The organism is Vogesella urethralis (genome assembly GCF_007644045.2).
GTDB classification, from domain to species: Bacteria; Pseudomonadota; Gammaproteobacteria; order Burkholderiales; family Chromobacteriaceae; genus Vogesella; species Vogesella urethralis.
In genome coordinates this window covers 1-110,720 of the sequence record NZ_VMDW02000136.1, presented here as the reverse complement: position 1 = coordinate 110,720, position 110,720 = coordinate 1, and the positions used below count along the sequence as shown (strand labels likewise).

Sequence of the window (110,720 nt, the reverse complement as noted above, 5' to 3'; positions counted from 1 at the left end):
CCTCAGCCGCAGCATCCGCCAGCTGGAAACCCACCTGTCCGCCCGCCTGATCAACCGCAGCCCGCGCCACTTTGCCCTCACCGACGCCGGCCATGCGTTCTACGGCCATTGCCAGCAGGTAATACAGGCCAGCGAAGCTGCACAGGCCGCCATCGCCCGGCAGCACATCGAACCGCAAGGCACGATACGGATAAGCTGCCCCACCGCCCTGCTCAATTTTGTGGTGGCCGGCATGATCTCGCGCTACATGGCGCGCTACCCGCTGGTAAAAGTACAGATCGACAGCACCAACCGCGAGGTAGACGTGACGCGGGAAGGGCTGGATATCGCCCTGCTGGTAAAAACTCCACCCTTTGAAGACAGCAGCCTGGTGATGAAGCGGCTGTCGCGCAGCCCGCAGGTGCTGGTAGCCAGCCCAGGCTTGCTGGCCAGCCATGGCCGCCCCGGCGGCATCGATGATCTGGCCGGTTTGCCGAGCCTGCACTGGGGGGCACAGGCCAGCAGCTACCAGTGGCAGCTTCAAGGGCCGGCAGGACAAGGTGCCACCCTCCGCCATCAACCGCGATTGGTTACCGACGACGTCATCACCATCCGCCGCTGCGCGCTGGAGCACGGCGGCATTGCCCAGCTGCCGTTACTGGTGTGCTTCAAGGACTTGCAGCAAGGCTTGCTGGTGCCGGTACTGGATGACTGGCAGCCGCAAGAAGCCGTGGTGTTTGCGCTTTTTCCCTCGCGCCAGGGCATGCTGCCATCGGTACGCAGCCTGCTGGATTTCCTCACCGACAGCTTTGGTGACATGGATTTTTCCAATCTGCAGGCAGGCTACGCGGCCAGGGGCGACGAAGACGCCTGCTTCATGCGCTAAGGTTGGCCGCCGTGTCTTTGGCCGGCCGCGTCAGGCCTGCCCCAGCAGCGCAGCCTGCGCCGGCGCGGCAAACCATTGCTGCAGGAAAGCCACCAGTGCCCGTATCCGCGCCGGTTGCGGCAGGCGCTGCGGGTAAACCAGGTACAGGCTCTGGCCACGGCCGTGCCACTGCGGCAGCAGCCGCTGCAGCCGCCCGGCGGCCACGTCCGGCGCCACCAGGTAACTGGGCAAGCGCGCAATGCCGGCGCCTTGCAGGGCAAAATTGCGCAGCAGGTTGTAGTCGTTGGCCACGAGCGGTGCGCTCACCGCCACGCTGGCCAGCTCGCCGTCGCGATGAAACGCCCATTGCCGGCCGTGGCTGAAATGGCTGTTGCACAGGCAGACGTGGGCAGCCAGGTCGGCCGGCACTTGCGGCAACGCCTTACCGGCAAGATAAGCCGGCGCCGCCACCAGCCAGTCCGCCACCTCGGCCAGCGGCCGCGCCACCAGCCGCTCCGGCGGGCTGATATTGCTACGGATGGCCAGATCGAAACCTTCCGCTTCCAGGTCGTGCGGCCGCGCCGACAGGTCCAGCTCCACCTCCAGCGCCGGGTACTGCTGGCGCAAGGCCAGCATCGCCTGTGCCATGAACACGCCGCCAAAGCTGGTGGGTACCGTCAGCCGCAGCCGGCCGGCCACCTGCTCGCGCAGCTCGGCCAGCGCCTGGCGCGCCGACTGCACGCGCAGCAGCCAGTCGCGGCAATGGCCGAGGTACAGCTCGCCGGCGTCGGTCAGCAGCAAACGGCGCGTGGTGCGGTACAGCAGCTGCGCGTCCAGCGCCTGCTCCAGCTGCCGCACCTGGCGGCTCAGCAGCGCCTTGCTCACCCCCATGCGCTGCGCGGCGGCGGTAAAGCTGCCCTCTTCCACCACGGCGGTAAACGCCATTGCCCACTGTAGCTGCTGCGCTTCGCTGATCAGGTCGATTGTTTTCTTCAGGTTGACAGTCATTCCACTTTTACCCGGATTATCGCGCCAAGCTGGCAAGATAACATGGCGATAGGTAAACAAGCACAAGGAAACACGCCATGCGTATCTTGCTGATCGGTGCCCACGGCACCCTGGGCCAAGCCGTCGCCGCCGAGCTGGGCCAACGCCATGAAATCATCACCGCCGGCCGCAACAGCGGCACGCTGCGCGTGAACCTGGCCGACATGGCCAGCGTGGAAGCGCTATACGACGCCGCCGGCCCGCTGGACGCAGTGGTCAGCGCCGCCGGCAACGTGCACTTTGCCCCGCTGGCCGACTTCCGCCCCGAGCACTACCGCGTGGGCCTGGACGACAAGCTGATGGGCCAGGTGAACCTGGTGCTGGCCGGCCAGCGCCGCCTGAACGACGGTGGCAGCTTTACCCTCACCGGCGGCGTGCTGGCCGATGAGCCGATCGTGGCCGGTAGCGGTGCCAGCATGGTGAACGCGGCACTGGAAGGCTTTGCTCGCGCCGCCGCCATCGAGCTACCACGTGGCCTGCGCATCAATGTGGTCAGCCCCGGCGTGCTGGTGGAATCCATGCCGGTGTACGCGCCGTTCTTCCGCGGCTTCGAGCCGGTACCGGCCGCCCGTGCCGCGCTGGCGTTCAGCAAGAGCGTGGAAGGCGCGCACAGCGGCCAGGTGTACCGCGTGAAATAAGGGGCGCTGCGGCCAACCTTGCCAGCGCAGGGTTGGCCGCAAGCGGCGGGTGACTCAGCCGTCGTCGCGCAGCCACAGGCTGGCAAAATCCATCCAGCCGTTCAGCCCCAGCGCCAGCCCGCCCACCCGGGGGCTGGCTGCCACGCCTTGCCGCTCGTGCGATAGCGGCAACAGCCAGCCTTCGGCCACCAGCCAGTCGGCAATGCGCTGGTAGGCCAGCATGCGCGCCTCGCGCGCCGGCGTGGCCTGCACCGCCTGCAGCGCCGCCGCCATCCGCGCCGCTCCACCCTCGCCCAGCGCCGCCCGCAGCAGCGGGTTGCCGCCCAGCCACTCGTAACAGCTGTAGTCGCGGTCGTCGTGCAGCACCTCGCTGCTCAGCACCAGGTCGGTGTCGTGCCACCAGTCTTCAAAACGCTCGTAGCGCGGGTAGTCCAGCGTGCGGATGCGCAAGCCTACGCCGGCGGCGGCCAACCTGTCGGCAATGGCCTGCGCCAGCGGCTGGAAGCTGGCCAGCTCGTAGGTCACCAGCGTCAACACCTGGCCTGCCGGCAGCGGCGCCGCGGCCGGCTGTACGCCGGGCTGCTGCCAGTCCGGCAGCAAGCCGCTGGCCGGCTCACGCAAGGGGTCGTCTGCCGTCACCAGCGGCGGCTGCGACAGCCAGTGCAGCAAGGCGCGGCGGCGGGCGTCGTCGCGGCACCACGGCCGCCGCGTGTTGGCCAGCAGATAGGTACACGCCGACTGCAGCGGCTGGCTGCGGCCGCTAACCGGCTGGTCCAGCCGCAGGTGAAAGTCGGCACCGGCCGGCGCCGCCAGCACCCAGAGGTCGATGCCGTCCAGCAAGGGGCGCTCGCGGTAGTAACGCAGGTTGGCCTCCAGGCTCAGCCGCTGCGCGCTGTGGCGGGCAACGCGAAACGGGCCGCTGCCTACCGGCAGCTGTGCAAAATCGTCGCCACGGCGCACCGGCACGATGGACGCGTTGGCGGTAATCAGCCGCTGCGGCCACAGCCAGTCGGTGTCGGCCAGCTCGAAACTCAGCGACAGCGGGTCGTGCACGCGAATGGCGCGCAGGCCGCGGTACTGCTGCATCCACGGCCCGGCCTGCTCGTGCAGGCGCTGCACGCTGGCCGCCACCGCCCAGGCGTCCAGCGGGCTGCCGTCGTGAAACTGCACGCCGGGCCGCAGCCAGAAGCGCCATTGCCTGGCGCTGGCGTCGGCCTGCCAGCTGTGCGCCAGCGCCGGCTGCAGCGTTTGGGTGGCGATATCGAAGCTGCACAGGCGGTCGAACACCTGGCGGACCAGGTGCGCTTCCAGCCGGCTGGTAACGTGCAACGGGTCCAGCGTAGCCAACGGGCGGTGAATGGGAATGCGCAGCTGGCGGCGGTTGGCGCTGGCGCCCAGGTAGGCCGGCAGCTGCGCCATCAGTTGGCTACGCCCGTCGGCGGGCAGGCTGGCAAAGGCCTGCTCCAGCTCGCCGCGCTGCAGCAGGCGGTGGGTGCGCTGCCATTGCAGGTCTTGTGGCGGTTGCAGGCACTGCAATACCGAGCGGTGCCCGCGGCCGCGCCCCGGCTGCCACGCCAGCCAGCCCTGCTGCTGCATCTTGGCCAGCTGCAGCCGCACATTGCGCGGGCTACACGCCAGCAGCGCCGCCAGCTCGGCCACGCCGGGGCTGACCGGCTGTTCTCCGTAGTGCTGTTGCAGCAGCCGGTATTGCTCGTGCAGGCGCATGGCGGAGGTACTCGCAAAAAGGGGAAGCAAATTATGCGGCAAGCTTCCGTTTTTGACTTCACCTTTTGCTTGCACACTGACGCCATCATCCACAAGGAGCTGCATCATGGCTTTTCCCGCAACCGTGCGCCGCCTGCTGGCGTGCAGCTTTGGCCTGTCGGTGGCGCGTGCGCTGGTGTCGCCGCTGCTGGTTCTCACCCTGGGCCGCCAACTGGCGCTGGGCCCGCGCGACATCGGCCTGCTGCTGGGCGGCGTGCTGTTGCTGGCCACGCTGGGCAGCCTGTACGCCGGCTATCTGGTCGACCGGCTGGCGCCGCGCCGACTGCTGCTATCGGCACTGTTGCTAATGGCGGCAGGCTTTGCGCTGCTGCCGTTCTGCCGCCAGCCACTCGCCGCCGCCGGCGCGCTGCTGCTCACCGAAAGCGCGCTGGTGCTGTTCGGCATTACGCTGAAGGCATTGCTGGCGGCGCTGCTGCCGCCGGCCGAGCGCAGCCGCGCTTTTTCGCTGCGCTACACGCTGGCCAATGTGGGCTACGCCACCGGGCCGCTGCTGGCCAGCCTGGTGGCCGCCACCCGCCCGGCACTGGCGTTCTGGCTGGCGGCAGCGCTGGTGCTGGCCTGCCTGCCGCTACTGCGCGGCTTGCCCACCGGCAGGTTGGCCGCCGCCTCCACCGCACCGGCGCCGGACTTTGCCGCCACGCTGCAGCTGCTGCGCCGCGACCGTACGCTGATCCTGTTCACCATCGGCAGCCTGCTGGCCTGCGTGGTGCAGGCGCGCTTTTCCGACTACCTGGCACTGTACCTGCTGCAAACGCATAGCGACGCCGAGGTGCTGCGCTGGATGTCGGTGCTGATTACCACCAACTCTCTGACCGTGGTGCTGCTGCAGTACCCGCTGGGCAAGCTGCTGCGGCCGCACACGCTGCTGCGCTGGATCATGGCGTCGTCGCTGCTGCTGGCAGCCGGGCTGGCCGGCTGTGCGCTCAGCGACAGCCTGTGGGTGTGGGCGGGCTGGATGGTGGTGTTCACGCTGGGCGAGATCCTGCTGGTGCCGGCCGAGTACCTGTACATCGACGCCATCGCGCCGGAACACCTGCGCGGCAGCTACTACGGCGCGCAAAACCTGGCCCAGGCCGGTGGCGCCATCAGCCCGGTGCTGGCCGGCATGGTGCTGCTGCGCTGGCCGCCGGACGCGCTGCTGGTGGTGATGATGGCGCTGTCGCTGCTGGGCGCCGGCTTTGTGTGGCTGGCACACCGCCAGCGCCAGCCGGCCGCCGCGGCTACTGCCTGCCAGCCGGCGGCATGAAACCGCCCGCCCCGCGCCGCCAGCCAAACAGGCAACACGGGGCCGGGGTAGCGAGGTCAAACAGCGTACTGCAACAGCGCGCCGTAGTGCTCGACGCGGCGGTCGCGGAACACGCCCCAGGCACGGCGCTTGGCCGCCAGCGCGTCCAGGTCGAAGGTGGCGGTGAGGATGGTGCCATCCTCGCTGCCGGCCTCGGCGCGCAGCTCGCCGTCTTCGCCGGCGATGAACGAGCCACCGTAGAAGGTGATATGCGTACCGGCTTCGCCATGCTCGGTGCCGACGCGGTTACTGGCCAGTAGCGGCATCACGTTGGCCGCGGCGTGGCCGCGCTGCGTGTTCTGCCAGTGGCGCAGCGACTGGATGGCCGGGTCGTGCGGTTCGCTGCCGATGGCGGTAGGGAACAGCAGCAGCTCGGCACCCATCAGCGCCATGCTGCGCGCGGTTTCGGGGAACCACTGGTCCCAGCAGATGCCGACGCCCAGCCGGCCGTAGCGGGTGTCCCACACCTTGAAGCCCAGGTCGCCGGGCGCAAAGTAGAACTTCTCGCTGTAACCCGGCCCGTCCGGTATGTGCATCTTGCGGTAGTGGCCCAGCACGCAGCCGTCGGCGTCGATCATGGCCAGGCTGTTGAACTGGGTATTGCCCGCCTGCTCGAAAAAGCTCACCGGCAGCACTACCTGCAATTCGCGCGCCAGCGCGGCAAAGCGCCCCAGCCACGGGTGGCCGTCGAACGGCGCCGCCAATGCGTTGTGGTGGTGGCGCTGATCGATGCAGAAGTACGGCGTTTCAAACAGCTCTTGCAGCAGGATCACCTGCGCCCCTTGCGCCGCCGCAGCGCGCACCAGGGCTTCGGCGCGGTCCAGGTTGGCCGCACGGTCCCAGCTGCAGGCCATCTGGGTGGTGGCCACGGTCACGTTACGCATCTTGTTCTCCTTGCAGTGCCCAGTACTGGCGCTGGGCGTCGCGGGCACGCGCCACGGCGGCGGCTTCGCCGCTGGTTAGCGGCCGGTCCGGCACCCAGTGCGGGTCGTCAAAATCCACCTGTTGGCCGCTTAACCCCTCGATCACGCCGAGGGTGGCAATCGGCAGGTACGGCAGGCTGTAGCCGCCTTCCTGCAGCATCACGATGCGGCCTTGGCACAGCTCACCCGCCGCAGCGGTGAGGCTGGCCGCCAGCGCGCGGTAGCCGGGGCGGGTAAGGCGCATGCGGCCCAGCGGGTCGTAGGCGTTGGCGTCCTGCCCGGCCGATACCAGAATCAGCTCGGGGCGGAAGCGCTGCAGCACCGGCAGCAACACCTGCTCGAACGCCAGCGCGTAGGCGGCGTAGCCACTGCCGGCCGGCAGCGGGATGTTCAGCGTGTAGCCGGCAGCGTCGCCCTGCCCTTGGTCCGCCGCGCTGCCGCCTTCCAGCGGGTAGTTGCCTTCCTCGTGCAGCGAGCAGAACAGCACCTGCGGGTCGGCCTCGAACACGTGCTGGGTGCCGTTACCGTGGTGCACGTCCCAGTCGATGATGGCGATGCGCTGCAGGCCGTAACGGGCCTGGGCGTGGCGCGCCGCCACCGCCACGTTGTTGTAGTAGCAATAGCCCATGGCGTAGTCGGGCCCGGCGTGGTGGCCGGACGGGCGGATCAGCGCGTAGGCGCGGCCAACCTGGCCTTGCAGTACCGCGTCCACGGCGGCGCAGGCCGCCCCGGCCGCAGCACGGGCAATGCGCTCGGTAGCCGGGCCGCCACGCGCATCGGGGCCCAGCACTACCCCATCGCCATCCGCAGCGGCACAGTTGGCCGCCAGTTGCGCCAGGTAGGCCGGGGTGTGCACCCGCAGCAGCGTGGCGTCATCGGCCGGCTGGTAGGTCAGCGGCTGCAGCCGCGCCGTCATGCCGGTGGCGTCCAGCAGCGCCTTGGTGTAGGCCAGCCGCTCGGGGCAGTCGAACTCGGGGCCGGCGTCGGCAGCGCCATCGGCACCGTGGTAGGTCTGGCGGCCGGCGTTATGTTGCAAAAACAGCGTGTCGTAGAGAAAACCGGTGGTGGTCATGGTCTGCTCCTAGCGGCCGGTCTTGAACTTCTGCCACAGCCGGGTCTGGATGCGCTGCACGGCAGGCTCCAGCGGGCGCTGCACCCAGAAGGTTTTCATGCGGGCGGCGTCGGGGTAGATCATCGGGTCGCCGGTCAGGTCCTGGCTCATCAGCTTGGCCGCCTGCGCGTTGGGGCTGGGGTACATCACCGCGTTGCTGATGCTGGCGATCACGTCCGGGCGCAGCAGGTAATTGATGAACAGGTGGGCGTTGTCGACGTTCTTGGCGTCCTTGGGGATCACCATGCTGTCGAACCACATCGGCGCGCCCTGTTGCGGAATGGTGTAGGCGATGTTCTGGCCGTTTTTGTTCTGCTTGGCGCGCAGCTTGGCCACCAGCACGGCACCCGAGTAACCGGTGCTGACGCACACCTCGCCGTTGGCCAGGTCATTCATTACCGGGGTGGCGATCAGCCGCTTCACGTACGGGCGGGCCTTGGCCAGCACCGCGTAGGCGGCGTCGTAGTCCTTGGCGCTGGTGCTGTTCGGGTCCAGCCCCAGATAGCGCATGGCCATCGGCAGCATCACGCTGCCAGCGTCGTTGTAGGCCACATTGCAAGCTTGCAGCTTGGCCAGCACCTCGGGCTTGAACAGCAGATCATACGTATTGGCCGGCAGCTGGCCGCCCAGGGCTTTTTTCACTTTGTCCACGTTGTAGCCGATGGCGGTGGTGCCCCACATATACGGCACGCTGTACTGCATGCCGGGGTCCACACTATCCACCTTGGGCACAAAGGCCGGGTCCAGGTTTTTCAGGTTGGGCAGCTTGCGCTTGTCCAGCTTCTGGTACACCCCGCTCTGGATCTGCCGGGTCAGGAAGTCGTTGGACGGAAACACCAGGTCGTAGCCGCTATTGCCGGCCAGCAGTTTGGTCTGCAGCACCTCGTTGCTGTCGTACACGTCCAGCCGTACCTTGATGCCGGTTTCTTTTTCGAATCTGGCAATAGTGTCCGGGGCAAAGTACTCGCCCCAGTTGTAGATGTTCAGCGTGCCGGCGGCCAGCGCCGCCGGCGCCAGACAGCAGGCCATCAGGCTGACAGTGAGGCTGCAAAGCTTTGTTTTCATGACACTCCTCCCGTTGTGGTTCGCAATGTGCGTGGGCTGTGTCAACATCATGGCCACAAGGCCGGCGCCGGATAAAGCGTGCGCCGTGCAGTTCTTTTTTTCCCGAATGGAAAAACTGATGGATACCTTCCAGGCCATACAGGCGTTTATCGCCATAGCGGAAACCGGCAGCCTGTCACGCGCTGCACTGAAACTGGGCAAAAGCCCGTCGGCGATGACCAAGGCGGTGAACGCGCTGGAGGCATCGCTGGGCGTGCGCTTGCTGACGCGCAGCACACGCCAGGTAGCGCTGACCGAAGCCGGCCGCATCTATCTGGAAACCGCCAGCGAGGCCATGCTACAGCTGGGGCGCGTCAGCCAGCGCCTGCACGAGCTGGACGGCGAGCCGCGCGGCGTGCTGCGCATTACCGCGCCGCTGTCGTTTGGCCGCGCCGTGCTGTCGGGCTTTTGCCCGGCCTTCATGCAGCGCTACCCGGAAGTGGTGCTGGAGCTGCAGCTGGCCGACCGCTACATGGACCTGGTAGCAGAAAACCTCGACCTGGCGCTGCGCCTTGGCCACCACGACCTGCCGGGCCAGATTGCCCGCGTGGTGGGCGACAACCGGGTCATGCTGTGTGCGGCGCCGTCCTACCTGGCGCAGGCGCCGGCGCTACACTCGCCGCACGACCTGCCACAGCACCCGTGCCTGGTGTACCGCCACCCGATGCTGAACCCGGCGTGGTTCTTTGCCCGCGACGGCCACAGCGTCCGCATCGAGCCGCAAGGGCGGCTGCGTTCAGACAACTTCGACCTGCTGCTGGACGCGGCCTGTGCCGGCCAGGGCATCCTGCCCTGCCCGCGCTGGAGTGCGCTGCACCATGTGCGTGCAGGCCGGCTGGTGCAGGTGCTGGCCGATTACCAGTTCTCGGGCGAGAGTTTTGGCCGCGACCACGTGTACGCGGTGTACCCGGCGTCGCGGCGCAACGCGCTGAAAGTGCGGCTATTTGTGGACGAGATGCAACAGTGGATGGCGTGTCATTTCAGCGACACGCCCGCAGCGGCCGCTTCCGGCAGCAGCGGCAGCAAGCTGAAGTCGTAGCGGCGCAACGCCTGGTTCAGTGCCTTGCTGTGGCGGGTAAAGTCGATACTGCTGAAGTCGGCGTCGCTGTAGCGCTGCAGGTAGCGTCGCGCCAGCGCGGCATCGAAACGGGTAAACAACGGCCGTTCCTGCTCCAGCCCCTCGCTGGCAAAATCGCGGCCGCGGTCGTAGTCGTACAGCATCACCAGTGCCCAGGCACCGGTAATGAAATGGCCACCGGCCAGCGTGGTCAGTTGCCCGTCGGTCAGCCGCTGCAAGGCCTCGGGCGAGGTGTTGACGCCACTGAAGAACGCGTCCTTGCCAGGTTGGCCGCCACGCTGGCGCCACACGTCCATCGCGCCCATCGCCATCTGGTCGCTACCGGCCCACACCATCCGCGCCTGCGGGTGACGGCGGTACAGCCAGCTGGCCTGTTTGGCGGCACGCTCGCGGCTCCAGGCTGCCATCACCTCCTGCGCCACCACCACGTCACCGGCTTCGCGCACCGCACGGTACAGCCCCTGCAAGCGCAATACCGACGTTGGCGTACTACGATCGCCGCCGATTACCAGCAAGGGCATCTTGCCGGCAATGCGCGGCACGCCAGCAGCACGGGCACGGGCGATCAACGCCTGGCCAGTGAGGTAACCGGCGTCGGCCGCACGCGGCTCGAGCGACCCCAGCCAGGTGCGGTATTTCTGCCGTGGCCGGCCCAGGTCTACCGCTGCCGCACCGACGCCCTTGCCGCTAAAGGCCAGGAAGCTGCGGATGCCCGCCTGCTCCAGCAAGGCCACCATTTCGCCGGCAGCGGCGAACTCGTTGCTGAGGATGACGTAATCGGGGCGCTGCCCCTGCGGCAGGGCCACCAGCGCCTGGATATGGTCCATCGCCTGCCGGTAGTTGCGGTCGCAGTATTCGATACGCAGCTGCACATCCAGGTCTTCCGCGGCCGCCTGCATGGCACGGCTGGCGGTATACCAGTACACCTCGTTGGCGTAGCCGGGGTTGATGAACACCACCGACATCGCCCACAGCGGCGTCAGCACAACACTTAACAACAGCGCCAGCAACAGGCGTGGCATGGTCATTCCTTCATGATTCGGCGCAGGCAGCAGCTAACGCAGGCTAGGGAGATACACAACCGAGGATGGCGATACCAATGATAATCGCTATAGAAAAGATGTGTTGCAATGACGTTTTGTCTATAAAGCACACGAAGAGACATTGGCATGCGAAAATCGGTTCATCGATGCCAACCCTGCCATAGCGTTGCCACCAGACACCATGCCCAGCACCCCTGACCAAGCGCCACCGCGCATGCGCCGCTTTCTGCCCGCCCTGCTGGGGCACGGCGCGAAAGAAATCCTTGGCGACCAGGAGCGCCGGGAAAACGTGCTCACCATTGCCCCCATCGGCTTTGTGGTCGCCATCCTGTTCGCGCTGTTCAATGCCATCCTGGCGCCGTTCCCGGTGCTGGGCGCCATCGAAGGGCTGTGCGCGCTGCTGCTGCTACTACCCGCCATCCGCCTGGCCAAGCGCGGGCAGCACATCCCGCGGGCAGAAAACCTGCTGATGGTGTGCGGCATCATTGTTTTCGGTGCCCTGGTCATTATCGGCGGCGTCGGCGGCACCGGCCTGTTCTGGGCCTATACCTTCCCGTTCATGGCCTTCTTCATCAAGGGCCAGCGTGTGGGATGGCTATGGAACGGCCTGTTCCTGCTACTGGTGGGCACCCTGCTGCTGGCGCTGCGCGGCCAGGCTTTTGCCTACCCGTACGACCCGGTGCAGATTCCGCATTACCTGTCGTCGCTGCTGTTCGTGTCGGTGATCGCCGCCTGCTTCAACCTGCTGCGCAGCCGCTTCCAGGAAAAACTGCACGAAGGCGTGCTGGCCAACACCGCCACCGCGCAGCACTACCTCGACCAACTGCAGTTTCTGGCGCTGCACGACCCGGTGACCAAATTGCCCAACCGCACCCGCATCATCCCGCTACTGGAAGAAGAAATCCGCCAGGCGCGCGCGCGCCGCGGCGGGCTGCTGGTGATTGCCATGCGGCTGTCGCGGCTGCCGGAAATCAGCAACATCATCGGTAACGACGCCACCAACGAGCTGATGCAAGCCATCTCCGCCTCGCTGCAACAACTGGTGGGCCAACACGGCGTGCTGGCGCGCATTGCACGCGAAGAGCTGCTGGTGATCTACCACATGCGCAAGCCCGACTACGACCTGGACAAGACCGCGCAACAGCTGGGCCGCTACAACCTGGATTACGAAATCCGCGGCTTTCCGGTCCACATCGACTACACCGCCGGCATTGCCGTCTACCCGCAGCACGGCGACCAGGCCGACGTGCTGCTGCACAAGGCCGAGCAGTGCATGCTGCAGGCGGTGCAGCGCGGCGACACCGCCACCATGTACGATCCCAGCCAGGACGAAGCCTTTGTGCGCTACCACTACCGCTTTGGCCGCCTGCGCGACGCCATGGCGCAGAACCAGCTGACACAACACTTCCAGCCGCTGATCAACATCCGCAGCGGCAAGCTGGTGGCGGCCGAAGCCCTGGCGCGCTGGTTTGACCCGGAAGAAGGCTTCATCTCGCCGCTGGAGTTCATCCCCATCGCCGAAAGCTCGGGCCTGATCAAGCCGCTGACACGCTGGACCATCCGCGAAGCCATGCGCCAGTGCGCGCTGTGGCAGGCGGATTACCCCGGCGTGGCGGTATCGGTCAACCTGTCGGTACGCAGCCTGTTCGACCCCGAGCTGCTGCCCATGCTGCGCCAGCTGTTGCAGGAAACGGGTCTCAACCCGTCGCTGCTGCGGCTGGAAGTTACCGAAAGCCTGATGCTGGACGCGCCGGAAAAAGGCCTGGCCATCCTGCACGATATCGTGGCGCTGGGCGTACGGCTGGCCATTGACGACTACGGCACCGGCTTTTCGTCGCTGGGTTACCTGAAACTGCTGCCGGTGCAGGAACTGAAAATCGACCAGCGCTTCATCCGCAACGTGGTGGACGACCGCGGCAATATGGCGATTGTGGAATCCACCATCGACCTGGCGCACCACTTGGGCCTGATGGTGGTAGCCGAAGGCATAGAAGACCAGGAAACCATGCAGCAGCTGTGGCTGCTGGGTTGCGACCTGGGCCAGGGCTACTACTTCAGCAAGCCGATGCCGATCGACGACTTCCTGAGCTGGTGCCGCCACTACCAGCAACAACAGCTGCTGGGCCCGTTGGCCGGCGTGGACGGCGACGTAGACGGTTCGGCCATGCTGTAAACCGGCAGCCGCCCTGCGGCGGCACAGGCGCCCCATGTTGGCCGCAGACCACCCTGCTTGGCGGGCTTCGCGGTAGCGTCCGATCACTGCCCGTTGGCGCGAAATCACCCATAGTTTGGGTTGGGCTTCATGTCACTCAGCCCTGCCCCCCACGCGGGAATAAACACGGGTATTCCGCAGCTGGCCCTGAATGTTAAGTCGATCAAGACGCAAGGTACCTTCCAGTTGAAACCCGGCCCGCTCGGCCAGGCGCCAACTTGCCCGGTTCAGTTCGTCGGTGGTAAGGAAAACGCGGCTGGCGCCCAGTTGTTGCAGCGCGTACTCCGTCAGGGCCGCCACCCCTTCCGTGATGAAACCCTTGCCGAGAAAGCTGCTGCACCCCCAATAGCCCACCTCAAACTGGCGCAGCGCCCAGTCGGGGTTGTGCAAGCCACTGCCGCCCACCAGCTCGCCTGATGCTTTGTCAATGAAGAAAACCATCAGGTCTTCGTTTAGCAGAAAGCGGGCGTAAGCCCGGCAGCAGGAAGCCTCCGACTCACGCAACGACGGCGGCGGGTCAACCCAGCCCAGCCATTGTTTCAGCTGTTCACAGGATGCCACGATTGCTGCATTGAACATCTGCCCATCGCCGGGGCGCGCAACACGGACAAGCAACCTGTCGGTTTCAAGTGACTCGGGAAATTGATCAAATAGCGGGAATGGCATGGCGGCCCTCACATGAAAATGGCACCTTGGCAGGGGTATAGCTGGCTTATTCGTGCGTTTAACACAATTCGTAGGCTGGGTTGAGAGCAGCGTGCCCACCCATTCATCTCGATAATGTGGTGGGCACGGCCTGTCAGCCTTAGCCCCCCCTACTTGCTGTCGTACCGATTCAATCGATATTCTGGCCAATCCGCCAAAGAACACCGGATGGGTCGTAAAGACAGAAATCACGCATGCGCCAAGGCTGGTTTTCCAGCTCGGTAACCTTGACCCCGTACTTTTCAAGGACACCACTTTCGTGGACCTGCTGCCACCAGGCTCCCACATCTTCTACCAGGATGTGCATCATGAAGTTTTCAGCGAACGATTCCGCACAGAAATCCTGCAGTAAAAAGCTCACACCACCGAAGTGAAAATAAGCCACACCACCCCCCTCGGACGCTATCGTAAAACCAAGGTCCTGGTAGAACTGTTTGGAAAGCGCAAAGTCCTTCGACGGGACGAATGCCTTGATTTCCGAGATCTTGAGATTTGACATAGTGTGTTAGCCCTATGGCCCCAAACGTTTGACAAGAGTAACCGGGCCCGACTTGCCAAGGCTGGTTTCCTCAATGCAACGATTAGGCCGCACTCGACACGCAGCTTGGGTTGGGCCCGTAGGTTGGGTTGAGCGCAGCGAAGCCCAACGCTTACCGAGCAGCCTCGCAGCAACCCGTGCCATTTCCCTGGAAATGCGGCAAACGTTGGACTTTATTCCACCCAACCCAAACTGCCGCGCCATGCAACTAACGGAAGAACCCAATTACATTCAAAAATACCCACACCCCAAACACAACACCTGCAAAAACTCCAAACAAATAAATATAACAACACAAATATGCAACCGGATCTTGAATCCTACCCCTATGAAATAGGATAAATTTCAAAAACAACCACGACCCTCTACCGTGATTGTTCCAAAAACCCCACCCATCCATATCCTTATAATAATCAGGATGACAGTTGCGAATTTCCGAAATGACAGGAAACGCGGACAATAGTGAGATTACACCAATAAAAGCAACAATAAAAAATTCAGCATCCATGTCAATCTCACCCTTAAAATACCAGAAAAACCATCCTATACTTTGTGAAACAGCCTGTAGGTTGGATTGAGCGCAGCGAAGCCAAACTTTTATGGAGCATCATCGGTGCAAACCATACCAGGCTCCTTGAATGCGTGAAAAACGTTGGGTTTCATTTCATGTCGTGGGCACGGCCTATCGGCCTTGGCCCACTCTACTTGCGGCCAAGCTAGGCAATAGCATCACCAAAATACCTTTGAAGGCGTTGTTCAATAAGCGGCAATTCGTTCGAGCTGTCGTGGCGAAGATCGACTGTAAAGGTACGAATGCCTTCAAGTAGAACCTCTTTGGCTCTGGCGTGCTCGCCTGCGATGAGCAGAAAATCTGCTGCTCGATCAAACATCCATTTTTGAGCCACCAGTTCTTCGGCCGCACCAACCCAAGACGAAATTCTATCCAGGTATGGCAACCCTGCCCTCTCTACACACGCCAAAAACTCGCTCATTTCAGCCGCATCTTCTGGCTTGCCCGAAAGCTGGAAGTGCTTATCTGGCCCGCGCGTCCATTCAGCGATGTTCCAATCAGAAGCACCACCTAAAGCGTTGTTCGTTGGGGGAACACCCCACTGCGCTTCGTACCATTTCGCATAGTCTTTGGATGTACTACCCCACATAGTCCAGAAAGTGCAATCATCTTCCTTATTCCACTTGCTCAAAGCAATTGTTACGGTCTGCTTGATGGACCCTACGGTTCGATTGAACTCAAGCTTTCCTCTCGAAAACCGAAAGCCACGGCTATTGAAAAATGGAATAACCCTAGGCTCTAAATTTTTTAGCAAAAGATCTCGAGGCTTCATATGCGTGCAGTTTGCCTAACGTAAAATATTCACCTTGGCAGGTGTGCATTTGGTTGATTCAAACACAAAACAATAAAAACAGGCTTGAGCGCAGCGTACCCGCCCATTCATCCCGACAAGGCGGTGGGCACAACTTGCCCGCCTTGGCCCACGCTGCTTGCCTGCTACCTCTTATTGTTCAACCTACCGGGGTAGCCGAAGAACGAAGGAGACTTCTTCGGGATGGATGCGGCTGCAACGGACCATGTGATCGCAATAGTCGCCGACAGTCTGGATAACCAGCTTCCCCTGCGCCATCTCTTTGAGAATCCGCTTATCTGCGACATCCCTGATGTCGTCGTCAACGATGTCGTATTGGTTTCGCTTGAAGTCCGAAACCGGATCCGCCGCCAACTCATCGAAGCGGACAGCCAGCGACAGCGATGTCTCGGGTACGCCGAACACCTCGGCCAGATGCCGTAGCGAGTGCTGGCGGACAAGCTCTTCTGACGGGCACGCCTGGGCGCGCAGCGACCGGCTTTGCCACACGGTTTCCAGCCGCGTCTCGGTAAAGTCGTCCGGCGTCACCGTGACCCGGCGCGGCCACAGGCCCAGAAAGCCGTGCAGGCGCGGGCGCATGTCCAGCCACTGCCCTACCGCCCGATAGCAATAAAACACCAGCTCGGCGCAGCTAAAGCTCTGGAACGCCTTGACGTCGTTGCAGGCAAAGTCGTACTCGGCGCCCAGCTTGCCCAGTGCAGCGGCGCAGGCCAGCCGGGTGGCGTCTTCGCGCTGCAGGCACTGGTCGGCCAGCAGGCTGCCGGCCAGCCGGGCCTCTTCGCTATCGGCTTGCAGGAGGAACACCGGCGGCAGCTCGGCGTGCGGTACGCCCTGAAACTGCGCCGGCAGGCGCAGTACCTGCAGGTAGTCGCAACGGCAGAAGCTGAGGATGTCTTCCATCTGCACGCCTTCGGCCATGGCATGGATCACCATCGCGTTATCGGGCCAGTTTCCGGCCTGGTCGGGCTTCAGCACGCTATCGAAAAAGCGTTCCCGCATGGCCTCGCGGTGCGCCGGCAGCTCGGCGGCGGGGATGGCGCGGTCCTGGTCCCAAGCGTAGCCGCTGATGTCGGCGGCGGCGCGGTCGCGGTCTTGCGGGCCCAGGCGGCCAACGTACAGCGCGGCGTGGGTAAACACACCACGGCGGCGGGCGCCCTTGTCCAGCGGGCGGCTGCTGCGGATGAACCAGCTGTCGAGGTAGCCGTCGTAGGCGCGCAGCAGGATGTCACCGGGCTGCAGTACGCCCAGCAGCTCGCGCACGTCGGCGCCTTTTACCTTGTAGCTGCTGGGGTCGTACACGATGATGGGCGGCTTGCTGAAATACTTGAGCTTGCCCAGCAGGGTCATGGCTTGCTTTTGCAGGGGGCGGAACATGGCGGGCATCCGTAGTGTTTCGATACATTACTATGACAATTGCCAGCGCCCGCCGCAATGCCATCAGCAACACCCTGCCCGCCCGGCCAGTGGCTAGGGCTTGCCCCGCAGCGCCAGCAGCGCGCCCACATTGCCGGCCACGCGTGACAGGTTGGCCGCAGCGTTGCCCAGCGCCGCCTCCAGCGTGGTAATGCGGTCCACGCAGGCAAACACGGCGCGGATGTGGTGCTGCTGCAGCGTTTCTACGCCGTCCCCCAGACTGCCACCAATGGCAATGGTAGGTACGCCGTAGCGCGCCGCCAGCGTGGCCACGCCCACTGGTGTCTTGCCAAAAGCACTCTGCCCGTCCAGCCGGCCTTCGCCGGTAATCACCAGGTCGGCGCCCTGCACGGCGGCGGCCAACCCTGCCGCGTCCAGCACCAGTTCGATGCCGGCCTGCATGCGCCCGCCCAGCACCGCCAGCGCGGCCGCGCCCATGCCGCCGGCGGCGCCGCTACCCGGCAAGTTGGCCGCATCGCAGCCAGTAACTGCGTGCAGCATGGCCGCGTAATGCGCCAGCGCGGCGTCCAGCTGCGCCACCATGGCCGGCGTGGCGCCCTTTTGCGGGCCGAATACCGCGCTGGCGCCGTGCTCGCCCAGCAAGGGGTTGCGCACGTCACAGGCAATGTCGATGCGGCATTGCGCCAGCCGCGCGTCCAGCCCGGCCAGGTCCAGCATGGCCAGCTTCGCCAGCGCCGCACCGCCTGGCGGCAGCGGCTGGCCGGCGGCATCGAGCAGCCTCGCCCCCAGCGCGGCCAACATGCCGGCGCCGCCGTCGTTGGTGGCGGAACCGCCGATGGCAAGAATCAGCCGCCGTGCGCCGTGGTCCAGCGCGGCGCGGACAAGCTGGCCGGTGCCGTAGCTGCAGGCGCGTAGTGGGTCGCGCTGTTCACGCGGCACCAGCGCAATGCCGCTGGCGGCGGCCATCTCCACCACTGCCGTTTCGCCGTCGCCCAGCATGCCCCACGCCGCCCGCACCGGCGCGCCCAGCGGGCCGCGTACGTCCAGATAGTGATAGCGGCCGGCGGTAGCGGCCAACAGCGCGTCCAGCGTGCCTTCGCCGCCGTCGGCCACCGGCACGGTGTGCAGCTCGGCATGTGGCAGATGCGGTGCCAGCGCGGCAGCGATGATGTCGGCCACCTGGCGGGCGCTGAGGGTTTCCTTGAACGAATCGGGGGCAATGACGATCTTGCGCATGGGGTCTCCCGCTGGCAGCACACAGCCGCCGCATGGTAAGGGTTGGCCGCGGCAGAGCGGCCAGCCTGAGATTGAAGACAAAGCCTGTTTGCCGCGCGAACCGGGCTGGTCTGCTTAAGCACCTGGCGGCGGGCTCACGCGCTGCTTTGGTACGGCCCGCCCGGCTGCAGCGGCTACAGCGCGGCCAAGCTTTGCTGCAGGCTGGCGGCTTCCTGCTGCAGCATATCGATAAAAGTGGTGCTCAGCGGCGACGCCGGGCGATACAGCGGCTGCACCAGGCTGACGCGGTACGGCACCGACACGGCAAAACGGCGCAGCTGCAAGCCGTGGCCGGCCATCGCCAGCGCGGTAAGCGGGTTGACGATGGCCACGCCCAGCCCTTCGCGCACCAGCGCACACACCGACACCGCGCTGTGCGTTTCCCACAGCAGCTGGCGGCTGACGCCGGCCTGCGCGAACACCGCGTCCAGCAGGCGGCGGTAGCGGTCGTCCGGCGACAGGCTGACAAAGGGCTGGCCGGCAAAATGCTGCGGCGTCAGCACCGCATGCGCCAATAAGGGATGACCCTCGGGCAGCACGCACAGTTCGTCGGCCTCCAGCACCGCTTGCAGGCGGGTACCGGGCGGTGCCTCGCTGTGCTCGGTCAGGCCCAGGTCGAAGCGCTGCGCGCTGAGCCACTCTTCCAGCAACGGCGATTCCTGCGGCGTAATCGCCACCCGCGCTTGCCCTGCCTCCGCGTGCAAACGGCGGCACACCGCCGGCAGCAAGGCGTGGGCAAACGCCGGCAGGCACACCAGCGCCAGCTGCGCCTGGTCCAGCCGCGCCAGGTTGGCCGCAGTGTCGCTTACCCGCTGCAGGCCGACGTAGGCGCGCTGCACCTCGTCGTACAGCGCCAGCGCGCGCGCCGTGGCTTGCAAGCGCCCCTTGTCACGCAGGAACAGCGCGTAGCCCAGCAGCTGCTCCAGCCGCGCCAGCTCGCGGCTGACGGTGGGCTGCGAGGTGCGCAACAGCGTGGCGGCGCCGGTAACGCTGCCGCTGAGCATGATGGCGCGAAACACTTCGATGTGGCGGTGACTGATCTCCACGCCTGCCTCATATCAAAAATGAATGGATTGCAAAAATAATAGCATTTTACCGAATGGATGGCAGCGGGCATGATGCAGGGCAACACGCAGCACGACGGCTCATATAACAGGACAAAGCGATGCAAACACCCGACACTTCCCGCCTGGCCGGCCTGGCCGCCCGCTACGGCACCCCGCTGTGGACGTACGACGCCGCCACCATCCGCCAGCGCATTGCCGAGCTGGCCGCCTTCGATACCATCCGCTTTGCGCAGAAGGCCTGCAGCAACACCCACATCCTGCGCCTGATGCGCGAACAGGGCGTGAAAGTGGACGCGGTGTCGCGTGGCGAAATCCTGCGCGCGCTGGCCGCCGGCTACGACGCCCAGGGCGAGCCATCCGGCATTGTGTTTACTGCCGACCTGATCGACCGCGACACGCTGGCGCTGGTGGTGGAGCACAACATCCCAGTGAACGCCGGCTCCATCGACATGCTGCACCAGCTGGGTGCCGCCCACCCCGGCCACCGCGTGTGGCTGCGCATCAACCCCGGCTTTGGCCACGGCCACAGCAACAAGACCAACACCGGCGGCGAACACAGCAAGCACGGCATCTGGCATAGAGACCTGCCGGCGGCGCTGGCCGTCATCCGCCAACACGGCCTGCAGCTGGTGGGCCTGCACATGCACATCGGCTCCGGCGTCGATTACGGCCACCTGCAAGAAGTGTGCGGCGCCATGGTGAACCTGGTACGGCTGGTGAAAGACGCCGGCCACGACCTGCACGCCGTCTCTGCCGGCGGCGGCCTGTCCATCCCCTATCGCGACGGCGACGCCAGCGTCGATACCGCGCATTACTTTGGCCTGTGGGACACCGCCCGTCACCAGGCCGCCGCGCTGCTGGGCCACCCGCTGGCACTGGAAATCGAGCCAGGTCGCTACCTGGTGGCCGAATCGGGCAACCTGCTGGCCGAAGTACGCGCCACCAAGGACGTTGGCCGCAACCACTTCGTGCTGGTGGACGCCGGCTTCAACGAGCTGATGCGCCCGTCGATGTACGGCAGCTACCACCACATCACCGTGGTACCGCAAGATGGCGTGCTGCGTGACGAGAAACCCAGCGTGGTAGCCGGCCCGCTGTGCGAATCGGGCGACGTATTCACCCAGGGCGACGGCGGCGTGGTGCTGCCGCGCAGCCTGCCGGCGGCCAACGTGGGCGACCTGCTGGTCTTCCACGACACCGGCGCCTACGGCGCATCGATGTCCAGCAACTACAACAGCCGCCCGCTGATCGCCGAAGTGCTGGTAGACGGCGACAGCGACCGTCTGATCCGCCGCCGCCAGACGGTGGAAGAGCTGCTAGCGCTGGAAGCGCTGTAAGCGCGGCCAACCCGTCCCCGCCACGCCCTGCCGGCCGATGCCCGCAGGGCGTTGTCACATCTGGCCGGCGCCGTTACCCGGGTCTAGCGTCAACAGCTGCGGCCGGATGACGCTATCCAGCCATTGCATGAAGCGCTGCACCCGCGGCGGCTGATGGCGGCGCGTGGGGTACAGCAGGTTCACCGCCATCGGCGGCGCCGGCCACTGCGGCAACACCTCGCACAAGCTGCCATCAGCCAGCAGGCCGGTCACTGCCGAACGCGGCACCTGGATGATGCCGATGCCAGCCAGGCACGCCGCCAGGTAGGCATCGGCACTATTCACGTGCAACTGCCCCGCCACTGGCTGCAGGCAACGCTGGCCATCGGCACCGCAGTATTCAAAGCCCGCTGGCCGGCCACCCAGTTGCGGCACGTAATGCACCAGGCGATGGCTGGCCAGATCGGCCAGCTGCTGCGGCCAACCATATTGCTGCAAATAAGCCGGGCTGGCGCAATTGGCCTGCGGCAGGCAACCCAGTGGTCGGCACACCAGACTGTCGTCCCCCACCGTGCCCACCCGCACGACGCAATCAAAACCTTCGCGCACCAGATCCACCCGCCGGTCGGTGCTGGACAGTTCCAGCACAATACCGGGGTGCGCCGCCAGAAACGCCGGCAACTGCGGCAGCACCATGTGGCGGGCAATGCCGCTGGACATATCGACCCGCAGCCGGCCTGTCAGTGCGGCCTCGCTGCCCTGGAACAGGCTGCCCAGTTCGTCGAAATCGGCCAGCAGGTCACGACAGCGTTCGCTGTACAGCACGCCATCCTGGGTGAGCTGCACCCGGCGCGTGGTCCGCTGCAGCAGCCGCGTGCCAAGCCGGGCCTCCAGCCGCTGCACCGCCTCCGACACCGTGGTACGCGGCAGGCCCAGGCTCTCGGCCGCGCGCGCAAAGCTGCCCAGTTCGGCCACCCGTAAAAACACCCGCATACAATCCAGTTGCTCCATGCCCGCCTCACTATCCGTCCAATCCGGACAGTCTAATCGATAATGCATCATTTATCTGAAATTGCCGTACCAATAGACTGCAGCGCATGACAGCAGCGCGCTGTCCCACCCACACATGGAGCTTCACATGCGCAAGATTGCCCTCATCACCGGCGGTAGCCGTGGCCTTGGCAAACACACCGCCCTGGCGCTGGCGGCCCAGGGTTGCGACATCATCCTGACCTATCAGCAAAACCGTAGCGCCGCTGACGAAGTAGTGGCCGCCATCCAGGCCTGCGGCACCCGGGCCGTGGCGCTGCCGCTGGACGTTGGCCGCAGCCAGGATTTTGCCGCCTTTGCCGCCCGTATAGCCGAGGTGCTGCCACAGCAGTTCGGCCGTACGCAGTTTGATTATCTGGTCAACAATGCCGGCATCGGCATCCATGCCGCGTTTGCCGACACCAGCGAAGCGCAGTTCGACCAACTGATGCAGATCCACCTGAAAGGGCCGTTTTTCCTGACCCAGACACTGCTGCCACTACTGGCTGACGGCGGGCGCATCGTCAACCTGTCCAGCGGCCTGGCCCGCTTTGCCCTGCCCGGCTTTGCCGCTTACGCCATGATGAAAGGCGGCATCGAGGTGATGACACGCTATCTGGCCAAAGAGCTGGGCGCACGCGGCATTGCCGTCAATACGGTGGCCCCCGGCGCCATTGCCACCGACTTTGGCAACGGCAGCGTGCGTGACAACCCGGAGCTGAACCGGTTTGTGGCCAGCCAGACCGCGCTGGGGCGTGTCGGCGAGGCCGACGATATCGGTGGTGCCATCGCCGCCTTGCTGTCCGACGGCAGCCGCTGGGTAAACGCGCAGCGCATCGAGGTCTCCGGTGGCATGATGCTGTAAGCGCGGCAACGCGTGTGGCCGGGTTGGCCGCAGGAACAGAATGTTCCGCCCCAGCCCGCCACACGGGCCGACACGATCTGCTACAGTGCCGGTCTGCCTCTGCGTTTTGCCACTGCCATGCTGCCCGACCTGCCGCGCCATCTGCTGACACCGCTGATCATCGCCACCGCGCTGTTCATGGAAAACCTGGACGCCACGGTGATTTCCACCTCGCTGCCCGCCATCGCGCAGGACCTGGGCGTGGACCCGATTGCGCTGAAGCTGGCGCTGACGTCGTATCTGGTGAGTCTGGCGGTATTCATTCCGGTCAGCGGCTGGATGGCCGACCGCTACGGCACCCGCCGCGTGTTCCGTGTGGCCATCGCCGTGTTTGCCCTGGGCTCGCTACTGTGCGCATTCAGCAGCAGCCTGGCGGGGTTTGTGGCGGCGCGCTTCGTGCAAGGCATGGGCGGGGCGATGATGGTGCCGGTCGGCCGGCTGGTGATCCTGCGCAGCACACCCAAGGAAGAGCTGGTGCGGGCGATGGGCTACGTCACCATCCCGGCACTGGTGGGGCCGGTACTGGGGCCACTGCTGGGCGGTTTCATCAGCACCTACTTCCACTGGCGCTGGATCTTCCTGATCAACCTGCCGATTGCCGCGCTGGGGCTGGTACTGGCTGGCCGCCACATTGCCAACCTGCGCGAAGCGGCCAACCCGCCACTGGACAAGACCGGCTTTGTGCTCACCGGCCTGGGGCTGTCGCTGGCCATGCTGGGGCTGGCCACCGAGGGCAAGCACATGCTGTCGGTGGCGTGGTCCAGCAGCTTGGCGCTTAGCGGGCTGCTATTGCTGGCGCTGTACCCGCGCCACCAGCGGCGCCACCCGCACCCGCTGCTGCGCCTGGGCCTGCTACGCATTCCCACCTTGCACGCCAGCCTGCTGGGGGGCTTTCTGTTTCGCGCCGGCATGGGCGCCACGCCGTTCCTGTTGCCGCTGATGCTGCAGCTGGGGCTGGGCATGACGCCGTTCGAGTCCGGCTTGCTGACCTGCAGCACCGCCGTCGGTGCCATCTTCATGAAAACGCTGATGCCACGGGTGCTGCGGCGCTTCAGCTTTCGCAACATCATCATCGTCAACAGCGTGCTGTGCGGGCTGTCGTTTGCCGGCTATGGCCTGTTCGACGCCGACAGCCCGCGCTGGTTGATGCTGGCCACCTTCCTGCTGGGCGGCTGCCTGCGTTCGCTACAGTTCACCAGCCTGAATGCGCTGGCGTTTGCCGACGTGCGCCAGCAAGACATGAGCCAAGCGTCCACGCTGTCCAGCATGGGCCAGCAACTGGCGTCCGGCCTGGGCGTAACGCTGGCCGCCTTTGCGTTGCAGGGCGTATCGGCGCTACAAGGGCACGCCACGCTGCAGTTGAGCGATTTTTCGTGGTCGTTCGCCATCATGGGCGGGCTGGCCATGCTGTCGGCGCTGCAGTTCCGCCGCCTGCCGCCGCAGGCTGGCGCCGCCCTCGCGGCCAACCGCTAATACCGGCCGGTAAGTGACTGCCACATGACTGTCATAGTATTGTCTTATGGTAAAGCGCTTTAGCGGAGCCCATCTGTGAGAGCCATTCTGACTGTTGCCTGCCTGTGCAGCCTGGCCTGCCACGCGGCCACCCCTTTGCTGCTGGGCCTGGGCGACCAGGCAACGCCCCCGTACAAGCTGGGCGAGGCCACCCTGCCCGCCACCCTGCCCGGGGTAGCCGTGGAACTGTTGCAACTGGCGGCGGCCAACTGCGACGTGGCGTTGCGCATCAAGCTGCTGCCGGGTACGCGCATGCTGAAGGAGCTGGAAAACGGCGATCTGGATGGCGCCGGCCTGCTGTCTTACACCGCCGAGCGGGCCGCCTACGCGGCCTACCCGCTGCAAAACGGCAAACCGGCCGAGGCACAGCGGCTGGCCACGCTCAGCTATGTTCTGTACGCCCGCGCCGGACACCGCCTGCAGTGGGACGGCACCACGCTGCAGGGCTTGAACCGCAAGGTGGGCACCAACCTCGGCTGGTCGATCAACCTCGACCTGGCGCGGCTGGGCATACCGGCCGAGCCGGTCAGCAGCGTGGAGCAGAACTTTCTGAAACTGCAGGCTGGCCGCATCGATGCCTACGCCACCCACGAACCGCTGGGCGACAGCTACCTGGCCCGCCACGACAACCTGAACCTGGTGAAATTGCAGCCGCCGGTGGTATCCAAACCCTATTACCTGATTTTTTCGCGCAGCTACGCCGCCCGTAACCCGGCGGTGGCGGCCTGCCTGTGGCGCCAGGTAGGCGCGCAGCGCGAGCGGCTATACCAGCAGCGCATGCACGACTATCTGGATTAGGGCCTGTAAACGCTATAGCCTGCGCCGCAGCAAGAAATAGTGTTAACAGGCCCTAGCCCCTACACTACCGGCTGACTGGCCTTGACCGCAGCACCCCGCACGGCACGCCGTGCTGCCGGTGGCCGCATCAGCGCCGGGTTTTCTGCCAGCAGGCGTTCGATAAGGCGGCCGCGGGCGTCGATATGCTGCTCGCCGTGCCAGTCGGCCAGCAGGTGCTGCGCCAGCTGGAAATGCGCGCCGTCCAGCTGTGCCAGCACGGTCAGGTCGAATGGCAGTTTCAGTTCCAGCGCCAGGGCCAACTCTTTCAACACCGCCAGTTGCTTGCACTGGCCGTTTTCATCCAACATTTTCTTGATACGCTTGGCTGCGTTCATGCCTGTTTCCTTCACCGGCATGTCTGGCCTGCCCGCAACGGACGGCAACATGACACGCCATAAAATCATCAATTTCTATAAGAACACAGGCATGAAGAAAAGTTAAATATCTTTTTGGAAATAAAACGCCAACTTTTGGCATAAACAGACCATAAATCACCCATCCGGCAAAACCATCATGAACAAACTGCTCACGACCGCGCTGCTTTGCCTGCCGCCAATGGCTGCGGCGCAAGGCCCGTCCTTTTCCTGCCAGCACGCCGCCAGCAGCGCCGAACGCCTGGTATGCCGCACGCCGGCGCTGGCCAGCCTTGACCGCCAGCTGGCAGCGGTCTACCGCGCAGCCCTGGCCAAGGCCGGCCAGCCGCAACAGTCCACGCTGAAAGCCGAACAGCGCGGCTGGGTGAAGGGCCGCAACGACTGTTGGAAAGCGGGTGATCTGGCCACCTGTGTACGCGACAGCTACACACTGCGCATGGCCGAGCTGCAGGCACGCTACCAGCTGCTCGCCCCGCTGGCGCAGGTTCGCTACCAGTGCGGCGCCAATGCGGCCAACGACATGCAGGTGCGCTTCTACGCCACCGAACCGGCCACGCTGATTGCCGAGCGCGGCGACCGCAGCGAGCTGATGTACCAACAGCCGGCGGCCAGCGGCGCCCGCTACGCCGGCCGCAACAGCTGGCTGTGGGAGCACCACGGCGAAGCCACCGTGGTGTGGGAATGGCAAGGCCAGGAAGAGGTGTGCCGGGCCCAGCCGTAAACAGGCCCCTAGCCGGCAAAGCTGCGCCGCCAGTCGCCGGGCGCAACGCCGAAGCGACGGCGAAAGTGCAGCCGCAACGACGGTGCACTGCCAAAACCGGCCTGCTGCGCAATGGCCTCTACCGGCAGCACTGTGGTTTCCAGCAACTGCTGCACCCGCGCCAGCCGCTCGGCCAGCAGCCATTGCTGCACCGTACTGCCGGTTAGCTGGCGAAAATGGCGGGTAAAAGTGCGCCGGCTCATCAGCACGCGCGCTGCCAGGCTATCCAGCGTATGCGGCGCAGCCAGGCTGGCGCGCACCTCGTCCAGCAGGCCACTCAGGCGATCGTCGCGGGTGTTGGCTGGCAACGGTTGCGCAATGTACTGCGCCTGGCCGCCCTGGCGATGCGGCGGCGTCACCAGATAGCGCGCCACCTGCCCTGCCGCCGCCGCGCCGCACTGCCGCCGCAACAAGTGCAGGCAGCAGTCGATGGCCGCAGCAGTACCGGCCGAGGTCAGCACCTGGCCGTCATCCAGGTACAGACTGTCCGGCGCCACCGTCAGCGCCGGGAAACGCACCGCAAAATCGTCGGCAAACGCCCAGTGCGTGGTAGCCGTCATGCCATCCAGCAAGCCGGCCTGCGCCAGCACGTAGGCGCCCAGACACAAGCCCATCACCACCGCGCCACGGGCGTGGGCGTCGCGCAGCGCCTGCAGCAGCGCTGGCGCGGCCAACTCGTCCACATTGCGCCAACTGGGCACGATCACCACGTCGGCCCGCGCCAACTCGGCCAGGCCGGCCAGGCCGTGCAACTGGAAGCCGGCGCTGCTGGCCAGCGGCCCGTCTTCCCAGCTGCACACCTGCAAACGGTAACCTAGCGCCGCGCCGTGGCGTTCGCCAAACACCGCGCACGGCACCGCCAGATGAAACGGGCTGATGCCGTCAAATGCCACCACCGCTACCTGTCGCATAACGCCCCCGCCTGAGTCTTGATTGGCCTGATCTTAACGTATATTGGCATTCGGGCCACTCACGGCGGCGACGCCGGCGCGGCACACTGTGTGCCACACCAACCCGACAAGGAAACCGCCATGAGCACCCCGAACCGCGCCCTGATCGTGATCGACGTACAGAACGAATACTTCGACGGCCAGCTGCCCATCAGCTACCCGCCGCGCGAGCAAACGCTGCCGCGCATCCTGCAGGCCATGGATGCGGCCAACCTGGCTGGCGTGCCGGTGGTCGTGGTACGCCACATTGCGCCAGCCGGCAGCCCGATCTTTGCCGCCGGCAGCCACGGCGCGGCCCTGCACCCGGAGGTGGCCGCCCGCCCGCACCAGCTGCTGCTGGATAAACAGTACGCCAGCTGCTTTACCGGCACCGGGCTGGACGCCTGGCTGCGCGAACGCGGCATCGACACACTGACCATCTGCGGCTACATGACCCACAACTGCGACGCCAGCACCATCCTCCACGCCAGCCACGACGGCTACCGGGTAGAACTGCTGCACGACGCCAGCGGGTCGCTGCCGTACAGTAATGCCGCCGGCAGCGCCAGTGCCGAGGAAATCCACCGCGTGTACTGCACCGTCATGCACACCGGCTTTGCCGCCGTGGCCGCCACCGACGACTGGCTGGCCGCCCTGGCCTGCGGCAGCGCGCTGACGGCAGACAATGTCTATGCCTCGCATCTGCGGGCAACCGGCAAGCTGGATTGAGCGTGGCAAGCGGCCGGCGATTGGGGACGGGTACCACTTGGTCACTCACGCGCCAAGCCGCGCTGTCGCCGCTTGTACCATGCCAGCCTTTACCCACTGCCACCGGCCCTTACCCTACCGATACCCGCAACACCGCGTTGTCGCACTCATGGCAACTCACGGCGGGCACTTGCAAGCAAACATCATTAATAAATGACATATCAATGCCACATGTTTTAAAATCGATAGGAATAAACCACAATGATTGCTAGCAAATGCATAAAATCACTCGCTCCCTCTCCATTGCAGCCCTTACCCTCGCCAGCAGCGCGGTACTGGCTGACACCAAAGTAGAACAGATGGCCATCCCGGTGGTGAAATGCCAAACCTCTACTGGCAAAACCGTTGCTATCAACACGCTGGAATGCACTGCCGCCAGTTGCCAAGCCCAGGGCGGCCCCGGTGGTGGCATGGCCGCCCTGGCTGGCTTGATCGCTGGTAACGGCGGCGTTCAGGGCATCGGCAACGGCATGCGCTCCATGCTGACCAACGCCATCCGCGAAACGGGCTGCTTCAAGCTGGTTGATCTGGACCAGTTCAAGAAAATGCGCGAGATGCTGGCCGCTACCGGTCAGACCGTAGCACCGCCAAAAATCGACCTGATGATTGCCGGCCAGATCACCGCACTGGAGCTTTCCAAAGAAGGCGGCGCTTTGGGTGGCGGCTTCATTCCGCTGCTAGGGCTGATTTCCAAGAACACCGAAAAGGCTTCCATGCAGCTGGACCTGACCTCGATGAACCCGCAAACGCTGGAAATTAACGAAGCGCGTTCATTCTCCGCCAATAGTGACAAATCCAGCTGGGGCTTTGCCGCCGTGGGTGGTGGTGTGGGCGGTGGCTGGTCGATTTCCAAGAGCCTTGCACTGGACATGGTTGCGCGTGACATCATCGTCTCGTCGGCTAACTATCTGGCCGAGACCTACGCAGCCGGCAACATCACCAACCGCCCTGCCCCGGCACCGGCCAACTGAACCTGCCCTGTCTGCACGCGCCCCAGCCCGACCGAAGTCGGGCTTTATTTTTACATTGAGCGCAAAATAGCTTGCAAACAAATAGCACGCTATATAATATGCAGCACATGGATACCCGCACCCCGTCACCGCTGCTGCTGGATCAACAGCTCTGTTTTGCGCTGTACTCCACCAGCCTGGCCATGAACAAACTGTACCGCAGCGTACTCACCCCGCTGGGGCTGACCTACCCGCAGTACCTGGTGATGATGGTGCTGTGGGAAGGCGATGCGCTGACGGTGTCCGACATCGGCCAGCGGCTGTTTCTGGATTCCGCCACGCTGACACCGCTGTTGAAGCGGCTGGAAGCCGGCGAGCTGATCAGCCGCCAGCGCAGCGCCAGCGACGAACGCCAGGTGATCATCCGCCTGACCGACGCCGGCCGCAGCCTGCGCCAGCAAGCCGAGGCCATCCCGCCGGCGGTGTTTTGCGCCGCCGGCTGCAGCCTGGACGAGCTGAAGCAGCTGAAAGCCAGCCTGGAAGCGCTGCGCGGCCAACTGTCGCAAGCCACAGGCGATCTTTGAGTTCTGCGTGCCAGCCGCTACCGGCAAGCTGGCACGGCACCACAGGCAGTATTGGCTGCCTTTTTTGCCGGCAAATACATAGCACGCTATTTAATAGTAAGTTAAAGGAAAAATCATGCTGGAAACCATTCTGTACACTGCCCACGCCCACACCACCGGCGGCCGCGACGGCCGCAGCCACAGCGACGACGGCGCGCTCGACGTGGCACTGAGCACGCCCAAAGCGCTGGGTGGCGCTGGCGGCACCGGTACCAACCCGGAACAGCTGTTTGCCGCCGGCTACTCGGCGTGCTTTATCGGCGCGATGAAGTTTGTGGCCGCACGCCAGAAGATCGCGCTGCCGGCCAGTCTGAGCATTGACGCCAGCGTCGGCATCGGCCCGATCCCGGCCGGTTTCGGCATTGAAGCCACGCTGCGCATCAGCGCGCCGGGCATGGACAAAGCGGTACTGACCCAGCTGGTACACGACGCCCACCAGGTCTGCCCCTACTCCAACGCCACCCGCGGCAATATCGACGTGCACCTGGAAATCGTGGACTGACGTGCACGGGCAGCCCGCCAGCTGGCAAGCAGCACGGGCAGCCCATCCCATGCAAACACCCCCTGCGTGCGCGGCATGCAGGGGGTGTTTGTACGAGTCGCCATCACAGACAGCTGCGATGGCGACAGGGCTACTGGCAGCCTTGCGGCGTGCAGAACGCGCCGTCTGCCGCGTCGCTGCCGGCAGCGCCTTGCAGCAGGGCCTGCAGGTGGCCGGCAAAGGCGGAGGGCTGGCCCAGCCACGGCGAGATGTCCAGCTTTTGCAGCTTGCCGTTCAGTTCCAGCAGCAAGGACGGGAAGCCGCGCAAACCGTTGGCCGCCATGTCACGATGGCTGCGGCCAACGTGGGCGTCGAACTCGCCAGCCTGGCGCTGGTATTCGGCAGCAAACGCCACCACGTCCAGCCCCATGTCGGCAGCAAGCAGCTGCAGCACGTCGCTATCGGCAATGCGGCGGCCTTCGGCGTAATGCGCGTGCTGAATGCGGTGCAGCATGGCCAGGCCACGGCCGGCCAGCGCCTCGGCGGCCAGAATCGCCAGCGTCGGCGGCGTGCTGTCGAACACCGCGCTGGTATCCAGCAGCAGGCCGTTGAAGTAGGCGTCCCCGAACGGCTGGCCCGACAGCGCATGGATGCGCTGGTCGTGCGGCAGCACGTAATTGCGCAGCTGCGGGCTGACCGGCTGGCGATTGGCACCGCTCATCATCGCCCCGGCGTGCAGTGCCACGCGCAGACCGGGGATGGCGGCCGCCGCGGCGGTGAGCGGTGCGGCGCCGTAGCACCAGCCGCACAGCGGGTCGTAGTAGTAATGCAGGGTGGCGCTTACCATTTCATTTCACCTTTGTTCACTTTGGCGCCGATATCCAGCGCAATGCCCAGGCCCGCTTCCGGGTAGGCACGTTTCATCGCGTCGATCAGCTCGGCGCCGGTCTTGGCCTTGGCCGCTTCGTTATCGAAGCGCAGCAGGTACTGGCGAGTGTAATCGATAGCCGACGCATCCAGCGCGGTGCCCGGCAGCATGTGGCCCGGTACCACAAGCGCCGGTTTCAGCGCCTTCATTTCGTCCAGCTGGGCAATCCAGGCTTGGCGTTCGCCCGCTTGCTGGGTGTCGGCGGTCCACACGTGCAGCTTGCCGAATACGGCTACGTTGCCGGCAATGGCGCGGATGGACGGAATCCACACGTAAGGGCGATGCGCCAGTACGCCGCTGGTACCGCGGATGTCGATGCTTTCGCCGTCTACGGTCAGCTTGTTAGTGGTCAGCGCTGCCGGCAGGATGGGGTTCACCGGTGCGTTAGCGCCCATTTTCGGGCCCCAGAACGCTACCTTGCCGGCCAGTTTGGCGCTGATCTTTTCGCGCACGGCGGCGGTGGTCACCACCTCGGCCTGCGGGAAGAGCTGCTTCAGCACTTCGGCGCCAAAGTAGTAGTCCGGGTCGGCGTTGCTGATGAAGATGGTTTTCAGCGTTTTGCCGCTATCCAGCACGTTGGCCGCAATGCGGTAGGCGTCGGCGCGGGTAAAGCCGGTGTCGATCACCACCGCCTCGCTCTTGCCGCTCACCACTACAGCGTTGGCGTGGAAGCTGTTGCCGTCAGCGTTGTACACCTTCAGGTTCAGCGGCTCGGCAGCGTGAGCGGCGCCGAAGGCCAGGGCAAAAGAGGCAGCGAGCAGGGTTTGGCGAATCATGGTCAGTCCTTTCAGTGGGGCGGCAAACGCTGCCGCGTGGTGCATCTGGTATGGACGTCACTATAATTTCACCAAGCGCGCAGATAAACGCGTTAATCTGCGCATATTTGTTGCACAAATCGAGCAGATAATGGACAGACTGACCGCCATGCAGGTGTTTGCCGACGTCGCCGCCAGCGGCAGCTTTACCGCCAGCGCCGAGCGGCTGGGCATGTCGCGTGCGATGGTGACGCGCTACGTGGCCGAGATGGAGCAATGGCTGGGCGCCCGCCTGCTGCAGCGTACCACCCGCCGCGTCACGCTGACCGACGCCGGCGAGCAGGCGCTGCGCCGCTGCCTGCAGATGCTGGCACTGGCCGAAGAAACCGAAGACGAGGTGGCACCGCCGGACGGCACGCTGCGCGGCCAACTGCGGCTGACCAGCAGCATGTCGTTCGGCCACGCGCACCTGGCGGCGGCCATCAGCGACTTTCTGGCCCTGCACCCGCAGCTGAAGATCGACCTGAACGTGGGCGACGCGGCGCTGAACCTGGTGGAGGCGCGCATCGACCTGGCCATCCGCATCAGCAGCGAGCCGGACCCGGCGCTGATTGCCCGCCCGCTGGCCAGCTGCCAATCGGTCCTGGTGGCCAGCCCGGCCTACCTGGCGGCGCAAGGTTGGCCGCAACAGCCAGCAGACCTGGCCCGCCACCGCTGCCTGGGCTACGCCAACTTTGGCCGCAGTACCTGGCGCTTTGGCCGCGATGGCGAATGGCAAAGCGTCAGCGTGCCCACCCGCTTTACCGCCAATGAGGCGACCGTGCTGCTGCACGCGGCGCTGGCCGGTGGCGGCATTGCGCTGCAACCCACTTATCTGGCGGCACCGCTGCTGGCCAGCGGCCAACTGCAAGCGGTGCTGCCGGCATGGGCGGTACCGCAAATGACCATCTATGCGCTGTATGCGTCGCGCCGGCACCTGTCGCCGGCGGTACGGGCGCTGCTGGATTTCTTGCTGGCGCGCTTTGCCGGCGCGCCGTGGGATCAGGCGCCGTAACGCTTGCGCAAGGCTGCCAGCCGGCCGTCGGCACGCAGCCGGTCCAGCGCCTGCTGCAGGCTGCGCAACAGGGCGGGGTCGGTGTCTTTATTAAAGGCAAACCAGTACTGGTAGCGCTGGTCCAGCGTCCATACCGGGCGGATGCGGGTGGCGTCCACCTGCTGCAGTTTTTGCTGCCAGCGCATGGCCCAGTCCAGCATCACCACGCCATCTGCGCGCCCGAGCAGCAACTTCTTCAGGTTGACCTCGTCACTCTGCCCGTACTCCAGCTGCGTGGCCGGCACGCCCAGTTGCAGCAGTTGGCTGGCGGCGCCGGACTCGGCCAACACCCCTAGCCGATAGCGCAGCAGGTCTTGCTGCTGACGGATGACTACGTCGGGCCGGCTGGCCTGCGCGTACACCATTATCCGGCGCGGCGCGATCGGCCCTACCCACTTGAACAACGCCTCACGCTCCGGGTTGCGCACGATGCTGTACAGCGCGCTGCCTGGCTGCTGCTTGACGGTGCGGTAGGCGCGTATCCACGGCATCACCTCCAGCTGCACACTGTGGCCAGCCTCGGCGGCCATCTCGCGCAGCAAGTCACTGGCAAAGCCGGTAACGCGGCCATCCTGCGCAAAATTCAGCGGCGGCAGCGCCTCGGTGTACGCGCGGATATTGGCTGCCGTGGCCGGCATCAGCGGCCATAGGCAGGCAGCAACGCAGCCCGCCAGCAAGGTTTTTTTCATTATTGTCAGCCATAGGTATCGATATGTTTGAGCCTATATCAGGCACGACCGCGGCTCAAGAATGGCGCGCTGCAAATGAACAACCCTGCCATCGGGCAGGGTTGTGGTTGGCAAGATGCAGGCACCGCTTAGTGGCAGCCGCCCCCTTTGCAGCTGCCGCAGCTACCGCAACTGCCAGCCTGCTTGGCCTCGCCCGGCGCTGGCTTGCGACGACGCGGCAAGTACTTGCGCAACAGGTACAGCGCAGCGCCCGCCACCATCAGGCCGACAATGGCCCCTTGCATGCCTTCATTCATGTTCGTCTCCTTGCTTCAGGCCCACAGGGCCGCGATATGGCGCACCAGTAGCGCGGCGAAGTACGCCAGCGCAAACAGGTAAGCGGTGAAGATGACGGTAGCGCGCAGCGAGTTGGTTTCGCGGCGTACCACCGCAATGGTGGCCAGGCACTGCGGGGCGTATACAAACCAGGCCAGGTAGGCCAAGGCCACCGGCAATGCCCAGTCGTGTGCCAGCGCGCTACCCAGCGCGTCTTCCCCGCCAACCGCGTACACGGTGGCCAGCGCGCTCACCGCCACCTCGCGCGCGGCCATGGCCGGAATCAGCGCAATGCACATCTGCCAGTTGAAACCCAGCGGCTCGAACAGCGGCTGCATGGTCTTGCCCAACATGCCGGCAAAGCTGTATTCGATGGCCGGCAGCGTGGCGTTAGCCGGGGCATGCGGAAAGGTGGCCAGAAACCACAGCACGATGGACAAGGCCAGGATGATGGTGCCTACGCGGCGCAGGAAAATCCACGCCCGCTCTTTCAGCCCCAGCACAAAATGATAAGCATTGGGCCAGCGGTAGTTGGGCAGCTCCAGCAGCAGCGGAAAGCTCTGGCTGGCCGCCTCGCGACGGCGCATCACCCAGGCCACCAGCGCCGCGCTGGCGATACCGGCGATGTACAAGGCAAACAGCGTCAGGCCCTGCAGGTTGAACACGCCCCACACGCTTTGCTGCGGCACAAAAGCCCCAATCACCACCGCGTACACCGGCAGCCGCGCCGAGCACGTCATCAGCGGTGCAGTGAGGATGGTGACCAGCCGTTCTTTCGGGTCGGCAATGCTGCGCGTGGACATGATGCCGGGTACCGCGCAGGCAAAGCTGGACAGCATGGGGATGAACGAACGGCCGGACAGGCCCACGCCGCGCATCAGACGGTCCAGCAAGAAGGCCGCACGCGGCAGATAGCCGGAGTCTTCCAGCGCCAGGATGAAAGCAAACAGGATGATGATCTGCGGCAGGAACACCAGCACGCCGCCGACGCCGGCGATCAGGCCATCCACCACAAAATCGTGCAGGATGCCGGCCGGCAGCAGCGCGCCGGCGGTTTCGCCCAGCCAGGCCATGGCGGCATCAATGCCGTCCATCACCGGCGCTGCCCAGGCAAATACCGCCTGGAACATCAGCAGCAGGATGGTGGCCAGTAGCAGCAGGCCCAGCACCGGGTGCATCACCAGTGCGTCCAGTTTGTCTTGCCAGGCCGGCGCTTGCGACGGCGCCGACACGCTGGCGGCCAGCAGTTGGTCGATCCGGGCGTACAGGTCTTCCACCGCCTCGGCGCGTTCCGGCAAGGCCAGGCGGCCGCTGCGGCTGCCGGCGTTGGCCGCACACTCGGCCAGCGCGGCTTGCAGGTCGGCGACACCGTTCTTGCGCACGGCGACGGTTTCCACCACCGGCATGCCCAGCTGTTGCGACAGCATGGCGGTGTCGATGGTAATGCCACGGCTGCGCGCCGCATCAGCCAGGTTCAGCGCCAGGATCATCGGCAAGCCCAGCGCCTGCAGCTCCAGCACCAGGCGCAGGCCCAGCTTGATATTGGTGGCGTCCACTACCGCTACCAGCGCGTCGGGGGCGGCTTCACCGGCCATTTCGCCCAGGATGACGCGACGCGCCACCTGCTCGTCGGGCGAGGCCACATACAGGCTGTAGGTACCGGGCAAGTCGATCAGCTCGGCCGGACGGCCCAGGCCGGCCAGTGGGCCCAGCCGTTTTTCGACGGTGACGCCGGCGTAGTTGGCCACTTTGGCGCGGGCGCCGGTCAGGCTATTGAATAGCGCGGTCTTGCCGCAGTTGGGGTTACCCACCAGGGCAAAACGCAAAAGGGATTGGGACATGACGGAATCAGGCAGGATGGACGGAGGTAATGATCTTGGCGGCTTCGCTGCGGCGCAGGCCGAACTTGGTACCGTTGATGCGTACGGCAACCGGGTCGGCGCCAAACAGGCCAAAGCCGATCACCTGCAGCACGGCGCCGGGCAGGAAGCCCAGCTCTTTCAGGCGCAACGTCACCTGCGCGTCCAGCTCGCCAAAGTGGCTGTGGCTGGCAATGTCAACGATGGTGGCACGGGTGCCCTTGGGCAACAGGTGCAGCGGGGTAGCAGAGTGGGACAAAGCGTGCTCCTTGCGATCGATGCGAAGAACGTCAAATGAGATTAATTCTTTTTATCGTAGCAATAAGCCCGAGCCATGTACATCCGCCAAACCTGATCCAGATCAAGCAAATCGTAACCGTCTGTAACCGGCATGCCATAGGCAAATGCAATCACGTGGGTGATTACCCGCCCTGCTCCCACAGCGCATCCAGCGCCAACATCACCCTCGGTACATCGCCGTCTACCGCTGGCGAGCGGTGGATGGCACCGCGTCCGGCATTGCCCTGCCACAAGCTGCCCTTCAACAACAGCACCTCACCGGCCCCGCTGCGGCCAACTTGCTGACTACGCATCAGCCCGCTTGCCACATCCGGCAACCCGCCACTGGCGGCGCCCAGATAGCGGCGGTCGGCGTCGGCTTCGGCCAGCCATTCGGTGCCGGCCCCCTGCCAGGTGCACACCAGGCGGATGCCGGTGCGATCCACATGAAAGCGCGGGCACATCGCCTGCTGCAGCACCTCGATACGCCAGCCCACTTGCGGGCAGCCCAGCAGCGTGCCGAACAGGTCGGCCAGTAGCGCCAGATCGGCGGCGGCAGCGTCCCGCCCCGGCGCGGCGGGCCAGGCACTCAGGTCTGGCTGCTCACCTGGCTGCAGTTGGCCGCGCAGCCCTAGCCGCAGCCGGCCGTCGGCGGCCAGGCCGGCCAGATAGGGCGCGATGGCCGGCGGCAACGGGCGCTGCCAGTGCAGCAGCTGCACCGATGGCTGCAGGATGGCTGGCAAGCCGGCCAGATCATTGCACACCACCACGTCGTTCATCGCCCGCCTCCGCTGCGCTGGTATTGCAAGGCCCTGCCCTGCACGCCCGGCAACACCTGCCCCTGGTACCAGCCCAGTTGGCCGGACACCACAGTGGCGCGCACGTGATGACGCAACGGGCGCTGCTCGAACGGCGACCAGCCGCAGCGCGACATCACCGGCAGTACCGGGCCGGCACCGCGTGCCAGCAAGGCCAGGTCGGCCCAGTAACCTTCGCGCAGGTAACCGCGCTCACGGATGGCGAACAGCTCGGCCACGTTGTGGCTGGTTTTCTGTACCAGCTGCGGGAGCGTCAACACGCCGTCATCCACCAGCGCCATCAATGCTGGCAACGCGTGCTGCACCAGCGGCAAACCACTGGGTGCCTGCCAGTACGGGCGCGCCTTTTCTTCGGTGGTGTGCGGCGCGTGGTCGGTGCCGATGACGTCGAGGCGGCCATCCTGCAAGGCTTGCAACAAGGCGGCGCGGTCGGCGGCGCTTTTCACCGACGGGTTGCACTTCAGGCGGTTGCCCAGCGTGGCGTAATCGGCCTCGTCAAACAGCAGGTGGTGGACGCAGGCTTCGGCGGTAATGCGTTTGCCGGCCAGCGGCCCGGCGTCGAACAGTGCCAGCTCGCGGGCGGTGGTGAGGTGCAATACGTGCAGGCGGGTGCCAAACTGCCGCGCCAGGCCCACGGCCAGGCTGCTGCTGCGCCAGCAGGCCTCGGCGCTACGGGCCTGCGGGTGCAGCGCCGCGGTAGCCGCGTCGCCGTATTGCGCCTGCAGCCGGGCGCTGTCGGCTTCCACCGTGGGGGTGTGTTCGCAGTGCGCCAGCAGCACGGTGGGCACGCTGGCAAACAGGCGCTCCAGCAACACCGGTTCGTCCAGCAACATATTGCCGGTACTGGCGCCCATGAATACCTTGACGCCGGCTACCCGCTCCGGCGGCAGCGCGGCCACCAGGTCCAGGTTGTCGCTGGCGGCGCCGAAGTGGAAGCCGTAGTTGGCCGCGCTGTGCTGTGCGGCCAACCATTCCTTGTGCGCCAGCGCGTCCAGCGTGGTGGTGGTGGGCGTGGTGTTCGGCATGTCCATGAAGCTGGTAATGCCGCCGGCCAGCGCCGCGCGCGATTCGGTGGCAATGCAGCCTTTGTGGGTGAGCCCCGGCTCGCGAAAGTGCACCTGGTCGTCGAGCATGCCCGGCAGCAGCCAGTCGCCAGCGGCGTCGATGTGGCGGGTGGCGTCGGCGTCGATGGCGCCGGCAATGCGCTCGATACGGCCGTGGCGCACCAGCACGTCGCCTTCGCTGACACCGCCCTCGTTCACCAGCTGTGCGTTACGGATCAGGATGTCGCCCGTCATGCCGGCTGTACCTCGACGTGTTCTTCTTCAGCTTCGCCCCAGTGCGGGAACGGGTCCGGCAACGCCGCCCACGCGGCCGGGCCGGCGGCCAGCTCGGCGTCGGTGAGCAGGCAGGCATCAAATGCCGCTGTGAGGGCAGCCTGGTCCATGCCCATGCCGATCAGCACCAGCTCCTGCTGGCGGTCGCCCCACGGCTCGGCCCAGCGGCTGGCGATGATGGCACGGCTTTCGTCGTCCTGCGGCCAGTCTTCGCGGTCTACCGCGTCCCACCACAAACCGCCCAGGCCGTGACGCGACATGGCGCCGGCCTGCGACCAGCTACCCACCAGCATCGGCCGCGTGGCCAGCCAGAAATAACCCTTGGAGCGCACCACACCCGGCCAGCCCTGCTGCACCCACTGGTAAAAGCGCTGCGGGTGAAAGGGCTTGCGCGCGCGGTAGACAAAGCTGGTAATGCCGTACTCTTCGGTTTCCGGCACGTGTTCGCCGCGCAGTTCCTGCAGCCAGCCCGGCGCATCGGCGGCGGCATCGAAATCGAACAGGCCGGTGTCCAGCACCGTGTGCAGCGGCACGCGGCCAAAGTGGCTTTTGACGATGCGCGCGCGCGGGTTGAGGGTGGCCAGGATGGCTTCCAGGCGCAGGATGTCGTCGGCCGACATCAGGTCGGTCTTGTTCAGCACAATCACGTCGCAGAACTCCACCTGCTCGATCAGCAGGTCCACCACCGTGCGCTCGTCTTCGTCGCCGGCCGCCTCGCCGCGCTGGTGCAGGAAGTCTTGCGAGCTGTAGTCGCGCAGGAAGTTAAAGCCGTCCACCACGGTCACCATGGTGTCCAGCCGGGCGATATCGGACAGGCTGTGGCCATCATCGTCACGGAAGGTGAAGGTTTCCGCCACCGGCAGTGGCTCGGCAATGCCGGTGGACTCGATCGGCAGGTAATCGAAACGGCCGGCGGCGGCCAGCTTGCGGATTTCCACCAGCAAGTCTTCACGCAATGTGCAGCAGATGCAGCCATTGCTCATTTCCACCAGCTTTTCTTCGGCGCGGCTCAGCGCCGCCCCGCCCTCGCGCACCAGCCGTGCGTCGATGTTCACCTCGGACATGTCGTTGACGATCACTGCAACACGGCGGCCTTCGCGGTTGTTCAGGATGTGGTTCAGCAGCGTGGTCTTGCCGGCACCCAGAAAGCCGGACAACACGGTAACGGGCAGGCGGGGGTCTTGCTTGGCGGTCATGGCGAACTCCAGCGTTATAACGTAACAGTAAACATGTTATGTTGTAACACACGTGTCAAGCCCCCTGCGTCATGGCAGCGCAACAGCATTGTCATACGGGTGCCATGCACAGCCATCAGTATTCGGTAAAAACCGGTAACAGGAGGCTTCCATGAGCACTGCCACCCTCGTCAAGCAAGCGGTCAACAACAGCACCACCACCGGTCTGAAAGCCATTGGCGACCGGCTGTTTGCCCGCTGGTTCAGCCAGCTGGTCTACGCGCAGATCTGGGAAGACCCGGATGTGGACATCGCCGCACTGCAGCTGCAGCCGGGCAAGCGCGTGCTCACCATTGCTTCTGGCGGTTGCAACGCCTTGGCCTACCTCAGCTGCCAACCGGCCGAAGTGCACGCCGTGGACCTGAACGACGCCCACCTGGCCATGCTGGCACTGAAAAAAGCCGCCTTTGCCGAGCTGCCGGACTACGCCACGCTGCTAGATTTTCTGGGCGACGCCAACCAGCGCCAGAACGCCCACCGCTACCGCCGCTATCTGGCCGCCGCGCTGCCGGTAAGCGCCCGCCAGTACTGGGAGCAACGCAACCTGTGGGGCACGCCGCGCTACGCGCTGTTTACCTGCCACGCCTACCGCCACGGCCTGCTGGGCCGCTTCATCGGCGTCAGCCATACGCTGGCACGCCTGCTGGGCGGCAACCTGGCCCGCCTGGCCGAAGCCGGCACGCTGGACGAGCAAAAACAGCTATTCGAGCGCCACTTGGCGCCGGTATTCCGCCACCCGCTGCTGCGCTTCCTGTGTCACCGCGAAAGCGTGCTGTACAGCATGGGTATCCCGCCGGCGCAGTTTGCCGCGCTGCGTAGCGACGCCGGTGGCAACCTGCCGGCGCTGTTCGAAGCGCGCATGCGCCGCCTGGCCTGCGACTTCCCGCTGGACGAAAACCCCTACGCCCAGCAAGCCTTCGCCCGCCGTTACGACACCAGCAACCAGCGCGCACTGCCACGCTACCTGCAGCAAGCCCACTACACCGCCATCCGCCAGCAGTTGGCCGCACTGCATCTGCATCACCAGTCGCTGACCGACTTCCTGGACGAGCGCGCACCGCAAAGCCTGGACGCCTACGCGCTGCTGGACGCGCAAGACTGGATGGACGACGCCCAGCTGAACGCGCTATGGCGCCACATCACCCGCACCGCCGCGCCGGGCGCGCGCGTGGTGTTCCGCACCGGCGGCAGCCGCTCGCCGCTGGAAGGCCGCCTGGCACCGCAACTGCTGGCCTGCTGGCACACCGACCCCGCCTACAACCGCCAGCTGCACCAGCGCGACCGCGCCGCCATCTACGGTGGCGTGCACGTGTACACCAAACGCACATGAGCCGCCTGGAAAACCCGCTGCAGCTGGATGGCCACGCCCAGTGGCTGGCGCAGGCGCGCCAGTTTGGCGGCCAGCACTGGGTAGCCAACGCCCGCTGCACCGTTTGCTGTAGCGACGCCGGCACCCCGGCCATCCCGGTTACCCGCCTGAGCGCGCTACGCCCGGAAGACAGCTACGTGGCCAGCCCGCGCGCCGCCTGGCTGCACTACCCGCGCCGCGAAGCCGCCCGCCACGGCCACACCAGCCGCTGGCTGGCCAGCGCGGCCGGCGGACCGCTGGGCGGCCTGATCAGCGCGGCACGGCTGGACAGCGCCTGGCACGTCAACAACTGGCTGATCGCCACCAACCTGCACCCGCAGTGGTCGGACAACGAACTGACGCTGCTCACCGACACCCTGCTGGCGCGCCAGCCAGACGCGCCGCTGCTGCTGCGCAATGTGTGCGAAGCGGCCAACCCCGGCCTGCCCGCGCTGCTGCAGGCGCAAGGCTGGCAGCTGCTGCCGGCGCGCCAGGTCTACCTGTGCCAGCCGGGCGACGCGGCGGTATGGCAGCTGCCCAATGTGCGGCAAGACCAGAAACTGCTGGATGGCAGCGGCCTGACCGTGCTGGGCCCGGCCCAGCTGCGCGAGGCCGACCTGCCTGCGCTGCAGCAATGCTACCGGCTGCTGTTCCTGGAAAAACACTCGCCGCTGAACCCCGACTTCACGCTGGCGTTCTTCCGCCTGTGCCTGCAACAGCGCTTCATCGACCTGTACGCGCTGACGCTGGACGGCCGCATCGTCGGCTGCCTGGGCCTGTATCAGCGCTACGGCTGGGCCAGCAGCCCGCTGCTGGGCTACGACACCCGGCTGCCGGCCAGCCTGGGCCTGTACCGCCAGCTGATGGCGCTGCAACTGCGCCTGGCCCGCGACGCAGGCCTGCAGCTGCATTACAGCAGCGGCGCCGGCGACTTCAAACGGCGCCGCGGCGGCCAAGCACAGCTGGAATACAGCGCCGTATTTGCCCACCACCTGCACGGCCGTCACCGGCTGGCACTGTCCACGCTGGCCACCCTGCTGCACCGTGCTGCCACGCCACTGCTGCAACGCTACGGCTAAGACCAGGCGCCAGCTTGGCCCCCTCCGGCAAAAGCTCGCCGCTGCCGGCCGTCGCCCGCGCACCACAGCTTGCATCGATATGGAAAATGCTTATCGCAAATAATGCTTGGCACGGCAGCGCATGCTGGCGGTATGCTGTGGCCCATCATTGCCCGGTGGGCACGCTGCCCCGCCGCTCATTACAAGGACTCGTCATGACCGCACGCCTTACCGCCCTCGCCGCCCTGCTGGCCCTGTCGCTGCCGGCCCTCGCCAAACCGCTGACCGTCTGCACCGAAGCCAGCCCGGAAGGCTTCGACGTGGTGCGCTACAACTCGCTGAGCACCACCAACGCCAGCGCCGACGTGCTGTTCAACCGCCTGGTGGACTACGACGCGCGCCAGGGCAAGGTGGTCCCCAGCCTGGCCAGTGCCTGGAAAGTGGCGCCGGACGGCCTGTCGGTCACCTTCACGCTGCGTGACAAGGTAGCCTTCCACAAAACCGCCTGGTTCAGCCCCAGCCGCGCCCTCAACGCCGACGACGTGGTATTCAGCTTCCAGCGCATGATCGACCCCGCCCACCCGTGGTACAAAAGCGCCCCCAATGGCTACCCGCACGCCAAATCGTTCCAGCTGGACAAGCTGATCAAGGCGGTAGTGAAAGTAGACGCCCGCACCGTGCGCTTCGACCTCAACCAGCCCGACGCCACGCTGGTGCCACTGCTGACTATGGGCTTTGCCAGCATCTACTCGGCCGAATACGCCGACCAGCTGGCCAAGGCCGGCAACTTCGAGCAGCTGAACGCGCAGCCGGTGGGCACCGGCCCGTTCGTATTCCAGAGCTCGGCCAAGGACAGCGCGGTGCGCTACGCGGCCAACCCGGCCTACTTTGGCGGCAAACCGGCCGCCGAGCGCCTGATCTACGCCATCACCCCGGACAGCGCGGTACGCGCCCAGAAAGTGAAAGCCGGCGAATGCCAGATTGCCCTTAGCCCCAAACCGCAGGACATCAGCGACGCTGCGGGCGACGCCCGCATCAAGGTACTGACCGTGCCGATGTTCTCCACCGCCTTCATCGCGCTGAACAGCCAGCACAAGCCGTTTGACGACAAACGCGTGCGCCAGGCCGTCAACCTGGCCTTCGACAAGGCCAACTACCTGAAAGTGGTGTTTGCCGGCAGCGCCACCGCCGCCGTCAACCCGTTCCCGCCGTCCACTTTTGGCTACAACAAAGCCATCAAGGACTACCCGCAAGACCTGGCCCGCGCCAAGAAACTGCTGGCCGACGCCGGCCTGCCCAACGGCTTTGACACCACCATCTGGATTCGCCCCACCGGCAGCACGCTGAACCCCAACCCGAAAGCCGGCGCCGAAGTACTGCAGGCCGACCTGGCCAAGATCGGCGTCAAGGCCGAAATCAAGGTCATCGAATGGGGCGAGCTGATCAAGCGCGCCAAGGCCGGCGAGCACGACGTGCTGTTCATGGGCTGGGCTGGTGACAACGGCGACGCCGACAACTTCCTTACCCCGCAATTCAGTTGCGCCGCGGTTCAGAGCGGCACCAACTTCGCCCGCTTCTGCGACCCCACGCTGGACAAGCTGATTACCGACGCCCGCCGCGACGCCAGCCCGAAACTGCGCGCGGCCAACTACGCCCGCGCCCAGCAGATCATCAAGGAGCAGGCGCTGTGGGTACCGCTGGCCCACCCCACCGCCGCCGCGCTCACCAGCGCCAACATCAGCGGCTACAACGTCAGCCCGTTCGGCCGCGTGGACTTCGGCAAGACCGTGGTGAAATAAGCCTCGCACAGGCGCAGCAAAGCGAAGCGGCCAAGCTGACAACAGCTTGGCCGCTTTTGTTTTAGTGCACGGGCAAACGCTTACTCGCCCATCACCACGCCTTCGCGGCGCGGGTCGGCGCCGCCGAAGAAGCCATCAGCCGTACGGCCGATGGCCTGCAGGCCGCTGGTCATCTCGGTTTCACGCACTTCGTGCTGATGAGCTTTCAGCCAGTCCACGGTACTGGCCGGAAAGCGCTTTTCTTCCAGCATGGTGGGCGCGCCGGTGGCGCCGAAGTTGGGCAGGTTGATCGCCTGCTGCGCGTTCATGCCCCAGTTGAGCATGCCGTACAGGGTTTTGGCGGTGTAGTGGATGATCAGCGCGCCGCCGGGGCTGCCGCCGCTGATCAACACCTGGCCGCTGGCCTTGTCGAACACCAGCGTCGGGCTCATCGAGCTGCGCGGGCGCTTGCCCGGCTCCACGCGGTTGGCGGTGGGCAGGCCACTGCTGTCGTTGGGGGCAAAGTTGAAGTCGGTCAGCTCGTTGTTGAGCAGGAAACCACCCGTCCCCTTGCCGCCGGGGTTCACCATCTGGCGCGCGCCAAACTGCGCTTCGATGGTGGTGGTCATGCTCAGCGCGTGGCCGTCGCGATCGATGATGCTGATGTGGCTGGTGCCGTACTCCGGTTGCGCCGCCGCCACGCCCAATGCAGTGCTCAGCGCGCCGGGCTGGCCGGGTTGCGCGGTTTTCATGCTGTTGTCGGTGATCAGTTTGGCGCGGCTGGCCAGGTAGGCCGGGGCCAGCATGGTGTGCCAGCTGCCGCCCGGTGGCGACACGAAATCGGGGTCGCCCACGTACTTGGCGCGGTCGGCAAAAGCCAGGCGCGAGGCCTCGGTGTACAGGTGCAGCCATTGCGGTGACGGCAACGGCTTGCCGTCTGCGCCCTGCGCCAGCGGCAGGCTGGCGGCCGGGGTGTTGGCCAGGATGCCCAGAATCTGCCCCACCGCGATCATGCCGCTGCTGGGCGGCGGAAAGCCACACAGGCGGTAGTCGCGGCTGGCGGCGCGGTAATCGCTGCACAGCGCGTCGCGCTTTTTGGGCTGATAGGCCGCCAGGTCGGCCAGCGTCAGCTTGCCGGGGTTGGCCGCATGGCCCTGCACCTTGGCCACGATGGCTTGCGCAATACTGCCTTGCTGCAAGGCGCGGTTACCCTGGCGGGCAATGGCTTTCAGCACGTCGGCGTAGGGCTGGTTTTTCAGGATGTGCCCCACCGGCCACGGCTGGCCGTCCGGCTGGTAAAAGTACGCGGCGGCGACCGGGTCCTGCTTCAGGAACGGGTCGGATTTCAACAGCGTGTACAGCCGCGGGCTGACGGCAAAGCCTTGCTCCGCCAGGCGGATGGCCGGCGCGAACAACTCGGCCCACGGCAGCTTGCCCTGCTCGCGGTGCGCCATTTCCAGCATCGCCACCGCACCGGGTACGCCCACCGAGCGGCCACCTACTACGGCGTCGTTGAACGCCATCGGTTTGCCGTCGGCGCCGATGAACAGTTTGTCGTCCACCGCCGCCGGCGCGGTTTCGCGGCCGTCGTAGGCACTGACTGCCTTGCCGTCAAAATACAGCAGGAAGGCACCGCCGCCGATGCCGCTGCTTTGCGGCTCTACCAGCCCCAGTACCATCTGCACCGCCACCGCGGCGTCGATGGCACTGCCGCCGGCGGCCAGCACCTGGCGTCCGGCGTCGGTCGCCAGCGGGTTGGCCGCAGCCACCGCGTACTGGCGCGTGGCCCAGCCGGTTTTTTCCTGGTAGCCGCTGGCGGCTTCCGGCTGCTGCGGCAGCGGGCTGTAGGTGAAGTGACCAGGGGCGCTGGCGCAGGCGGCCAGCAGCAAGGACAGGGTGATGGTACGCAACGGTAGCATGGGTGATCCTCGTCGAGATGGCGCCACGGGGCGGCGGCGCCTGTTGTCATCGTGATGTCATGCTAACCGCCAGCAAGCCGTGTGCCCAAGCCAGCGGCCAACATTTGCCACAGCCGCCCCGTAATGGGCTGCGCGCTGGCATTTTCTGGCGCCAAGGTGTGGCATCGCCAGCGCGAGCATGCACTGTTACACTGCGCGCCTTCCCTTTTGCGGCCAACCTTCATGCTGACCATCCTGTACCGCGACGCGCACCTGATTGCCATCGACAAACCCAGCGGCCTGCTGGTGCACCGCAGCGAAATCGACCGCCGCGAGACGCGCTTTGCGGTACAGCTGCTGCGCGACCAGATCGGCCAGCAGGTGTTTCCGGTACACCGGCTGGACCGTGGCACCAGCGGCGTGCTGCTGTTTGCGCTGGATAGCGCCACCGCACGCCTGCTGAACGACGCCTTTGCCAGCCGCGCCCCGGCCAAGACCTACCTGGCGGTGGTACGCGGCCACCCGGCCGACAGCGGCGACATCGACCACCCGATTACCCGCCAGCCGGACGAGCGCGAATACGTGCACGACAACGCCCAACTCAACGCGCAACCGGCGTTCACCCGCTACCGCACGCTGGCGCGCTGCACGCTGCCGTTTGCCGTGGACCGCTACCCGCAAAGCCGCTACGCACTGGTACAGCTGCAACCGGAAACCGGCCGCCGCCACCAGCTGCGCCGCCACCTGAAGCACATTGCCCACCCCATCATCGGCGACGCTACCCACGGCAAAGGCGTGCACAACCGCTTCTTCCAGACCCAATACCAGGTTGGCCGCATGCTGCTGCACGCCGCCGAACTGCAGATCACCCACCCGCACAGCGGCCAACCGCTGACGCTGACCGCACCGCTCAGCGGCGACTTTGCCCGCCTGCTGGGCGAACTTGGCTGGGCCGGCGCGCTGCCGGCGCACTGGCTGGGCGAGGCCTGAGCGGCCGCTCTCGGCGTGCCACCAGCACATAAAAAGCCCCTGCCTGCGTGTGCAGACAGGGGCTTTGCGCTGCCGCCAGCTCAGAAGCGGTAGTGGATGCCCAGCGTACCGGTAACGGTGACGTTACGCTCAACCAACGGGCTACCGCTACGGGCGGTAGCGTCCCACTTCAGCGACGCCGGCAAGTGGCTGACCGACACGCGGGTCAGTACCGCCAGATGGCGGTTGAAGGCGTGGCGCCAGCTAGCGCCCAGCTGGTAGCGGGTGGCCGAGTCGGCCTGGTAAGCCGGCAGGCCGCTACGTGCCGCTTCGCTGGCGCTCACGCCGGTGTAGTACTGCTGGTAGGCCTTGGGCAGATAGGTGGCTGCGGCCGACACCACGAAGGCGTCTTGCTGCGTGCTGAACGGCAGCACGTTCTCTACCGCCACGGTGGTCAGTGTAGCCTTATGACGGTTACCGGCGTCGTGCATGGCGTCCAGCGACAGCGTGGTGCGCGGGTCCAGCGCCCAGCTCAGCTCGCCGCCCACCAGCGCCCCTTGCTTGCGCTTGTCCAGCTGGCGCAGCGCGGCGATGTCGTTATCCTTGGGGTCGAACTCGTCAAATTCCCACTGCGCCTTGGCGGTGGCTGTCAGCTTGCTGCCCAGCGGCTGCTTCCAGCCCAGCTCCGGGCCCTGCACGTAAAACTGCTCGCCCTGGTAACCCAGCAGCGGTATGGCCACGGCCCTGCTGTTTTCGCCGCGGTAAAGGGTGCTGCCGACCCCGGCGCCGATGCCGGCTTGCCAGTCACCCGCCTGTACCGCCATCGCGGCCAACATCAGGCCTACGCCTGCCATCCCCTGTTTCATGTGTGCTCCTTGCTGGTTGATAGTCAAGAAAACCGCTATCAATCCTATATGAATCGGTTTACAAAAAAGGCATTATGCGACCAAAGACCCACCAAGGCGACCAACGGTTCCCGGCCTTCGCCAGCGGCATAAAAGCAGACAGCCCGGCAGGTTTCCCGTGCCGGGCTGTGGGGCAAGGCTGACAGGCTACATCTGGCGAAACTGCGCCGCGTGGCTGCGCGATAACGGCAGGCTGCGGCCGTCTTTCAGGATCACCTGTTGCCGGCCCAGCAGGTCGCGTTCGATGCGGCCAACCTGCGGCAGGCTGACGATGTAACTGCGGTGAATCTGCGCAAAGCGCTGCGGGTCCAGTTGCGCCAGCAGCTCTTTCAGCGGCAGCCGGATCAGGTGGCGTTCGTGCGCGGTGACGATCTCGGTGTACTTGTCGCTGGCTTGAAAGTACAGCACCTCGTCCACCGCAATCAGCCGCGTGGTGTCGCCCAGCCCCGCGTGCAGCCATTGCAGCCACGCGCGGGCGGCCGGCGCGGCCAACTGCGCCAGCACGGCGGCCAGGTCGGGCGCCGGGCGGGTGTCGCGCTGCAGCCGGCTGACGCACTGCGCCAGCCGCGCATCGCTAACCGGCTTCAGCAGGTAGTCGACGGCACTGGCGTCAAACGCTGCCAGCGCATACTCGTCGTAGGCGGTGACGAACACCACGCGGCAGCGCGCCGCCGCTGCGGCCACCTGCAGCCCGGTCAGCCCCGGCATGCGGATATCCAGGAAGGCAATGTCCGGCTGCTCGCGCGCCAGCGCCGCTACCGCGTCGATACCGTTGTGTACCAAGGGCAGCACACTGCTGTCGGGCCACAGTGCCTGCAAGCGTTGCGCCAGGCTGGCGGCCTGCAGTGCTTCGTCGTCGGCGATCAGGATGCGGGTCATGCGTGGGGTTCCTCCAGCGGCAGGCTCAGCTCGGCCACCACACCGTGCGGCTGCCGTGCATACAATGACAAGGCGGCGCGCTCGCCGTACAGCGCGTGCAGGCGCTGGCGCACGTTGGCCAGCCCTACCCCGCTGCTGCCGTGGCCATCCGCCAGCCCCAGCCCGCTGTCGCTGACGCGCAGGCACAGGCGGCCGGGTTGCGCGATGGCTTCGATCAGCAGGCTGCCGCCGGCCACCGCTGGCTCCAGCCCGTGCTGCAGCGCGTTTTCCACCAGCGGCTGCAGCAGCAGCGGCGGCATCGGCAGCCCCAGCCAGCACTCGGCCACGTCGATGCGGTACTGCAAGCGTGCCACGCCCATACGCAGCTGTGCCAGCGCCAGCAACGGCGTGACCAGCGCCAGCTCGTCGGCCAGCGTCACCTCGCGGCGGCGGGTGCGGCTAAGGCTGGCGCGCAGGTAGTCGTTAAGCAGGTCCAGCGCCTGCGTTGCCCGCGCCGGGTCGCTGCCGATCAGGCTGCGCAGCGTGGCCAGCGTGTTGAACAGAAAATGCGGCTCGATCTGCGCTTGCAGCAGCGCCAGCCGGGCGGCGGTTTCGGCCTGCTGCAGCTCGGCCTGGCGGCGGCCGGCGTCGGCCAGCAACGTCAGGTTGCGCTGGTGGTTGTAGCGGTAATAAAACAGGCTGGCGGCCGAGATAGTGACCAGCGCCATCATCGCGAACTTGCGCAGCTGCAGCGCCAGGTCGGCGGTGCCGGCGATGCGCTCTGGCACCACGCCTGGCCACAGGCTGCTGGCCAGCGTAAAACCCAGCACCACCGCCAGCGGCATGCAGGCCAGCACGTGCCAGAAGGCCACCCGCTCCACCTTCAGCGCGTAGCACAGCAGCGAAGTGCTGCCCCACATCAGAAAGCCGATGCAGTTGGACACCAGCAGGTTGAAGCCGAAATGCTCGCCTTCCGCCAGCAAGGTCACCAGCGTGGCGATGACGCCGTTGACCAGCAGCAGGAAAGGCAGCTCGCGGCGCAAATCCACGCGCACATGGGGTCGGCTCATCGCCCGGTTCTCAATAGTAGAAGTTGCTGAAAAGCTGCCAGCGCAAGGCCTGGCCGCCGTAGTGGCTACCCAGCCGGCCCAGGCCGCGCTCGGCGTTGACGCCCAGCGCCAGCCGGTCGCCCTGCCAGCGCAAGCCGGTGCTAAAAAACCGGCTGTCATCAACGCGATCATGCCGCAGCATGGCGGTGGCGACCAGCCCCGGGCGCACAAAATCCTGCCACTCGGCGTGCAGGAACCACTGCTGCCGCGTGGGTGCCAGCGCCGCCTGCTGCGCCGCCTGGCGGTAACGGCCGTAGGCCTGCCCCTGCAACGCCGCCCAATCGGCTGTGGCCAGCGCCTGACCGTTGTAGTGCCACTCGGCGTGCAGCGTCAGCCGCGTGGCGGCAGTGTAGCCCAGCCCCAGCACGCCCAGCGCCCGCCAGCGGCGCGGGCCGCCAGCGGCCAGATCGTGCCGCCGGCTGGCGCTGGCCTCGCCGTACACGGTGGTGGCGTCGCCCAGCAGCAGGCTGGCCGCCACGCCGGGCTGCAATGCCTCGCCGGCGCCGCCGGCCAGCAGCCATTGCGTGCGCAGGCTGCCGCTGCCGGCCATGCTGGCTTGCAGCTGCCAGCGCTCGCGGCGGTTGCTGCTACCCCAGTCCGGCGACCACGGTGCCGGGTTGGCCGCGCTGACCAGCGCCGGCGCCAGCAACACGCCGACACTGCCACCGTCGTACAGCTGCTGGGCGCGCAGCATCACCACCCCCAGCCGGTTGTCGCGGGCGCTGGCCGGGTCGGCGCTGACGGCGGCACGCAGGCCGCTATCGCGCCACACATCCAGCGGGTTGAAGCCCAGCGCCACGCCGCCACGCGGGTTGATGCGGCCCACATCCAGCGCCTGCGCGGGCGACGGCTGCCAGCTGAGGTAGGCCTCCTGCAGCGAGTTCACCTGCGCCGGCCCGCCGGCCTGCGGCCGGAAATCGACCCGGTCGGCCAGCACCGCGCGCCAGCCGGGCTGCAGCACGCTGTCCAGCCGCACGCTGGCAAAGCCCTGCCACTGGCTGCCCTGCCAGCGCGACAGCTGCAACTGGCCGTGCAGCGGGCTATCGCTTTGCGGCTGGCTGACGGCGGCGTCGGCCAGCGTCAGCGCGTCCAATTCGGCGCTGGTATCGGCCAGCGCCGGCAGCGGCATGGCGGCCAACAGCAGGCAAAGGTGCAAGCGCGGCATGGTCTACTCCGCACGGAAGCGCGGCAGGTAGTCGCGCTGCAGCCAGGTTTCCGGGATGTCGCGTGCCACCAGGTTGCCGATGCGCATCACGGTAATCCAGCCGGGGTCGAGGCCATCGATGATTACCGTCTCCGATGGCCGCTGCACGCCCAGCTGCAGCTGGTAGCGGCGGTAGAAGGCGGTTTTCAGCAGGCGGCCGCTATCACTGTAGAACTGGCCCTTGATCGGCCGGCTGTTGGCCGCGTCCACCCACAGCGTGATGCGCGGGTAGGTCACGTCGTCGTGGCTGGCCTGCAGCGCCAGCCGGTAGCTGGCACGGGTCTGGCGCTCGCCGTCCTGGATCGCCTCCTCGCCGTCCAGCCGGGCGCGGTAGTCGCGTGCCAGGTTGACCGTCATCACGTCGCCATTGGCAGCCTGCCCCAGCAGGCGCTGCTGCGGCGAGATGCGCACGCTGGCCTTGCTGGCCGGGTCGTAAAACCATAGTTCGTTGCCGTTTTTCAGCATCAGCTTACCGGCGTCGCGCAACGGCGCCAGAAAGCGGATCAGGTTGCGGTACTGGCCGCTGTCGCTAGCCGGGCGGGCGTAGATCTGCAGCTGGGTCTGGCCTTGTTCGCGGCCGTTGCGGTACTCGATCAGCGTGTTGTCCAGCGAAAACGACTGCCCGGGGTTGCGGATGGCGTCGCTGGCGGCCAGCAGTTGCTGCGCGTCCGGCGCGGCCTGGGCAAGCCCTGCGGCCAACCACAGGGTAAACAGGAGCTTACGCATGACGCAGGGCCTCCACGATATCCAGACGGGCGGCGCGGCGGGCCGGCCACCAGGCCGACAGCACCGACAACACGATCAGGCCGACGGCAGTGGCCAGCAGCATGCCGTATTCGCCGGCCACGCGTACCAGCAGCGGAATGCGCTCGCTATTGCCCGGCGGCAGCCAGGTAAGGCCGCTGTGGTTGATCAGCCAGGCCAGGCCCAGCGCCAGCAGGCTGCCCAGCAGCGCGCCGCTCACCCCCAGCAACAAGCCTTCGCTGACAAACAGGCGGCGGATGCCGGCCTGACGCAGGCCCAGCGCGCGCAGGGTGCCGATTTCCACCGTGCGTTCCACCACCGCCATGCTCATAGTGTTGCCCACGGTAAACAGCACGATGGCGCCGATCAGCACCGCCACAAAACCGAGAATGGCGGCAAACATACCGGTGATCTGGCCGTACTGCGGGTTAAGGGTGGCAAAGTCCTGCACCACCAGCGGCTGGCTGCCGCCTTGCAGCAGCTGTGCCAGGCGGGCCCGCACCGCCGGCATGTCGCTGCTGTGCCGCAGCTGCAGCACGATGGCGCTGACCTGCGGCGCGCCCTGGCCGTACACCAGTTGCTGCGCCTGCGTCAGGTGCAGCTGCACGCTGATGTCGTCCAGCGCCTTCACGCCCTGCTGTTCGGCTTTCACCACCTGCAGGCTGGCCACATTGGGCGCACCACTGGCACGCGCCGCCAGCAGCTCGATCTGCACGCGGCCAAGGTTGGCCGCCGGCGCGGCAACCGGCAAGGCCGCCAGGTCGGCCGGCATGGCCTTGCCCTGCTGCGGCACCGGCAGCGGCTGCGGGCAGTCCTGCACCTGCAAGGGGCCGCACAGCTGCAGCACGCGTGCCACACCGGTGCCCACCACTGCGGCGTTGGGGGCGGTGCCGGTCAGCGCCACGCTGCGTTGCGGCAGGCCCACCATGCGGTAATCGTTCCATTGTTTCAGCCGGTTTTGCCCGGCCACGTCCACGCCTCGGCCGTACACGGTGCGCGACACGCCGGCGGCAAAGTTGCCGGCAATGCCGCCCAGGTCCAGCACCGGCGTTACCACTTGCAGCAGCGGCGCCAGTTGCGGGTCGGCCTGCAGGGTGTGCATCAACCGGGTGTAGTCACGAATGCCGTAGGCAGCCGGGTTGCCACTGCCGAACAGGAAGTAATCGCGATGCTGGATCTGCAAATGCCCGCTAGCGCGGACGAAGTCGGTTTCCAGGCCCAGGCGGATGTTGCGGTCGTAGCCGCCAAAGATCAGCACCGCCACCACGCCGACGATCATCGCCAGCAAGGTGGTGAGCGTGCGGCGGCGGTTGCGCACCAGGTTGCGTGCGGCCAACTGTAGCGTGTTCATGCGGCCTCCTTCACGGCGGCAGGCGCCTGCAGCTGGCCGTCGCGCAGCAGCACGGCGTGGTCGGCGGCTGCCAGCAGTTGGGCGTCGTGCGACGAGAACACAAAGCAGGTCTGGTACTGGCGCTGCATGTCGCGCATCAGCGCGATGATGGCGGCGCCGGTGTGGCTGTCCAGGTTTGCCGTGGGCTCGTCGGCTAGCACCAGCGCCGGGCGCAAGGCCAGCGCGCGGGCAATGGCCACCCGCTGGCGCTGGCCGCCGGACAGCTGGCCCGGCAGGTTGGCCGCACGCTCGGCCAGGCCTACCGCGTCCAGCAGCTCGGCGGCAAGGCGGCGGCGCTCGCTGGCGGCCACACCGGCCAGCAGCAGCGGGTATTCCACGTTTTCGCGCGCGGTCAGCACCGGCAGCAAGTTGAAATGCTGGAACACAAAGCCGATGTGGCGGGCGCGAAAATCGCTGAGGCGGTTGTCGTCCAGCGTATCCAGGCGCTGGCCGGCCACAACGACGTGGCCGCTGTCGGGGCGGTCCAGCCCGCCCAACAGATTGAGCAAGGTGGACTTGCCGCTGCCCGACGGGCCGCTGAGGACGGTAAAGGCGTTGGCCGCAATACGCAGGCTGACGCCGCGCAGCGCGGGGACTTCCACGCTACCCAGCCGGTAATGGCGGCTGAGGTCGACAACTTCGATGGCTGACATGATGCGCTCCGGTGACAGGAATGCTGCCAGCGTAGCCCTTTGCCTGGCCAGCAGTAGCCGCCTGCGACGAACGGTTGCCGCGCCGGATGAACGGGGCTTGCCGGCGACGAACGGCAGCGCGGCGCGACGAAAAATAACTTCCCCGGAAGTGACTTCTGCGGAAGTTTTGCCTACACTACGCGCCATGGACCAGATCGACCGCATCATTGCCGAATGGCAAGTGACCCAACCCTCGCTCGACACCACCCCATTGGCGGTGCTGGGGCGCATTGCGCGCCTGATGGGCTATTTCGAGCAGGTACGCGACAGCGTGCTGGCGCAACACCAGCTGAAGTACGGCGAGTTTGACGTACTGGTGACGCTGCGCCGCCAGGGCGCGCCGTACACGCTGAGCCCCACCCAGCTGTCGCAATCGCTGTTGCTGACCAGCGGCGGCATCAGCAAGCGCATCGACAAGCTGGAAAACGCCGGCCTGGTGGAGCGCCTGCCGGACGACGCCGACCGCCGCGGCGTGATGATCCGCCTGTCGCCGGCGGGCCTCGCCAAGGTAGACGCCGCGCTGACCCCGCATACCGACGCCCAGCTCGACCTGCTGGCGCACCTGCCCGCCGACGAACGGCAAGCGCTGGCCGCCCTGCTGCAACGCTGGCTGACCGCGCTGGAAAACCGCTAACCCGCTTTTGCTTGATAGATACCGTCAGGCTGCGCGCGGCCTGACGGCGCGTGCTGCCGATGGAGGAACACCCATGCCATCCCAGACACGCCTGCTTACCCTGCTCATCCTGCTATGCGGGTTGAACCTGCGCCCCATCCTGGCCGCCACCGGCCCGCTACTGGAGCCGCTGCGCGCGGCCACCGGCCTCAGCTTTGGCGGCGCCGCCCTGCTCACCACCCTGCCCGTGGCCATGATCGGCCTGTGCGCCTTTGCCCTGCCGCTGTTCCGCCGCTGGCTGGGCAGCAAGGGCGGCATTCTCAGCGGCGTGCTGCTGATTGGCGCCGCCTGCCTGCTGCGCCTGCTGCCGGACACCACCAGCCTGATGCTGTCGGCCGCACTGGCCGGCCTGGGCATTGCCATCGTGCAGGCGCTGGTGCCGGCGCTGATCAAGCAGCACGGCGGCCGCCATGTGTCGCTGATGATGGGCCTGTACGTTACCTCCATCATGGGCGGCGCCACGCTGGCCGCTGCCAGCACACCCTGGTTGGGCAGCGCGCTGGGCTGGAGCCAGGCGATGGCGCTGTGGGCGCTGCCGGCGGTGCTGGCCGCGCTGCTGTGGCAATGGCGCGCGCCGGCCGACTGCCAGCAGCACGCCGCCGTGCCCAGCCATATCGGCCGCATGTTCGGCCGCCGCCGTGCCTGGTCGCTGGCGCTGTACTTCGGCATCGGCACCGGCGTGTACGTGTGCACGCTGGCGTGGCTGGCGCCGTTCTTTGTGTTCCTCGGCTACAGCAGCCAACAAGCCGGCCTGATGCTGAGCTACATGACCGCGTTCGAGGTGGCCACCGGCCTGCTGCTGCCGTTGCTGGCTGCCCGCCACAGCGACGCCCGCCCGTGGCTGCTGGCTACGCTTGCGGCCAACCTGCTGGGTTTGGCCGGCCTGGCCTGGCTGCCGGGCCAGCACAGCCTGCTGTTTGTGGCGCTGCTGGGCGCCGGCATTGGCGGCCTGTTCCCGCTGACCATGATCCTTACCCTGCAGCACGCCGACGACCCGCACACCGCCGGCGACCTCACCGCCTTCGTGCAGGGCGTGGGCTACCTGCTGGCGGCGGTGGCGCCGTTTGCCGCCGGCTGGCTGCGCGATCTCACCGCCAGCTACGCGCTATCGTGGCAGATGCTGGCCGGCACCGTACTGCTGCTGTTACTGATGACGCTCAGCTACCACCCGGCGCGGCTGCGTAGCGCGCTGCAGGGCTAGTACCGAGCCCACGTTACAAGGCCCCGGCCCGCATAGTGCGGGCCGGGGCCTTGTGGCTTGTACAGGCTGCCTCAGCCCTGCCCTGCTGCGGCAAAGCGGTCGAACAGTGCCTGCAGGCGCCGCGTCTCGAAGCGCTTGCGCACGGTAATGGCGTAGAAGGTTTCCTCCACCCCCGGCACCGCGGCGTACAGCTGCAGCACGCCGCGGTCCAGCTCGTCTTTCACCACGATGGCCGGCAGCACCGCCAGCGAGCCGGAATCGCGCGCCAGTAGCCGCAGCATGGCCATGTCGTCCACCTCGGCGTGAATGCGCGGCTGGATGCCCAGCTGCTCGCACATCAGATCGAAACGCACGCGGATCTCGCTCTTGGCGCTAGGCACGATCAGCGGCTGCTGCGACAGCGTGGCCGCCAGATCCGGCGCCGTGTCGCCGTCGCGCGGCGGGCCCACCAGAAACACCGCCTGCCGGTCTAGCGTGCGGCAGCGCCACGGGTGCTTGTCGTCGGCAATCACCGGGCGGTTGCTCAGCACCACGTCCAGCTCGTAGCTGCCCAGCCGCGCCAGCAGGCTGTCCAGATCACCGGCTTCCAGTACCAGCTTTACCTCGCGGCTGGCCAGCACCGGCTGCAGGAAGTTTTCCAGGAAGTTGCGCGACAGCGTGGACACGCTGCCAATGCGCAGCGTGCTGCCGCGCCAGCCGTCGCCGTCGTGGGTGGCGGCCAGCAGCTCGTTGCCCAGCGAAAAGATGGCCTCGGCGTAGCGCATCACCTTCACGCCCATGTCGGTTAGCAGCAGCTTGCGCCCCTCGCGCAGAAACAGCGGCGTGCCCAGCTGCGCTTCCAGCTGGCGGATCTGCGACGACAGCGCCGACTGCGAGATATGCAGGCGCTCGGCGGCGCGCGTCAGATGGCCTTCGCTGGCCACCGACCAGAAGTAGTACAGGTGATGAAAGTTGAGTCGATTTATCATTCTGTTTAACCGAACAATTACAGCGTTTTAATGTATTTTACCGAACGCTTTTTTGCGTGCACAGTGCGGGCTATCGATTTTCGGGACGTTTTCCATGTCTGCACTGCTTGTTTCACATCATCTGCTGGCCGTGCTGTGGCTGCTGCCGGCGCTGCTACCGCTGGCCGACACCCGGCGCTGGCAGCTGGCCACCGCCTGCGGCTGGGCCGGCAGCGCGCTGGCGCTGGGCCTGCTGCTGTACGGCGATAGCGTGGCCGCGCCGCTGTTCCAGTTGCTGATCCAGCTGCTGGCCTGGGTGGTGCTGCGCTTTGCCCGCCGCTACCTGCAGGGCGAGCCCGGCCAGATGCGCTTTCTGCGCGCCGCCGGCTGGCTGCTGGCCGGCGCCACGCTGGTGGTGGCCAGCCACGACTGGCTGACGCTGCTGGCCGGCTGGGCGATCACCAGCCGCGCGCTGCACACGCTGCTTACCTACTACCCCGACCGGCCGCAGGCGCTGCTGGCGGCGCGGCGCGAGGCGCTGGCCAGCCGGCTGGCAGAAGGCACGCTGCTGCTGGCCGCGCTGCTGATGGTGGCCAGCACCGGTTCGCTGCTGCTGGCCGACGCCGGCACCGCGCTACACGGTGCGGCCAACCTGGTGCGCGGCGCGGCGGCCTTGCTGGTGGTGCTGGGCGTGGTGATCAAGACCGCACTGCTGCCGTTCCACGGCTGGCTGACGCAGGTGATGGAGGCGCCAACGCCGGTGTCGGCCTTCCTGCACGCCGGTGTGGTGAACCTGTCCGGCGTGGTGCTGATCAAGCTGGCCGACCTGTGGCAAGCGGTGCCGGCGGCAGCCATGCTGCTGACGGTCTGGGGTGCGCTCACCGCCGCGCTGGCCAGCTGGGTGATGCTGACGCGCATCAGCATCAAGCTGCGGCTGGCGTGGTCCACCTGCGCGCAGATGGGCTTCATGGTGCTGGAGTGCGGCCTGGGCCTGTACTCGCTGGCGCTGCTGCACCTGGCCGCGCACTCGGTCTACAAGGCGCACGCCTTTCTGAGCTCCGGCAACCAGGTGCGGCACAGCATCCAGCACCCGGCCATGGCAGAGCCGCGCGCGCCGTGGCGCCACCTGCTGCAAGGCGCCGCCGGCGTGGCCGCGCTGCTGGCCAGCATTGCGCTGTGGCACACGCTGGCGGGCGAGGTACCGGCACCGCCGCTGCTGCTGACCGCCATCATCGGCCTGGGGCTGGCGCCGCTATTCGGCAGCCTGGCCGGCGCCGGTGCCGCGCTGCTGCTGTGCCAGCTCTATCTGTTGCTGCACACCGTGTTTGCCGGCCTGCAAGGCGACGCCGCGCACGCCTTCGTGTGGCTGCAATGGCTGCTGGCCGCCGCGTTTGCCGCGCTGTACCTGCTGCAAGGCTGGCTGCAGTGGCAACCGCACCACCCGCTGTCGCGCCGTCTGTACGCGCTGGCCTTCGGCGGTTTGTATCTTGATGAATGGTGGACGCGCCGCAGCCAGGCGCTGGCCCACTACCTTACCCCCGCAGGAGCACGCCATGACTGACCGCTTCCCGCCAGGCCACGCCACACTGGTGCAGGCCGAGGCCCTCCACGACGCGCTGGGCCGCATCGCCCCGGCCTGGCCGCTGGACAGCCAGTTGGCCAGCTCGCCGTACTGGGGGCTGCAGCAGCGTTCCTTTGCCGACGCAGCCGGCCTGCTGCAGCAGTTGGCCGCCAGCCCGCTGCACATGCCGCTGGCGCATTACCGCAGCCAGCTGCAACAGGGCGAGCTCACGCTGGCCCACCTGCAAGCCGCACTGGACGACTACGGTGTCGCCGCCAGCGCCAGCGCGTGGCTGGCCAGCCAGCACGATGCGCCCGCCGCCGCCCCGCTGCCCCTGCAAAGCGCGCTGCGCGGCGACGGCGCCGGCCACCACGGCCTGCAGGACTGGCGCAGCGTCATCGTGCAGCAGGTAAGCCAGTTTTGCGCCGCCTGGTTCGACCGCCACCAGGCCGAATGGCAGCCGGACCGCCAGCGCTGCCTGTACCAGGCGTGGCGCGACGACATGGCGCTGCAGCCGGTGCCCACGCCGGATAACGCCCTGGCCACCCGCATCCGCCGCGACATCGGCGCGCTGCCGGCCAACGCCGACAGCATGGTGGCGCTGGCGCTGGCACAGCTGCAACCGGGCAGCACCTGGCTGGCCGACTGGCTGCACGCGCTGCTGCTGCGCAACGGCGGCTGGGCCGCATGGTGCCGCTACCTGGGCTGGCAACAGCAACTGCAAGGCGGCGACGAGCGCAGCCTGCACGGGCTGCTGGCCATCCAGCTGGCGTGGGAGTGCCTGCTGGACGACGGCCAGCGTCACGCCGGCACCGTATGGCAGCGCTGGCAACAACAGTGGGACAGCGCCTTTGCCGCGCCGGCCACGCTGCCGGCCGGGCTGATCTGGCAACGCGCCGCCGAGCACGCCACCCATCGCCCGCTGCTGCAACAGTTGGCCACTGCCAGCCGCCAGCCGGCCACCGCGCCGGCGGCCAAGCCCGGCCGCGTGCACGCCGTGTTCTGTATCGACGTGCGTTCCGAGGCCATGCGCCGCGCGCTGGAGCAACAGCTACCCGGCTGCAGCAGCAGCGGCTTTGCCGGCTTCTTCGGCCTGCCGCTGGCCATCCACGGTGGCGATGCTGCCGGCCAGGCCCGCCTGCCCGGCTTGCTGGCGCCGCAATGGGACGCCACCTTGCCGGCCGCGCCGGCACGGCTGGACAGCTGGCAGCATTTCGAACGCGCGCCGCTGTCGTCGTTCACGCTGGTGGAAAGCACCGGCCTGGCCAAGCTGGGCAAGCTGCTGCGCAAGAGTTGGCCGCGCCGCGCCGCCGCCCGCCTGAGCCAGCTGGACCCGTGGCTGGCGCGCGACGCCGACGCCGCCCGCCTGGCCGCCGCGCCCGACCTCGACACCGTCTGCCAGCAACTGTTGCGCCTGCTGCCGGCGATGGGGCTGGGCACGCCGCTGCCCGACACCGTGCTGCTGGTGGGCCACGCCAGCCACAGCAGCAACAACCCGCACGCGTCCAGCCTGCAATGCGGTGCCTGCGGCGGCCACGGTGGCCACCTGCACGTGCTGCTGCTGGCCGGCTGGCTGAACCGTGACGACGTCCGCCAGCAGTTGGCCGCACACGGCTACGCCATCCCGCCGCTGACGGTGTTCCTGCCGGCGCTGCACCTGACGCACAGCGACGAGCTGCAGCTGCTGCCGCTGGCCGACCCGGCACCGCTGCTGGCCGAACGCGCCAGCGCGCTGGCCCCACTGCTAGCCGCCGCCGGTGGCAGCGCCCGCCGCGAACGCGCCCGCCAGCAAGGCGAAGCCATACCCGCGCACGACCCGCTGCCGCTACTGCGCGAGCGCGGCCACCACTGGGCCGAAACGCGGCCGGAATGGGGGCTGGCCAACAACGCCTTCTTCATCGCCGCACCGCGCGCCCTCACCCGGCAGCTGGACCTGGGCGGCCGCGCCTTCCTGCAGGAATACCACTGGCAGCAAGACCCCGACGGCGACACGCTGGCCGGCATCCTGGCCGGGCCGCTGGTGGTGGCGCACTGGATCAACATGCAGTACTTCGCCGCGGTGGCCGACCCGCTGCGCTTCGGCAGCGGCAACAAGGTGCTGCATAACGTGGTGGGCGGCCGTATCGGCGTGTTCGAGGGCAATAGCGGCGATCTGCGTATCGGCCTGTCGCAGCAATCGGTACACGACGGCACCCGCTGGCGGCACCAGGCGCTACGGCTGGCGGCCTGCATTGCCGCGCCGGCCGGGCATATCGATGGCGTGCTGGCGCGGCAGCCGCAGCTGGCCCGCCTGGTGGCCGGCGGCTGGCTGCACCTGTACGCCGTGCACGATGGCCGGCTGCAGCGCAAGCACGGCGACGGGTGGCAACATGACTGAACGCGCCACCCTGCTCACCCGCCACGGCAAGGCCGCTGTCATCGCCCCGGCGCTGGCGGCCATCGGCTGGCAGGTGACGGTGTACGACGGTTTCGACACCGACAGCCTGGGCACCTTCAGCCGCGACATCCCGCGCCACGGCAGCCAGCGCGACGCCGCGCTGTACAAGGCGCAGCTGGCCTGCCAGCTGGGCGGCAGCCGCTACGGCCTGGGCAGCGAAGGCAGCGCCGGTGCCGACCCGTGGCTGGGCAGCCTGCCGTGGGGGCGCGAGCTGATCGTGTGCTGGGACGCCGAACGCGGCTACGCCATCGAAGCCTGGGCCGACGGACCGGCGCCGTGGTACCGGCGCTGGGCGCTGGCCGACGCCGCCGCGCTGGCACCCGCCCTGCAGCAGGCCGGCCACCCCGCTACCGGCGTGATGCTGCAACTGCCGGGCGACGCCGGCTGGCTGAAAGACGCCGATGCCGCCACGCTGCAGCAGGCGCTGGATGCGGCCAACCTGGCCAGCCCGGCGCGGCTGGAAACCGACCTGCGCGCGCACCGCAACCCGGGCCGCATGGCGCTGATCGGCCGCTGCGCCGAGGCCCTGGCCAGCCGCCTAGCCAGCCACTGCCCGCAATGCCACGCCCCCGGCTGGCACGCCGCTCGCCCGCTAGCGGGTGCCGCGTGCGCCGACTGCGGCGCGCCAACAACCCGGCCACGCGCCTGGCAGTGGGCCTGCCCCTGCTGCGGCCATCACCATCAGCAACCCTGCACCGAGCCGGCGTCGCCGGCACAGTGCAATTTATGCAACCCTTGAGTAGCAAACCATGCAATACCTGACCGATTCCGCCGCCGACCTCGACACCGCAGCCCAGCTGCTGGCTGCCGGCTTGCAGGTGGCCATTCCTACCGAAACCGTGTACGGCCTGGCCGCCGTGGCCGACCAGCCCGACGCCGTGCGCGGCATTTTCAGCGCCAAGGGCCGCCCGGCCGACCACCCGCTGATCGTGCACTTGCCGCAGCTGGACCACCTCACCCGCTGGGCGAGCGACATTCCGCCGCTGGCGTACACGCTGGCCGAACGCTTCTGGCCCGGCCCGCTGACGCTGGTGCTGAAGGCCGCCCCCGGCGTATCGCCGCTGGTGAACGGCGGCCAAAGCACGGTGGCCGTGCGCTGGTCGTCGCACCCGGCGCTGCAGGGCATCCTGGGCCGGTTGGGCCGCGCCATCGTGGCGCCGTCGGCCAACCCGTTCGGCCAGATCAGCCCCACCAGCGCCGCGCACGTGCAGCAGCACATGCAGGGCCACATCGCCGCCGTGGTAGACGGCGGGCCGAGCACGCTGGGTATTGAATCCACCATTCTCGACCTGTCCGGCGCGCAGCCCACCATCCTGCGCCCCGGCAGCATCAGCGCCGAGCAGCTGGCGCCGCTGCTACAGGTCGCCCGCCGCCTGGCGCCGGACGCGCCGCGTGTGCCCGGCGCCCTGGCCTCGCACTACGCACCGCGCACGCCGTGCTTTAGCGTCAGCGCCAGCGCGCTGGCAGGGTTGGCCGCAGTGCTGCCGCAGTGCGCCGTCATCCACCACGGCACGCCGCTGGCCAGCGCCGGCTGGCAACGCTGCCTGCCGGCCGATGCCGACGGCTACGCCAGCCAGCTGTACGACGCGCTGCACGAGGCCGACCGCAGCGGCTGCGCCCGCATTCTGGTGCTGCAGCCGCCGGCCGACAGCGCCTGGGACGCGGTGCGCGATCGCCTGCAACGCGCCAGCCAGCCGTGGGCAGACCAGGCGGATCAGCCGCGCCCCTGAGCCGGACGCAAGCCCGGTGGCAGCAAGCTGGCCAGCTGGGCTTGCCAGTCCACGCTGTCCAGCACGTTTTTCACCCACAAGCCCAGCTCGGTATCGCCACCGATATCGATGCGGCGCTGGAAAAACAGCGTGTCCGGGTCTTCCTGCCGCCGCAGCAGCGCCAGGTGGTCGGCCAAGTCGGCGTGCAGGAAGAAATCCGGCGCCGCCACCGCTGCGCAGGCGCGAAAAGCCCGGCCGTCGTGGCGCAATGACAGCGCCAGCCCGGCGTCGCGCACCCCGATCAGGAAAGTGCGCTGCTGCAGCATGGGGTCGGCCAGCGGAATCAGGCCGCGCCAGCCCATCAGGTTCAGTGCCCGCGCCAGCACCTGGCTGGCGGCGGTATCGGGGCAGGCCCGCAGCAGGCGGGCGGCCAACTTGCCCAGGCGGGGGTCAATGGCAGTCATGGTGTGCTCCGTACTGTTGCATGCCGGGCTGGCCATGCCAGAACCCGTTGACCAATGGGGCCGGCGCCAGGCCAACCAGTGCTTCGCCGGCCGGCTCGCCGCGCAGACGGGCGGCGGCCCATTGCACTACCGCGCCAAAGTGCTGGCTGTGCGGGCTGAGGCGGATGGCCGTCACCCCCAGCGCCGGCAAGGTGTGCAGCTCGTCCAGCAGGCTGTGGCAGGCGGCCGACTGCGTCTGGGTACCGTTGATCTGCAAAAAGCCCTGCTGCTCGCGGGTGCGCAGCGGCATGCCATCAGGGTGCGCCAGGCAACGGAATTCGCAGCTGTCCTTGTTCAGCCCTGCGTGGCGGGCGGTAAAACAACGCGACGAGAACGCCAGCGGCATCCGCCCCCAGGCAAACACTTCGGTATCCAGCTGCGGCAAGGTGCCGGCAATGGCCTGCACCCGCTGCGCCGGCATTTCCAGTGGCGGCACCCAGCGCTGCGCCCCCCAACGCTGGTACAGCGCCAGCGTGGCGGCGTTGTAAATGTTGAGGTGCGGGCCGGCCACAAACGGCAGCCCGCGTTGCTGCAGCAGGCCGACGGCGCCGGTATCGTTGGCTTCCACCAGAACGCCGGCACCATCCAGCAGCCGGCGCAGGCGCTTGAGGTCGGACTCGCTCTCCAGCAAGCCCTGGCTGGACAGCACCGCCTGCTTGCCGGCGGCCTGCAGGTCGGCGGCCAGGCCCAGCCAGTCGTCCACCCGCAGCTGCTGGCGGCGCGAGCACACCACTTCGCCCAGATAGACGCGGTCCACCGGCCAGTCGGCCACGTCGGCATAAAAGCGCATCACCTCGTCGCGCGGCCAGAAATACAGCACGGGGCCGATGGCCAGCTGTAGTGGTAATGCGGTATGTCGGCTTACTTCCATGGTCTGCTGTACGCCCCCAGTGTCACTTGTTGTCCTTCGGAAACCCGGCCCAGTTGCTGCATCAGCGCGGCTGGCGGCTGCCAGCCGGGCCGGTGCGCCTCGTCCAGCGCCTGGCGCAGCGTGCGCGTTACCTGCGCCACGTAGGCCGGGCTGCGTTGCCGCCCTTCTACCTTGATGGCCGCCACGCCCATGTCGATCAGCCTTGGCAGCAAGGGCAGCACATTAAGGCTGGTGGGCTCTTCCAGCGCGTAGCCCAGGCTGTCGCCCACGTGAAAGCGCCCCTTGCACAGCGTGGGGTAGCCACGCGGCTCGTCGTGGGCAAAATCGTCGATCAGCACCCCGTTCAGCCGTGCCTCTGTGCCGCGGGCGTGCGGCAGCCAGCGTACGTGGCGGGCCGGCGAGCACACGCCGTGGGTATTGGGCGACTCGCCGGTAGCGTAGCTGGACAGGTGGCAACGCCCTTCGGCCATCACGCACAGGCTGCCAAAGCCGAACACCTCGATTTCCACCGTGGTACCGGCCATCACCTGCGCCACCTGCTCCAGGCTGAGCACGCGCGGCAGCACCGCGCGCTGCACGCCGAACATGCGCTGCGCAAGGTTGATGGCTTCGTAATTGCTGGCCGAGCCTTGCACCGACAGATGCAGGCGCAGCTGCGGGTGGCGCTGGCTGGCGTAATCGAGCAGGCCGAAATCGGCCAGGATCACCGCGTCCACCGCCAGCGCTGCCGCCTCGTCCACCGCCGCGCGCCAGCGGGCTTCTTCGCCGGCCTGGGCAAAGGTATTGATGGCCAGCAGCACCTTTACCCCGCGCTGGCGGGCGTAGCGCAGGCCTTCGCGGGCGCTGGCGGCGTCAAAGTTGAGCCCGGCGAAATGGCGGGCGTTGGTGTCGTTGTTCAAGCCCAGGTAGACGCAGTCGGCACCGTGATCGACGGCGGCCTTCAGGGCGGGCAGGTTGCCGGCCGGACAGACCAGCTCTGGTAGCTGCATGGTGTAACCCTCCGTTCAAGACCGGGCGACCTTACGCGGCAGCGGCCCGCCACGGCCTTGCCCCAGATCAAGGCTTTCCGGCCGCCACCCGGGGCGGTACACCGTGGCTTGATGGCGATCAAGAAAACAATATCTTGAGATATACACACGAAAAACAACTAGATATTGTTTCGCCATCGCTTCAGGAGGTATGCAAAATGCATTCAACACCCCTCGCCGCCGGCCACGTGGACGCCGTGAGCACCGTGCGGGAATACCTGAGCCGCGCCGACTGGCGGGTACAGGCCAACGCCAACCAGGGCTACAGCCTGGGCGGCATGATCCTCAACATGGCGGGCAAGCTCAGCGCCGAATACTGGCTGAACGCCGTGTTCAGCGCCGACGCCGCCCAGGCCCACCGCCACGGCGACCTGCACATCCACGACCTGGACATGCTGTCCGGCTACTGCGCCGGCTGGTCGCTGCGCACGCTGCTGCAGCTGGGGTTTTCCGGCGTGGGCGGCAAGGTGGAATCGGCACCGCCGCGCCACCTGTCCAGCGCCTGCGGCCAGATCGTCAACTTTCTGGGCACGCTGCAGAACGAGTGGGCCGGCGCGCAGGCGTTCAGCTCGTTCGACACCTACCTGGCACCGTTCATCCGCAAGGACGGGCTGGGCTACCCGCAGGTGCGGCAGTGCCTGCAGGAGCTGGTGTACAACCTGAACGTCCCCAGCCGCTGGGGCACGCAAACACCGTTCACCAACCTCACCTTCGACTGGGTCTGCCCCGACGACCTGCGCGAGCAGATTCCGGTGATCGGCGGCGAGGACATGCCGTTCCGCTACGGCGACTGCGCCGCCGAGATGGCCATGATCAACCGCGCCTTCATCGAGGTGATGCTGGCCGGCGACGCCCGTGGCCGCGCGTTTACCTTCCCCATCCCCACCTACAACATCACCCGCGATTTCGACTGGTACGGCCCCAACACCGAGCAGCTGTTTGCCATGACCGCCAAGTACGGCCTGCCCTACTTCCAGAACTTCGTGAACTCCGACCTGCAGCCGCACATGGTGCGCAGCATGTGCTGCCGCCTGCAGCTGGACCTGCGCGAGCTGGCCAAGCGTGGTAACGGCCTGTTCGGCAGCGCCGAGCAAACCGGGTCGGTGGGTGTGGTGACCGTCAACTGCGCGCGGCTGGGTTACCTGCACGCCGGCGACGAAGCCGCGCTGCTGGCCGCCACCGACCGCCTGCTGGCGCTGGGCAGCCAGGTGCTGGAAGCGCGCCGCCGCGTGGTGCAACAGCACATCGACGCCGGGCTGTACCCGTACACCAAGCATTACCTGGGCAGCCTGCGCAACCACTTCTCCACGCTGGGGGTAAACGGCATCAACGAGATGATCCGCAACTTCAGCGCCGGGCAAGACGACATCAGCAGCGACAGCGGCCATGCCTTTGCCTGCCGCTACCTGGACCATATCCGCCAGCGCATCGTGGCCATCCAGCACGACACCGGCCACCTGTACAACCTGGAAGCCACGCCGGCCGAAGGCACCACCTACCGCTTTGCCCGCGAAGACCGCAAGCGCTACCCCGGCATATTGCAGGCCGGCAGCGCCGACAAGCCGTACTACACCAACTCCAGCCAGCTGCCGGTAGGCCACACCGACGACCCGTTTGCCGCGCTGGCGCACCAGGAGGCGCTGCAATCGCGCTATACCGGCGGCACCGTGCTGCACCTGTACATGACCGAGGCGGTGTCCAGCGCCGACGCCTGCCGCCAGCTGGTGCGGCGGGCGCTGGAAAACTTCCGCCTGCCCTACATCACCATCACCCCCACGTTTTCCATCTGCCCGCAACACGGCTATCTGTCCGGCCGCCACGAATTCTGCCCGCGCTGCGACGCCGAGCTGCTGGCGCGCCAGACCGCCGCTGCGGCCAACCCTGAAGGAGCCATCGCATGACCCAGCCTATCCCCGACACCCCCCGCCCGCAACTGGACGACAGCGAACGCACCCGCTGCGAAATCTGGACCCGCGTGATGGGCTACCACCGCCCGGTAGCCTCGTTCAATACCGGCAAACAAGGCGAATTCGATGAACGCCGCCACTTCGACGAACCCGGACGCCGCTAGCGCGCGGCTGGGCGGCTGGCAGCCGTTTTCGGCCTGCGATTGGCCGGGGCGGCTGTGTGCGGTGGTGTTTCTGGCCGGCTGCCCGTGGCGCTGCGGCTATTGCCACAACCCGCACCTGCTGACGCGGCAAGCCGGCAGCGCCGACTGGCCGCGCTTTCTGGCTTGGCTCTCGCAGCGGCGCGGCCTGCTGGACGGGGTGGTGTTTTCCGGCGGCGAACCGCTGCAGGAGCCGGCCCTGCCGCAGTTGCTGGCTGCGGTACGGTCTATGGGCTTTGCCACCGGCCTGCACACCGGCGGCAGCCACCCGCCAAGGTTGGCCGCCGTCTTGCCGCTGCTGGACTGGGTAGGGCTGGATATCAAGACACTGCCGCCGCACTACGCGGCGCTGACCGGCGTGGCCGGCAGCGGCCAGCGCGTGCAGCACAGCCTGTCGCTACTGCAAGCCAGCGGCGTGGCGTTTGAATGCCGCAGCAGCATCCACCCGCAGTGGCACACGCCGCGCACCTTGCAACGCATGGCGGCGTGGCTGGCCGGCCGTGGCGTACGGCATTACCACTGGCAGCTGCTGCGGCCGCCGCCGGAGGCGACGGCCCACTGGCAGCCTGCGCCACCCGGCTGGCCCGGCGCGGCGCTGCTGGCCGACACCGCCGCCCGCTTTGACAACTTCAGCCTGCGGGGCGGCTAGCGCCGGCCCCTGCTCAGGCGTGGCCGTCCTGCTGCAGGCCGGCCACATCGCACAACACGATGTCGCGGCCCTGCACGTCGATCAGGCCTTCGTCTGCCAGCTGGTGCAGCATGCGCGAGAAGGTTTCCGGGGTGAGATTGAGGCGGGAAGCGATCAGGTTCTTGTTGACCGGCAGGTGTACCACGGTGCCGTCGGCCTGCGCCGGCGCCTGCTGCAGCAGATAGCTGGCCACGCGCTGGCGCGAGCTTTCCACCGAGTAGCGTTCCACGTCGCGCACCATGCTGTGCAAGCGCAGCGACAAGCCGGCCAGCATGCGGCGGGCAAAACCGGGGTCGGTGGCCAACGCACCCATGATGACGTCGGCACTGACGTGCAGCAGCAGGCCGTCTTCCAGGAACTGCGCCATCACCGGGCACGGCCGGTTCAGGAACATCACTGCCTCGGCAAAGCTCTGCCCGGGGTGCAGGATTTCCATCACCTTTTCCTGGCCGTTCTGCGCCGTCAGCGCCAGCTTGACCTTGCCGAACACCACCACGTACATGCCGTCGCAAGGGTCGCCCTTCTGGAAAATCACCTGCCCCTTCTGGCCGCGCACCTCGCGGGTGCCCGGCACCAGTGCGGCGCGCTGCGCCGGCGACAATTGCTGGAACAGCGGCTGGTGCTGCAGGAAGGCACCGACGTCGATCTGGCTCATGATGTGGCCCCCACAAGACAAAGCGGCAGCCTAGCGCAGGCGGCCACCATCGCGGCATCGGCCAGAAGACCTAGACCGAAAAGCCGGAGCACGCCGCAGCCCCGAGGCGGCCAACAGACGGCACCTTGGCCGCTACGCTAATGGCTGGTGCCGTCCGAGCGGTTGATCTTGTTGTAAACGTTGTATTTGCCGATCGGCTTGTTCATCGGCAGGCTGGCCACCTCGGCCAGGGTGCCGGCGTCCAGCACCACCAGCTCGCCCGGGCTTTCCATGATGCTCAGCAGAACGTAGCGGCCATCGCGGGTGAACTCGACGTGGGCGTTGGTCTTGCCGGGGCGCACGCTCAGGGTTTTCACCAGCTGCAAGGTGCGCTTGTCGATGATGCCCAGCGTGTCCTTGCGCGGCGACATCATGGCGTCCACCCAGGCGTAGGGCGAATTTTCGTGGCTGCGCAGAAAAAAACCCGGCCCCGGTGTGGCAATCTGGCTCACCAGCTGCCAACGGTACATGTCGATCACCGTTACCTTGCCGCCTTTCAGGTTGGGCGTGGCCATCAGGCGCTGGCCGTCGCGCTCGAAGGTAATGCCCGAACCCAGGTGCGGCATGCCGTCCAGCACCAGGTCGGCCACTTTCACGCCGGTATCCAGCTGGATGACCTCGGCGCGGCCCTCGCGCGACGCCGCCATCACGTGGCGGTAAGCCGGGTCGAAAAAGAAGTCGTCCAGCACCATGTCCAGCGCGGTGACACGCGGCTGCAGGAAACCCGGCAGCGCCACACCCTCGCCCATGCGGTAGTCGTGCACCATACCGGGGTAGACCGGCGCCGCCTGCGGGTTGTAGCTGATCTCCCATAATTCGGCGCTGTCTTTCAGCGCCACGATAAAGCTCTGCCGCGGCGCGGCATCGTACACCGCCGACACCCGTGACAGCCGGCCGTGGCGGTCGCTTACCGGCCAGGTCTGGCGCGGCGTCAGGCCGTGTGCGTCCAGCAGCACCAGCGTTTCCGGCAGCGTATTGCCGGCCAGCACCCAGCGCCCGTCGGCCGATACCGCCAGGTTGCGCGTATTCAGGCCGACGCGGATTTCGGCCACCATGCGCTGGCTGTACAGGTCGTACTGGCTGACCCAGCCGTCGCGGCTGGCGAAGTAGACAAAGCGGCCGTCGGGCGAAAACTTGGGCCCGCCGTGCAGGGCAAAGCGGCTCTGGAAGCGTGCCAGCCGCGTGAAGTGGTCGCCGTCCACCACCGACACATGGTGATCGCCCGCCTCCACCACCACAAACAGGTTATGCGGGTCTACCCCGGCCGGCAGCTGCGCGCTGGCGGGCAGGCTGGCTTCTGCCACGTACTGCACGCGGGACGCGGCCATGTCGGCGGCCGTCCACTGCGGCGGCTGGGCCGGGGCAGTAGCCAGCCAGGCGGCCAGCTGCGCCAGTTCGGCGTCGTCGATACGGCCAGCAAACGCCGGCATCTGGGTAGCGGCCCGCCCATCGCGCAGTATGGCCAGGACCTCGCCCGGCTTCAGCCGCTCCAGGCTTTGCAGCAGCAGCGCCGGGCCCATGCCGCCCAGCCGGTCGGCACCGTGGCAGGCCTGGCAATGCTGGTCGTACAGCGCAGCGGCGCGGGCGCCCGTGGCAGGCGTGGCCGGGCTGGCTGCCCACAGTGGCGCAGCCAGCAGCCAGGCTAGCGTGGCGGCAAGGTGGCGGGCGCTCATGATTGCACCTCGCGTTGCAGCGTGAGCGGCCGTTGCCACGGCGACAGCGCTGGCAGCGGGTAGGCGCCGTCGGGCACGCCGATTTCGGCATCGTGCAGGTAGCAGCCGGGGTCGGCCTGCCAGAAATCGCCGCTCAGCTCCCAGGCGCGGATGCGGGTATTGCCGTTGCAGATGGCCAGGTGCCGGCACGCCCCGCAGCGCCCCGCCACCGGCCGCGGCCGTTGCCGCAGCCCGGCCAGCAAGGGGTTGGCCGCGTCGGCCCAGATGGCCGAAAACGGCCGCTGCCGCACATTGCCCAGCGACACTTTCCACCACATGGTGTCCGGGTGCACATTGCCCAGGTTATCGATATTGGCCACCCCTACGCCGCTGGCGTTACCGCCCCATTGCTGCAGGCGGGCCGCCAATGCATCCGCTTGTAGCGGATAGTGCCGGCGCGCCCACTGCAGCAGGTAGACGGCATCGGCGTCGTTGTTGCCGGTAACGAAATCCTTTTGCCGCCCGGCGCGCACGTGGCCCAGCGCGGCGTCGATCAGCAAGTCCAGCGCCCAGCGGGTACGCTGGTGGCGCGCGTCGCCGTCGCGGTGCTTGTTGCCACGGCCGGCGTAATTGAGGTGCGAAAAGTAGAACTTGTCGATGCCTTCGTCGGCCACCAGCTGCAGCAACGCCGGCAGGTCGTGGGCATTGCCTTCGGTCATGGTGTAGCGCACACCCACCTTCATGCCAGCATCGCGCAGCAGGCGGATAGCCGCTAGTGAGCGGTCGTAAGCCCCTGCCAGCCGCCGGAAGTGGTCGTGGGTGGCGCCAATGCCATCCAGGCTGACGCCAACGTAGTCGTAGCCCGTTTCGGCAATGCGGCCAACGTTGGCCGCGTCCACCAGCGTACCGTTGCTGGACAAGCCCACGTAGAAGCCCATCGCCTTGGCGCGCTGCCCCAGCTGGTGAATGGCCGGGTGCAGCAGCGGTTCGCCACCGCTGAGAATCAGCACCGACACGCCACAGGCTTTCAGGTCGTCCATTACCGCGTACAGCTCGTCCAGCGACAGCTCGCCGGCAAAGTCGCGGTCGGCGCTGGTGGCGTAGCAGTGCTGGCAGGTAAGGTTGCAACGGCGCAGCAGGTTCCAGATCACCACCGGGCCGGCCGGGCGGCGCGCCGGCGGCAAGGGGGCGGGATGCAACAAAGTATGCAGGTAATGGCTGAGGCGCAGCATGGCAGGCTCCGCGGATGACAATGGCCTCATGCTCTGCCTGGCGGGGTGCCGGCTCCTTGATGGCTATCAAGCCTTTCCGGACCGGTGCCCAGCCGTGCGGCCAGGCCGGGCACCTACCCTACACCCGCAAGCCGGTCTTCTTGAGGATACGGCTCGAAAACAGCACCTGATGGTCGCCACAGGCCGCGCCCAACAAGCAGCGCAGCCGGTTTACCGTGGCCGTCACCTGCGCGTGGCTGGCGCCGTGGCACATGGCAAACAGGTTGTAGCGCCAGGACGGCAGCTGCCGCGCGCGGCGGTAACAATGGCTGACCTCCGGCTGCGCCCCCAGCAGTGTGCCCAGTGCGTCCACCGCCGCGTCGTCCACATCGAACACCGCCATGCCGTTGGCGCCATAGCCCAGCGCGTAGTGGTTGGGCACCACGCCGATACGGCGGATCACCCCGCCCGCCAGCAAGGCTGCCAGCCGCCGGCAGGCCTCGCCCGGCGCCAGCTGGCAGCCGGCCTCCAGCGCTGCCCACGGCGCGTCCAGCAGCGGCAAGCCGGCCTGGGTGGCGCGAATCAGCCGCCAGTCGGCGTCGTCCAGCACCGGCGGTGGCGTGTCGGTAACGGTGGCCGCCTGCCGCCCTACCGCGCTGTCGCCGCCGGGCAGCAACTGCATGCCCACGTAGTACTCGCGCAGCTTGGGAAAGCCATACACCGGCAAGCCGGTGTCGGCCTGGATGCGGGCCATCGCCTCGGCCAGGTCCGCCTGACTGGTGGTAGCCAACACGAACCACATATTCAACGCGTGCTCGCGCCGGTAGTTGTGCGCCACCGCCGGCAGGGCGTTGACCTGCGCCGCCACCGCGTCGTAGCGCGCTTCGGGCACCGCCAGCGCCGCCAGCAGGAAGCAGCCGCCCATGCGTTCTATCTGGTACAAGGGGCCGAAACGGGTCAGCACCCCGCGTTGCAACAGTGCGGCCAGGCGTTGTTGCAGTTGGCTGCCGCTGAGGCCCCAGCGCTGGCCGGCTACCTCGTACGGGGCATCCTGCAACGGAAAGCCGCCCTGCAAGCCGGCGATGATGGCCGCGTCCAGCGCGTCCAGTGCCAATGGAGAAGTCATGGGGTCAGCAGCCCTTGCTGGTAGCGCGCACCGCGCTGGGTATAACGACGGGTAGACAGCAGCATGGCCGACGGCATGGCGTGCAAGCCGTAATCGGCGTTCAGCCGCCGGTAGTGTGCCGCCGCCTCGTCGCTACTGCGGGCGTGCACCATGCAGAACAGGTTGTACGGCCAGTGCGCCCCCTGCGGTGGGCGGGCGTAGCACAGGGTGACGGCAGCATCGGCGGCCAGTTGCGTGCCGATGGCGTCGCGTTGCGCGGCAGGCACTTGCCATACGCACATGGCGTTGGCGTGGTAGCCCAGTTCGCGGTGGCGCAGCACAAAGCCGAAACGGCGGATCACGCCGTCGTCCAGCCACTGCTGCAGGCGCTGGCGCACATGCAGTTCGGACAGCCCGCTGGCAGCGGCCAGGGCCAGAAACGGCTGCGGCTGCAGCGGCAAGCCCGGCCCCAGTGCCGCCAGCAGGCGCTGGTCGCTTGCCGCCAGCTGCGGCACGCGCTGCGCTGCCGGCAAGCGCGCACGCCGCGGCGGGCCGTGGCGGCCCAGCGCAAAACCCAGGTCGATGTGGTACTCGCGCTGCAGCGGCAGGTCCAGCGGCGTCAGGCCGGTCACGCTGGCGATGCGTGCCAGCGCAGCGTCCAGCGCCGGGCGGCTATCGGCAGCCAGCACGAACCACAGGTTGTAATGGTGATCGCGCGCGTAGTTGTGGTTGACCTCGGGCTGGGCGCTGACCAGCGCGGCCACCGCGTCCAGCTGCGCCGGCGGCACCGCCAGCGCGGCCAGCGTACTGGCGCCCACGGTATTGGGGGCAAACACGGCCCCCAGCCGGGCCAGCAGGCCTTGCTGCTGCACCAGACGCAGGCGCAACAGCAGTTGGGCTTCGCTGAGGCCGCATTCGTCGGCCAGCAGCGCAAACGGCGCCGCCAGCAAGGGGAAGTCGCGCTGGTAGCGGTCCAGCAACTGCAATAGCGGGTCGTGCGGCTGCAGCATGTCACATCCCCATGCGGCCGGCGCGCCAGCTGAAGAAGATCCCAGACGGGTTGGCCGCCGGCAGTACGGCACGCACGGCCAGCGTACGGGTATCGATGACCACCACCTTGTCGTCGTCGCGGCTGGACAACCACACCGCGTCGCCACGAGCGGTGAACTCCATGTGCAGGATGGCGCGCCCCGGCTTCAGCGTGTGCACCACCTGCATGCTGGGGACGTCGATCACCTGCACGGTGTCATTGTGCGGAAAAGCAAAGTTCACCCACACGCGGCGCCCGCCCGGCTCGGCCATCACGAACACCGGCTGGCCGTATACCGCCACCTTGGCCACCGGCTGCCAGCTGCGGCTGTCGGCCACCAGCACCTGCGACTGGCCGATGGCGGGGAAGAACGCATAGTCGCCGGCCAGGCTCCAGCCGCGCAGGTGCGGCATCTTGTACACCGGCAACCTGGCCTCGCCCTGACCGTACCCCGGCAGGATGCGGCGTACACCGGCGTCGGGATGCCAGGTGTCCAGCAAGGCCAGGCCGTCCTCGCCGAACAGGCCGGCGATGTAGTAGCGGCCATCGCTACTGGCCAGGCCGTCGTAAGGCTGCCGCCCGATGCCGCGGTAACGGGTAATGGCCGGCTGACGCGGGTTGGCCGCATCCAGCAGCCAGATTTCGCCGGCGTCAAACAGCGCAAAGGCAAAGCGGTTGCCCGGCAGGTCAGCCAGGCCCACTACGCGCGACGGCTGCCCGGCAGCATCCTGCGCCGGGATGTCCGCCAGCAGCGCCAGTGTGTCGGCGTCGAACAGCTTCACCCCGCCGGGGCTGTAGTTCTGTGCCGCCACGATGCGGCCATCGCTGGAAATGGCCCCGCCAATGCTGTTGCCGGCCTGCATCACACGGGCCTGCAAGGTGCCGGTGAGCAGGTCCACTTTGGACAGGCCGCCGTCGCGGGCAAACACGTAGACATAGCGGGCATCACGGCTATACACCAGCGACGCGTGCGACAGGTCGCCCAGGCCGCTGACGCGCGCCAGGCTGGCTGGCGGCTGTTGCTGCACCACCTGCAGGCTGCCGGCGGCACGTTCGATCACCACCCCCAGGTCGCCGCTGCCGCGTAGCGTGGGGGTGGCACAGCCGGCCAGCACAGCGGCGGCCAACAGGGGGATCAGCAAGAATCGCAGCGTCATCGCGGGGGGTCCTGTTGCAAGAGTTCAACCAGCCAGCGGGCTTCCTGCTCGCTGATGAAGGGCCGCCACGGCGGCATGGCGGTACCGGGGCGACCGTCGAGAATGGTGGCCACCAGGCTATCGGCCGGCTTGCCCGCCAGCGCGGCGGCGGTGAGCGGGCTGCCCAGCCCGCCCTGTCGCGTCAGGCCGTGGCAGGCGCCGCAGTCTTCGCGCAGCAGGTGCAGCAGTGCCTGGCGTCGGGCCGCCTCCGGCGGCGGGACGGGGGATGCCGGCACCGCCTCGCTGGCAAATAGCAGCGCACAGGCCAGCAGCATCAGGATGAGGCCAATCAGGCCACCCGGTTTGTACGGTGGCATCGTCATGACAAAACTCCGGCTAACGCGGGCCGGGCCGGCCCGCGCAAGGTTGGCCGCCACGCCGCCATACCAGTACCGGTTGGCGGCGCGGGGGGCTTACTGCGACAGCACCCACTTCACCAACACCTTCAGGTCGGCGTCCGGCACTTGCGGGTTGGGTGACATCGGCACCGGGCCGAAGCTGCCGGCGCCGCCCTTCTTCACTTTCTCTTCCAGCTTGGCCTGCACGTTCTGGCCCTTGTACTTGCTGGCGATATCCTTGAACGACGGGCCGACGACTTTCTTGTCTACGCTGTGGCAGGCCAGGCAGTTGTACTTCTTGGCCAGTTCCGGCGAGGCCTGGGCGGAGGTGGCCAGCAGCAGGCCGGCAGACAGCAGCATGGCGGTAAGCAGAGGGGTTTTCATATTGGCTCCCTGGGCGGGCCGCAGCCCGCCGTGATGGTTGGATCAGTAAACGTCGTGCTGGGTGTTGAACACGTTGAACTTGCCGGTCGGCGTAATCAGGCGCTTGTCCTTGATGACGGCCTTGCACTGGCGGGTCTTGTCGTTGACCACCACGATGGCCGACTGCTTGTTCTTGGCGCTCCACACCGAGAACCACACTTCGTCACCGGCCTTGTTGTACTCCGGCTGCACCACGCGCTTGGCACCGTCATCGTCCAGGCCGGCACACGCGGCGATGTCGATCACTTGCGGCGGCTTGTCCAGCTGGCGGATGTCGTACACCGCCACGCTCTGGCTGACCTTGGCGTCGGGGTTAAGCGGGGTATCCACCCACAGGTTGCTGGATTTCGGGTGCGTCTTGATGAACAGCGAACCGCCGCCCTGCCCTTTGAAGGTGGCAACGGCCTTCCACGCGTACTGCGGGTGTTTCACCGGGTCGGTGCCGATCAGCGTCACGTCGTCGCTGCCCAGGTGCGAGGTGCTCCATACCGGGCCGTACTTGGGATGCACGAAGTTGGCCCCGCGCCCCGGGTGCGGAATCTTGCCCACGTCTACCAAGGCCGCCAGCTTGTCGGTCTTGGTATCCACCACCGCAATCTTGTTGGAGGCGTTAGCCGCCACCAGGAAATAGCGGCCGCTGCTGTCGAAACCACCGTCGTGCAGGAACTTGGCCGAATCGATGGTGGTGGTTTTCAGGTTGGTCAGGTCGCTGTAATCCACCATCATGATCTTGCCGGTTTCCTTGGCGTTGACCACGAACTCGGGGCGGTAGTGGCTGGCCACGATGGACGCCACGCGCGGCTCGGGGTGGTACTCGTTGTCCACCGTCATGCCACGGGTGGACACGATCTTGCGCGGCTGCAACGTGTCGCCGTCCATGATCACGAATTGCGGCGGCCAGTAGGTGCCGGCCACGGCGATCTTGTCTTCGAAGCCCTTGTACTTGGAGGTTTCCACCGAGCGCGCTTCCAGCCCCACTTTCACCTCGGCCACGTTGTCCGGTTTGGGCAGCCACAGGTCGATCAGGTTGAGGCGCGCGTCGCGGCCGATCACGTACAGGTAGCGGCCGGACTTGGACAGCCGCGAGATGTGTACCGCGTAGCCGGTCTTGACGATGTTGATGATCTGCTTGCTGTCGCCGTCGATCAGCGCCACCTCGCCGCTGTCGCGCAGCGTCACCGAGAACAGGTTGTCGAGGTTGTAGTTGTTCATCTTGCGTGTCGGGCGCTTGTCAACCGGCAGGTAGACCTTGCGCGACTTCTCGATGTCGGCCAGCGAAAACTCGGGCGGCGTCGGCGGCTCCTGCTGGATGTAGCGCGCCATCAGGTCCACGTCCTGCTCGCTCATCTCGCCGGAGGTCTGCCAGTTGGGCATGCCGGCCGGGCTGCCGTAGGCGATGAAGATCTTCAGGTAGTCGGTGCCCTTGCCCAGGGTGATGTCGGGCGTCAGCGGCTTGCCGGTGGCCCCCTTGCGCAGCACGCCGTGACAGCCGGCGCAGCGTTCGAAATAGATCTGGCGGGCGCGGGTGAACTCCGCCTTGGTCATCGGCGGCGCTTTGGGGTTGAGGTTCTGGTGCATTTCCTCGCCGGCCAGTGGCGAGCCACCGGCCTGGTAGGCGGTTTCGGCCGGGGTGACCGCCTTGGTCACGGCGTCGGCGTACGCCAGCGAGGCGGCCAACGGCAGGCCGGCCAGCAAGATACCCTGTAACAGGGTGCGGGTCCTGAAGCTTGTCATGATGCTCTCCATCACGCTATGAGGGAATTCATGCGTGCATCATCCGCCCCGCCTCAGCACATCATCATTGATTCGAATCAACGCTTTCCAGACCGGTAAACCGCGCCAGCTCTTCGGTGCTGAAGCCCCAGTCGCCGTGCAGGAACCAGTCGTCACCCAGCAGCTCGGCCGGGTGCTGGGTACGGCCGCAGCCGTTGCCGCATTGCAGGTCGTTGGCCGCACAATACTTGTCGCAGCCCCAGCACAGGCGTTCGGGATGGGCGGGATGAATGGGGAATTTGCGGCGCATGGCACACTCCGGTACACGGGTTTCAGGCAGTCAGGCTGGCGTACAGGCTGGTCAGCACCTGGGGCAGGCGGCGAGCGTCGTGCACCACGCTGTAACCGCGTTTGCCGAACAGGTGCGGCAAGTAATCGCCGGCCTCGCGGTCGACGGTGACACAAAACGGAATCAGCCCGGCGCGGCGTGCTTCCAGCACCGCCTGGCGGGTGTCTTCCACGCCGTAGCGGCCTTCGTAGTGGTCCAGGTCGTTGGGTTTGCCGTCGGACACGATCAGCAGCAAGCGGCGCTGGGCCGGCTGCTGCAACAGGATGGTGGTGGACTGGCGGATGGCGGCGCCCATGCGGGTGTAGTAACCCGGGCGAATGGCCAGAATGCGCCCGCGTGCGGCATCGTCGTAGGGCTCGCCAAAGTCTTTCAGCAGCAGGTAGCGCACCTCGCTGCGCCGCAGTGACGAAAAGCCGTACAGGCCGAAGGCGTCGCCGCAGGCCGCCAGTGCTTCGGCAAACAGCAGCAGGCTGTCGCGGATGACATGAATCACCTGCCCGGCCTCGCCCAGCCAGCTTTCGGTAGACAGCGACAGGTCGGCCAGCAGCAGGCAGGCCATGCTGCGCCCGGCGGGCGGCCACGCCTGGTACAACGGCGGTTCGGCCACGGCCACACCGCTGCGTTGCTCGGCCAGGAAGCGGATGATGCGGTCCAGGTCCAGGTCCGGCCCGCTGGCTTCGCCGCTTTTGCGGCTGCGCTCGGGTGACAAGGCCTGGAATTGCCGCCGCAAACGCCGGGCAGCCGCCTGCAGTTTGTCCGGCAACGGTGCCGGGCTGGCGTCACGCGGCAGCATCGGCTGCAAGCGGCAGTGCTCGGCCACCAGCCGCTCGCGGCGGTAGTCCCATTCCGGCAGCAGCAAACCGTCGCCCAGCGGCGTGTCATCGTAGGCGGCGGCCGGCAGGTCGAGGTCAAACTTCAGCCGGCTGGCGCGGGTCTTGCCGTCGCGGCTGACGGTGAGACAGTCCATGTCTTCGGCGGCGGCGCCGTCGTCGGGTTCATCCTCGTCCTGGTGACGGTTGACGCGCACGTAGTCGTCCCAGGTAAAGATGCTTTCGGCGCGAAACTGCAACAGCATGCCGTTCTTGCGGTCGTCGGGGTTGTCGCGGCGGGCACGGTAACGGCGCCGGGCCTTGCCGTCGCGGCTGCACCCATCGCCCTGCTCCGGCTGCTGGCCATCGTCCTGGTTGGCCGCAGCGGCAGACGGGGGCGACGGGTGCAGCCACAGCGGCACCGGCTGCGGTGGCGGGCTGCCGGCGGGCAAAGCGGTTGCTGTGCCCGGCTGCAGCAAGGCGTGGCGGATGGCCTGCTCGGCAGCCAAGGCCGGCGCCGCAGCCGGCCAGTTGCGCAGCGGCAGCAAGGCGGCTACCAGCCGCTGGTACAGGCTGGCCAGCCCCGGCATGGCCGCCAGGCAGCGCGCAGCAGCCTCGCCGTTACGCTGCAGCCAGTCACCTTGCCCCGGCGGCTGGGCCGCCAGCGCCATCAGCCAGAAGTACAGACCGCGGTTGAGTTCGGCATCCGGGTACAGGTCGATGCGCTCGGGCAGGTACAGCGCCTGGCCGTCACGCCAGGCCAGTTCGACGTGGGTGTCGGTGCCGGCCAGACGGGCCAGCCAGCGCCGGCGCGCGCCGTGGGCGGTGCCCACCGCGCTGCGCACCGCCAGCCCGGGGTCGCCCCCCATGGCGCGAAAGAACAGCAGCGCCTGCGGTGCCACGTCATCCAGCAGCACCGCCGCCTGCGGGTAGCCCGGGTAGGCGGCACGGCGTACCAGCCGGTCCCACCAGCTGCCGACAAGGTCTTCCATCTCAGGCTCCGAACTGGGTATCCACCACCGCCATCAGCGCGGCCAGCGTATCCGGCTCGTCCGATAACGGCTCCACCAGCGCCACGCGGCAGGCGGTACGGGCGGCCATGCCACTGGCGACGAGTTTGGCGGCGTACACCAGCAGGCGGGTACTGACCGCTTCGTCCAGGTGATAACCGCCCAAGCGACGCAACTGGGCGGCCAGCGCCACCAGCCGGCGCGCCAGCGCTTCGTCGGCGCCGCCCTCTTCGCGCAGCACGGTCAGCTCTACCGCCGGCGGCGGGAAGTCGAACGCCAGCGCCACGAAGCGCTGCCGGGTGGAGGGCTTCAGCGTTTTCAACACGTGCTGGTAGCCGGGGTTGTACGACACCACCAGCATGAAACCGGGCGGTGCGGCCAACTGTTCGCCGGTACGTTCGATGGGCAGGATGCGGCGGTCGTCGGTGAGCGGGTGCAGCACCACGGTGGTGTCCTTGCGCGCTTCTACCACTTCGTCCAGGTAGCAGATGCCGCCAGCGCGAACGGCACGGGTAAGCGGGCCGTCGCACCACTGGGTATCGCCGGCGGCAATCAGGTGGCGGCCTACCAGGTCGGCCGCCGACAGGTCATCGTGGCAGGACACGGTAAACAGCGGCAGACCCAGCCGGGCGGCCATGTGCGCCACGAAGCGGGTTTTGCCGCAGCCGGTGGGGCCCTTGATCAGCAAGGGCAGTTGCTGGCGCCAGGCCGCTTCGAACACCTCGCATTCGTCGGCCAGCGGTTGGTAGAAAGGCAGCGGTGCCGCAGCGGCGGCTCGGTGGGGCGCGTTCATGGCAACTCCGGCAGGAAGGTCAGCAGGATCCCGCCACACACCAGCAGCAGCCAGCCGTGCACGGCTGCACGCAGCCAGAGCGGCGCGCGGCGCAGGCCCATGTAGTGCTCGGCCACCAGCGCGCCCTTCAGCCAGGCGCCGCCTAGCGCCAGTGTCAGCAACAGCGGGCCTGGGGCCAGCGTATCGGCCAGCCGTGCCAGCGCGGCGGTGAGCAGCAGCAAGGCCAGCCACAGGCGCCAGTAAATGCGGTGAAGGTGGGGGGATGTCATGGCGGCAGCCTACCTGTGCCCTGCCGGCGCTGCCTTGATGCGCAATAAGAAAACGCCGCCCGCCCCTAGCGGGCGGTGTACAGCAGGGCGAACAGCACCAGCCACACCAGGTCCACCATGTGCCAGTAAGCGGCGGCGGTTTCCACGCCGTCATGGTTGGCCGCGTAGGCACCCTGCCCGGCACGCCACCACACCGCCGCGACGATCACCATGCCCAGCAGCACGTGCAGGTAATGAAAGCCCGCCAGCGACAGGTAGAACATCCAGAAGCTGTTACTAGACAAGTTGATGCCGGCAGCAAACAGCGCCCCCAGCTCGTGGCCTTTCAGCAGCACGAAGCCGCTGCCGCACAGCAGGCAGGCCAGCAGCCAGCGTCGCCCGGCATGCCCCCGCCCGGCTGCGTAGGCACGGCAGGCATTGAACACGGCGGCGCTGCCGCTGAGCAGCAAGGCGGTATTGGCCAGCGCCCACCCCAGCGGCAGCCCGGCCTGCTGGCGGGCAAACAGTAGTGGCTGCTGCCAGCGGGCGTAAGCGCAGGCGGCAAACAGCAGGCCGAACACGGCCAGCTCCGCCAGAATGAAAAACCACATGGCCAGGTCGCCGGGCACCCGGCGCGGTATGACCGGTATGGCGTGGGACATATCACCTCCACAAAAGGGGCGCGCTGGCGGACGCATGCCGTGCGCGGACAGCGCGGGATGAGGAAGACAAAGGCTGCACCCGGCCGCAAGCCGTGGCGGCAAAACAGAAAAAGGGTGCGCCTCCGCACCCCCTTTATTTGGCGCCCGACGCTGCCTGCGGGCCGGATTGCGCACTCGCGCACCGTGCCGCCCCGGCCTGCAAGCCAGACGCGGCACCACGGCTACCCGGCTTAGCGGGCTTCGTCCTTGCCGACGAAGAAGCTGATGATGTACAGCAGCAGGCCAATGAAGAACACAACGCCGGCCCCTTCACGCAGCCAGTAGAAGAACGCCAGTTTGTCCTGGGTGGCCATGAACGACAGCGGGGTATCGCCCATGCGCTGCATCCACACTTGCAGGATGCCGGCGGCGGTGAGGAACAGCGTGATGAACACCATGGCGATAGTCATCAGCCAGAACGACCACATTTCCACCACCTGGGCGCGGTTGCTGTTGGCTTCGCGGCCGCGCATCAGCGGCATGGCGTAGGAAATCATGGTCATCACCACCATGGCGTAGGCACCGTAGAAAGCCATGTGGCCATGGCTGGCCGTAATCTGCGTGCCGTGGGTCAGGTAGTTCACCGGCGCCAGCGTGTGCAGGAAGCCCCACACGCCCGCCCCCAGGAAGGACATCACGCCGGTACCCAGCGCCCACAGTACGGCGGCCTTGTTGGGGTGCTCGCGGCGACGCTTGTTTACCATGTTGAAGGCAAACAGGGTCATCATGAAGAACGGAATCGGCTCCAGTGCCGAGAACGCCGAGCCCCACACCTGCCAGTAAGCCGGCGTACCGATCCAGAAATAGTGGTGGCCGGTACCGATGATGCCGGTAATCAGCGTCATGGCGATGATCACGTACAGCCATTTTTCGATCACTTCACGGTCCACGCCGGTCACTTTCACCAGCACGAAGGCCAGCATGGCGCCCATGATCAGCTCCCACACGCCTTCCACCCACAGGTGCACCACCCACCACCAGAAGTACTTGTCCAGCACCAGGTTATGCGGGTTGTAGAACGAGAACAGGAAGAAAATCGCCAGCCCCCACAGCCCCAGCATCATCACCATGCTGATACTGGTCTTGCGGCCTTTCAGTACCGTCATGCTGAGGTTGAACAGGAAAGACAGCGCCACCAGCACGATGCCGATCTTGGTAATGGTGGGCTGCTCCAGGAACTCCCGCCCCATGGTGGGCAGCAGATCGTTGCCCGTCATCTGCGCCAGCGTGGCATACGGTACCGCCAGATAACCGACGATGGTCAGCGCGCCCGCCACCAGGAATACCCAGAACGTGGCGATGGCCAGTTTGGGACTGTGCAGTTCGCGTTCCGATTCTTCCGGAATCAGGTAATAACCGGCACCCATGAAGCCGAAAAGCAACCACACGATCAGCAGGTTGGTGTGCACCATGCGCGCCACGTTGAACGGAATGGCCGGAAACAGAAAGTCGCCGATCACGTACTGCAGGCCCATCACCAGGCCAAAAATGATCTGGCCGACAAACAGGCCGATGGCGGCCGTGAAATACGGCTTGGCCACCGCCTGCGAGCGGTACTTGAGCTGGACGTTGGCCGCAGACGGCGTGGCTTGCCGGCCTGCTGCCGAAGCAAGGGATGTCATGTGTTTCTCCCGTTAAGGTAAAGGGCTGGATACGTTGGCCGCACCGGCTGGCACGGTTGGTCCGTCTAGCCTTCGATATTCGGCGGCCAGTTATTGGTGTTGATCTGGCTGCTGTACTTCAGGAACGCCACCAGGTCGTCGATCTGGGCGTCGCTCAGGTGGAAATTGGGCATCTGGCGCCGGCCCGGCGCCCCGGTGGGCTGCGCCTTGATCCAGGCCTTGATGAACTCCGGCCCGCGGCGCTGGTAGACGTTGCCCAGCTCCGGCGCAAAGTAGGCGCCCTCGCCCAGCAAGGTGTGGCAGCCGATACAGTTGTTCACCTCCCACAGCTTCTTGCCGCGCGCTACCTGCTCGGTCAGGTTGGCGCGGTTGTCGCGCTTGGGCAGGGCCTTCACGGTGTCGAACGTCAGTGCGACAAACAGCAGGAAGAAAAACACCGCCCCTCCGTAGAAGATGTTTCGTGCGGTTGACTTGGTAAAACTGGTGCTCATCGCAGCCTCCCATCATGTGTACCGGAACCCCGGCATTCAGGGCGGACTGTACGTTTCGGGGTATCCGGATAGCATTGATTCGAATCAACGATTTCCGGGCGCTGCCCTTCCTACACTGGCAGCCTGCATATCACAGGAGCTGCCATGAACACCGCGCAACCGTTTTCCCATGCTTCCCCGCTTACGGCCGGCGACGTCAGTCTGGTGGGCGCCGGCCCCGGCGACCCGGACCTGCTGACCCTGAAGGCGCTGCGGCGCCTGGCCGAAGCCGACGTGGTGCTGTACGACTTGCTGGTCAGCCCCGACATCCTGGCGCTGGCCAACCGCCAGGCCGAGCTGGTCTGCGTCGGCAAGCGCGCCAGCCGCCATACGCTGCCGCAGGCGGCCATCCACGAACTGATGGTGAGCCATGCGCGCCAGGGCCGGCGCGTGGTGCGGCTGAAAGGCGGCGACCCGCTCTTGTTCGGCCGCGGCGGAGAGGAACTGACGGCACTGGCCGCCGAAGGCATACGCTGTGAAGTGGTACCGGGCATCAGCGCGGCACTGGGCGCCGCCGCCAGCTGCGGCATTCCGCTGACCCATCGCGACTGTGCGCAGGGGGTGACGCTGGTCACCGGCCACCGCCGCGAAGGCGAGCTGGCACTGGACTGGACCCACCGTACCGACTGCAGCGAAACGGTGGTGGTGTACATGGGGCTGGGCGAGGCTGCCGCCATTGCCGGCAGCCTGATGGAACACGGCCGGCTGCCGGGTACGCCGGTGGCGGTGGTGGAAAACGCCACCACACCGCAGCAACGGGTGTGCTGCACCACGCTGGCCGGCCTGGCCGATACCGTACAACGCCAGCAGATCGCACCGCCGGCGCTGTTGCTGATCGGCGAGGTGGTACGGCTCTACCCGCTGCTGGCGCCGGCACTGCGGCGCGAGCTTGCCGCACAGCCGGCCTGAACCGCCGGCCAGGGCTAGCCCGGCAAAGTCAGCGTCAGCTGCACGCCACTGAAGTCGGGCAGCATCTGGCTGTCTACCGCTACCCCCTGTTGCGTCAGCAACGGCAGCAGCGGGGCCGGAAAGTGCGGCAGCACGTAACACAATTGCTGCCGGGGCGCAGCAGCGTCCACCTCGGCCAGGATGATTTCCAGCGGTTGCGGCGGCGTCAGGCCGCGCAGGTCACGGGGCGTCATGGCACACCTCCTGGCTCGGGCAAACAGGCAATATACGGGCAGCAAACATGGCGGGGTTCCCCGGTAAGTGACGATGGCGCAGTATCGCCGCCGCCCGTTGCCGGCTGAATGATACGGATCAAGCTTCCGGCCAGCGGCTACCTCTTTCGGCGTAGCCCACCCCTGCCGACAGCGTATCGGCAAACGCGTGACCGCCGCCTACACTGCCGGCAAACCTCCCGAGGAAGCCGACATGACTGCCATCCACGACTTCAACGGCCTGCTGCAGGCCGCCCGCCAGCAAGCCGCGCCGCAGCGCCTGCTGTTTGCCTTCTGCCAGCGCCGCCTGCACGACGACCACCAGCCCGCCGAAGCCGAACGCTTTGCCGCCGGCGAAGGCGGCATCCTGCAACCGGTACTGTGCGTGGACAAGACCCCCGCCGAGCTGGCCGATTTCGACCGCCTGCAGCACGACGCCGACGCACTGGACCCGCGCTGGGAAGTGGTGTTCGTGGCCGCCATCGACGACAGCAGCAGCGCCGCCGCCGACGGCCCGCTCAAGCGCATGATCCAGACCATCCAGACCGGCGGCGACGTGGCGCGCTACCTGGCGTTCAATCGCGCCGGCCAGCCGCTGCGTTTCCTGTAGGCATTTGAAAGGACCCGTCATGCTGAGCGACCGTTTCGGGCGCAGCGTGGACTACCTGCGCATTTCGGTGACCGACCGCTGCGACCTGCGCTGCACCTACTGCCTGCCTAAAGGTTTCAAGGGTTTCGAGGAGCCGGCCAACTGGCTGACCTTCGACGAAATCGAACGCGTGGTGACGGTATTTGCCCGCCTGGGCACACGCCGCTACCGCCTTACCGGCGGCGAGCCGCTACTGCGCCGCCACCTGCCACAGCTGGCCGCCAGGCTGGCCGCGCTGCCCGGCGTAGACGACCTGTCGCTGACCACCAACGGCACCCAGCTGGCGAGCCAGGCGGAAGCCTTGCACGCCGCCGGTGTGCGCCGGCTGAACGTGAGCCTGGATTCGCTGCGTGACGACTGCGTGCACGGCATTACCGGCAGCCACTGCCTGCAGCAGGTGCTGGACGGGCTGCAAGCCGCCCGCGACGCTGGCTTTGCCAGCATCAAGATCAATATGGTGCCACTGGCCGGCGTCAACGAAGCCGACATCGAGCCGATGGTGGCCTATTGCATCGACAACGGCCTGATCCTGCGCCTGATCGAGGCCATGCCGATGGGCAGTACCGGCCAGCAAACACACGGCGTGGACCTGCAACCGGTGCTGGCGCGCCTGCAGCAGCGCTTCGGCCTGCGGCCAACGTGCAAGACGCTGGGCGGCGGCCCGGCCCGCTACTGGGAAAGCGCCGACGGCCAGTTCACGCTGGGGCTGATCACGCCGCTGTCGCAGCATTTCTGTGCCAGCTGCAACCGCGTACGGCTGTCGGTGGACGGCACGCTGTACCTGTGCCTGGGGCAGGAAGAGCGTTTCGAGCTGCGCCCGCTGCTGCGCGCCGGCTGTAGCGACGCCGAGCTGGAGGCCGCCATCCGCGCCGCCATCGAACTAAAGCCGCAACAGCACACCTTCAACGAAGCCCCCACCCGCGTGGTGCGCTTCATGTCGATGACCGGGGGCTGAGCATGGCACTGGACGACCCGCTGCTGCAGGGCTTTCGCCGCTTCCAGCAACAGTACTTTTCCGCCGACAACCCGGTATACGCCAGCCTGTGCCAGGGCCAGCACCCGGTAACGCTGGTCATTGCCTGTTGCGATTCGCGCGTGCATCCGCCGGCGCTGATGGGCAGCCAGCCGGGCGAGATGTTCGTCATCCGCAATGTGGCCAACCTGGTGCCGCCGTACAGCCCGCACAACGAACATGCCAGCGTGGCGGCGGCGCTGGAGTTTGCCGTGCTGAACCTCAACGTTGGCCGCATCATCGTGATGGGCCATTCCGGCTGCGGCGGCATCCAGGCCCTGCTGCGGCGCAGTACCCCGGCAGACAGCGCCCTCACCCGCTGGCTGGCCATTGCCGAGCCGGCGCGCGAACTGACCTACCGCCACCACGCCGGCGCCAGCGCGGCGGTGCAGGCACGCCAGTGCGAACAGGCGGCCATTCTGGTGTCGCTGAACAACCTGTTGGGCTACCCGTGGCTGGCCGACCGCGTGAAGGCGGGGCAACTGCTGCTGGACGGCTGGTATTTCGACATGCACGAAGGCGCGCTGTGGGGGCTGGACGCCGACAGCCACCGCTTCGTGCCGCTGGTCTGCCCGCTGGCACAGCAGGACGGCTAAGCCTGGCCGGCGGGCAGCGGCGCGGGCGCCTCCTCCTTTTGGCGGATTGCCCCACCCGGCAAAGCGCATTAAGGTGAACCATCACCCTAGCCGCCCGTGTTCGCCATGCATTTTTCCACCCCCGAGGCCATGCGCAGCCTGTCCGGCAAGCTGCTGGGCCTCACCATCGTCTGGCTGCTGCTGGCCATGACCTCCATCGGCTATACGCTGGTGCTGTCGTGGAAGCTGGAAGGCGGTGCCGCCGCCATCAACGACGCCGGCAGCCTGCGCATGCGCAGCTACCGCGTGGCGCTGATGGTCAGTGAAGGCGCCGACGCCACCACCATCGCCCGCGAAGAGCAGCTGTTTGCCGACACCATGGCGCGCCTGCAGCGCGGCGACCCGGCGCGGCCGCTGTTCCTGCCCGACAACGCTGCCGTACGGCAACAGGCCGCGCTGATCCTGCAGCAATGGCAAGACCAGATCATGCCGATGCTGGAGCAGGCGCGGCGCGGCCAACTGTCCGGCCCCACCATGCCGGTGCTGGACATCAGCGGCTTTGTGGAGAAGATCGACCGCCTGGTACGGCTGGTGGAAGAAGACAACGCCAACAACACCACCCTGCTGCGGCTATTCCAGATGGCCCTGATGGCGATGGCCATCATCGGCGCCATCACCATGATGTATCTGCTGTTCCTGCTGATCATCCGCCCGCTGAACACGCTGGGCGAAGGCATCGTCAAACTGCGCGACGGCGAGCTGGCCACGCGCATTCCGGTGGTGGGCAACGACGAACTGGCCGACATCTCGCACGGCTTCAACCAGATGGCCAGCCGCCTGCAAGAAGCCTACACCACGCTGGAAGACAAGGTGCGCGACAAGACGCGCTCGCTGGACGAGAAAAACCGTCAGCTCACCGCACTGTATGGCGTCACCGCTTACCTGCACGAATCGCACGAACTGGCCGACATGGCCGAAGGCTTCATCCGCCAGCTGATGCAGCTCAGCGGCGCCGACGCCGGCAGCATCCGGCTGGTGGACAGCAAGCGCGGCCGGCTGGAGCCGGTGGCCCAGGTGGGCCTGCCCGAGCCCTTGCAACAGGCAGACGACTGCCAGCATATCGAAGGCTGTTACTGTGGCGACGCGGTCGCGCAGCCGCAAGCCATCGTACGTCTGTTCAGCAACCGCCCCGGCGATATGGAAAAGCACTGCCAGCAGGCCGGTTTTGCCAGCGTGGCCATCTTCCACATCCGCGCCAAACAGCAAAACGTGGGCATTTTTACCTTGTATTTCCGCCGCCCCACCCGCCTGCCGCAGCCGCAGCAGTACCTGATCGAAACGCTGGGCAACCACCTGGGCGTGGCCATCGAGAACCAGCGCTTGGCCGCCCGCGACCGCCAGTTTGCCGTATCGGAAGAGCGCAACCTGATGGCACAGGGCCTGCACGACAGCATTGCGCAGTCGCTGTCGTTCCTGAACCTGCAGGTGCAGATGCTGGAAAGCGCGCTGCCGGCCGACCTGAACCCGCAGGCACGCGAAAACCTGGCCTTCATCCAGGCCGGGGTACAGGAATGCTATGAAGACGTGCGCGAGCTGCTGCTGAACTTCCGCACCCGTATCAGCAAGCAGGACTTCCCCGCCGCGGTGGATACCCTGCTGCAGCGTTTCGAGACCCAGGCCCGGGTGCTGACGCAAAGCCGCCTCAGCGGCAACGGCCTGCCGCTAACACCGGACCAGCAACTGCAGGTGATCTTCATCCTGCAGGAGGCGCTGTCGAATGTGCGCAAGCACGCCCAGGCGCAGCGGGTGGAGGTGAACATCAGCAACGAAGACGATTTCGTGATGACGATCGCCGACGACGGCTGCGGTTTTGACGACGCACAGGTACAAGCGCGCAAGGCCCGCCACGTCGGGCTGTCCATCATGCAAGAGCGCGCCGCCCGCATCCGCGCCAGCATCCACATCAGCCCCCGGGCCGGCAGTGGCACCGTTGTCACGCTCACCCTGCCCCGAACCGAAAGACAAGCCGTATGAACACCCCGCTCCGTATTTTGCTGGTTGACGACCACACCCTGTTCCGTAGCGGCCTGAAGGCCCTGCTGCAACGCCAGACCGACCTGGACGTGATCGGCGAAGCCGCCGACGGCCTGGAAGGCGTCAAGAAAGCCGCCCAGCTGCAACCCGACATTGTGCTGCTGGACCTGGACATGCCGGTGATGAACGGCCGCGACGCGCTGGCGCAGATGCTGGTGGGCCAGCCCGGCCTGGCCGTACTGATGCTGACCGTGTCCGAAGACGGCGAAGACCTGGCCGAGTGCATGAAAACCGGCGCCCGTGGCTACCTGCTGAAGAACATCAACGCCGACTTCCTGCTGGACAGCATCCGCCGGGCCGTGGACGGCGACAGCGTGCTGTCGCCGGAAATGACCGCCAAACTGGTGGCACGCTTGCGTGCCCCGGCAGCCGCACCGCGCCACAGCGAACTGGACAGCCTGACCCCGCGTGAACGCGAAACGCTGAGCCACCTCGCCCTTGGCAGCAGCAACAAGGAAATCGCCCGCGCGTTGGACCTGGCCGAGAGCACGGTGAAAGTGCACGTACAGAACATCCTGCGCAAGCTGGGTATCAGCAGCCGCGTGCAGGCCGCCGTGTACGCCGTAGAGCACGGTCTGGACAAACCCTAGCCGCCCCCAAGCACAAAGCCCCTGCTTGCCATGCAAACAGGGGCTTGGAGTGCTGTTACGCCGCATGGCGTCAGCCGGCCTTGCCGTCCAGCCGTGGCTGCAGGTACATCGGCATCACGCGTAGTGCCCAGGCCAGCAACACCGCCAGCCACGCCAGCGATGTCAACGCCAGCCAGCCAGCGTGACTCCCCACCAGCGCCAGGCCAACACGCAACACCGCCACGGCGTGCAACGCCACGTACAGCGCCACAAAACCGTTATCGGCTTGCAGCGGCCGGCCGCTGTGCCCCAGGCTGACACGGGTGACAAAAGCCATCAGCATGGTGCCGGCAAAGCCCAGCCCCAGCGCGTGCACCGGTGCCGCGCCCACCGGCCAGCCCAGCGCAGCCGCCGCTTGCAGTAACAACGCCGGCACCAGCCACACAAAGCTGAAGTGCAGCATGGCCAGCAGCCGGTTCTGCAAACTGGCGCGCAGGCCCCAGCGGGCACTGGTGTACGCCAGGCTGGCCGCCATCAGCAGCGCCAGCACCACCTCAAGTTGCTGCCAGCCCGCCAGGTTGGCCGCCGCCAGCAATACGCAGCCGGCCAGCCAGCCGTGCAACAAGCGCGCAGGCCGCCACGGCGCATGACCTGGCAGCGCCGCCTGGGTAAAGAACGGCAGCATGCGGTGCGAGACGGTCAGGAACACCGGTAGCAAAAAGCACCAGAACAGACCGTGCCGCGCTACGCCCCACCAGGCATCGTTAGCGCTAGCCACCCAGCCACACGCGGCCAACATGGCAGCCAGCCCACCCAGCATGGCCAGCAGTACTGCCACGCCGTGCAAGCGGTCGGCCACCTGGCTGCGACGGCAAATGCTTGCCCAACGCCAGCAGCTGCCCGCCCATTGCGCCGCCATCAGCAGCAAACCGGGCAGCGGCCAGGCACCACCCTGCATGAAACCGGCCAACGCCAGCCAGATGCCCGTCAGCGCCAGCGCAGCCTGCAGCAGATTGCCGTGCTTGGGGGTGCCATCGGCGACATTCAACCAGCGCGGGCCGGCGGTAAACACAAAACCCTGCATGAACAGCGGAAACACCGCCAGCGGCGTCATCAGCCCGTGCACCGGCACCGCGGCGTAGGCCTGTTGCGGTGCCAGCAGCCAAACCAGCGCCCACCACAGGCCCTGGCTAAGCGCGGCCAGCACGCCGGCCAGAAAGAAGGCCCGGTGCGGCACGCTGTCCAGCCGGGCCCACACGCTCACTGGCGCCGCCGGCGCGGCGCTGTGCAGGCCAAGGCTGCCACGCCCGCCGCTAGCGGGTGGCGCATTCAGGGTTGGCCGCATGGCTTAGCCCCCGCTGCAACCGCAGCCGCCGCCACCACCGCCGCAACTGCCAGCCGGCGGCGGCGGTGCGTCCTGATCGTCGGCACCCGCCGGGAACACCGAAAAGTCGAATACCACTTCGCCCGGCTGCTGCGATACGGCCACGATCTGTACCTGGTCCTGGTAGCGCTGGCGAATCTGCTGCAGCAGCGGCAACGGTTCGTGGTCGTTGACGAAGCGCATCACTTCGCCGCGATGCAGTTGTTCCAGCGCACCGAAAATGGCGGCATGACGGAAACGCTTGGCGACGCCACGGGCGTCAAACAGGTGAACGGTCGAGTCTTGCATGCTTGTAATCCACAGGGTTGAACTGCGCAGCATGCTACGGGGTGCTAGCCGGCATTTCCTTGAGACAAAATAAGTTTTTCCAGCCCGCTATCCGGCGCTGATTCAGCCATTGACCTGCCAGCCATACACCGGCAGCAAAGTGCCCGGCAGCACGGCCTGACCGGGCTGCAAGCGGGCCAGGCCATCGGCCCAGGCGCACGACGACAGCACGCCAGAGCCCTGCTGCGGATAGGCGTGCAGCACGTGGGTGCCGCCGTCGGCCACCACACGCACCCGCAGGAACTCCTCGCGTCGCGGGTCGGGACGTGGCCAGTGAAAATCGGCCGGCAACCAGCACTGCGGCTGCCACGGCGCCAGCATCTCGCCCTGACGGGCACGCAGAAAGTCGCGCACCAGCACGGTAAAGCCGACCCAGGCGGCCACCGGGTTACCCGGCAAACCGATAAAATCGGCCTGCCCTACCCGCCCAAAGGCCAGCGGCTTGCCCGGCTTGATGGCGAGCCGCCACTGCTGCAACTCGCCTTCGGCGCAGACCGCCGCCTTGACATGGTCTTCTTCCCCCACCGATACGCCGCCACAGGTCATCACCACATCGGCGGCCTGGCCGGCATCGCGCAGCAGTTGCCGTGTGTCGGCCAGCCGGTCCGGCACAATGCCCAGGTCCAGCACCTGGCAGCCCAGTGCCTGCAGCGCCGGCACCAGCCAGTAGCGGTTGGCGTTATAGATGTGGCCAGGCAAGGCCGGCCGGCCCGGTTCTTGCAGCTCGTCGCCGGTAAAGAACACGGCCACCCGCAACGGTGCGTAGACCGGCAGCGAGGCCACGCCCACGGATGCCGCCAAGCCCAGATGTGCCGGCTGCAGGCGCAGGCCACCGGCCAGCACCGTGCTACCGCTGGCGATGTCTTCGCCGCAACGGCGGATATTCAGCCCGGCAGTGACGGCAGCGTCGAACAGCACGCGGCCGTCGGGCAAGGTACGGGTGTGCTCCTGCATCACCACGGCGTCGGCACCGTCGGGCAACATGGCACCGGTAAAAATGCGCGCCACGCTGCCGGGCTGCAATGGCAAAGGTTGGCCGCCGGCCGGCAGGCGCTGGCTGACCGGCAAGGCCACACCGCGCTGCAGCTCGTGGCGACGTACGGCGTAGCCGTCCATCGCGCTGTTGTCGTGCGGCGGCACGTTCAGGCCGGCCAGCAAGGGTCGGGCCAGTACCCGGCCGGCGGTATCCAGCAGGGGCAGGGTTTCGCTGCGGTCCGGCACCCGGGCGCGGGCCAGCAGCGCATCGCGGGTCGCATCCACGCTTTGCATAAGGGTCTTTCTGGTGAAGTCATCAAAAACAATGCCGGCTGCGGCGGCGCTTCCTCCGCAGCCTGGCCGTTGACAAGACAAACCCTGCTTGCGGGGCAAACAGGGTTTGGCTTTTATCAGCATGCCGGGCGCAACCGGCAGCGGGTTTAGCGGCGCGGGCGTACCAGCTGCCAGCTGCGGCCCAGGTAGCCCACGGCACCGAAGCCGCTCCACACGTGCACCAGGCGGGTGAACGGGAAGATCACGAACAGGCTCATGCCCATGAACAGGTGGGCCTTGAACACCGGCGAGGCTTCGGCGATGAAGCTGGCCGCATCACCGCGGAAGGTCACCACGTGCTGCGCCCAGGTCATCAGCAGCACCATTTCGTGACCGTCCATGTGCTGGGCAGACACGGCGATGGTGGACAGGCCCAGGACCAGCGTGGCCAGAATCCACAGCAGGACCAGCTTGTCACGCCAGGTGGTGTTGGCCGCCAGACGCTCGTTGCCCAGACGACGGCCCAGCAGGATCAGCACGCCGATCAGGCACAGGCTGCCCATGATGCCGCCGGCGGTCATGGCAAAGGCTTGCTTGAAGCTGTGGGTCACGCCCAGCGCGTCCCATACCGCAACCGGGGTCAGCAGGCCCACGGCGTGGCCGAAGAACAGGCCGATGATGCCGACGTGGAACAGGATGTTGCCCAGGCGCAGGCTGCCACGGTGCAGCAGCTGGCTGGATTCGCTCTTCCAGCTGTACTGCTCGCGCTCGAAGCGCACCAGGCTACCCAGCAGGAAGATCGCCAGCGCGATGTAGGGGTAGATCCCGAAGACGAATTGATGCAGATAGTCCATTGTTTTCTCCTTGCTGCGGCCAACCTTGGCAGTTGGCCGCCTGCGGGGTTAACGGGTAGCAGCGTGGCCCTTGGGGTAGAAGTTGACCGTGGCCACCGCCGGCATGGCCGGCTTCAGCAGCGGTTCCACACCGTCGACGCCGGGGCCGAAGGTTTCCAGCGCCTCGTCCATGTCGCGGATTGGCGGCACCGTCAGCGGCTCGGGCGCCACCGGCGACAGCCACACCAGCGCGTCCAGCACGCCGGCGTAGGCCGAGCCGCTGTCGGCCAGCTTCTTGGCCACGTGCGCCAGCACGTGCACGGCGTCGCCCAGCAGGCGTGCGGCTTCGTCGGCGTCGCACAGCGACAGGAACTCCAGGAACAGCGGCACGTAGTCCGGCAGCTCGTCGGCCACCGGCTCGAAGCCGTGCTGCCGGTACTCGTCGATCAAGTCCACCATGGCCTGGCCACGGGCGCGGTCTTCACCGTGGATGTGCTCGAACAAGTGCAGCGAGTGGCTGGGGTTGCGGTCGAACAGCTGCACGTACGCCTGCTGCAGCTCGATCAGGTCACCCTCGGCCAGCTGGGCCAGCAGCGGCTGCACGCCGCGCAGCACGTCCGGCTGGCTGGCCAGCGTGCGCGCCAGTTCCGGGATGGCGGCCTGCAACTCGGCCTCGGGGTACACCAGTAAGGCGCCCAGGGCGCGGTACACGATGGGCTGGCTCATGACTGGCCTCCGGCGTTGGCTTTACGGTCGCGACGCATGTCGTGGAACACGATGGGCGAAGCCTTCTTCTTGCCGAACAGGCTGGGCTCGGATACGCCGCCAGAGCAGCCGTTGCCAAAGGTAAAACCGCAGCTGGCCTTGTCATCAAAGGTGTTTTCCACCATTTCCTTGTGGCTGGACGGGATGACGAAGCGGTCTTCGTAGTTGGCAATCGCCATTACCTGATACATCTCTTCCACTTGCGCCGGCTTCAGATGAGTGCCCTTCAGCGTGGCCGGGTCGGCCTGCTTGCGGATGCTCTTGGCGCGCATGTAGCGCCGCATGGCCACCATGGTTTCCAGCGCTTTCACCACCGGCTCTTCCTTGCCTGCGGTCAACAGGTTGGCCAGGTAACGGATGGGGATGCGCAGGTCTTTCACGTCGGGGATGATGCCGTTTTCGCCGATCAGGCCGTTTTCCATCGCGCTCTGGATCGGCGACAGCGGCGGGATGTACCACACCATCGGCAACGTGCGGTATTCCGGGTGCAGCGGGAACGCCACTTTCCACTCCATCGCCATCTTGTATACCGGCGACTTCTGCGCGGCGATCAGCCAGGCTTCCGGAATGCCCTGCTTGCGGGCTTCTTCCTGCACGGTGCTGGAATGCGGGTCCAGGAACACGCCCAGTTGCGCCTCGTACAGGCTCTTCGGGTCTTCCACGCTGGCGGCAGCTTCGATCTTGTCGGCGTCGTACAGCAGCACACCCAGGTAGCGGATGCGGCCAACGCAGGTTTCCGAGCACACCGTAGGCTGGCCGGCCTCGATGCGCGGGTAGCAGAAGATGCACTTCTCGGCCTTGCCGGTGGTCCAGTTGTAGTAAATCTTCTTGTACGGGCAGCCGGACACGCACATGCGCCAACCACGGCACTTGTCCTGGTCGATCAGCACGATGCCGTCGTCTTCACGCTTGTAGATGGAGCCGGACGGGCAGCTGGCCACGCAGGCCGGGTTCAGGCAGTGCTCGCACAGGCGCGGCAGGTACATCATGAAAGTGTTCTCGAAGGCCGAGTACATTTCTTTCTGGATGCCGTCGAACAAGGCGTCCTTGCTGCGCTTGCTGAATTCGCCGCCCAGGTCGTCTTCCCAGTTCGGGCCCCATTCGATCTTGTCCATCTTCTTGCCGGTCAGCACCGACACCGGGCGCGCGGTGGGCGGCGTGATCATTTCCGGCGCGTTCTGCAAGTGCTCGTAGTCGTAGGTGAACGGCTCGTAGTACTCGTCGATGGCCGGCAGGTTGGGGTTGGCAAAGATGTTGGCCAGAATCTTCAGCCGGCCGCCCTGACGCGGCTCCAGCTTGCCATTGGCCTTGCGCACCCAGCCGCCCTGCCACTTGTCCTGGTTTTCCCAGTCCTTGGGGTAGCCGACGCCGGGCTTGGTTTCCACGTTGTTGAACCAGGCGTATTCAATACCGTCACGGCTGGTCCACACGTTTTTGCAGGTTACCGAACAGGTATGGCAACCGATGCACTTGTCGAGGTTGAGCACCATACCGATTTGGGCACGAATTTTCATGTAATGCTCCTTTTTTCTTGCCACGAACCCCACGAAAGACACGAAAAGCTTTGTTTGCCGCCGAACCCGCTACAGGCACCAACGGCTACTGTCCGTGTTGTTTCGTGGGTTTCGTGGTTAAAAAGATCAGTCCGCCAGCGGGCGATCCATCCAGTCCACGTTCTTCATCTTGCGTACCACCACGAACTCGTCACGGTTGGCGCCCACGGTGCCGTAGTAGTTGAAGCCCCAGGCCAGCTGTGCGTAACCGCCGATCATGTGCGTGGGCTTGGTCACGGTACGTGTCACCGAGTTGTGGATGCCGCCGCGCTTGCCGCTGGTTTCGGCGCCGGGCACGTTCACGATTTTTTCCTGGGCGTGGTACATCAGGCTCATGCCCTCGGGCACGCGCTGCGACACCACGGCGCGGGCGGTGAGCGTGCCGTTGACGTTGAATACCTCGATCCAGTCGTTGTCCACGATGCCGGCCTTCCTGGCGTCGATCTCGGAGATCCACACGTGCGGGCCGCCACGGCTGAGGGTGAGCATGCGCAGGTTGTCGGAGTAGGTACTGTGGATGCCCCACTTCTGGTGCGGCGTAATCCAGTTCAGCACGATCTCGCTATTGCCATTGGGCTTCTTGCCCAGGATGGCGGCCGTGGTTTTCAGGTCCACGTGCGGGCGGTACACGCACAGGCCTTCGCCAAAGGCGCGCATCCACTGGTGATCCTGGTAGAACTGCTGGCGGCCGGTGAGCGTGCGCCACGGGATCAGCTCGTGCACGTTGGTGTAGCCGGCGTTGTAGCTCACCTCTTCACTTTCCAGACCGGACCAGGTCGGCGAGCTGATGATCTTGCGCGGCTGCGCCTGTACGTCGCGGAAGCGGATGCTGTCGTGTTCGCGCGGCAAGGCCAGGTGGGTGTGGTCACGGCCGGTTACCTTGGACAGCGCGTCCCAGGCTTTTACCGCCACGTGGCCGTTGGTTTCCGGGGCCAGGGTCAGAATCATCTCGGCCGCGTCGATGGCGCTGTCCAGACGCGGCTGGCCGTCGGCTACGCCGCCTTGCACCGTCTTGTTCAGGCCGCGCAGCACGTCCACTTCGTGCGCGGTTTTCCAGGCGATACCCTTGCCGCCGTTGCCCACTTTTTCCAGTAAGGGGCCGATGGCGGTGAACTTGTCGTAGATCTTGCGGTAGTCGCGTTCCACCACCGTCATCTTGGGCATGGTTTTGCCCGGTACCGGCTCGCACTCGCCTTTTTTCCAGTCGCGCGGGTCGAACGGCTGGCCCAACTCTTCCGGAGTGTCATGCATCAGCGGGGTGAGCACCAGGTCCTTGCGGGTACCCAGGTAGTCGCCGCCCACTTCCGACAGCGCCTTGGCAAAACCCTTGTAGATTTCCCAGTCGCTGCGCGCCTGCCACAAGGGCTGTACCGCTTCCGACAGCGGGTGGATGAACGGGTGCATGTCGGAGGTGTTGAGGTCGTCCTTCTCGTACCAGGTGGCGGTCGGCAGCACGATATCGCCATACAGGCAGGTGGTGGACATGCGGAAGTCCAGCACCACCAGCAGGTCCAGCTTGCCCTCGGCCGCCGGGCGCACGGTGATCTCGCTGGGCTTGATGCAGCCTTCTTCGCCGTTCATCACCGCGTTCTGGGTGCCCAGCAGGTATTTCAGGAAGTACTCGTGGCCTTTGCCGGAGCTGCCCAGGATGTTGGAACGCCACACGAACATATTGCGCGGGAAGTTCTTCGGGTTGTCCGGGTCGTTACAGCTCATGTCCAGTTGGCCGGATTTCAGCTGCGACACGGCGTAGGCTACCGGGTCTTGCCCGGCGGCTTCGGCGTCGCGCACCACGTCCAGCGGGTTGGTGGTGAGCTGCGGCGCAGACGGCAGCCAGCCCATGCGCTCGGCCTTGGCGTTGTAGTCAATCAGCGCCATATTGCCCATCTTGCCGTCGGCGGTCGGGGCCAGGATCTCGCCCACCCCCAGTTTTTCGTGGCGCCACTGGCTGGTATGGGCGTAGAAGAAGCTGGTGCCGTTCATCTGGCGCGACGGGCGCACCCAGTCGGCGGCAAAGGCCAGCGGTGCCCAGCCGGTTTGCGGGCGCAGCTTTTCCTGGCCCACGTAGTGGCACCAGCCGCCGCCGCTCTGGCCGATACAGCCGCACATCATCAGCATGTTGATGATGCCGCGGTAGGTCATGTCCATGTGATACCAGTGGTTCAGCGCGGCGCCGACAATCACCATCGAGCGGCCATGCGTCTCGTCGGCGTTGCGGGCAAATTCGCGCGCTACCTGGATCACCATCTCCGGTTTCACACCGGTGTGCTTTTGCTGCCAGGCCGGGGTGTACGGCACGTCGTCCATGAAGTCGCGTGCCACGTTGCCGCCGCCCAGGCCGCGGTCGATACCGTAGTTGGCCGCCATCAGGTCGAATACGGTGGCCACCAGCGCGTCGCTGCCGTCGGCCAGGCGAATGCGCTTCACCGGCACGTTGCGGTCCAGCAGCTCGTCGTGCTCGCTGCCGAAGTACGGGAAGCCCACGGCCACCACGTCGTCACGCTGGTCGATCAGCGACAGGCGCGCCTTGATGTCGCGGCTGTTGCCGGCACCGTCTTTTTCTTCCAGGTTCCACTTGCCGCTCTGGCCCCAACGGAAGCCTACCGAGCCATTGGGCGCCACCAGCTCGCCGCTGAGCTCGTCCAGCACCAGGGTTTTCCATTCCGGGTTGTTGTCCTGGCCCAGGTTGTCCACCAGGTTGGACGCGCGCAGGAAGTAGTCCGGCACGTAGCGGCCATCCTGGGCTTTCAGCGTCACCAGCATCGGCATGTCGGTGTACTGGCGGATGTAGCCGGTAAAGTACTCGGACGGCTGGTCGAGGTGGAATTCCTTGAAGATGACGTGGCCCATGGCCATGGCCAGGGCGGCGTCGGTGCCCTGCTTCGGCGCCAGCCAGATATCGCCGAACTTGGCCATTTCGCCAAAGTCGGACGACACCGCCACCGTTTTGGTGCCCTTGTAGCGCACTTCGGTATAGAAGTGGGCGTCCGGGGTGCGCGTCATCGGGATGTTGGAACCCCACACCATCAGGTAGTTACTGTTGTACCAGTCGGCCGATTCGGCCACGTCGGTCTGTTCGCCCCAGATCTGCGGGCTGGCCGGCGGCAAGTCGCAGTACCAGTCGTAGAACGACAGCGGCACGCCGCCGATCAGGCTAAGGTAACGGCTGCCGGCGGCGTAGCTCACCATCGACATCGCCGGAATCGGCGAGAAGCCGATGACCCGGTCCGGGCCGTAGTTCTTGATGGTGAAGGCGTTGGCCGCGGCGATGATTTCGTTCACTTCCTGCCAGCTGGCACGCACAAAGCCGCCCTGGCCGCGCTTGCTCTTGTACTGCTTGGCGGTTTCCGGGTTCTGGCTGATGTGCTGCCAGGCCTCGATGGCACCCATGGTCTGGCGTGCCTCGCGCCACAGTTTCATCAGGCGGCCGCGTACCATCGGGTACTTCACGCGCTGCGCCGAGTACACATACCAGCTGTAGGACGCGCCACGCGGACAGCCGCGCGGCTCGTGGTTGGGCAGGTCCGGCCGCGTGCGCGGGTAGTCGGTCTGCTGGGTTTCCCAGGTAATCAGCCCGTTCTTTACGTATACCTTCCAGCTGCAGGAGCCGGTGCAGTTCACGCCGTGGGTGGAACGCACGATCTTGTCGTGCTGCCAGCGCTGGCGGTAACCGTCTTCCCACTTGCGGTCTTCTTGTACCACCGCACCGTGGCCATCGGAAAAGGTGGATTTCACCTTGCCCAGGAAATTGAGTCTGTCGAGAAAGTGGCTCATCTTGCCTCCGTGTGTTTGCCGCCGCTGCGGCCTGCTTAGGTTGGCCGCAAGCGGTATGCGGATACCCCGATTCACGCTGCCAAGCTTAGGCGCCGGCCAGCGCGCGTCCCATTCCCCACTGGTGGCAAACCGGCGCGGCAGAGGGAGGAGCCGCCCCTACTCCCAAAGGCGTAGTGGCGCACCGCACCGCCGCCGCGCCCTCCACCGTGCGGCGTAGTGGCGCCACATGAAAAAAGGCGCCCCAGAGGGCGCCAAAGACGAAGCAGTGCGTCGCACCGCTTGGAGAAGACGTTTCAGCTCAGCACGGAATCTCCGCACCTTTGCGGGCGTAGAACCACCAGTTCACCAGCACGCAGGTCAGGTAGAAGGCGATGAAGGCGTACAGCGCGGCCTCCACGCCACCGGTCAGCGCAATCGACGTGCCGTAGCTTTTGGGGATGAAGAAACCGCCGTAGGCCCCGATGGCACCGGAGAAGCCCAGCACCGCCGCCGCTTCCTTGGTGGCGTCGGCCACGGCTTGTTTCTGTGCTGCGTCACTGCGGCCTGCCATGCGCTTGTGCAGCGTCAGGAAGATGGCCGGCACCTGCATGAAGGTGGAGCCGTTACCGATGCCGGTCAGCGCAAACAGGCACAGGAACATGGCAAAGAAGCCCTGGAAGTTGCCGCCCTGGCCGCCATGCGGCAGGAAGCCGATCACGGCAAACACCGCCGCAATCATCAGCACGAACACCGCCTGCGTGACGCGGGCGCCGCCGATCTTGTCGGCCAGCCAGCCGCCGATCGGGCGGGCCAGCGCGCCCACCAGCGGGCCGAAGAACACGTATTTGGTGGGGTCAATATCGGGGAACTGGCCTTTGACCAGCAGCGGGAAGCCGGCCGAGAAACCGATGAAGGAACCGAAGGTGCCGATGTACAGCCAGCACATCAGCCAGTTGTGCTTGCGCTTGAAGATCACCGCCTGATCGGCAAACGACGCCTTGGCCGAGGCAATGTCATTCATGCCGAACCAGGCTGCCAGCGTGGACAGCACGATGAACGGCACCCACACGAAACCGGCGTTCTGCAGCCACATCTGCTTGCTGGCCGCGCCTTTTACCCAGGTTTGCGGCTCGCCGCCAAAGCTGCCGAACAGGCCCATGGTGATGACGATGGGCACCACGAACTGCACCACCGACACGCCCAGGTTGCCCAGGCCGGCGTTCAGGCCCAGCGCGGTACCTTTTTCAGCCTTGGGAAAAAAGAAGCTGATATTGGACATCGACGAGCTGAAGTTACCGCCGCCAAAACCGCACAGCAGCGCCAGGATCAGCATGGTGACGTAGCTGGTGGAGGTATCCTGCACCGCAAAGCCGATGCCGATGGCGGGGATCAGCAGGCTGGCGGTGGAGATGGCGGTCCACTTGCGGCCACCGAAAATCGGCACCATGAAGCTGTAGAAAATGCGCAGCGTGGCGCCGGACAGCGCGGGCAGCGCGGCCAGCCAGAACAGCTGGTTTTGCGTGTAGTTGAAGCCGATATTCGGCATGTTCAGCACCGCCACGCTCCACACCTGCCAGATGATGAAGGCCAGCGTCAGCGCCGGAATCGACAGCCACAGGTTGCGGCGCGCCACCGGCTTGCCTTGTTGTTGCCAGAAGGCCGGGTTTTCCGGCTCCCAGCGATGAAGGACGTGTTCAGACATGATTCGCTCCCTTGTCGGGGCGGCCCCTGCCGCCCCGGTATGTTGACCGAGAAAACAGGCGCGCTAGCGCTTGGCGGCTGCCAGCGCCACCGGCTTGAACGAGAAGTGCATCCACACCAGGCTGACGCAGACAGTGCCGTACAACAGCATGAACGAGCTGGAGCGCACGCCGGTCAGGTCCACCAGCAGACCGAACAGGATGGGCAGCAGGAAGCCGCCCAGGCCGCCGGCCAGGCCCACCACGCCGGACACGGCGCCGATGTTGTCGGGGAATTCGTCGGCAATGAACTTGAATACCGACGCCTTGCCGATGGCCATCGCCACCCCCACGCCAAACAGCAGCAATGTGAACCAGGTGGCATTCAGGCCGATATCAAAGCCCTGCGGGCCGTTGACGGTCTGGATGATGAAGTGGGTTTGCGGGTAGGACAGGATGAAGAACGCCACCCAGCACGCCCACATCACCCCCCAGGTGACCTTGTAGGCGCCGTAACGGTCGGACAGCCAGCCGCCCAGCGCGCGCAGCACGCCCCCCGGCAGCGAGAAGCAGGCCGCCAGAAACGCCGCGTGCTTGATGTCAAAGCCGTACTCGGCCACGTAGTACTTGGTCATCCACAGCGCCAGCGCCACGTAGCCACCGAACACCACCGAGTAGTACTGGCAGTAACGCAGCACGGCCGGGTTTTTCATCAGTGCCAGTTGCTGGCCCAGGCTGACGTTGCTGGACACCAGGTGCTGCGGGTCGTGGTGCGAGAACACCCAGAACAGGATGGCCGTCACCAGCATGATGGCCGCGTACACGGTAGGCACCATCTGCCAGCCGGCCGCCGCGATGATGCCGGGCGCCACCAGCTTGGTCAGCGACGAACCGGCATTGCCGGCACCGAACACGCCCATCGCCATGCCTTGCTGATCCTTGCGGAACCAGCGCGCCACGTACGGGGTACCCACCGAGAACGACCCGCCCGCCAAGCCGACAAACAGCCCGATGGCCAGGAAGTGCCAGTACTGGGTAGCAAACTGCATGGCGTAGATGGGCACCACGCAGGCCAGCATCAGCACGAACAGCACGATGCGGCCGCCGAAACGGTCGGTCCAGATGCCCAGCGGCACACGGATCAGCGAGCCGGACAATACCGGCGTGGCGGCCAGAATGCCGAACTGGGTTTCACTCAGGCCCAGCTGCTGCTTGATCGGAATGCCCAGCACGGCAAACATCATCCAGATCATGAAACAGACGGTGAAGGCCACGGTGCTGCTGGCGAGCACCGCGTATTGCTTGTAAGCGCGGGAAGACATGGTGCGTTACCTGTACGGAAGAGTCAGGGGCATGCTATGCCCCGTCAACTTGTACGGGTATTGGCCGGAGGAGGAAGCCCGCCCCTGCCGATGGCCTAGCCGGCAACGCAGCGAACGGCGTGCGGCCTACGCCGGAAGGATTAGGGCATTGGGCAATGATGTGCGGTGATCAGCGCGCAAACGGTGCAGTGCCAGGCTGGCCCGGGCGTGATGACGCGGGGGTACCGGGCAACGCTGGCACAGGCCAAGGCCGCCAGGCTGCGGCACGGTTGGCCGCATGCGTTGCCGGCCAGGTGCCAGCGCAGGGTTCGCGGTAGGGGAAGCGTTCGGGCGTCACACCGACGGTGTGGTGCCCAAGCTGTGGCTCAGGCCCAGCGCGCGGCGGCGTCGCCGTCGCTGGCCTTGGCGTCCACCCAGCGCTGGCTGCCGTCGGCAAAGTGTTCGCGCTTCCAGAACGGCGCTTCGGTTTTCAGGTAGTCCATCAGGAAGGCCGCGCCGGCGAACGCCGCCGCGCGGTGGCCGGACGCCACCAGCACTAGCACGATGCCCTCGCCTGGCGCCAGGCTGCCCACGCGGTGAATGACCCGTACCGCCGTCAGCGGCCAACGTGCGGCGGCGTCCTCGGCAATGCGGCGGATTTCGGCTTCGGTCACGCCCGGGTAGTGCTCCAGGAACAGCGCCGTCAGCGGGATGGCGGCGTCGTGGCCGCGCACCATGCCCTGGAACGCCACCAGCGCGCCGGCGTCGCCGGCTTGCGCACGCAGCGCCGCCTCTTCGGCGCCCAGGTCAAACGGCGCGGTCTGGATGGTGATGTCGCAATGCATGTCAGCCCCCCGTTACCGGCGGCAGAATGCCGACTTCGGCCCCGACCGGGATGTCGGCGTCGCCGCGCACGATCTGCTGGTTGACGACCAGGCGGAACACCTGGCCCTCGGCCAGCGCGCCGGCCCACGCCTCGCCACGGCCGCGCAGTTGCGCCAGCAGCTGGCTGGTGCTGCCACCGGCCCAGTCCAGGGTTTCGTCGGCGTGGCCGACGGCGTCTTTCAGACGGCCAAAGTACAGGATGCGGATGCTGCTCATGCTTGTTGCTCCCGCCAGCGCAGCACAAAGGCGGCGATGGCATCGATATCGTTGAGGTCGAGTTGCGGCACCGCCAGCGCCGGCAGGGCGGCATCGGTGGCGACTGCCAGAATGTCGGGGTCGTCCTGCTGCAGCAAGGCCTTGCCCAGCGCCGGGCGGTGCACTTCCAGCTTGGGCACGGCTAACCACTTCTGCCCTTCCAGGATCACCAGGTCTGCCGGCTGCAAGCGCGCCAGCTGGGCAGAGAGGTCCAACGGGGCAGCCAGGTCTTCGTAGACCGCCACGCCGCAATCGCCCAGCAGCATGACCTGCGCGGCACCGGCAGCACGATGGCGGTAGCTATCCTTGCCCGGGGTATCGAACGCGACGGCGTGGTGGCTGTGCTTCACCACCGACACGCGCAAGCCGGCGGCGGCCAACCTGGGCAGCAGCTGCTCCAGCAGCGTGGTCTTGCCACTGCCGGACCAGCCGGCCAGGCCCAGCACCGGGCTGTGCAAACGGGAAGTAGACATGGAATGACGCAGGCGACGTGACAAAACCGCCAAGATAGCAGCCCGGCGGCATTGCGGTAAGCCCCGAAGGGCCTAATCCGGCTGGTGGAGGCGGCTCAGGCCAGCGCCTCCAGCCGGCGACGCTGCCACACCAGCAGCCCGCCACACACCAGCGCGGCCAACGCCACCCCGGCCAGCAGCAAGGGTACCGCCTGCTGCAAAACCTGGGGCAACGCCGGCAATCGGGCGGCGGGCTGGCCGGCCAGTGCTTGCAAGCCCAGGCCGGCCCACGATACCCCCAAGGCGCCCGCCAGCTCGCGCAGCATGTTTTTGGCCTGGTAGGCCTGGCTGAACACCTGCTCGTCCACCCGCGCGAAGGTGGTGCCGGCGGCCGTGCCCAGCAAAAACGGCATGAACACGGCGTGGCACAGCGTGCACGCCAGCAGCAGCCAGCCAAGGTCTTGCCGGCTGGCCGTGGCCAACAGGGCACACGCCAACACCAGCGCCAGCATGGCCAGCTGCACGTAGCGTACCGGCTTCGGCCAACGTCGCATCAGCACAAAATGCAGCACCACGCCCGGAATGGCCAGCAAGGTACTGCCCCCCAGCAACAGGCCGCTATCCAGCAAATCCAGCTGCAGGCCGTGCAGCAGGTACAAGGGCAGCAGGTACGCCATGCCGGCCGCCAGCACATAACCGCAACCGTAAGCGGCCATGCCCCACAGATAATGGCCCGAGGCAAAGCGGGCGTACGGCAGCAAACCGCGCTGGCGACGCCACTGCTGGCGGACGTGGCCCAGCAGCAAGCCGCAACCGGCCAGGCCCAGCAGCCAGCTGAGGCCGCCGGCGGCCAGTGGCACCTGCCGCACCTGCTCCAGCGCAAACAGCCACAACGCCACCCCCGGCAACAACCACAACAAGCCACTGGCGGCGCCATGGCTGCGCTGGGCATCGGCCACCGGTTCGTGCGCCGGCATACTGCGCGTCAGCCACAGCGTCAGCCCCAGCAGCGGCAAAGGCAGCCAGAACAGCGCGCGCCAGCCCAGCCAGTGCAGGCTGGCCGCCGCCAACAGCGGGGCGCTACCGGCGCCCAGCATGATGCCCAGCGGCAGCAGCAAGATGGTTTGCCCGCGCGCCGGGCCCTGGTAATGCTGGATCTGCACCCGCGCGGCGGTAAACAAGGCCGCGCCCCCTGCCGCCTGCAACAGACGGCCAAGCAGCACGCCGGCAAAGGCGTCAGCCCGGCTGCACAGCAGCGCGCCCAGCGCCAGCAACAGCAAGGACACTTGCAAAAAGCGCCGGTAGCCCAGCCGCTGTACGCACCAGCGGTGAGCGGCGATCATGGCGCAACTGACTACCGCACAAGCGGCAACCAGTTGGCCGAAGTTGTCCAGTGTGCCGTGGCTGCCCGCCAGGATGGCCCCGGCCCCGAACATCACCATCACGTTCTGCAGGTAGTCTAGCAAGGGCAGCAACACGATCAGCAAATGGTGGCGGGTAAGCGGGCGGGGAAACAGCGTTGACATGGTGTAGCGGCCATCAAACAAAACCGTATTATCGATTTTGCAATGCAATCGATGAAATCGATTGATAAGATAAGACTCATGCATCACATCGATAACCATAGCCAGTTGCTGCGGCTGGACCTCAACCTGCTGGTGGTATTCGACGCCATGATGCAGGAGCAGCACGTCAGCCGGGCGGCAGCGCGCCTGCACATCGGCCAGCCGGCCATGAGCCACGCACTAGGCCGCCTGCGCCGCCTGCTGGACGACCCGCTCTTTGTGCGCCAAGGCAACCGCATGCAGGCCACGCCACGTGCGCTGGCCCTGGCCCCCGCCGTCGCCAGCTGGCTCCAGGACGCCCGCCGACTGCTGGATAAAGGAGACAGCCAGGAGCCTGCGCACATGCAAGGCGTGCTGAGGCTGGCGATGCCCGACGGGCTGGAAACCCTGCTGTTTCCCGCCCTGCTGGCCCGCTTGCGCGCAGAAGCCCCCGGGCTGCAACTACGTGCCCAGTTGCTGGAGATCGATCAGCAACTGCAGGCGCTGGACCGCGACGAGGTAGACCTGGTGGTCACGGCAGCGCCCTTGTCGCTGCAGGCCTGGCATAACCGCCAGGCCGCGGGCCACACCGGCTTCTGCGCCGTGTATTCGCCGCAGCAAGTGAACCTACCGCCCGCGCCGGCACTGGCCGCGCTGGCGGCGGTGCCACAGCTGGCCAGCAGCTACCGCGGCACCGCCAGCGGCATCGTCGACCACTGGTTTGCCCAGCATGGCCTGCAACGGCGCATCGTGGCGCTGGCGGCCAACCTGGCCACCATTGCCCAGTCGCTGCAACAAGCGCCGTTGCTGTCGATCCAGCCCGGCCTGTACCTGCCACTGCTGCGCCAGCACGGCGAGCTGGCCGCCGTGGCACTGCCGGCAGACCTGGGCATCGATATCGAACTGGTGTGGCACCGCCGCCAGCAGCAGCACGCACCGTTGCGTTACCTGTGCCAGCTGGTGGCAGACAGCATCGCCCGGCTGGTACCGCTTGCCTGACGCGCGGCAAGCGCTCAGATTTCGGACGAAGCCAGTTGCCGCCATACGCCCTGCTGCTGCCACTGCTCGGCCCAACCGGGAATCTCGGCGGCCGGCATGGGCCGGGCGATACCGTAACCCTGTACCAGATGGCAACCCATCTGCCCCAGAGCCACACCGTGCGCCAACGTCTCTACGCCCTCGGCGATGACCTGACGCCGGAACACCCCCGCCAGCTGGATGACACTGGCGACAATACCCAGGTCGTCACGGTCTTCCAGCATGCCGCGCACGAAACTCTGGTCGATCTTCAGGGTGTCTACCGGTAACTGCCGCAGATAGGTCAACGAAGAGTAACCAGTGCCGAAATCGTCCAGCGCAAAGTGCACGCCCAGCGCACTGCACCGTTGCAGCACCTGCAGCGCCTGGGCCAGATCGTCCAGGGCGGCCGACTCCAGCACCTCCAGCTCCAGCATGCCGGGCAACACTGCCGGGTAACGCGTCAGGGCTTGCTGGATATGATCTAAAAAGTCCGGGTGCAGCAGGTAGCGGGCCGCCACGTTGATACTGACAGACATTGCCATGCCTTCCGACTGCCATTGCGCCAGTTGTGCCACCGCAGCGTCCAGCACCCAGCGCCCGAAGTGCGTTTCCAGTTCGCTGCCCTGTAGTGCAGGTAAAAAGGCCGCCGGCGCCAGCAAACCCTGCTCCGGGTGCTGCCAGCGGATCAGCGCCTCGACCCCGACCAGCCGGCCGTCACGCAAATCAACCTTGGGCTGGTAATACAGCACGAACTGCTGACAGGCCAGCGCCATTTCCAGCATGGCCAGCATGCTGCGGTGCTGCTGGGCGCGGCGGTCATTTTCGGGGTCGAATAGCAGATAGCAGTTCTTGCCGGATTCCTTGGCCTGGTACATGGCCTGGTCTGCGTGGCGCAGCAAGGTATCGGCATCGGCATCATCCAGCGGAAACAGGCTGATACCGATACTGGCACTAGTACGGATAACCACATCCCCCAGCATGAACTCCTGCCGTACCGTGGCCAGCAAACGGTCCAGTATCGGCATGCATTCGGCGGCACCATTCAGATCGGACAGCAGCAGGACAAACTCGTCACCGCCTAGTCGCGCCAGCGTGTCGTCGGCACGCAGCACCGACTTCAGCCGCTCGGTGAGCGCCACCAGCAGCTGGTCCCCCACATCATGACCATACAGGTCGTTGATGGCCTTGAAACCATCCAGATCAAGAAAGCATACCGCACAGTACTTTTCATGGCGGCGGCAATGAAGCAGCGCTTGCTCAAGCCGGTCCGACAGCAAGCGGCGGTTGGGAATATTGGTCAGCGGGTCGTAATTGGCAATGCGGTCCAACTCGGCCTCATGCGCCTTGAGCTGGGTAATATCCGAGAAGATACCGACATAATGCTGGATTTTCCCTTGCTGGTCGCGCACCACCGATATGGACAGCAGCTCGGCGTACAGCTCGCCATCCCGACGGCGGTTCCAGATTTCGCCACGCCAGAAGTCCTGCTGCTTTACCTGCATCCACAGCGCCTGATAAAAAGCCGGCCCATGCAACCCGGACGACAGCAAGTTGGGAGACTGCCCCAGCACCTCGGCCTCCGGGTAACCGGTAATACGCGTGAACGCGGCATTCACCTTGGTGATGACGCCAGCAGGCGACACCACCATGATACCTTCGTAGCTGCTATCAAATACGACCGCCGCCTCGCGTTGGGCCAGGGCGTAAATCTTGCGTTCGGTGATGTCGGTATGGGTGCCGGACATGATCAGCGGCCGGCCCGCATCATCTCGCGACAACACCCGGCCACGAGACAAAATCCAGCGCCAATTGCCTGTCTGGCTACGGCACCGCATTTCCATTTCGTAAGCGGGCGTCTCGCCCGCCAGGTGTGCCTGCATGGCCTGGATGACCTGCGGCAAGTCTTGCGGATGGATCATCGCCAGCCAGTCTTCGCGCGAGATGCCCTGCGCATCGGCAGCGTAACCCAGCATGGTTTTCCAGCGATGGCTGATTTCAAAATCATCGGTCTGGATATTCCAGTCCCAGTAACCCTGATCCGAACCTTCCAACACCCGCGCCAGTTGCTGCTCGCGCAGGCGCAAGGTCTGCTCGTCCTGCTTTTGCTGGCTGATGTCGCGCGAAATGCCGAAGAGGCCGACCACTTCGCCATCTGCAGACAACACCGGGCCTTTGGTCACCAGAAACACCAGTGCGGTGCCATCTTGCAACCGCAGGTGCTCTTCATGCGTATGCAGTACACCGGACCGCATAATGCCTTCGTCCACCTGCATCAAGCGGGTGGCCGAATCGCTATCGAACAGGGCATGGTCGTTTTGCCCCAGCACCTCATCCGCAGGCCGGCCCACAATGGTCGCTGCCGCATCGTTGAGCATCAGGTAGCGCCCCTGGCGATCCTTGACGAACACCGCATCAGACGTACCCGACACTACCGCATCCAGCAAACGCCGGTGCCGTTCGTTACGACTGGCCAAGCGGCGTAACCAGCCGCTGAACAAGCTGATGGCAACCCCGCACAACAGCAGGAAACCCCATTGCAAACGCAAACCCGGGTCTGCCTGCGCGGTATGAAAAGCCGGGCTGGCCATCTCATCCACGCCCAGCACGGTCAGGATGGTTGCCAGCAGACCGGGCCCCATTCCCCCCAGCAGTGCGCTGAGCAGGATGGGCAGCATGAACAGGATCAGCATAGGCTGCTGGCTGACGCTGATCGGCAACAGGTCGCGCAAGCCGAGTGTGGCCAAGCTCACCGCCAAGGCAAACAGATAAGCCAGCCAGCGTGGAATGCTTTGTTTGGCCAGCCGCTCTGCCCAGCTTTCCAGCAAGCCAGCTGCCGGAGACGGGTTATCTGCCGGCACGGCACCCAGCGAAAAATACAGCAAGGCCGCCGTACCCAGTACGAACACCAACCCTTTGTAGGTAGACAGCACCACCATGCTATCGGCGTCTGCCACCAGCAGCAGCAAGCTGTCGGATAGCAGAATCCACAGTGCGGCCAACACGCAGTAGGCCAATACCACCAGGCGGATGAAACGGTGACGCGGCGAAGCAGGCATAAGCGCATTTACCTTGTAACGGCTACCAGTGATCGGATGTGGCGAGCCGCACTGGAGCGACGAATATATTCAAATATCTATCAAATATATTACGTCGCATACAACAAGGTATATAAATACTCACCGATAACAAGATGCTGGAGTAGCAGGTCGGCCCCGGCCACACCTTACAGTCCGTTCTGCCCGGCACCTCATCAGCAGGCCGCAAGCCTAGGCACGACAACCGCCAAGGCTTGGGTCCAGCCTGTACCGACCTGACCAGACCGGCCATCACGCAAGTGGCTAGTGCAGCATACAAGTTGCGACCAATTTTGCCTGTTATTGCTTTGCCGCTCCGCTTGCCGAACCACTCAAGTCACCACCACATAATTCTGAAAAGAAAGAGGATGCAGCCTATGCCGTTACCGGCACGGACTGCATCCTCCAGGACTTCTCGCTCAGTACGCGATCAGCACACTTACACGTTCACCGACTCGGCGACCTCTTGGTAGTCTTTGATCTGGTCAAAGTTCATGAAGCGTGAAGTAGATCTAGCCACGTCTACGACCATCCACGCAAAATTCACAAACCACTGTTTTTAAACAAGTAAATTTCCAGTATCGTCTACAGACATCTTGGGGCATCCAGAAAAATTGGGGGTATCGTTGGGGGTACCGAATCGTTATTATCGTGATTCACTACAAAAACATTAGCGATATTGCCATGCCGCTCACCGATGCCAAAGTCCGTAACGCCAAGCCCGAAGACAAGGATTACAAGCTCGCCGACATGGGTGGATTGTACCTGCTGGTGAAGAAGAACGGCGCCAAACTCTGGCGCCTGAAATACCGCCTGGCCGGCAAGGAAAAACTATACGCCATTGGCCAGTACCCGCAGGTTTCGTTGTCCGCCGCCCGCGAGGCGCGCGACAACGCCAAGCTGCTGATTGCCGAAGGCCGCTCCCCGGTGACGGTACGACAAACCGAAAAGCTGGAGGTCATCGAGCAGGGCCTGTCTACCTTCGAAGCTGTCGCTCGCGAGTTCTACGAAAAAGTACGGCTACAAGGCAAAGAGACCACGGCATTCCAGTCCATCCGCCTGCTTGAACTATACGGCTTCCCCAAGTTCGGCCCCCTGCCCTTGGCCAGCATCAAGCCAATCGTGATCCTCAATATCATGAAGCAGCTGGAAGCACGCGGCATCGCCAACACCGCCTCGCGCTTTCGGCACGTGTGCGGCCAAGTATTCCGCTACGGCGTAGCTACCCTGCGCTGCGACATCGACCCCACAGCCTCCATCAAGCGCGCCATCGTCGCACCACCCGTCAAACACCACCAGGCCGCCGAAGACCCGCCAGCGCTATGGCGCAAGATCCTCACCTATCGCGGCACTGGCACCACCCGCATCGCACTGCAACTGCTGATGCTGTTGGCCGTACGCACCAACGAACTGCGGCGCATGGAAAAGAGCGAGCTCGATCTGGACAAGAAACTGTGGACCATTCCTGCGGCCAAGATGAAAAAGCGCCGCACTCACACTGTTCCCCTGCCCGACCAGGCCGTAGCGCTCATCCAAACCGCCATCGACTGGAGCGGTGATAGCCAGTACGTTTTCCCCAACCAGCGCACACCTGGCGAAGCCATGTCTGAAGCCACGCTGCGCAAGGTGATGATTGCCCTGGAAGCCCCCACTAGCCCGCACGGCCTGCGCGCCACCTTCTCTACCCACCTACACGGCCAGGGCTACCCGTCACACCTGATTGAAATGCAGCTGGCACACGCAGAAGAAAACAAAATGAAAGCCACCTACAACCACGCCCAGTACCTGGACGAGCGTAGGCGGCTAATGGAACGCTGGGCGGATTTTGTGACGGGTGAGCGATGAAGAACACCATTAACCCAAATGGATCAAGAGTATACAAACAAAAGCACATGGGCATTAAATTGCTTTATCATTAGTTTTCTTGAATCAACCTAAAAGGAAAGAAGATATGAAGTCATGCGAAATTTGTGGCGACATGTCAGCTGATCGCACAGCAGATCAGTACCCAACTGTGACTTGCTGCGATGAGTGCTTTAATGAGTTACACGGCAAGAATGACTCACCAATTGTCACCGGGCCAGGCCCTTTTGATCCTGCGTATGGGGAGGAATGTCATTTTTGTGGCAAACACGCCGATGATGAATAAACATACATAAGGCATTGAAATAAAAAGCCGCCTGTAACTTGGCGGCTTTTTTATACAAGTCGACGTCCCCCCAATCTCAGTAGCACTACGCTTTAGAGTCCAAGGCTAATTTACCGGATTTCTCCGCCAGTAATT

The 110,720-nt window shown here is 66.2% G+C and carries 103 protein-coding genes (1 of these 103 running past the window's edge); 36 read left to right on the top strand and 67 right to left on the bottom strand.

The features are described from left to right. On the top strand, positions 1-865 hold the 3' portion of the coding sequence (locus tag FLQ03_RS17950) for a LysR substrate-binding domain-containing protein (RefSeq protein WP_144371572.1). The gene continues 95 nt to the left of window position 1, outside the view; only the last 865 of its 960 coding nucleotides appear in the window; its start codon lies beyond the left edge, outside the window; the stop codon is at positions 863-865. 30 nt (positions 866-895) lie between these two features. Here the strand turns inward: FLQ03_RS17950 and FLQ03_RS17945 are convergent, their stop codons facing one another. Next, positions 896-1,852 carry a LysR family transcriptional regulator gene (locus tag FLQ03_RS17945; protein WP_144371571.1) on the bottom strand — a complete coding sequence of 319 codons (957 nt, stop codon included), beginning with the start codon at positions 1,850-1,852 and terminating at the stop codon, positions 896-898. Positions 1,853-1,929: 77 nt separating this feature from the next. Between FLQ03_RS17945 and FLQ03_RS17940 the strand changes: the two genes are divergently transcribed. Next, entirely contained in the window at positions 1,930-2,529 is a 600-nt protein-coding gene (locus FLQ03_RS17940; protein WP_144371570.1) for a short chain dehydrogenase, read from the top strand. Between the two features lie 54 nt (positions 2,530-2,583). Here FLQ03_RS17940 and FLQ03_RS17935 read toward each other — a convergent pair whose 3' ends face one another. After that, positions 2,584-4,254 carry an ABC transporter substrate-binding protein gene (locus FLQ03_RS17935; protein WP_170252469.1) on the bottom strand — a complete coding sequence of 557 codons (1,671 nt, stop codon included), beginning with the start codon at positions 4,252-4,254 and terminating at the stop codon, positions 2,584-2,586. Between the two features lie 106 nt (positions 4,255-4,360). Here FLQ03_RS17935 and FLQ03_RS17930 point away from each other — a divergent pair, with 106 nt between their 5' ends. Beyond that, positions 4,361-5,560, top strand: a complete 1,200-nt coding sequence (locus tag FLQ03_RS17930) for an MFS transporter (RefSeq protein WP_170252468.1) — start codon at positions 4,361-4,363, stop codon at positions 5,558-5,560. A gap of 56 nt (positions 5,561-5,616) precedes the next feature. Here FLQ03_RS17930 and aguB read toward each other — a convergent pair whose 3' ends face one another. Genes aguB through FLQ03_RS17915 form a run of 3 tightly spaced genes read right to left on the bottom strand, consistent with a single transcriptional unit; the run spans position 5,617 to position 8,698 of the window. Continuing rightward, positions 5,617-6,483 (bottom strand): N-carbamoylputrescine amidase, encoded by an 867-nt coding sequence (aguB, locus tag FLQ03_RS17925; RefSeq protein WP_144371567.1) that lies wholly within the window; start codon positions 6,481-6,483, stop codon positions 5,617-5,619. Then, on the bottom strand, positions 6,476-7,594 hold the full coding sequence (locus FLQ03_RS17920; protein ID WP_144371566.1) for an arginase family protein: 1,119 nt from the start codon (positions 7,592-7,594) through the stop codon (positions 6,476-6,478). Before FLQ03_RS17920 ends, aguB begins: the two co-directional genes overlap by 8 nt. Positions 7,595-7,603: 9 nt before the next feature. Continuing rightward, on the bottom strand, positions 7,604-8,698 hold the full coding sequence (locus tag FLQ03_RS17915; protein ID WP_170252467.1) for a polyamine ABC transporter substrate-binding protein: 1,095 nt from the start codon (positions 8,696-8,698) through the stop codon (positions 7,604-7,606). A gap of 118 nt (positions 8,699-8,816) precedes the next feature. Here FLQ03_RS17915 and FLQ03_RS17910 point away from each other — a divergent pair, with 118 nt between their 5' ends. Next, on the top strand, positions 8,817-9,776 hold the full coding sequence (locus FLQ03_RS17910; protein ID WP_144371565.1) for a LysR family transcriptional regulator: 960 nt from the start codon (positions 8,817-8,819) through the stop codon (positions 9,774-9,776). Here the strand turns inward: FLQ03_RS17910 and FLQ03_RS17905 are convergent. Then, a complete protein-coding gene (locus tag FLQ03_RS17905; protein WP_144371564.1) occupies positions 9,713-10,837 on the bottom strand; it encodes an ABC transporter substrate-binding protein in 1,125 nt (374 codons plus the stop codon). The two genes, FLQ03_RS17910 and FLQ03_RS17905, sit on opposite strands and share 64 nt — an antisense overlap. Before the next feature lie 202 nt (positions 10,838-11,039). On the opposite strand from FLQ03_RS17905, the gene FLQ03_RS17900 reads away from it, so the two are divergent. Continuing rightward, positions 11,040-13,031: a putative bifunctional diguanylate cyclase/phosphodiesterase gene (locus FLQ03_RS17900; RefSeq protein WP_144371563.1), complete on the top strand. Its 1,992-nt coding sequence runs from the start codon at positions 11,040-11,042 to the stop codon at positions 13,029-13,031. A gap of 132 nt (positions 13,032-13,163) precedes the next feature. Here FLQ03_RS17900 and FLQ03_RS17895 read toward each other — a convergent pair whose 3' ends face one another. From FLQ03_RS17895 to FLQ03_RS17870, 6 genes are all read right to left on the bottom strand, one after another. Beyond that, on the bottom strand, positions 13,164-13,736 hold the full coding sequence (locus FLQ03_RS17895; protein WP_144371562.1) for a GNAT family N-acetyltransferase: 573 nt from the start codon (positions 13,734-13,736) through the stop codon (positions 13,164-13,166). 169 nt (positions 13,737-13,905) lie between these two features. Next, positions 13,906-14,274, bottom strand: coding sequence for a VOC family protein (locus tag FLQ03_RS17890; protein WP_144371561.1), 369 nt, complete (start codon positions 14,272-14,274; stop codon positions 13,906-13,908). A gap of 755 nt (positions 14,275-15,029) precedes the next feature. Then, complete coding sequence (locus tag FLQ03_RS17885) at positions 15,030-15,656, bottom strand: hypothetical protein (protein WP_144371560.1); 627 nt, start codon at positions 15,654-15,656, stop codon at positions 15,030-15,032. Positions 15,657-15,839: 183 nt separating this feature from the next. Beyond that, the gene (locus FLQ03_RS19320; RefSeq protein WP_206211036.1) at positions 15,840-17,069 is read right to left on the bottom strand and encodes a hypothetical protein; all 1,230 of its coding nucleotides are present in this window, start codon (positions 17,067-17,069) and stop codon (positions 15,840-15,842) included. A gap of 93 nt (positions 17,070-17,162) precedes the next feature. Then, positions 17,163-18,305 (bottom strand): glycerate kinase, encoded by a 1,143-nt coding sequence (locus FLQ03_RS17875; RefSeq protein WP_144371559.1) that lies wholly within the window; start codon positions 18,303-18,305, stop codon positions 17,163-17,165. 173 nt (positions 18,306-18,478) lie between these two features. After that, a complete protein-coding gene (locus FLQ03_RS17870; protein ID WP_144371558.1) occupies positions 18,479-19,390 on the bottom strand; it encodes a LysR family transcriptional regulator in 912 nt (303 codons plus the stop codon). Positions 19,391-19,509: 119 nt separating this feature from the next. Here FLQ03_RS17870 and lysA point away from each other — a divergent pair, with 119 nt between their 5' ends. Continuing rightward, positions 19,510-20,748, top strand: a complete 1,239-nt coding sequence (lysA, locus tag FLQ03_RS17865) for a diaminopimelate decarboxylase (protein ID WP_144371557.1) — start codon at positions 19,510-19,512, stop codon at positions 20,746-20,748. Positions 20,749-20,802: 54 nt separating this feature from the next. Here lysA and FLQ03_RS17860 read toward each other — a convergent pair whose 3' ends face one another. Next, positions 20,803-21,738 (bottom strand): LysR family transcriptional regulator, encoded by a 936-nt coding sequence (locus FLQ03_RS17860; protein WP_144371556.1) that lies wholly within the window; start codon positions 21,736-21,738, stop codon positions 20,803-20,805. Between the two features lie 127 nt (positions 21,739-21,865). On the opposite strand from FLQ03_RS17860, the gene FLQ03_RS17855 reads away from it, so the two are divergent. The 3 genes from FLQ03_RS17855 (at position 21,866) to FLQ03_RS17845 (ending at position 24,970) form a co-directional block, all read left to right on the top strand. Then, the gene (locus tag FLQ03_RS17855; RefSeq protein ID WP_144371555.1) at positions 21,866-22,621 is read left to right on the top strand and encodes an SDR family NAD(P)-dependent oxidoreductase; all 756 of its coding nucleotides are present in this window, start codon (positions 21,866-21,868) and stop codon (positions 22,619-22,621) included. 117 nt (positions 22,622-22,738) lie between these two features. Then, complete coding sequence (locus FLQ03_RS17850) at positions 22,739-24,133, top strand: MDR family MFS transporter (RefSeq protein WP_144371554.1); 1,395 nt, start codon at positions 22,739-22,741, stop codon at positions 24,131-24,133. Positions 24,134-24,208: 75 nt separating this feature from the next. Beyond that, a complete protein-coding gene (locus tag FLQ03_RS17845; protein ID WP_206211034.1) occupies positions 24,209-24,970 on the top strand; it encodes a substrate-binding periplasmic protein in 762 nt (253 codons plus the stop codon). A gap of 59 nt (positions 24,971-25,029) precedes the next feature. Here FLQ03_RS17845 and FLQ03_RS17840 read toward each other — a convergent pair whose 3' ends face one another. After that, complete coding sequence (locus tag FLQ03_RS17840; protein ID WP_144371553.1) at positions 25,030-25,344, bottom strand: hypothetical protein; 315 nt, start codon at positions 25,342-25,344, stop codon at positions 25,030-25,032. Between the two features lie 178 nt (positions 25,345-25,522). Here FLQ03_RS17840 and FLQ03_RS17835 point away from each other — a divergent pair, with 178 nt between their 5' ends. Continuing rightward, entirely contained in the window at positions 25,523-26,104 is a 582-nt protein-coding gene (locus FLQ03_RS17835; RefSeq protein ID WP_144371552.1) for an MliC family protein, read from the top strand. An 8-nt stretch (positions 26,105-26,112) separates the two neighbouring features. Here the strand turns inward: FLQ03_RS17835 and FLQ03_RS17830 are convergent, their stop codons facing one another. After that, positions 26,113-27,054 carry a helix-turn-helix domain-containing protein gene (locus tag FLQ03_RS17830; protein WP_144371551.1) on the bottom strand — a complete coding sequence of 314 codons (942 nt, stop codon included), beginning with the start codon at positions 27,052-27,054 and terminating at the stop codon, positions 26,113-26,115. A 120-nt stretch (positions 27,055-27,174) separates the two neighbouring features. Between FLQ03_RS17830 and FLQ03_RS17825 the strand changes: the two genes are divergently transcribed. From FLQ03_RS17825 to FLQ03_RS17810, 4 genes are all read left to right on the top strand, one after another. Next, positions 27,175-27,801: a cysteine hydrolase family protein gene (locus tag FLQ03_RS17825; RefSeq protein WP_144371550.1), complete on the top strand. Its 627-nt coding sequence runs from the start codon at positions 27,175-27,177 to the stop codon at positions 27,799-27,801. A 254-nt stretch (positions 27,802-28,055) separates the two neighbouring features. After that, the gene (locus FLQ03_RS17820; protein ID WP_144371549.1) at positions 28,056-28,811 is read left to right on the top strand and encodes a CsgG/HfaB family protein; all 756 of its coding nucleotides are present in this window, start codon (positions 28,056-28,058) and stop codon (positions 28,809-28,811) included. A 107-nt stretch (positions 28,812-28,918) separates the two neighbouring features. Further along, complete coding sequence (locus FLQ03_RS17815; protein ID WP_206211033.1) at positions 28,919-29,374, top strand: MarR family winged helix-turn-helix transcriptional regulator; 456 nt, start codon at positions 28,919-28,921, stop codon at positions 29,372-29,374. Between the two features lie 115 nt (positions 29,375-29,489). Further along, a complete protein-coding gene (locus FLQ03_RS17810) occupies positions 29,490-29,915 on the top strand; it encodes an organic hydroperoxide resistance protein (RefSeq protein ID WP_472208769.1) in 426 nt (141 codons plus the stop codon). 130 nt (positions 29,916-30,045) lie between these two features. Here the strand turns inward: FLQ03_RS17810 and FLQ03_RS17805 are convergent, their stop codons facing one another. Together FLQ03_RS17805 and FLQ03_RS17800 are read right to left on the bottom strand one after the other, a co-directional pair. Beyond that, positions 30,046-30,741 (bottom strand): DsbA family protein, encoded by a 696-nt coding sequence (locus FLQ03_RS17805; RefSeq protein ID WP_144371546.1) that lies wholly within the window; start codon positions 30,739-30,741, stop codon positions 30,046-30,048. Continuing rightward, positions 30,735-31,598, bottom strand: a complete 864-nt coding sequence (locus FLQ03_RS17800) for an MBL fold metallo-hydrolase (protein ID WP_144371545.1) — start codon at positions 31,596-31,598, stop codon at positions 30,735-30,737. Before FLQ03_RS17800 ends, FLQ03_RS17805 begins: the two co-directional genes overlap by 7 nt. Before the next feature lie 130 nt (positions 31,599-31,728). Here FLQ03_RS17800 and FLQ03_RS17795 point away from each other — a divergent pair, with 130 nt between their 5' ends. Next, entirely contained in the window at positions 31,729-32,631 is a 903-nt protein-coding gene (locus FLQ03_RS17795) for a LysR family transcriptional regulator (protein ID WP_144371544.1), read from the top strand. Here FLQ03_RS17795 and FLQ03_RS17790 read toward each other — a convergent pair. The 7 genes from FLQ03_RS17790 to zigA form a co-directional block, all read right to left on the bottom strand. Next, entirely contained in the window at positions 32,619-33,359 is a 741-nt protein-coding gene (locus FLQ03_RS17790; protein WP_170252466.1) for a substrate-binding periplasmic protein, read from the bottom strand. The two genes, FLQ03_RS17795 and FLQ03_RS17790, sit on opposite strands and share 13 nt — an antisense overlap. A gap of 128 nt (positions 33,360-33,487) precedes the next feature. Continuing rightward, entirely contained in the window at positions 33,488-33,655 is a 168-nt protein-coding gene (locus FLQ03_RS17785) for a FeoB-associated Cys-rich membrane protein (protein ID WP_144371543.1), read from the bottom strand. A 15-nt stretch (positions 33,656-33,670) separates the two neighbouring features. Next, positions 33,671-35,515 (bottom strand): ferrous iron transporter B, encoded by a 1,845-nt coding sequence (gene feoB / locus FLQ03_RS17780; RefSeq protein ID WP_144371542.1) that lies wholly within the window; start codon positions 35,513-35,515, stop codon positions 33,671-33,673. 7 nt (positions 35,516-35,522) lie between these two features. Next, entirely contained in the window at positions 35,523-35,792 is a 270-nt protein-coding gene (locus FLQ03_RS17775) for a FeoA family protein (RefSeq protein ID WP_206211032.1), read from the bottom strand. Positions 35,793-35,955: 163 nt separating this feature from the next. Beyond that, positions 35,956-36,591 (bottom strand): DUF1826 domain-containing protein, encoded by a 636-nt coding sequence (locus FLQ03_RS17770; RefSeq protein ID WP_144371540.1) that lies wholly within the window; start codon positions 36,589-36,591, stop codon positions 35,956-35,958. After that, entirely contained in the window at positions 36,588-37,928 is a 1,341-nt protein-coding gene (locus FLQ03_RS17765; protein ID WP_144371539.1) for a dihydroorotase, read from the bottom strand. The genes FLQ03_RS17770 and FLQ03_RS17765 overlap by 4 nt, the downstream gene beginning before the upstream one ends. Beyond that, on the bottom strand, positions 37,925-39,163 hold the full coding sequence (zigA, locus tag FLQ03_RS17760) for a zinc metallochaperone GTPase ZigA (RefSeq protein ID WP_144371538.1): 1,239 nt from the start codon (positions 39,161-39,163) through the stop codon (positions 37,925-37,927). The genes FLQ03_RS17765 and zigA overlap by 4 nt, the downstream gene beginning before the upstream one ends. 151 nt (positions 39,164-39,314) lie before the next feature. Here zigA and FLQ03_RS17755 point away from each other — a divergent pair, with 151 nt between their 5' ends. The 3 genes from FLQ03_RS17755 to FLQ03_RS17745 all read left to right on the top strand — a co-directional run bounded on the left by FLQ03_RS17755 (position 39,315) and on the right by FLQ03_RS17745 (position 43,407). Continuing rightward, entirely contained in the window at positions 39,315-40,532 is a 1,218-nt protein-coding gene (locus tag FLQ03_RS17755) for a BtaA family protein (protein WP_144371537.1), read from the top strand. Further along, positions 40,529-41,629 (top strand): GNAT family N-acetyltransferase, encoded by a 1,101-nt coding sequence (locus FLQ03_RS17750; protein ID WP_144371536.1) that lies wholly within the window; start codon positions 40,529-40,531, stop codon positions 41,627-41,629. Before FLQ03_RS17755 ends, FLQ03_RS17750 begins: the two co-directional genes overlap by 4 nt. 194 nt (positions 41,630-41,823) lie before the next feature. Further along, entirely contained in the window at positions 41,824-43,407 is a 1,584-nt protein-coding gene (locus FLQ03_RS17745; protein WP_144371535.1) for an ABC transporter substrate-binding protein, read from the top strand. Positions 43,408-43,487: 80 nt separating this feature from the next. Here FLQ03_RS17745 and FLQ03_RS17740 read toward each other — a convergent pair whose 3' ends face one another. Beyond that, a complete protein-coding gene (locus tag FLQ03_RS17740; RefSeq protein WP_170252465.1) occupies positions 43,488-45,305 on the bottom strand; it encodes a gamma-glutamyltransferase family protein in 1,818 nt (605 codons plus the stop codon). Positions 45,306-45,527: 222 nt separating this feature from the next. Here FLQ03_RS17740 and FLQ03_RS17735 point away from each other — a divergent pair, with 222 nt between their 5' ends. Beyond that, entirely contained in the window at positions 45,528-46,274 is a 747-nt protein-coding gene (locus tag FLQ03_RS17735; protein WP_144371534.1) for a pseudouridine synthase, read from the top strand. Between the two features lie 80 nt (positions 46,275-46,354). Here FLQ03_RS17735 and FLQ03_RS17730 read toward each other — a convergent pair whose 3' ends face one another. From FLQ03_RS17730 to FLQ03_RS17700, 7 genes are all read right to left on the bottom strand, one after another. Then, a complete protein-coding gene (locus tag FLQ03_RS17730; RefSeq protein WP_144371533.1) occupies positions 46,355-47,119 on the bottom strand; it encodes a MipA/OmpV family protein in 765 nt (254 codons plus the stop codon). A gap of 186 nt (positions 47,120-47,305) precedes the next feature. Beyond that, positions 47,306-48,037, bottom strand: coding sequence for a LytR/AlgR family response regulator transcription factor (locus FLQ03_RS17725; protein ID WP_144371532.1), 732 nt, complete (start codon positions 48,035-48,037; stop codon positions 47,306-47,308). Further along, positions 48,034-49,086, bottom strand: a complete 1,053-nt coding sequence (locus FLQ03_RS17720; protein ID WP_144371531.1) for a sensor histidine kinase — start codon at positions 49,084-49,086, stop codon at positions 48,034-48,036. Before FLQ03_RS17720 ends, FLQ03_RS17725 begins: the two co-directional genes overlap by 4 nt. 10 nt (positions 49,087-49,096) lie before the next feature. Next, the gene (locus FLQ03_RS17715; protein ID WP_144371530.1) at positions 49,097-50,290 is read right to left on the bottom strand and encodes a hypothetical protein; all 1,194 of its coding nucleotides are present in this window, start codon (positions 50,288-50,290) and stop codon (positions 49,097-49,099) included. Between the two features lie 3 nt (positions 50,291-50,293). Next, on the bottom strand, positions 50,294-51,055 hold the full coding sequence (locus FLQ03_RS17710) for an outer membrane lipoprotein-sorting protein (RefSeq protein WP_144371529.1): 762 nt from the start codon (positions 51,053-51,055) through the stop codon (positions 50,294-50,296). Then, complete coding sequence (locus FLQ03_RS17705) at positions 51,048-52,424, bottom strand: ABC transporter permease (RefSeq protein WP_144371528.1); 1,377 nt, start codon at positions 52,422-52,424, stop codon at positions 51,048-51,050. Before FLQ03_RS17705 ends, FLQ03_RS17710 begins: the two co-directional genes overlap by 8 nt. After that, a complete protein-coding gene (locus FLQ03_RS17700; protein WP_144371527.1) occupies positions 52,421-53,116 on the bottom strand; it encodes an ABC transporter ATP-binding protein in 696 nt (231 codons plus the stop codon). Before FLQ03_RS17700 ends, FLQ03_RS17705 begins: the two co-directional genes overlap by 4 nt. Before the next feature lie 184 nt (positions 53,117-53,300). Here FLQ03_RS17700 and FLQ03_RS17695 point away from each other — a divergent pair, with 184 nt between their 5' ends. After that, positions 53,301-53,789 (top strand): MarR family winged helix-turn-helix transcriptional regulator, encoded by a 489-nt coding sequence (locus tag FLQ03_RS17695; protein ID WP_144371526.1) that lies wholly within the window; start codon positions 53,301-53,303, stop codon positions 53,787-53,789. A gap of 73 nt (positions 53,790-53,862) precedes the next feature. Then, positions 53,863-55,029 carry a cyanate transporter gene (locus tag FLQ03_RS17690; protein WP_144371525.1) on the top strand — a complete coding sequence of 389 codons (1,167 nt, stop codon included), beginning with the start codon at positions 53,863-53,865 and terminating at the stop codon, positions 55,027-55,029. Between the two features lie 71 nt (positions 55,030-55,100). Here the strand turns inward: FLQ03_RS17690 and FLQ03_RS17685 are convergent, their stop codons facing one another. Beyond that, a complete protein-coding gene (locus tag FLQ03_RS17685; protein WP_144371524.1) occupies positions 55,101-55,997 on the bottom strand; it encodes a LysR family transcriptional regulator in 897 nt (298 codons plus the stop codon). 94 nt (positions 55,998-56,091) lie between these two features. On the opposite strand from FLQ03_RS17685, the gene FLQ03_RS17680 reads away from it, so the two are divergent. Genes FLQ03_RS17680 through FLQ03_RS17665 form a run of 4 tightly spaced genes read left to right on the top strand, consistent with a single transcriptional unit; the run spans position 56,092 to position 61,704 of the window. Then, the gene (locus FLQ03_RS17680) at positions 56,092-57,537 is read left to right on the top strand and encodes an NADH-quinone oxidoreductase subunit L (RefSeq protein WP_144371523.1); all 1,446 of its coding nucleotides are present in this window, start codon (positions 56,092-56,094) and stop codon (positions 57,535-57,537) included. After that, a complete protein-coding gene (locus FLQ03_RS17675; protein ID WP_144371522.1) occupies positions 57,530-59,914 on the top strand; it encodes a putative inorganic carbon transporter subunit DabA in 2,385 nt (794 codons plus the stop codon). Before FLQ03_RS17680 ends, FLQ03_RS17675 begins: the two co-directional genes overlap by 8 nt. After that, on the top strand, positions 59,907-60,713 hold the full coding sequence (locus FLQ03_RS17670; protein ID WP_144371521.1) for a DUF6671 family protein: 807 nt from the start codon (positions 59,907-59,909) through the stop codon (positions 60,711-60,713). Before FLQ03_RS17675 ends, FLQ03_RS17670 begins: the two co-directional genes overlap by 8 nt. A 10-nt stretch (positions 60,714-60,723) precedes the next feature. Beyond that, complete coding sequence (locus FLQ03_RS17665; RefSeq protein WP_144371520.1) at positions 60,724-61,704, top strand: L-threonylcarbamoyladenylate synthase; 981 nt, start codon at positions 60,724-60,726, stop codon at positions 61,702-61,704. On the opposite strand, the gene ubiT is transcribed toward FLQ03_RS17665, so the two are convergent. The 3 genes from ubiT to ubiU are packed head-to-tail and all read right to left on the bottom strand — an operon-like array spanning position 61,689 to position 64,046. Then, positions 61,689-62,147, bottom strand: a complete 459-nt coding sequence (gene ubiT, locus FLQ03_RS17660) for a ubiquinone anaerobic biosynthesis accessory factor UbiT (RefSeq protein WP_206211031.1) — start codon at positions 62,145-62,147, stop codon at positions 61,689-61,691. The two genes, FLQ03_RS17665 and ubiT, sit on opposite strands and share 16 nt — an antisense overlap. Then, complete coding sequence (gene ubiV / locus FLQ03_RS17655; protein ID WP_144371518.1) at positions 62,134-63,057, bottom strand: ubiquinone anaerobic biosynthesis protein UbiV; 924 nt, start codon at positions 63,055-63,057, stop codon at positions 62,134-62,136. Before ubiV ends, ubiT begins: the two co-directional genes overlap by 14 nt. Then, positions 63,048-64,046: a ubiquinone anaerobic biosynthesis protein UbiU gene (gene ubiU, locus FLQ03_RS17650; RefSeq protein WP_144371517.1), complete on the bottom strand. Its 999-nt coding sequence runs from the start codon at positions 64,044-64,046 to the stop codon at positions 63,048-63,050. Before ubiU ends, ubiV begins: the two co-directional genes overlap by 10 nt. A gap of 197 nt (positions 64,047-64,243) precedes the next feature. Between ubiU and FLQ03_RS17645 the strand changes: the two genes are divergently transcribed. From FLQ03_RS17645 to FLQ03_RS17635, 3 genes are read left to right on the top strand one after another with little or no spacing between them, the layout of a single operon-like run. Then, entirely contained in the window at positions 64,244-65,986 is a 1,743-nt protein-coding gene (locus FLQ03_RS17645; RefSeq protein ID WP_144371516.1) for a ribonucleoside triphosphate reductase, read from the top strand. Beyond that, positions 65,983-66,156: an anaerobic ribonucleoside-triphosphate reductase gene (gene nrdD / locus FLQ03_RS19620; RefSeq protein ID WP_144371515.1), complete on the top strand. Its 174-nt coding sequence runs from the start codon at positions 65,983-65,985 to the stop codon at positions 66,154-66,156. Before FLQ03_RS17645 ends, nrdD begins: the two co-directional genes overlap by 4 nt. Further along, a complete protein-coding gene (locus FLQ03_RS17635) occupies positions 66,119-66,841 on the top strand; it encodes an anaerobic ribonucleoside-triphosphate reductase activating protein (protein WP_144371514.1) in 723 nt (240 codons plus the stop codon). Before nrdD ends, FLQ03_RS17635 begins: the two co-directional genes overlap by 38 nt. A gap of 13 nt (positions 66,842-66,854) precedes the next feature. Here the strand turns inward: FLQ03_RS17635 and FLQ03_RS17630 are convergent, their stop codons facing one another. The 16 genes from FLQ03_RS17630 to FLQ03_RS17555 form a co-directional block, all read right to left on the bottom strand. Next, positions 66,855-67,535 (bottom strand): Crp/Fnr family transcriptional regulator, encoded by a 681-nt coding sequence (locus tag FLQ03_RS17630; protein ID WP_144371513.1) that lies wholly within the window; start codon positions 67,533-67,535, stop codon positions 66,855-66,857. 137 nt (positions 67,536-67,672) lie between these two features. Continuing rightward, on the bottom strand, positions 67,673-69,247 hold the full coding sequence (locus tag FLQ03_RS17625) for a nitrite reductase (RefSeq protein ID WP_144371512.1): 1,575 nt from the start codon (positions 69,245-69,247) through the stop codon (positions 67,673-67,675). Further along, positions 69,244-70,458 (bottom strand): heme d1 biosynthesis radical SAM protein NirJ, encoded by a 1,215-nt coding sequence (gene nirJ / locus FLQ03_RS17620; protein ID WP_144371511.1) that lies wholly within the window; start codon positions 70,456-70,458, stop codon positions 69,244-69,246. Before nirJ ends, FLQ03_RS17625 begins: the two co-directional genes overlap by 4 nt. A gap of 118 nt (positions 70,459-70,576) precedes the next feature. Continuing rightward, positions 70,577-71,563, bottom strand: coding sequence for a siroheme decarboxylase subunit beta (gene ahbB, locus FLQ03_RS17615; RefSeq protein ID WP_144371510.1), 987 nt, complete (start codon positions 71,561-71,563; stop codon positions 70,577-70,579). Further along, on the bottom strand, positions 71,560-72,552 hold the full coding sequence (gene ahbB / locus FLQ03_RS17610; protein ID WP_144371509.1) for a siroheme decarboxylase subunit beta: 993 nt from the start codon (positions 72,550-72,552) through the stop codon (positions 71,560-71,562). The genes ahbB (FLQ03_RS17615) and ahbB (FLQ03_RS17610) overlap by 4 nt, the downstream gene beginning before the upstream one ends. A 1-nt stretch (position 72,553) precedes the next feature. Then, a complete protein-coding gene (locus tag FLQ03_RS17605; protein WP_144371508.1) occupies positions 72,554-73,729 on the bottom strand; it encodes a cytochrome D1 domain-containing protein in 1,176 nt (391 codons plus the stop codon). Next, entirely contained in the window at positions 73,726-74,091 is a 366-nt protein-coding gene (locus FLQ03_RS17600; RefSeq protein ID WP_144371507.1) for a c-type cytochrome, read from the bottom strand. Before FLQ03_RS17600 ends, FLQ03_RS17605 begins: the two co-directional genes overlap by 4 nt. A 90-nt stretch (positions 74,092-74,181) precedes the next feature. After that, positions 74,182-74,490, bottom strand: a complete 309-nt coding sequence (locus FLQ03_RS17595; protein WP_144371506.1) for a c-type cytochrome — start codon at positions 74,488-74,490, stop codon at positions 74,182-74,184. A 42-nt stretch (positions 74,491-74,532) separates the two neighbouring features. Then, on the bottom strand, positions 74,533-76,263 hold the full coding sequence (locus FLQ03_RS17590; RefSeq protein WP_144371505.1) for a nitrite reductase: 1,731 nt from the start codon (positions 76,261-76,263) through the stop codon (positions 74,533-74,535). Between the two features lie 64 nt (positions 76,264-76,327). Then, positions 76,328-76,552, bottom strand: coding sequence for a DUF3079 domain-containing protein (locus FLQ03_RS17585; protein ID WP_144371504.1), 225 nt, complete (start codon positions 76,550-76,552; stop codon positions 76,328-76,330). A 22-nt stretch (positions 76,553-76,574) separates the two neighbouring features. Next, on the bottom strand, positions 76,575-78,392 hold the full coding sequence (locus FLQ03_RS17580; RefSeq protein WP_144371503.1) for a nitric oxide reductase activation protein NorD: 1,818 nt from the start codon (positions 78,390-78,392) through the stop codon (positions 76,575-76,577). 1 nt (position 78,393) lies between these two features. Next, positions 78,394-79,203 carry a CbbQ/NirQ/NorQ/GpvN family protein gene (locus tag FLQ03_RS17575; RefSeq protein ID WP_144371502.1) on the bottom strand — a complete coding sequence of 270 codons (810 nt, stop codon included), beginning with the start codon at positions 79,201-79,203 and terminating at the stop codon, positions 78,394-78,396. Continuing rightward, entirely contained in the window at positions 79,200-79,472 is a 273-nt protein-coding gene (locus FLQ03_RS17570) for a cytochrome C oxidase subunit IV family protein (RefSeq protein WP_144371501.1), read from the bottom strand. Before FLQ03_RS17570 ends, FLQ03_RS17575 begins: the two co-directional genes overlap by 4 nt. 65 nt (positions 79,473-79,537) lie before the next feature. Next, complete coding sequence (locus FLQ03_RS17565; protein ID WP_144371500.1) at positions 79,538-80,113, bottom strand: cytochrome c oxidase subunit 3; 576 nt, start codon at positions 80,111-80,113, stop codon at positions 79,538-79,540. Positions 80,114-80,343: 230 nt separating this feature from the next. Next, the gene (locus FLQ03_RS17560; RefSeq protein ID WP_144371499.1) at positions 80,344-81,774 is read right to left on the bottom strand and encodes a cbb3-type cytochrome c oxidase subunit I; all 1,431 of its coding nucleotides are present in this window, start codon (positions 81,772-81,774) and stop codon (positions 80,344-80,346) included. Between the two features lie 65 nt (positions 81,775-81,839). After that, the gene (locus FLQ03_RS17555) at positions 81,840-82,265 is read right to left on the bottom strand and encodes a c-type cytochrome (protein WP_144371498.1); all 426 of its coding nucleotides are present in this window, start codon (positions 82,263-82,265) and stop codon (positions 81,840-81,842) included. Between the two features lie 144 nt (positions 82,266-82,409). On the opposite strand from FLQ03_RS17555, the gene cobA reads away from it, so the two are divergent. Next, a complete protein-coding gene (gene cobA / locus FLQ03_RS17550; protein WP_144371497.1) occupies positions 82,410-83,213 on the top strand; it encodes a uroporphyrinogen-III C-methyltransferase in 804 nt (267 codons plus the stop codon). 14 nt (positions 83,214-83,227) lie between these two features. Here cobA and FLQ03_RS17545 read toward each other — a convergent pair whose 3' ends face one another. Further along, a complete protein-coding gene (locus FLQ03_RS17545) occupies positions 83,228-83,446 on the bottom strand; it encodes a DUF2249 domain-containing protein (RefSeq protein ID WP_144371496.1) in 219 nt (72 codons plus the stop codon). Between the two features lie 232 nt (positions 83,447-83,678). Between FLQ03_RS17545 and FLQ03_RS17540 the strand changes: the two genes are divergently transcribed. The 5 genes from FLQ03_RS17540 (at position 83,679) to FLQ03_RS17520 (ending at position 88,384) form a co-directional block, all read left to right on the top strand. Then, complete coding sequence (locus FLQ03_RS17540; protein WP_144371495.1) at positions 83,679-84,074, top strand: ribonucleotide reductase subunit alpha; 396 nt, start codon at positions 83,679-83,681, stop codon at positions 84,072-84,074. A gap of 19 nt (positions 84,075-84,093) precedes the next feature. Next, the gene (moaA, locus tag FLQ03_RS17535) at positions 84,094-85,068 is read left to right on the top strand and encodes a GTP 3',8-cyclase MoaA (protein WP_144371494.1); all 975 of its coding nucleotides are present in this window, start codon (positions 84,094-84,096) and stop codon (positions 85,066-85,068) included. A gap of 2 nt (positions 85,069-85,070) precedes the next feature. Continuing rightward, complete coding sequence (locus tag FLQ03_RS17530; RefSeq protein WP_144371493.1) at positions 85,071-85,721, top strand: carbonic anhydrase; 651 nt, start codon at positions 85,071-85,073, stop codon at positions 85,719-85,721. Between the two features lie 105 nt (positions 85,722-85,826). Beyond that, complete coding sequence (locus tag FLQ03_RS17525; protein ID WP_144371492.1) at positions 85,827-87,734, top strand: type IV pili methyl-accepting chemotaxis transducer N-terminal domain-containing protein; 1,908 nt, start codon at positions 85,827-85,829, stop codon at positions 87,732-87,734. Next, positions 87,731-88,384: a response regulator gene (locus FLQ03_RS17520; RefSeq protein ID WP_144371491.1), complete on the top strand. Its 654-nt coding sequence runs from the start codon at positions 87,731-87,733 to the stop codon at positions 88,382-88,384. Before FLQ03_RS17525 ends, FLQ03_RS17520 begins: the two co-directional genes overlap by 4 nt. 70 nt (positions 88,385-88,454) lie before the next feature. Here FLQ03_RS17520 and FLQ03_RS17515 read toward each other — a convergent pair whose 3' ends face one another. The 13 genes from FLQ03_RS17515 to FLQ03_RS17455 all read right to left on the bottom strand — a co-directional run bounded on the left by FLQ03_RS17515 (position 88,455) and on the right by FLQ03_RS17455 (position 104,324). Beyond that, entirely contained in the window at positions 88,455-89,708 is a 1,254-nt protein-coding gene (locus tag FLQ03_RS17515; RefSeq protein WP_144371490.1) for an NnrS family protein, read from the bottom strand. Between the two features lie 3 nt (positions 89,709-89,711). Then, positions 89,712-90,035 (bottom strand): DUF2249 domain-containing protein, encoded by a 324-nt coding sequence (locus FLQ03_RS17510; protein WP_144371489.1) that lies wholly within the window; start codon positions 90,033-90,035, stop codon positions 89,712-89,714. Between the two features lie 102 nt (positions 90,036-90,137). Further along, entirely contained in the window at positions 90,138-91,343 is a 1,206-nt protein-coding gene (locus tag FLQ03_RS17505) for a molybdopterin molybdotransferase MoeA (protein WP_144371488.1), read from the bottom strand. A gap of 146 nt (positions 91,344-91,489) precedes the next feature. Further along, positions 91,490-92,176, bottom strand: coding sequence for a respiratory nitrate reductase subunit gamma (narI, locus tag FLQ03_RS17500; RefSeq protein ID WP_144371487.1), 687 nt, complete (start codon positions 92,174-92,176; stop codon positions 91,490-91,492). A 48-nt stretch (positions 92,177-92,224) separates the two neighbouring features. Beyond that, positions 92,225-92,881, bottom strand: coding sequence for a nitrate reductase molybdenum cofactor assembly chaperone (gene narJ / locus FLQ03_RS17495; protein WP_144371486.1), 657 nt, complete (start codon positions 92,879-92,881; stop codon positions 92,225-92,227). Further along, positions 92,878-94,434: a nitrate reductase subunit beta gene (gene narH / locus FLQ03_RS17490; protein ID WP_144371485.1), complete on the bottom strand. Its 1,557-nt coding sequence runs from the start codon at positions 94,432-94,434 to the stop codon at positions 92,878-92,880. The genes narJ and narH overlap by 4 nt, the downstream gene beginning before the upstream one ends. Positions 94,435-94,560: 126 nt before the next feature. Continuing rightward, positions 94,561-98,247, bottom strand: a complete 3,687-nt coding sequence (locus tag FLQ03_RS17485) for a nitrate reductase subunit alpha (RefSeq protein ID WP_144371484.1) — start codon at positions 98,245-98,247, stop codon at positions 94,561-94,563. A gap of 298 nt (positions 98,248-98,545) precedes the next feature. After that, positions 98,546-99,928 (bottom strand): NarK family nitrate/nitrite MFS transporter, encoded by a 1,383-nt coding sequence (locus FLQ03_RS17480; RefSeq protein ID WP_144371483.1) that lies wholly within the window; start codon positions 99,926-99,928, stop codon positions 98,546-98,548. A gap of 63 nt (positions 99,929-99,991) precedes the next feature. Continuing rightward, positions 99,992-101,227, bottom strand: coding sequence for an MFS transporter (locus tag FLQ03_RS17475; protein ID WP_144371482.1), 1,236 nt, complete (start codon positions 101,225-101,227; stop codon positions 99,992-99,994). Between the two features lie 365 nt (positions 101,228-101,592). Beyond that, on the bottom strand, positions 101,593-102,051 hold the full coding sequence (locus tag FLQ03_RS17470) for a molybdenum cofactor biosynthesis protein MoaE (protein ID WP_144371481.1): 459 nt from the start codon (positions 102,049-102,051) through the stop codon (positions 101,593-101,595). A gap of 1 nt (position 102,052) precedes the next feature. Then, positions 102,053-102,307 (bottom strand): MoaD/ThiS family protein, encoded by a 255-nt coding sequence (locus FLQ03_RS17465; RefSeq protein ID WP_144371480.1) that lies wholly within the window; start codon positions 102,305-102,307, stop codon positions 102,053-102,055. After that, complete coding sequence (mobB, locus tag FLQ03_RS17460) at positions 102,304-102,819, bottom strand: molybdopterin-guanine dinucleotide biosynthesis protein B (RefSeq protein ID WP_144371479.1); 516 nt, start codon at positions 102,817-102,819, stop codon at positions 102,304-102,306. The genes FLQ03_RS17465 and mobB overlap by 4 nt, the downstream gene beginning before the upstream one ends. 95 nt (positions 102,820-102,914) lie before the next feature. Next, positions 102,915-104,324 (bottom strand): MFS transporter, encoded by a 1,410-nt coding sequence (locus tag FLQ03_RS17455; protein WP_170252464.1) that lies wholly within the window; start codon positions 104,322-104,324, stop codon positions 102,915-102,917. A 78-nt stretch (positions 104,325-104,402) separates the two neighbouring features. Here FLQ03_RS17455 and FLQ03_RS17450 point away from each other — a divergent pair, with 78 nt between their 5' ends. Then, the gene (locus tag FLQ03_RS17450; protein ID WP_170252463.1) at positions 104,403-105,341 is read left to right on the top strand and encodes a LysR family transcriptional regulator; all 939 of its coding nucleotides are present in this window, start codon (positions 104,403-104,405) and stop codon (positions 105,339-105,341) included. A 14-nt stretch (positions 105,342-105,355) separates the two neighbouring features. Here the strand turns inward: FLQ03_RS17450 and FLQ03_RS17445 are convergent, their stop codons facing one another. Next, positions 105,356-108,418 carry an EAL domain-containing protein gene (locus FLQ03_RS17445; protein WP_144371476.1) on the bottom strand — a complete coding sequence of 1,021 codons (3,063 nt, stop codon included), beginning with the start codon at positions 108,416-108,418 and terminating at the stop codon, positions 105,356-105,358. Between the two features lie 702 nt (positions 108,419-109,120). Here FLQ03_RS17445 and FLQ03_RS17440 point away from each other — a divergent pair. Continuing rightward, positions 109,121-110,281, top strand: a complete 1,161-nt coding sequence (locus FLQ03_RS17440) for a tyrosine-type recombinase/integrase (protein ID WP_144371475.1) — start codon at positions 109,121-109,123, stop codon at positions 110,279-110,281. Positions 110,282-110,720 lie beyond the last annotated feature (439 nt).

Excerpts from the sequence above, each read along its gene's own strand:
- FLQ03_RS17680 (WP_144371523.1), top strand. The coding sequence starts at position 56,092 with ATGTCTGCACTGCTTGTTTCACATCATCTGCTGGCCGTGCTGTGGCTG.
- feoB (WP_144371542.1), bottom strand. The coding sequence starts at position 35,515 with ATGTCCCAATCCCTTTTGCGTTTTGCCCTGGTGGGTAACCCCAACTGC.
- FLQ03_RS17575 (WP_144371502.1), bottom strand. The coding sequence starts at position 79,203 with ATGAACGCGCCCCACCGAGCCGCCGCTGCGGCACCGCTGCCTTTCTAC.
- FLQ03_RS17505 (WP_144371488.1), bottom strand. The coding sequence starts at position 91,343 with ATGCAAAGCGTGGATGCGACCCGCGATGCGCTGCTGGCCCGCGCCCGG.
- FLQ03_RS17895 (WP_144371562.1), bottom strand. The coding sequence starts at position 13,736 with ATGCCATTCCCGCTATTTGATCAATTTCCCGAGTCACTTGAAACCGAC.
- FLQ03_RS17785 (WP_144371543.1), bottom strand. The coding sequence starts at position 33,655 with ATGAATGAAGGCATGCAAGGGGCCATTGTCGGCCTGATGGTGGCGGGC.
- FLQ03_RS17840 (WP_144371553.1), bottom strand. The coding sequence starts at position 25,344 with ATGAACGCAGCCAAGCGTATCAAGAAAATGTTGGATGAAAACGGCCAG.
- ubiT (WP_206211031.1), bottom strand. The coding sequence starts at position 62,147 with ATGACTGCCATTGACCCCCGCCTGGGCAAGTTGGCCGCCCGCCTGCTG.
- FLQ03_RS17510 (WP_144371489.1), bottom strand. The coding sequence starts at position 90,035 with ATGCAAGACTCGACCGTTCACCTGTTTGACGCCCGTGGCGTCGCCAAG.
- FLQ03_RS17820 (WP_144371549.1), top strand. The coding sequence starts at position 28,056 with ATGCATAAAATCACTCGCTCCCTCTCCATTGCAGCCCTTACCCTCGCC.
- FLQ03_RS17700 (WP_144371527.1), bottom strand. The coding sequence starts at position 53,116 with ATGTCAGCCATCGAAGTTGTCGACCTCAGCCGCCATTACCGGCTGGGT.
- FLQ03_RS17635 (WP_144371514.1), top strand. The coding sequence starts at position 66,119 with ATGAACGCCGCCACTTCGACGAACCCGGACGCCGCTAGCGCGCGGCTG.
- narJ (WP_144371486.1), bottom strand. The coding sequence starts at position 92,881 with ATGAGCCAGCCCATCGTGTACCGCGCCCTGGGCGCCTTACTGGTGTAC.
- FLQ03_RS17545 (WP_144371496.1), bottom strand. The coding sequence starts at position 83,446 with ATGACGCCCCGTGACCTGCGCGGCCTGACGCCGCCGCAACCGCTGGAA.
- FLQ03_RS17525 (WP_144371492.1), top strand. The coding sequence starts at position 85,827 with ATGCATTTTTCCACCCCCGAGGCCATGCGCAGCCTGTCCGGCAAGCTG.
- FLQ03_RS17790 (WP_170252466.1), bottom strand. The coding sequence starts at position 33,359 with ATGAAAAAAACCTTGCTGGCGGGCTGCGTTGCTGCCTGCCTATGGCCG.
- FLQ03_RS17690 (WP_144371525.1), top strand. The coding sequence starts at position 53,863 with ATGCCATCCCAGACACGCCTGCTTACCCTGCTCATCCTGCTATGCGGG.
- FLQ03_RS17860 (WP_144371556.1), bottom strand. The coding sequence starts at position 21,738 with ATGGAGCAACTGGATTGTATGCGGGTGTTTTTACGGGTGGCCGAACTG.
- FLQ03_RS17530 (WP_144371493.1), top strand. The coding sequence starts at position 85,071 with ATGGCACTGGACGACCCGCTGCTGCAGGGCTTTCGCCGCTTCCAGCAA.
- FLQ03_RS17455 (WP_170252464.1), bottom strand. The coding sequence starts at position 104,324 with ATGTCAACGCTGTTTCCCCGCCCGCTTACCCGCCACCATTTGCTGATC.
- FLQ03_RS17475 (WP_144371482.1), bottom strand. The coding sequence starts at position 101,227 with ATGTCTTCCCGCGCTTACAAGCAATACGCGGTGCTCGCCAGCAGCACC.
- mobB (WP_144371479.1), bottom strand. The coding sequence starts at position 102,819 with ATGTCTACTTCCCGTTTGCACAGCCCGGTGCTGGGCCTGGCCGGCTGG.
- FLQ03_RS17515 (WP_144371490.1), bottom strand. The coding sequence starts at position 89,708 with ATGCGGCCAACCCTGAATGCGCCACCCGCTAGCGGCGGGCGTGGCAGC.
- FLQ03_RS17715 (WP_144371530.1), bottom strand. The coding sequence starts at position 50,290 with ATGCCGCGCTTGCACCTTTGCCTGCTGTTGGCCGCCATGCCGCTGCCG.
- FLQ03_RS17740 (WP_170252465.1), bottom strand. The coding sequence starts at position 45,305 with ATGCTACCGTTGCGTACCATCACCCTGTCCTTGCTGCTGGCCGCCTGC.
- FLQ03_RS17695 (WP_144371526.1), top strand. The coding sequence starts at position 53,301 with ATGGACCAGATCGACCGCATCATTGCCGAATGGCAAGTGACCCAACCC.
- FLQ03_RS17710 (WP_144371529.1), bottom strand. The coding sequence starts at position 51,055 with ATGCGTAAGCTCCTGTTTACCCTGTGGTTGGCCGCAGGGCTTGCCCAG.
- FLQ03_RS17730 (WP_144371533.1), bottom strand. The coding sequence starts at position 47,119 with ATGAAACAGGGGATGGCAGGCGTAGGCCTGATGTTGGCCGCGATGGCG.
- narH (WP_144371485.1), bottom strand. The coding sequence starts at position 94,434 with ATGAAAATTCGTGCCCAAATCGGTATGGTGCTCAACCTCGACAAGTGC.
- FLQ03_RS17670 (WP_144371521.1), top strand. The coding sequence starts at position 59,907 with ATGACTGAACGCGCCACCCTGCTCACCCGCCACGGCAAGGCCGCTGTC.
- cobA (WP_144371497.1), top strand. The coding sequence starts at position 82,410 with ATGAACACCGCGCAACCGTTTTCCCATGCTTCCCCGCTTACGGCCGGC.
- FLQ03_RS17540 (WP_144371495.1), top strand. The coding sequence starts at position 83,679 with ATGACTGCCATCCACGACTTCAACGGCCTGCTGCAGGCCGCCCGCCAG.
- FLQ03_RS17720 (WP_144371531.1), bottom strand. The coding sequence starts at position 49,086 with ATGAGCCGACCCCATGTGCGCGTGGATTTGCGCCGCGAGCTGCCTTTC.
- FLQ03_RS17445 (WP_144371476.1), bottom strand. The coding sequence starts at position 108,418 with ATGCCTGCTTCGCCGCGTCACCGTTTCATCCGCCTGGTGGTATTGGCC.
- FLQ03_RS17940 (WP_144371570.1), top strand. The coding sequence starts at position 1,930 with ATGCGTATCTTGCTGATCGGTGCCCACGGCACCCTGGGCCAAGCCGTC.
- FLQ03_RS17465 (WP_144371480.1), bottom strand. The coding sequence starts at position 102,307 with ATGAGCAGCATCCGCATCCTGTACTTTGGCCGTCTGAAAGACGCCGTC.
- FLQ03_RS17900 (WP_144371563.1), top strand. The coding sequence starts at position 11,040 with ATGCCCAGCACCCCTGACCAAGCGCCACCGCGCATGCGCCGCTTTCTG.
- FLQ03_RS17685 (WP_144371524.1), bottom strand. The coding sequence starts at position 55,997 with ATGATAAATCGACTCAACTTTCATCACCTGTACTACTTCTGGTCGGTG.
- FLQ03_RS17580 (WP_144371503.1), bottom strand. The coding sequence starts at position 78,392 with ATGGAAGACCTTGTCGGCAGCTGGTGGGACCGGCTGGTACGCCGTGCC.
- FLQ03_RS17935 (WP_170252469.1), bottom strand. The coding sequence starts at position 4,254 with ATGCGCCTGCACGAGCAATACCGGCTGCTGCAACAGCACTACGGAGAA.
- FLQ03_RS17850 (WP_144371554.1), top strand. The coding sequence starts at position 22,739 with ATGCTGCCCGACCTGCCGCGCCATCTGCTGACACCGCTGATCATCGCC.
- FLQ03_RS17555 (WP_144371498.1), bottom strand. The coding sequence starts at position 82,265 with ATGAGCACCAGTTTTACCAAGTCAACCGCACGAAACATCTTCTACGGA.
- ubiU (WP_144371517.1), bottom strand. The coding sequence starts at position 64,046 with ATGCAGCTACCAGAGCTGGTCTGTCCGGCCGGCAACCTGCCCGCCCTG.
- FLQ03_RS17875 (WP_144371559.1), bottom strand. The coding sequence starts at position 18,305 with ATGCGCAAGATCGTCATTGCCCCCGATTCGTTCAAGGAAACCCTCAGC.
- FLQ03_RS17800 (WP_144371545.1), bottom strand. The coding sequence starts at position 31,598 with ATGATTCGCCAAACCCTGCTCGCTGCCTCTTTTGCCCTGGCCTTCGGC.
- ubiV (WP_144371518.1), bottom strand. The coding sequence starts at position 63,057 with ATGGAAGTAAGCCGACATACCGCATTACCACTACAGCTGGCCATCGGC.
- FLQ03_RS17735 (WP_144371534.1), top strand. The coding sequence starts at position 45,528 with ATGCTGACCATCCTGTACCGCGACGCGCACCTGATTGCCATCGACAAA.
- FLQ03_RS17795 (WP_144371544.1), top strand. The coding sequence starts at position 31,729 with ATGGACAGACTGACCGCCATGCAGGTGTTTGCCGACGTCGCCGCCAGC.
- FLQ03_RS17560 (WP_144371499.1), bottom strand. The coding sequence starts at position 81,774 with ATGACATCCCTTGCTTCGGCAGCAGGCCGGCAAGCCACGCCGTCTGCG.
- FLQ03_RS17480 (WP_144371483.1), bottom strand. The coding sequence starts at position 99,928 with ATGTCTGAACACGTCCTTCATCGCTGGGAGCCGGAAAACCCGGCCTTC.
- FLQ03_RS17755 (WP_144371537.1), top strand. The coding sequence starts at position 39,315 with ATGAGCACTGCCACCCTCGTCAAGCAAGCGGTCAACAACAGCACCACC.
- FLQ03_RS17570 (WP_144371501.1), bottom strand. The coding sequence starts at position 79,472 with ATGACATCCCCCCACCTTCACCGCATTTACTGGCGCCTGTGGCTGGCC.
- FLQ03_RS17830 (WP_144371551.1), bottom strand. The coding sequence starts at position 27,054 with ATGCGACAGGTAGCGGTGGTGGCATTTGACGGCATCAGCCCGTTTCAT.
- FLQ03_RS19320 (WP_206211036.1), bottom strand. The coding sequence starts at position 17,069 with ATGTTCCGCCCCCTGCAAAAGCAAGCCATGACCCTGCTGGGCAAGCTC.
- FLQ03_RS17910 (WP_144371565.1), top strand. The coding sequence starts at position 8,817 with ATGGATACCTTCCAGGCCATACAGGCGTTTATCGCCATAGCGGAAACC.
- FLQ03_RS17440 (WP_144371475.1), top strand. The coding sequence starts at position 109,121 with ATGCCGCTCACCGATGCCAAAGTCCGTAACGCCAAGCCCGAAGACAAG.
- FLQ03_RS17585 (WP_144371504.1), bottom strand. The coding sequence starts at position 76,552 with ATGCGCCGCAAATTCCCCATTCATCCCGCCCATCCCGAACGCCTGTGC.
- FLQ03_RS17750 (WP_144371536.1), top strand. The coding sequence starts at position 40,529 with ATGAGCCGCCTGGAAAACCCGCTGCAGCTGGATGGCCACGCCCAGTGG.
- FLQ03_RS17565 (WP_144371500.1), bottom strand. The coding sequence starts at position 80,113 with ATGTCCCACGCCATACCGGTCATACCGCGCCGGGTGCCCGGCGACCTG.
- FLQ03_RS17705 (WP_144371528.1), bottom strand. The coding sequence starts at position 52,424 with ATGAACACGCTACAGTTGGCCGCACGCAACCTGGTGCGCAACCGCCGC.
- FLQ03_RS17450 (WP_170252463.1), top strand. The coding sequence starts at position 104,403 with ATGCATCACATCGATAACCATAGCCAGTTGCTGCGGCTGGACCTCAAC.
- FLQ03_RS17825 (WP_144371550.1), top strand. The coding sequence starts at position 27,175 with ATGAGCACCCCGAACCGCGCCCTGATCGTGATCGACGTACAGAACGAA.
- FLQ03_RS17675 (WP_144371522.1), top strand. The coding sequence starts at position 57,530 with ATGACTGACCGCTTCCCGCCAGGCCACGCCACACTGGTGCAGGCCGAG.
- FLQ03_RS17520 (WP_144371491.1), top strand. The coding sequence starts at position 87,731 with ATGAACACCCCGCTCCGTATTTTGCTGGTTGACGACCACACCCTGTTC.
- FLQ03_RS17920 (WP_144371566.1), bottom strand. The coding sequence starts at position 7,594 with ATGACCACCACCGGTTTTCTCTACGACACGCTGTTTTTGCAACATAAC.
- moaA (WP_144371494.1), top strand. The coding sequence starts at position 84,094 with ATGCTGAGCGACCGTTTCGGGCGCAGCGTGGACTACCTGCGCATTTCG.
- FLQ03_RS17835 (WP_144371552.1), top strand. The coding sequence starts at position 25,523 with ATGAACAAACTGCTCACGACCGCGCTGCTTTGCCTGCCGCCAATGGCT.
- narI (WP_144371487.1), bottom strand. The coding sequence starts at position 92,176 with ATGGACTATCTGCATCAATTCGTCTTCGGGATCTACCCCTACATCGCG.
- FLQ03_RS17485 (WP_144371484.1), bottom strand. The coding sequence starts at position 98,247 with ATGAGCCACTTTCTCGACAGACTCAATTTCCTGGGCAAGGTGAAATCC.
- FLQ03_RS17905 (WP_144371564.1), bottom strand. The coding sequence starts at position 10,837 with ATGCCACGCCTGTTGCTGGCGCTGTTGTTAAGTGTTGTGCTGACGCCG.
- FLQ03_RS17470 (WP_144371481.1), bottom strand. The coding sequence starts at position 102,051 with ATGCATTGCGACATCACCATCCAGACCGCGCCGTTTGACCTGGGCGCC.
- FLQ03_RS17725 (WP_144371532.1), bottom strand. The coding sequence starts at position 48,037 with ATGACCCGCATCCTGATCGCCGACGACGAAGCACTGCAGGCCGCCAGC.
- FLQ03_RS17890 (WP_144371561.1), bottom strand. The coding sequence starts at position 14,274 with ATGTCAAATCTCAAGATCTCGGAAATCAAGGCATTCGTCCCGTCGAAG.
- FLQ03_RS17600 (WP_144371507.1), bottom strand. The coding sequence starts at position 74,091 with ATGACGATGCCACCGTACAAACCGGGTGGCCTGATTGGCCTCATCCTG.
- FLQ03_RS17625 (WP_144371512.1), bottom strand. The coding sequence starts at position 69,247 with ATGAGCGCCCGCCACCTTGCCGCCACGCTAGCCTGGCTGCTGGCTGCG.
- FLQ03_RS17645 (WP_144371516.1), top strand. The coding sequence starts at position 64,244 with ATGCATTCAACACCCCTCGCCGCCGGCCACGTGGACGCCGTGAGCACC.
- FLQ03_RS17630 (WP_144371513.1), bottom strand. The coding sequence starts at position 67,535 with ATGAGCCAGATCGACGTCGGTGCCTTCCTGCAGCACCAGCCGCTGTTC.
- FLQ03_RS17915 (WP_170252467.1), bottom strand. The coding sequence starts at position 8,698 with ATGAAAACAAAGCTTTGCAGCCTCACTGTCAGCCTGATGGCCTGCTGT.
- FLQ03_RS17605 (WP_144371508.1), bottom strand. The coding sequence starts at position 73,729 with ATGACGCTGCGATTCTTGCTGATCCCCCTGTTGGCCGCCGCTGTGCTG.
- FLQ03_RS17815 (WP_206211033.1), top strand. The coding sequence starts at position 28,919 with ATGGATACCCGCACCCCGTCACCGCTGCTGCTGGATCAACAGCTCTGT.
- FLQ03_RS17765 (WP_144371539.1), bottom strand. The coding sequence starts at position 37,928 with ATGACGGGCGACATCCTGATCCGTAACGCACAGCTGGTGAACGAGGGC.
- FLQ03_RS17805 (WP_144371546.1), bottom strand. The coding sequence starts at position 30,741 with ATGGTAAGCGCCACCCTGCATTACTACTACGACCCGCTGTGCGGCTGG.
- nirJ (WP_144371511.1), bottom strand. The coding sequence starts at position 70,458 with ATGCTGCGCCTCAGCCATTACCTGCATACTTTGTTGCATCCCGCCCCC.
- lysA (WP_144371557.1), top strand. The coding sequence starts at position 19,510 with ATGCAAACACCCGACACTTCCCGCCTGGCCGGCCTGGCCGCCCGCTAC.
- aguB (WP_144371567.1), bottom strand. The coding sequence starts at position 6,483 with ATGCGTAACGTGACCGTGGCCACCACCCAGATGGCCTGCAGCTGGGAC.
- FLQ03_RS17590 (WP_144371505.1), bottom strand. The coding sequence starts at position 76,263 with ATGACAAGCTTCAGGACCCGCACCCTGTTACAGGGTATCTTGCTGGCC.
- FLQ03_RS17945 (WP_144371571.1), bottom strand. The coding sequence starts at position 1,852 with ATGACTGTCAACCTGAAGAAAACAATCGACCTGATCAGCGAAGCGCAG.
- FLQ03_RS17595 (WP_144371506.1), bottom strand. The coding sequence starts at position 74,490 with ATGAAAACCCCTCTGCTTACCGCCATGCTGCTGTCTGCCGGCCTGCTG.
- FLQ03_RS17930 (WP_170252468.1), top strand. The coding sequence starts at position 4,361 with ATGGCTTTTCCCGCAACCGTGCGCCGCCTGCTGGCGTGCAGCTTTGGC.
- FLQ03_RS17745 (WP_144371535.1), top strand. The coding sequence starts at position 41,824 with ATGACCGCACGCCTTACCGCCCTCGCCGCCCTGCTGGCCCTGTCGCTG.
- zigA (WP_144371538.1), bottom strand. The coding sequence starts at position 39,163 with ATGACCGCCAAGCAAGACCCCCGCCTGCCCGTTACCGTGTTGTCCGGC.
- nrdD (WP_144371515.1), top strand. The coding sequence starts at position 65,983 with ATGACCCAGCCTATCCCCGACACCCCCCGCCCGCAACTGGACGACAGC.
- FLQ03_RS17810 (WP_472208769.1), top strand. The coding sequence starts at position 29,490 with ATGCTGGAAACCATTCTGTACACTGCCCACGCCCACACCACCGGCGGC.
- FLQ03_RS17665 (WP_144371520.1), top strand. The coding sequence starts at position 60,724 with ATGCAATACCTGACCGATTCCGCCGCCGACCTCGACACCGCAGCCCAG.
- ahbB (WP_144371510.1), bottom strand. The coding sequence starts at position 71,563 with ATGACTTCTCCATTGGCACTGGACGCGCTGGACGCGGCCATCATCGCC.
- FLQ03_RS17885 (WP_144371560.1), bottom strand. The coding sequence starts at position 15,656 with ATGAAGCCTCGAGATCTTTTGCTAAAAAATTTAGAGCCTAGGGTTATT.
- ahbB (WP_144371509.1), bottom strand. The coding sequence starts at position 72,552 with ATGCTGCAGCCGCACGACCCGCTATTGCAGTTGCTGGACCGCTACCAG.
- FLQ03_RS17855 (WP_144371555.1), top strand. The coding sequence starts at position 21,866 with ATGCGCAAGATTGCCCTCATCACCGGCGGTAGCCGTGGCCTTGGCAAA.
- FLQ03_RS17770 (WP_144371540.1), bottom strand. The coding sequence starts at position 36,591 with ATGAACGACGTGGTGGTGTGCAATGATCTGGCCGGCTTGCCAGCCATC.